Source organism: Pseudomonas sp. PA1(2017) (genome assembly GCF_001945375.1).
Lineage (GTDB): Bacteria > Pseudomonadota > Gammaproteobacteria > Pseudomonadales > Pseudomonadaceae > Aquipseudomonas.
On the sequence record NZ_MSXU01000010.1, the window covers coordinates 333,545 to 436,249 of the forward strand.

The following is a 102,705-nucleotide window of genomic DNA, read 5'->3' on the forward strand; positions in this document are numbered from 1 at the left end:
TGGAAGAAGGATCCAGACAACCCGAAGGTCAAGCAGCCGTACTTCATACGACTGAAGGGAGGCGACCCTGCGTTCTTCGCCGCGATCGGCGAGATACCGCACGGCGAAGAGGGAGGCGCTGGCGGCTTCGCGATTGTCACAGCCGCGAGCGATGAGGGGATGGTTGACATCCACGACCGGCGCCCAGTCGTGCTGCCGCCAGATGTTGCGAGGGAATGGCTGGAGCCAGGCCTGCTGCCTGAGCGGGCCGAAGACTTGGCCAGGCACCACGACACTCCCGTGGAAGCGTTTGAGTGGTACCCGGTCGATAAAGCGGTGGGCAACGTGAAGAACCACGGCCCCGAGCTGATCAGGAAGATTGATAGCCCACTGCTCTAGCCGGGCCGTCAGATGCTATTGATGGTGCGAGCAGTCGCCACGCCGAGCGGTAACCAGTCGGATTCAGGAGACGATGGGGTCAGCATCAAAGTGACTTCCACTTCCTGGCCATCCTTAGGCACTGCCGGCTTGATGCGAGCGTATCGATATGTGCGCCGGCCCTGGTCACGAGCGACCGAGGACGCCGCTCGGTGGAACTCCCAAATCGAGACGCCCTGCTGCGTGCCGAGCTGCTTATCCAGCACCACGCCCCAATTGGAGCTGTAGATATTGAGCATGAGCTGCCCCTCACGAAAAGAGGGCAGTATACGCCCTACCCGGCTAGAACAACCCGCCGAGCGCCGCCGGCTCCCAATTCATGATCACCAGCTCGCCGGTCTTCTCGGCCAGCCCCTGCCGCTGGTTCGTACAGCTATACCGAATATCCAGCTGCTCCATGTGAAAGCCTACGAACGCCCGGCGGATATCGGGATGGTCGTTGATGCTCACCATCACTTTGCCTTTGCAGCGCCGCATGAAGTCGGCCATCCGCTCGTACTCCTCGAACGGGAAGCCCACGCCATAGCCCTCGGTTTTCCAGTACGGCGGATCCATGTAATGAAAGGTGTGGGCGCGATCATAGCGCTCGGCGCATTCCAACCAGCCCAGGTTCTCAACGTAGGTGCCGGCCAGGCGCTGCCAGGCAGCCGTCAGGTTCTCTTCGATGCGCATCACGCTGAAGCCTGGCGCGGTGGTGGCAGTGCCATACGTCTGCCCGGACACCTTGCCGCCGAAGGCGTTGTGCTGCAGGTAGAAGAAGCGCGCAGCGCGCTGGATGTCGGTCAGCGTCTCCGGCCGGCTGACCTTGTGCCATTCGAACAGCTGGCGGCTGGTGAGCGCCCACTTGAACTGCCGCACGAATTCCTCGAGGTGGTTTTGGACAACGCGATACAGCGACACCAGGTCGCCGTTGATGTCGTTCAGCACCTCGACCGGGGCTGGTTGAGGACGCATGAAGAACAAGGCCGCGCCCCCGGCGAACACTTCGACGTAGCATTCGTGGGGCGGGAACAGGGGGATAAGACGATCGGCAAGACGGCGCTTGCCGCCCATCCAAGGGATGATCGGAGTGGTCATTAGGTGCAAACCTTTACTGTATGGATAAACAGGTGCTAGGCTCGCCGCGCTTCGTGCACGAGGCGGAGGCCATGGCTTGGCTTGCAGGGACGTTCTGCGGGTCAGGTGTCGAGCCTGGGTGTTGGCGCACCTGGGCTCGTCGCCTCTCTTTCACTGCGGCCGCTGCGCGGCCTGACGCTCGATGCACGCAATCACCTGGGTGCTGCATTGCCCCAGCTCGTACTCCAGCTCGTCGACGGCGCGCCGCCAGTCGTCATTCACCACCAGCGCCTGGCGGCCCGGCAGCCGGCACGGCACCAGGCTGCACTCCATGCGAGCCGCGGTAGGCGGCGGGGTCGTTGGTTTCGGGTCGCGCGTACAACTGGCCAAGGTCGCCAGGGACAGCACCAGACAGATATACAGCCACGGCTTGATCATTGCGTTTGAGCTCCTCGAGGGCAGCCGACTGCGCGGCCTGATTGCGGTTGATAGTCTGGCCAAGCTGCTGGATGCGACGGTCGACGTCGGCAAGCTGACCGAGCTGGTGTTGCTGCTGAGCCAGCACGCCGGCCTGCAGCTCGATCATGGCCTGGGCATCGGCCAACTGCTGCTCTGCCCTGCCCGCTCGCTGATCCTCGATTTCAATACGCGGCGCCATGCCCCACCAAACGACACCGGCGGCGGCGGCCATAAGCACCAGAACGCCGACAACCTTGGCGAGCAGCTGGTACTGGACCGGGATCATGCGACCACCCCGCCGCATGCGGTGAACATGGCCAGCAGGTCGCCTTGGTCGCACGGCTCAGCGGCGCGTTCGTCTGCGTAGATCTTCAGGAGGCTGGTCAGCTTGTGCTCGCGCTGGCCATAGCCGGCGCCCGGCAGGCTGGCCCAGATGGGTGCCGCGGCGGCAATGGCTTCCTCGATGCGGCCGGCCTTGATGTGCGGAAGCGCGCCGCATTCCTTGAGCAGCTTCACCGCGGCCAGATCTTGGGCGCGGGGAATGAAGCGGCCAAGGAAGTTGTAGTTCTCGACGATCGCGTCCCAGGTGCGGGCCAGGAACTGATAACGGCCGGCGGCGGTGGACTTGATGCCGTAGCGCGGCAGTGCAACGAGCACCCGCGGGTGCTTGCTGTAGTCGGTGAACAGCTTGCCGCCGACCAGCACGTCGTAGCCGTCGTCGTTGCTGCGCTGGTTAGGGTGGTCAGTACCCTCGCTCCAGGCGAGCATATCCAGAAAGGCGAGCACGTTCGCGCCGCCCGCTTCTTTTGCGGTAAGTCGAGCCATAAGTTTTCTCCAGGCATGAAAAAGCCCGCACGGTGGCGGGCTGGATTGATGAGTGTCGGCGGGCCAGGTTAGCCCTCGGTTGTGGTGGGCAAACTGAAATCCCAGGCTATCGACGATGGATCATCTGCCGCGTCGATCGCACGCTCCGCGACATGCCGCCGGCCGATCAGGCTGGCGGTGGCCGCGGTGTAGGCGTTGGTGTTCTGGATCACTCGCTCCACGAGCTCCTCGAGCGTGCCCTCCCATCCCATCGCCTCGCGCTGGGCGTGCAGGTTGGAAAGAAACGGCACGACCGGCTTGACATCAGCCTTAGCCGCCATCCATTGGCGCGCCTCCTCAGCCTGCACCGTCCAGGTCTGGATCTCGTAGTCCGGCCAGCCGTCATGCAGCGCGGCCATTGCGACAGCAAAATCAGAATTCAGCCGCTCCTTTGCCGCTGCCTTTAGCCGCTCAAGAGACAAATGCCAGGTGCCGTCTGATTGCGCCAGGTGATCTCGCGATGGCCTGCGCGCGCTCATCAGAATGTGTTTTCCTCCTGGATGTACGGGGCTCTCCAGTTCTGAGTTACTGCCCAACGTTCCGTAGTAGTTCATCGGGTCACCCTCTCGATACTGAATTGTCCGAGTCTGTTGTCGGCGAAGTTGTTCAGGCTGCCCTGAGAGAGGTAGAAGACTATGAATCCGCCCGCGGGTACCGGTACGGTCGTGATCAGTTCGAGGCCGGCATTCACGCCAGGTGTGTATCCAACCCCCATGTGGTTGCCATTGTTGGGCGCGTCGTTATTGATACCAACTAAGACACGGTTTCCGGAGCCACCTTGAGTATTCAGGCCGCTGAGCTGTATTCGATACACCCCAGCCGACGGCACGTAGAAACGCCTCGTTGCTGCGTCGTAGGTTATGCCACCTACATTCGACCAGAACTCATTGAAAGGGATTTTCGCGCCCGCAGATAGACCAGGGTTTCCAGAGAAGGCTGTACCAATCGCTCCGGAAATTACAGCAGGCGCAAGCGCCTGAACCTGGGCAGATATCTGATTTATGGTTTCGACGCCCGGAACGCTGCTCGAGTACTCGCGGACGATGATCATGCCATCGCCGCCCCTGTACCCGTTGCTTCCGGCAGTAGCACCTGCACCCACCATCCCAGTGACAGTAGAGCCGCCACCTACCAGCTTCCGATCAAAGCTGTAGCCCGCGCCGCCGCCAGTCATGCTTGGATTGATTGCAGAACCACCGCCGCCCCCAGGCTGCGCACCAGGTGTCCCGGGTATACCCGAGGTGCCCATACGGCCACCGCCGCCGCCACGAGGCGACATACCGCCTGCACCGCCATACCCCCCAGAGTCGACACCGTCACCAGCCTGGCCCTTAATATTCAGCAATCCACCGAACGCCTCACCACCGTCGCCACCATACCCTGAGCTTCCTCCTTTACCGCCGTCGGCTGTAACGGCGCCAAACTTAGAGGCTTGCCCTGATGGGGGAGCACCACTACCGCCCGCGCCGCCGCCGCCCCAGACCTCGACTTCGTACACAGCCGTGCTGGCGTGCATGACGTGGCTGATCGCACCTGGCTGATCGTACTTCGTTTCTTTAACGAGGGAGCTTCCCTTGCCGAGTTCAGCCCACGGCCCCCAAGGCCCAGTGCCATAGGTCTGGCGGAAGAATTTTCTGAAGGTGCGTCCAGCTTCGCCAGTCAGCTCCCAGAACTCCTGCGTGACTGCATCTCCAGCATTACCAAAGGTCAAAACATGGCCATAGGTCGTATCAGGGGGCTTCACTCCAGCCGACGCCTGACCTATGTAGCGCCACCCACGCATAGTGCGGTCATCGAGGTTAGGCGCGTTTGGTACAGGCACATCACCCATCCAGCCACCATCGCCGACACGAAGGACTCGATCAGCGGTGAGGTCGACGGACGACGTGGTGACGCTCTTCCTTGCAGCTGTACCAAGCCCGGCAAGCGAGGCCTGAATAGCCTTGATATCAGCGGCCACAGCCTGGGCTAGCGCGATCACGCGCGCTACCAGAGTCATGGGTCACGCCTTGGCAGTGGCGTAGGCCGCGGCGAAGTCGGTCTCGGGATTGCCGATACCGATGTTCGTGCAGGCCTGCAGCTTCTGCGCGACGGTGAGGGTCTGCGCTTCGTCGTAGCGCACGCGGTTGGCAACTGCCGTTGCCAGGGCGGCGCCGGCCGAAGCATTGCCCGTGGCCAGTTGTTCCAGCTCGAGCAGGGTGTCGTATGCCTCGGATGCGCCGCCCAGGATCGAGTCCTTCACAGCGACCTTGGCCAGCTCGATGGTGTCGTGGATCTTGTCCGCCGACCAAGTGACGCTTGTGGCACCGTCGCCGGCGGTGTCGTCGATCACAGCGCTGGCCTGCCCCATCAGGCTGTAAATCTCGGCGATGGCCGCCACCAGGTTGCCCTTGGCCTGGGTGGGCAGGCTGGTCAGGTCGCCCTGCTTGGCGGTGAGGTTCTTGATGTCGGTGCCGATGGCATTAGCCAGGGCGATCAGGCGGGTTTCCATAGTCATAGCGTTCAGCCTTTTGCGAGTATGTAGTGGGCAAGCGGGTCAGGCTGGAAGTCGTCAGAGACGTGCAGCCCATCTTCTTTTTGGGTCAGTCGGTTGTTCGGTTCGGCGCTGATCTGGGCGCCGCCAATGCCGGGCGGGCCGGGCGGGCCTTGGCCGCCAGCCGAAACGGCGACAACAGCCACCTGCTGCGGCTGGACCATCACGGCGATCGGCTGCAGCTCAATCACCACCAAGGGCGATTCATCGGCCATGGCAGCAGCCCCCGTTGAGAACCCGACCGCGCAGGTACTCCTGTTCGCTGCCATCGCTCCAGGTGATGCGCAGCGCATACGGCGCGGACTCCCACGCGAAGCCAGCAGACTGGTCGGCAGCGATCTCCAGCAGCAGCCGGCCCGGGCCGGTGATCGCAAGGCCGCCAGCGGTGGTGCTGAAGGTGATGGGCGAGAGCCCGGCCGGGCTGATCACCAGCTCGGCGCGGCAGCCGATCAGGTCGATGGGCAGCCGGTAGGCCAGACGCCCGCCGGTGATGCGCTCGCCGTTGGCGGTGAGCTCGTTGAACTCGATGGTGTCGGCGTCGATCACCCTGGCAAGGCGGCCCGCCTCGCGCGTGCGGTCGAGGTTGAGCGCGCTCCAGCCGATGACCTTCTCCGGCCACACCGGCCAGTCGCTGGGCAAGCCATGCGCCGGCACCGAAAGGCGTAGCGGCGCCTCCTCGAGGATGCCGGCAATCGGTGGGTAAGCGAACAAGGGCTGCATCAGCAGCAGGGGTTGGCGCACGGTGCCTTTTGTAACGGGCAGGTCTATACAGGCCGGCTGCATCGCTGGCTCCTCATGGATTGATTGGGGTTAAACGTCGACGTCGTAGTGCGGCAGGTTCGGCGCCGGCCCGGTGATCGTGCCGTCAGCGATATAGGCCTTGCTGCCGCTGGGCACGTCCACGCCGCGCACGGCGATTCGGGTGCCCGTGCGCAGTTCGACGGTGCTGATGCCGGCGGTGGTATCGATGCTGCGCACGATGGCAACCGTGCGCACGCCGCCGGGCAGCAGCCCGACGAAGCGCTTCCAGGGGTTCACGGTGGCCATCAGTAGTGTCTCTCCAGCTTCAGGTTCTGCGCGACGCGCACAGCGCCGGTGCCCTCGGCACTGATTTCGGTCGATAGGCAGGCGCCGTGCCAGGCGCCGGAAGACTCCAGCACGCGGCAGAGCATGCCGGGCAGCACCAGGCCGACGCCGTGATCATCACTCGCGTGGAACAGCGGCAGGCGGAAGCCGACGATCTCGATGTCGCCGCCCTTGGCCAGCTCATGAACGCCGCGTGCGCGGTTCGCTTCCTCGCCGGTGATCCAGTCATCGAAAACGTCCGGCGCCGGGTTGTCGCCGGCAGTGCCAGCCCGGCGGACCAGCATCGATACGCCGTGACTGGTGCCCGACACATAGCAGGCATTCCAGGCCGGCTGCGGCGTCCACTCGCCGTCGAGCTGGGTGAGCATCGCCGGTGGGATGATGCGGTCGACCGGTGCATCCGTCGCGCCCCACTCCCACGGCGGCACCACGTAACGGGGCCGAACCTCGAGCGTGTCGCTGTCGCGGGCAGGCCGAACGATGGCGCCCACCGTTTCAGCGATGCGGGCGATGACCTGCATCGGCGTCTGCGACTGGTAGCTCAGCGCGCCGGCTGGGAACGTCCAGTCATGCGGGCCGACATTCTCGGTGTCCCACTCGATGGTGAAGCCGGTATTCAGCAGCTCATCGTCGGCTACCTGGCGGGCCGTGATCGGCGCACTGTTCAGCGAGGTGCGTAGCGGCGCATAGGGCTCGGCCAGTAGCTGGGTGCGAGTGGCGCCGGTGATGCTGTACGCCTCGGTCGGAAACTTCAGCTGCCGGCTGTAGCGCTCGACGATGAGGATCCAACGCCAGCCGTTGATATCCAGCTCAACCTCACGCTGGCCATCAACGCCAGGCCGCACGAGATTCAGTGCAGCCTGGGTGAAGATGTCCGCGCTGAACTTCCAGCTGAAGCTGTCGGCGTCCAGGCTGACGCGCAGGTTCTTCGCCTCGAGCGGCGTGCGTGAGGGCAGCACCACCAGGTTGACGGTATTGGCGATCATGTAGGTATCCACAATGGTGGGATCAGGTGGCGGCACCGGTATCGGCTTAACCGGCCCGGGGTAGTCCACGTACTCGATGCCGGTGAGCGCGCCATCGAGCACCCTTGCCCTGCCCCACGGCACGCGATACCCAAGGTTCAGGCGCCGGGCACTAGACCAGCGCACCGCGATGCTGCCGGTATCGGCCGGCTGGATCCGCGGCGTTTCGGACTCGTACCGGAAATCGAAGTACACCTGCGGCGCCGTCGAAGGGAAGTACGGTCGCCCGCCGAACGAGAACACCAGCGGGCCAGTGCCTGGCACATAGAGGCTGTCCTGCAGGGCAGTGGCCGCGTCATACCGTGGGCCGAACTCATTGACCCGCCGCACACCCACGCTCAGCAGCAGCTCTTTGCGCGCGGGCAGCGGGTTGTAGATCAGCCGCAGCCTCAGCTCCACCGGGCGTATGGTGTGATCCCAGCCCACGCCGAGCAGCGCATCCTTGCGCGGCACATCCACCCAGGGTGAGCGCTGCACGACGCCGTCGCGGCGCATTGCCTCGTGCCAAGCCGAAGCCCGCGACATGTCTGCCGCTGGCACCATCGCCCAGACTGCGCGCTGATCGGCACCGTCCTGAGCGATGGCGATTTCCCAGCGCGCGCCGGCGCCGAGGTCGGCGGCCCGTGTCGCTCCCCAAGGCATAGATACGCCCTGGCGATCGGCTGCAGCCGCACGGCCCCAGCCACCACCAACAGTGATTGCAAGCATCAGATTCTCTCGACAGGCACCGGGCCATGGACCAACGGTCGGTAGTAACGCACGGCGATCGCTCGGGCAGTGCCAAGCGGGCGTGAGGGGTTTTCGCCGATCGCTGGCCACCACTCCGGCTCAGCCGCCGGCAGCTCGCCCGGTTCGGTCACTTCGTAGACCCAGCCGCCGAAGGCCGCCGGCCGCACTCGATCGCCAACCGCTACGGCCAAGCCCGGCACGAAGGTCACGCCGAAGTCATCCAGCGCGATGGCGTAGACCGTGCCGGACGTGGTCACCTTCAGGTCGATGTCGCCCAGGCCGTCACCAAGGGTGCGGCCATAACCGGCAACCCGCCATTGGCCATCGTCCATGCGCTCGACGATCACCGTCTCGCGCGACGCCCACACCGAATCGACTGTGGCGGCCGCCTTCAGCCGCGCATCCACGGTCGGTACCTGGTTGCCGCCGTCGCTCTCAGTCAGGTTGAACAGCAGGTGGTTGGCCGTCTCGCTGAGGGTTGGCCAGCGCGACATGCCGAGGCGCGGCTCGCTGTACTCATAGGCCTGGGCCAGCACCTCGCGGTAGATCGCCGTACGGGCAAACCACTGCGGGTTGAAGGAATCCTTCGAATAGATGGCCAGCAGCCCACCTGTGGAGGTGTCTGATAGGGTCAACATGAAGTCTTTAGACGGCTCCCCTTCCCGCCTGACCTCAACGGAGATAGGCACCCTGAGCACGGTGAACTTGGCAAACATCAGACCCTTCACCGGTTTGGTGGAGAAGTTTCGGCGCAGCTTGTCGGCGATCACGTGCAGCTGACGGAACACACCCACCTGGGTGACGGTGATGGGGTTCATGTCCAGTATTTCTCAAGCAAAGACACGATTGCCGTCCCATACCCAGTTGGCACCAAGTAGAAGGGCTCGCCGCCAAAGTCGATGGGGTTTAGTGCTTCACTCCAGACGGGAGAGCGGTCAAACCGACGCAAAATCGCCGGAACCCTACGGTGCGTGTAGTAGGTACTGATGAAAACCCCTGGAATGTACCCCACGTAACCACTATCCCAAAACGGCCTGCGCTCGATTACAAAGTCTGGAGGCGTCAAGTCAACGTCCAGCTTAAAACCACCGTAATCAGTGTAGATGTTGGGGTGTGCCCGCATCGCTGGGAGAGCACCCAGCTCAATCGTGCCACTAAGCGGGCTTCTCAACCGGCTACGCCCATAGGCATTCAGGTAGGAGTAGGCCATCTCAGAGGTGAAGTCATGGTTCTCGGCGTATTCGCCACCGCCCAGCACCATATGGTTCTGCGCACCCGACTTCGGAATCGTTTGGTCTTTGAAGGCCACATTGCCTAGAAAAATCTCGCCACCATAGCTCCCGCTATAACCTCCGTTGGTGGGGCTTTCTCCATTTCCGTTATCAATGTCGTAGTAGGTCACGAACGAGATGTAGACCTGCGACCCTCTGGCCACAATCGTCCAACCAACGTTTTGCCAGTTCTGATACCAGCCGCAGGAGACCCAGTGCCTGTTTCCACTTGCAGAGCTTGAGGCGAAGGGGCCAGATCGAACGTTCTGGCCAGTCGGAGGATAGGCCGCGATATCAGTCAGGGTCTCGGAAATGTAAATCTGGCAGCTTGGGCGAAAGCCACGATCATTCCATACCGATCCGCGGTAGAAGGTGTAGTACACGCCATCTGGCGCCCTGAGCTTAAAGCCCAGCGGCAGGTCGGCATGCACCAGAGTCCAACCCTGGCCAGGCTTTGCATCTGCTCCCGTTCCATAGCCATTAACCAGGCAAGGAACCAGCAGGTTATAGAACATGACCACGCCATATTGTGAACCCAGGGTCGCTGGGGTAGCACCCGGGTCAAGGTGCGTATAAAGCACTGCATTGGCCATTAGTCTGCGTCTCCACGAATCTGCAATTTGAACTGGTCATCGTTGACGGTGCCCTGCCCACTGATGACCGTACGGATCACCCACATCGGCCCTAGCGCCGAATCGGTGTTGAAGCGCACGGCGTTACCAGCCGCCCAGCCGGTGCCCCAGCCTTCGCGCCGGATCGTGAAATACGGCTGGCCGGTCAGGGCGTTGATGGGTGACAGGTCGCTGCCCGTGCTGCCGGTGGCGATCACGCCGAGCTGCTGCTCCACCACGTTGAATGAGGTGTTGCTGGTGAACACCAGCGCCCACTTGCCGGCGATGGCGCCGGCATTGGTGATTACCGGCGGGTAGCTCAGCTGGTTGTAGTTCGCCGTGGTGGTGTTGCCTTCCGGCCGATCTGCCCAGTTGGGCGCGCCTTGACTCCAGGTCTGCTGGGTGAACCAGGTGTGTACCCGCGATTGCAGGTCGCCCCAGGTCACCGCGCTCGACACCATCGCCTCTCCGGCCGGCAGATCCCACGGGATCGGCGAGCTCAGCCCCACCTGCCCGGTGATCTGAACCTCGACGCAAAGAGCCATGTGCTCGACGCGATCACGAATGATCAGCGGTGTGCTCACCGGCGTACCGTTTTCGGTTTGCAGCACCAGCGGGTTCGCCCAGGTCACCGTGCCCTTTTCGCGGTCGCCTTCGAACGACGAAGCACGCAGCACGTGGCCGTCGCTGTCCACCACCTCGATGTTCGCCTGCTGTTGCCTGTCGAGCGTGACCGTGGCGCCACCCTGCGGCGACGCGATCACCGTCTCGGCAGTGTGGTGGACCACCAGCACGTCACCCTCGCGGTAGATCGGCACACGGCCGTCAGCCGGCAAGCGCACCGGATCCAGGCCAAGCAGGCCGGCATCCAGTGGCAGCCGCGTTTGCACCACCGCGTTGTAGCGCGTCAGCAGCGGGATCACCGGCACGTCGCTCTCGCCCGACTCATCGTCGGGGTTGGTGGTGAACGTCAGCCGGGCGATACCGGTGGCGGCGTCGACGGTGCCGCGGATGATGCCGGTTGCGAAAACGCCATTCAGGTCTGCCACCGCGGTGACCACCTGGGCGGTGTCCGCGCGCACGGCGGTCACCTGCATGCTGCCAGCGCGCAGAGGGGCGCCCGGCGTGCGGAACGTCGCCGCCGTCACGCCAAAGCCCGTTGATGCGGTCAGGCAGGCCAGCAGTGTCACAGCGCCCAGCACATTGCCGGTGTAGCTGTTGATGGTCGCGGTGCGGCCCACGTAGTCGACCGCGCCGACCGCCACGCCACCGTTCGTGGCACTGGATACGTCGCGGTACAGGATCCCACTGCGATCGGTGTACAGCGAACCGTTCCAGCTGAACAGCAGCGAGCCGGGCACGATGGCGGCGCCCACACCAGGCAGCAGATCGACCGTGATCGGCGGCTGCGCCTGGGTGTGCGTGGCTTCGTCCGAACTCACCCCGGCGGCCTGCGACTTGGCCGAGAGCGTGCCGGCGAAGGCCTCGCGCTGCTGCACCGGCGTGGTCACCAGCACCGGCTCGGTGTACGGCCCGGTGGTGTTGTTTCTGGCGCGGTTGCTGTAGGTGTACTCGATGTAGTCATACAGGCGAGCCACCTGCAGGGTGCACTGGCCGGTCTGGTAGTTGATCGAGCCATTGCGCCCGCCCTGCCAACCTCCGGCGCCGTTGTCACTGGCGGTGTTGCTGACCTCGGTCGTGCCGTCGTAAACCGGCAGCGCGTTGCCGCTCTCGATCACTTTCCAGTTGATCGCCGGCGCCGACTGGCGGCGCGTTGTCAGCCAGTCGATCCGCACGCTACCCGGCTTGAGCGGCGCGCCGGGAATCGTGAACGTCGCAATGCCGCTGCCGTCGCTGGTCACGCTCAGCGGCGCGTCGTCGACGGCGCCGCGGCGGAACGTATAGGTGATGCCGGAGGCCGGCGGCGCGCTCAGCTTCATCACCAGGTCACCGGTCGCATACACGATGGTGCCGGTACCGCCGTTGCCGCTCAGTTGGCCGAGGCCATCATCGGCGAGGGTCAGCGCGGTGCCGGCGGTAAACGAGACCGTCAGGCTCCCCGGCTGGATACCGCCACCGGGCAACGTGTAGCGCACCTCGATCTCCGGCGTTACTGCCGCGCCGGCGTGGCTGGTGATGGTGTCGTCAGCCGAGCTGACGTAGCTGTACACCAGCGAGCTGCCAACATCCGGTAGTGCGTTCAGCGTCAGGCTGACCGAGCCGGTGGCCATGCTGATGGTGCCGGCGCCCTCGCCGGTCAGCAGCCCGTCTCCGTAGTCGCGCAGCTCATACCATTTGCCCAGGGCCAGGTAGGAGACAGACAGCGTACCGGCCCGCGGGATGGCACCGGCCAGGTTCAGGGTGTAGACGTAACCGCGATTGCCCAGCGTGACCCGATATTCACCGGTGATGGTGTCGCCGGTGGCGGCGGCACCTGGGCGGTAGGTCGCGCTGGCGTTGCCGGCCCAGCTGCTGCCGGTGCGCACCAGGGTGACCTCACCGGTCTGATAGTCGACACGCCCGGACGTGATCCAGTTGCTGCCGCTCACGTAGCGCAGCGCGCCCTTGCTGTCGTCGGTGAACACACCGTCGCCTGCTGTCAGCGTCAGGGTGCCAGGCGCGCAGCCGGTACCCAGGAAGGTGCGCGACTCGCCAGCCACGGCCCCGGCCGCGACGCTCAGGTTCACCGTGCGCGCTGGGCCGGCCGGAATGTAGAGCTGCCGCTGGTAGCCGCCCAGCAGGTCGACCAGCGCCGATTCCTTCGTGGTGCTTGGTACCAGCTGGGCATACACACTTTCCACGCGCACGGTGAGCGCGCCAAGCGCCACTGCATCGGCCAGTGGGCTGATGCCGTAATAACGCGCCGCATCGGCTACCTGAGTGCTCAGCACGCGGGCCTTGGCGGCACCATCCAGCGCAGTGGCCGTGGTGCCGGCCGGCGTCACCTGGCCACCCGGGAAGGCGGTCAGCAGCGGCGCGGAGAGTTGCAGATCCAGCCGGCGTCGGGTGAAGTTCACGAAGTTGGCATTGCCGTAGTCATAGGTGAACTGCTCAAGGCGCGACTCGACACCTACCACGCGCACGTACTGGGCTGTCGTGGCGGTAGCGAGCTGGAAAACATCGCCGCTTTCAGGGATGCGCTGCTCCTCGCGCTGCACGCACGCGATGGCGCGCTGGCCAGCAAGCTGGGTACCGAGCAGGTCGAACTGAGCCGTCGACGCCGCAGCAACGTAGCTCTCGATGAGATCCTGGGCGTCGGTACGCACGTCGGTCTGGCTGCCGGTGTTGAACAGCAGCACATTGACACGCGGATCTGCCGGCCCTTGTGTGACGATGCCGTGGGCGCCCAGGTAAGCGTCGGCGTTCTCGGTCATCACCCCAGCGCTGACCTTGCGTAGGTTGATGCGGCCGATGGTGCGGTCGAGCCGGCTGATGTCCGGGAACAGGTTGTTCACCTGGCCATCGACGATGGCCTTGCCAGTCGCGCGGCCGCCACCATCGTCGGCGTCAGTCAGGCGCTGGGATTCCAGCAGTTTCACGTCGTTGCTAGTGATGGTCATGCCAGCCAATCTCCGGGCATAAAAAACCCGCCGTGGCGGGTGTGGGAATGTGCGAGCTGGGCGACGCCTTCAAGGCGACGCCGGAGGCTCTGGCGGCGGCGCCACGGTTATCAGCCGCAACGTGATCAGGTAATCCGAATCGGGCCTGGGCTCGACCTCACGTACGAGCTGCTGCGCCTCCAGCGGGTCACCGTCCACGCGGTTGAAGATCACGTGGAAGGCTCGACCGTCAGCCAGCTCCAGCGGCATGACCAGGCCGAGCTGATCGCGCAGCTCCTCGAGCTGCCGAACGACAGCGAGCGGCGTCCAGGCCGCATTGTTCGCCGCCAGGGTGATGGGCCTGCCGTACTTTTTGACGCCTTCCTGCACGATCAGCGCACCGCTGAGCGATCGTTCCTGTTCCTGCTCGATGGCGCTCCACTGAAACTCGTCCGTCCACTCGTGGTGGTCGTCGAGTGCGATACCGGCCAGGGTGATCTGGTTGGGCATTTACCGCGTCCTCAGCCCGGCATCCTCGAGGATGGCGAGCAGGTTGGTTTCATCGTTTGCACTACCGACCGCAACGTCTACCGGCGCCCGCCCGGGCAGCTCCAGCCGGACGATGGTGGAAGGCTGCTGCGCAGCAGGCTGTGCCGCCGACGCGGGGTTGGCCTTGGCCAGTTCCTCCTGCCGCCGCTTCTGCTCTTCCGCCTGCCGCTGCTGTGCAGACTCGGCCTCGATCTGCCGCAGCATGCCCAGCGCCCGGCTGGCGTTCGCCACCGCCTGGCTGTCGCCGCCGGCATTGGCCTCGGCCAGTTGTGCCTCCAGTTCACGCCGCCGCGCAGCAAACCGGCGCCGCTCGATGTCCTCGGTGCGCCCCTGCAGGCCGTCCAGCTCATCCTGCAGGCTTTCCAACGTCGAGCGCGTCGAGTGCCCCATCTGCTCCATGCTGTCCTGGGCGGACTTGATCGCCCCGTCCAGGCTGCTCAGATCGGAATCATCCAAGAGGCTCAGGCTACGGCGAAGGCCACGGGCAGCGCTCTCGAACTGCCGCGTGCTCAGGGCGCCGCTCTGGTACTTCTCAAGTAGCCGCTGGAGCTGAGCTTGCTGGCCCAGGTACGCCTGCTGCGTTTTGAGGCTGGCCTCCTGCATGTCCAACTGCCAGCGACCCAAAGGGCCGGTGAACGGGCTGTTCATGTTGGCGCGTACGTCGCCCAGCGCCTTGCTGACACGCTCCAGCGAATCGGTGGTGGCATCCAAGCTGCTGGTGTCGATGTTCATGTCGGCAGTCTTGATGCCGCGCAGCCGGTCGAAGGCTTCCAGCGCCGCGGCGCTCAGCGAGGCGAGCGGCCCCCGGGCGGCGTTCATCACGCCATCGTAGAAGCCGGCCATGGCGCCCATATCCTTGCGGGCGTCGCTGGACTCTTTGCGCCGCTGCTGCATGGCCGCGTCGCCGGCCTGCCGCTCCGCCTCCATGCGCTTGCCAGACTCGCGTCGTAGCTGCTCGCTGGTGACGATGGCGTCCTTGTCGGACTGGTTCTTGTCGTCCTGGGCTTTCTTGCCGCCCTGCACGGCCTTGGCCAGTTCCTTTTGCCGGGTTGTCAGCTTGGTCAGCTCGGTGTTGTATTCCGAGGCGGTGAGCTGCGCATTACCGTACAGCGTCTGCAGGGCCGTACGAATGGCGGCGATGTCGCGATCCGTCTTGGCATCGCTGATCGCACGCTGCACATCGCTCAAGGACTTGAGGCTTTCTGCCGCGATACCCACAGCCTTCGACAGGCTCTTGGTAGTTCCGCCCAGATCACCCAGGCGCTGGTTTAGCTCGACAGAGGTCGCGGAGTACTCCTGCTGGCTGATATCGCCGCGCTGATAAGCGGCGTACATCTCTTCGCCAATCTGGCGCAGTTGCGCGACCGTCTTGGCCGCACTGAGCTGATCCAGCGCCCCCTGCATCGACGTGACGGCCTGGCGTACGTAGTCAGCCTGGCTGACGGTGTCGAGCTTGATGGTCTCGGTCACCTCATCCATCGTGCTCTTGGTACTGTCGGCCACGCCTCCCAGCGCGGCCTCCCATGCCGCTTGCAGATCCTTGCCATCCTGCTCGACCTGAGCGACGAAACCGGAGGTCATGCCATCCAGTACACCCCGCGCTTGCTGGACCGCGGCCTGCAACTTTGGCCCGCCGAGAGACTCCGGCAGCCGTTCGGCCACCACTTCGATCAGGCCGAGAACTTCGCTCAGCTTGCTGGTGATAGCTGCCGCGGCCAGTGACAGGCCAGCGGTCAGGCCATTGAACAAGGCACGGAACGGCAGCACAAAGGCGCTGAGTTTCTGCGAGGTCTCGTCCAGGTGCTTGCCGAAATTGCTCAGCCAGCTCGCGCTGTCATCGGCCAGCCGACCGAAATCCACATCGGCCAGTTGCCGGGCGAACTTCTCAACCCACTGAGCCCCCTGAATGAACGCATCGCTGAGCCCTTTGGCCAAGCGGTCAAGCCGGCCGTCATTGGCCATGGCATCCAGACCGTCGCTGACCTCACGGAGCTTGTTGCGCACGAACTCGAACGCACCGCTGTTAGATGCTCGCGAGGCGAAGTCGCCGAACTGATCGGTCAGCGTCTTCCAGAGACCAGCCGCCGTATTCATCCGGGCGGCAGCAGCGGCGCCGCCATAGGCTTCGGTCATCATGTCCATGATGACCGCCTGCGCCTCGGCTGTTTTACCCGTGGCCACCAGCTGCTGAAGTAGACGCTTCTGGCCATCTTCTAGCTTGAAGCCCTGCCGCCCCAAGGCGCCCATGGCCTCGACCGGCGACTGAAGTGCCCGCCCGACGATCTCGGCGGACTGTTCGGCGCTGAGCCCGAGGCGCTGCTGCTGATCGATAACGATCTGCATCGCTTTCGGAAATTGATCACCGACGATATCGGTGTAACTGAGCAGACGCGTCTGTGCGGCCTGGACCTGCTCGGCGGTGAGCATCGAGGATTTCTCGAAGCCATCCGCCATTTCGAGCAGCTGCTCGGCCGTGAACCCCGCTGCATTGCCCGTGGATCGCAGCGTCGCTTCGAGCTGGGCCAGCGCCTGCTCTTTGTCAGAGCCATCGGCAATGACAGCACGAATGCCCTGCGAAACCAGGTTGAGGCCTGAGCGAACCAAACCGAACACGGCATTCAGCGAAACATAGGCCGCTACATAGCCGAGGATCTGCCGGCCGCCGCTTGCCATCGCCTCGCGCACAGCGCCAAGACGGCTGGAATGCTCCGCCGCGGCACGGCTTGCACGTGATTGCTCACGCTCCAGCTCGCGGAGCTGCTGACCATTATTGGCCAGCGCAGTCTTTGCAGCCTCCAGCTCTCGGGCGAGCCGCTTTTCTTCCTCAGCGAGCTTGCTGGTATCCAACCCAGCGGCCTTTGCGGCCTTCTCATGCTCACCCAGGTCGCTGGAAAGGCCAGCGATGACACGGCGCAGTCGCGCCGCCTCCCTGTCTGCATCCTTCAAGGACTGCTTCAGGCCAGCACCACCGGGGTTTTCGTCCAGCGCAGCGCGCAGCTCCTTGATGCTTTCATCGGTCTGAGCCAGCACCCGTTGCGACTGCTCGAGGGCACGCTGGGTCGCCAGCATATCTCGCACTAGGCCGCGCTCGCCTTTTGAGCTGTCCAGCTGTTCATTCAGCGAGGCAGCTTCGTTGCGCAGTTCCTCAAGCGCATCGGTCGACTTCTTGGCCTCCGGCGACAGCTCGTCCTTGCCGCGCAGGATGAACTGAATCAGCCGCTCTTTGATGCCTGCCATGCTTTTCTCCAGGCGAAAAAAAACCCGCCGGAGCGGGTCTGAATAAACTTTCTTTCAGCTAGCCTGCTGGCCGGAAAGTAGCCGATGACATCGTGTGGCCCGTGAAAAGGCATGTGATCTCGAACTTACTTTCGAAACCCAAATCATTGTCAGCGGTGAACGTCGTTTGAAAGACGGCAGTTCCATCAGGACGATCCTGAAACGCAGCTGACCATGCGCGTGAAAAGTTGACCGTGCTTGGTCGACTTAGAGCTTCCTTTGCCGCGGTCTCACAAGCATCAGCCGCCTGAGACCGGCTCACTACATCAGGTGCAGCAGGCTGTGCAGGGATTTGATTATTCACCCCATCCATCCAGCTGAAGTGCACGAGCACCTTCTTCGGCTTGCCACAAACAACAGTGAAATCCGGGTTAGCGGGATTGCGGGGGGCTTTGACCGCGACGGCTGTTACTGGCTGGATTTCCTGCTGACATGCAGGGTAGTTCGCCATAAGGTGATTCAGCATTCGCGCTACATCCGGCGCGTAGTCGGGGGCGATCTGCAGCAGCTCACCAGCTACTACGGCATCTTGTTTCGAGGGTACCGAAGCCGCCTCCTGGGCTACTTGCTGCGCGCCACTCTCCCGGGGCTCGGGAGGTACGCCACGAAGCGATATCGCCGAGAACCCAATCGCGATGACGATGAGGAACGCCCACACAAGAGTCCTACCGAGACCGCGCCGTGCACCGCATTGAGGGCACGCCCTTGCGGATGATGCGATCACAGCCTTACAGGTCTGGCACTGGGTCAGCGACATAGGGCTCCCTCCCAAAAAGGATGGAATCTAACACCATCAGTGCTGATTCGAGAAACAGCCGGCCGTCCATGGCCTGGCTCGTCACGCTGCCTTGACAATATCCATCTGGCAGAACTTGCTGATGTCGTTGGCCAATACCAGCGGATCAGCCAGCAGCTCGGCCGGGCCTTCCAGCTTCAGGTACTCCTGACCGAACACCGGCAGCGAAGCCAGCATGCCGAACTTCACGCGGCGCAGGCGCAACGTGTAGGGCTCGCCGCTCTGCGCATCGTTGAGGCCCGCGATGAATATCTCCATTTCCACCGCACTGCCATTAAGCATCTGCAGCGCGCTGGATTCCCGTTTGGTGTAAGTGAACAACACACCTGCCGCGGTGATCTTGGACACAGCAGTGCGCAGAATGCCATGCGGGGTAAGCAGATAATCGATACCTGCCTCGAGCGGCGTATCGTCAGCCCCCTTGACGGTGATCGGCTTGGATAGGTCTGGGAGATGCTTGAACGGGATCAGTTCCCCCTCAACACCGCCCGCGATGGCCGGCTCATCTGTCTGCACACCGGCTGCCACGTTCTGAATCGTGGAGCGCGTTACACGTGCAACGTTGGTATCGGTCAGGTCGTACAGACCGACAGTAGCGGTCACGTCGGTGACGGGCTCACGCGCGTTGCGGTTACCGCCGCCGCCACGGTAATTCGGAAGCGTCTGGCGATTGGTGGTGAATGCGATGTTGAAGGCATCGCAGTTGCCCATGTCCAGCAGCGGATCTTGGGACTGATAGGCGCGAGCATAGGCAATGCCCTCGCCGATGAACGAGCGGTCAATCTGAGACATTGAGGCTACCTCTGTCGAATGGGGTTATTGCTCAGGCCTTGCTGGCGGCTTTGTCAGCAGCAGGATCAGCGGCCGACTTGGCCGCAGCGCCTTCAGGCTCCTTCGGAGCCGGCGCGTAACCACGCGCGATTGCGTGATCTGCTACGGCCTGGGGCACGTCCTGTTCGCCCTTCTCGTAGTGCTTGGTCACACCACCAGATTGGAAGTTGAACGCCTGGGTGATTTTGATCTTGGGCATTACGGGTTCCTCATTTGAGGGGCTGCACGTAGCCGACTTGAATCGGCATCACATGGCATGCCCAGGGCCGGCCCGGCGGGGCCGGCATGGGTGTGTCGGGTAGGAAGGTGACTGTCTGCACGCCTTGGGTTGTCAGCCCTGCCTTCTGGCCGGGCAGCGCGCACTTGATGCCAAGCCTGGCAGCACGCAGCAGAGGGCCCGAGCTACGCCGGCGGGTGATGGCAGTAATGTTCAACGTGACCGCTTCGCGGACACTGCCGGGCGTTTTACGCTCGACGTCCTCGGTCTGGCCGACCTGGATGATGATGAAGTCATCCCGCAGGCCGCTCGTGTCCTCGGCATCGATCACGCGAAGCACGTTGTCCTCGAGGACTTCGGCGCCGAACGACTCGACAACACCCAGCCGCTTGATCAGCTCGGCGATGATTTCGGATTGAATGTCGGTCGGCATGTCAGGGCACCACGTAGAAGGTGATCCAGGCGCCGTCATCGCTCACGATGCCGTCGAGGTGCCAGGTCTTGCCATCGGCACCCCACTGGCAACTGTCGAGCTTGAAGGCGCCCTGGCGGTCGTACTGCCCGAGAGCAGCAATGCGCACGCTGATGGTCACCGCACGGCTGACGCCGCCGCCCACCTGGTCGAACCGCTCGACCTCCTTGTCGAGCATGATGGCCAGGCCGTGCCGCTGCAGGGTGCCGTTGCTGGCAAGGAAGTCGGCGCTGCCGTCGGTTAGGCTGCTTTCGATAGCGGCATCGACTGCCGCCATCGCCTCGCCGAAGCCGGCCACGTCAGATGGTTACCGTGCGCACAGCCAGCGGCTTGGTGCACAGGTGCAGCGGGTTGGACTGAGCCTCGCCCGCGATGCCCTTGTCGTAGGGCATGCGCTCCAGCTTGGAGTAGAAAGGCAGACCGAGCGTGTTCACCGTTTCCATGTAATCAGCAGGCGCGAAAGCGGTGATGAACAGGCCTGGCACACCTTCGGGGACGATGTGAGCCTCTTTAGGGTCAACGAAATGCTTCGCGCCCAACTGGCCCTTGTAGCGCTCCCAGATCACCCCGCCGAACTCGAACGTGCCGCGTCGATCACCGCGCAGCGCTGCTGCCTGCTGGGTGTTGAGGTAGGTTTCACGGACGTTCTTGTGAGCGATCAGCTTGGCCCAGAACTCTTTGCCCGCGTAGCCACGAGAGGTACTGGACGGGGTAGTGCCCAGCGCAGTTTCCTGCTTATCCAGCACTTCAGTCAGCACAACGCTAACATCAGTGTCGGGCTTATCGAGGCCCAGAGAGAAAGCCACCGGGCGCTTGATACCGAAGGCATGATAGATATCCAGCAACTCGGTCGTACCATCCGCGTCGAGCACGAGGCCCTTGATAGCGCCGATACGCTGGTACTCGTGAGTCAGCTCCATCTGCAGGCGACACTTGCGGATGCGAGCAGCAACCACCGCTTCAGCCGATTGCAGTTCGGTGCGTGAGCCAAAAGCACGGATGCCCTGGATCTCGTCAGCGTAGATGCTGAAGGTTTCTGGCAGGTGCACGGTGTTGAAAGGAATCATCTTGCGCTTGTCGCCGGTGACGACCTGGGGAACGCCACCGCGGGGTTTGGCTTCAACCAGACGCAGGGTCATGCCATCCTTTTCGATCTGCTGGGTGACCGTGGTGCTGCCCTGCTCCTCGAACAGGCCAGCGGCCGCGATCTGGCCAGGCACTACGTGCTCTTCGTTGATCACAGTCAGCAGGTTGGTGACGCTGAAGGCGTCATCTTCGAAAATCGTAATCTCAGCCATGTCAGGCTCCTAGAAATGACGAGCCCCGCAGTTGCGGGGCTCAGGGTGTCAGGTGGGCGGAGGTTCACTCGCCGAGCGTGGGATAGTCCGGGTTGGAGGTGCGGACGATTACACCAGCGGCCAGAAGGTCGGCCTGCCCGGGGGCGTCGAGCCCAATAACCAGGCTGTCGATCACCTCGGCGTCGCGAACGATTGCAACGCCCTGCACATCGTTTTCAGTAGCGTCCACGCCGGCCCAGAGAACACCAGAGGCTGCACGGCGGCCGTCGTTGTCACCATCGTCGTCGTAGGGCACCCACTCGCCGAGACCTGCCTTAACGGCGATGGTGAACGCGTCACCCTTGACGAACTTGGTAGCGCCCTCGGCCAGATCGAATGCCAGCCCCTTGTTTAAAAATTGGGTACCTACCACACCCTTGCCGATTTCCTTTCCAGTGGGGTCGCTAACCGTGAACTTAGCGCCATCTGCAGGCGCAGATGTAACCTCAACCAGATAGCTGCCAGAAACGGCCGTGCTGGATACGAGGACATTGCTCAACACACCGTCGCCGGTATTCCCAGCTGCTGGCGTGGACTGGCCGGCATTCGCCGAGGTAAGAATGGAGATAAGCGTTCCCGCCAGCAGCTTGCCAGCACCGGCGCTGATGATGATGTTTTCGCGGCTGCGATAGCCGCGCGCCTCCGACAGGAGGAATTCCCCGGCGTGTACGCCTTCGGTTTTGATAGTCATGTTTCCTCCTTATGAGGCTTTGGGTTTGCGGCTGTTGTAAATGGCATCGGGATCGACCGACTTAGCTGTTGCCACCGACTGGTTTTCAGGAAGTGCGGGCTTGTTATCGATCTGGACCTGACTACTGCTGGTCGCCAGCTTGTCGAACAGCTTGGCTCGAGCTTGCTCGCCCGTAAGACCGGCTTCGATTAACTCCTGGGCTTCATCTGGCACCTTGGCCACCAGGCAGGCGGCGCGGACGTCTTTGGCTCGATTGAAGTGCGACTGCACAGCATCGGCGCTGGCCAAGGCGCTGGCCTTGATCAGGTAACTGACGCAGTTGGTCAAGCCGGCCTGGGCGCAGTCGGTTGCAAGCTTTGCCGCCAGTTCTGCGGCTTCCGGGGTAGCCGGTACTGGATCCGGCTCCGGGGCTGGAGCAGGTTCCGGCTCGGGCGCTGCTGGCTCGATCTCTCCCACCAGTCGCAGCGCCGCTTCGGGCACATTGCGGTAACGGTTGAGGATCTTGCCCAGGGCTGCGTTGTTCACCAGAGGCGTGACCTCGCCGAACACTTCATCGACGAAACCATGGGTCTTGGCCTCGCTGGCGGTGAGCCAGGTGGTGTCGTTGATCATGCGCCGCAGCTCCGCGTCGTCGATGTTCAGCGCTCGGTGCTGGTAGCTGGCGACGATGCCTTCCGAGGCCTTGTCCATCATGTCCGCCATCTGGCGCAGCTCGGTGCTGTCCCCGGCCATATACGTCCACGGGTTGTGGATCATGAACATTGCGTTATCGGCCATTCGCACCTTGTGAGCGCCGCAGACGGCTACGCTACCAGCGCTGAAGCACGCTCCGTCGATCTGCCCAGTGCAGCGCTCACCCAAGGCGCGTAGCGCGTTGTGAATGGCGATGCCGTCGAAGAGGTCACCGCCGATCGTGTCGAAGTGCACATGCACCTCGGACACACCGTCGTCGACGGCTTTCAGGTCACGGATAAAGTCACCGGAGGTGACACCCCAGAAGCCAATCTCGCCGTAGATGTAGACCTCTATGGGCTTGGCGCCCTCCTCGCCAGCTGCCTGGATGCTGTACCAGTGCTCGGCGTTCAGGTCGGGCGCACCTTCTAAGTTCAGCATGCGCGGCTGGGCGAAGGCGTCGATGCCCAGGCCACCCAGCATTACCGCCAGCGCCAGGCGGTTGGTCATCTTCTTCATGGGGTTTCCTCTTTCTGGCCAGCCAGATCGGCCGTGTCGGTGGTGTAGTTGAGCCGAAGCTTCTCGGCCCGAGCGTTGTCATCGGCGTTTTCCTGGTCGATGACCTCGGCGTCATAGCCGCTGCGCAGCGCGTGCTCGCTGCGGCTGGCCAGCCCGCCCTTGATTTCCAGCAGCTTGCCTTGCACGTCCTGCACGGGGTGCATGTAGGCCCAGCCTTGCGGCACCCAGCGAGTGCGCAGGTAATCGCGCCGCTTTGCCTGGTAGTCGGGCAACTGGATTGCTCCAGAGAGCCAGGCCGCGTCGAGCCAGGCCGCGCGGACCGGCCGGCAAAGCTGGAACACGTAAACGCTGAACTGGAGCTGCTCGATACGGCGCCTGAACTCGTTGAGCAGAACGCGCAGAACCCGATCGCTGATGTCGGCCATATCACCGGTGAGCAGCTCGTAGGGCAGTTCGATGCCTGCGGCCGCCGCCATGAGCTGCTGTTTCATGAATGGCACGTAGGTATCGCCCGCTCCCGGCGGTTCGGAGAAGACAACCTCCTCGCCTTCGAGCAGCTCCTGCATGGTGCCTGGCTCCATGGCCACCATCGGCGTGCCGTCGGAGTCAGCTTGGATCGGCTGGCCGGTTAGCGTGTCCAGAACGGGCGGACCATCTGGCCGGGGCTTGGTGATGAACCCGGCGAACAGGTTGGCGAGTTCCTGCCGGAACAGCACCGCGTCGTCGTAGTTGTCCAGCGACTTGAGCCGTAGCAGCACCGGCGCCAGGCGCGGAATACCGCGTAGCTGGCCACCTTCCAGCGGCTCGAAGATGTGCAGCACTTCGCTGGCAGGTATACGGTTGAGCGTGTTGTAGCTGGTTCCCAGCGCCCGGGCATCACCGGGGTGGTTCTTCCACATCCAGTACGCCACGCGACGGCCAACCTGGTCGAACTCGATGCCTGCGCGCACGACGTTGCCGCGTCGGGTGACGAAGTTGCGATCCAGTGGCACGAACTCTGGCGGCAGAATCTGCAGTTGCAGTGGTACCGCCAGGCCATCCTCCGGCCGGCGGTAACGCAACCGAACAAAGCACTCGCCGGACTCTTCGACCATGCGAGCGATCAGCGCTTGCTGGCCGTAGAAGTCGGTGAGATTGTCGGCGTCGGCTTCGTCGGTCCAGTCGCTCCAGAGCTGATTGATGGCACTGCGTAGCGCTTCATCCTTTATCTGAGCGCGGGGTGTGATGCCGGTACCGATCAGGCTGCTAACTCGCTTACCGATGCCACTGGCGGCCCAGGGGTTATTGCGCACCGCAGCCTTGGAACGCTTGCGAAGTGTTGGCAGCGCCGGAATGGCAATGGTGTTCAGGGCAGCGTCGGGAGCATCCCAGCTCTGCGCGCGACGGCCTTGGCCGGCGCCCTCATAGCTGTTTACAACCTGAAGCCGCGCTGGCTTGGCACGAAGTCGATAGCCCATCATGCCCCCTTGCCGCGGTTGTACAACCGGATCTGCCGTGGACGACCGACACGCGCCTCGCGAGCAGCTTCGGCGGCGTACTGCTCTTCCAACATCCGCAAGCTTGCAAGGGCCGCCCGATCCAGCCGACGGTCACCCTTACTGACGCTCTGCCCCTTGGTCAGGATGTCTTGAATTGACGCCCGGACTTCGTCCAGGCGCTCCTGTGCGCTGGCCATCGGCGGCCCTCTTGTCATCGTTTGAGGTAGGCGCTGCGGGATACACGGCGCGAGGTTGGTTGTGATGCGGGCTTCGGGGGTGGCGGGCTGGCTGCCTTTACGGCCTCCTCCTGCAGGGCAGCAACGTTGCTGCTGGCGGCAGGCTGCGCGAACAGGCTGCCCTGACTGACAGCGGCGCGCAGCTTGCTCCACTCGCCCAGGTGATAACGATGCAGTCCCAGGAACTGGGCAGCTGCCTGGTTGTAAACCAGTAGGTCGAGTACTTCGTTGCGCTCGGCCTTGCCTTTCACCCAGACGGTGCGCTTGTAGCCCTTCACGTAGACTGTGATCTTTCGCTCTGCCACGGCCTGGTCGTAGAACTCGTCCGGCAGGTCTGTCGAGAAGTGCAATGCACCTGGGCCGTCGGCGAACGGGTAACGGTTGTAGATCCAGTCCTTCGCCGTGTCGGTGCCGATGATCCAAAGCTCGGCGCCCTGTTTCTCGGTTTGGCCGTTGTACGTCACATCGACTTTCGACGGGCGCTGAGCCAGCACGGGCCGGCCGGGCTTGCTCGCCCCCTTCACCGCGAACACTTTCCGCCAGCGGCGTAACCGGGTGAATTGGTAGACCTCATCGGTGTGGTGACCACCGGAGTCGACCGCCGTGGCGCAGATGGCCAGCTCTACGCCAGAGGCATGCTGGTACCGGCGCTTCAGTTGCTCGTCCAGATCCAGCCACGTGCGTTGCAGGGCTGGATCACCCGGGACAACAATGTAATCGACCACCCAACGCTCCAGCCCTTCACCCCAGCCGATCACCAACAGTTCAAGGCGGTTGTGTTGCACGTCGACGGCGGCGGTGAGAATGAGCGCACCTTGCGGCACCGTACCAAGGCGATAATCTTCGGCGCGAGCCTTCAGCTCGGCGGCCTTGGTCATCTCCTGCGCGGCATCCCACACCAGCGCCAGACGGGTGTTGTAAAACACCTGCATGGGCTCGTTATCGCCGCGATCGGCAGCGACTTTTGCCTTGTCATACTGCTTGGCTAAGCCCTGCCAGGACAGCCAGCCCAATGGGGAATAGAGCGCATTGAGGTGGAAGCCCACCGTTTCTCCATCACCCGTGGCTGTGGCCCGCCACTCGCCGGCCAGTAGCATGGCAGTCTTGTGGTGTTCCTCGATCAGCGCACCACACTCGGGGTTGCTGCAGAGGTAGTCGACACGCTTGTAGTCGGCTGTGTACTTGAGGTTGGCCCACTCCAGCACTTGGTAATGCCCGCAGTGCGGACACGGCACGAAATATCGGCGCTTGTCGCTCTGCTCGTACAGATCGTCAATGCGCGAGGCGCCCTTGATCGTCGGCGAGCTGGAGAAGTAGAACTTCGCCTTACGGCCGAACGTGGTGCCGCGCGCCTCGGCCAGTTCAATGGGATCGCCTTCGCTGTCGACATCCACATCCCAGCGGTCGATCTCATCGCCGTAGATGTAGCGTGCTGCCAGTTCAGCCAGGTTGGCGGCCGAGCCGGCGGTCGTGCAGTACAGCGTCCCGCCCTCGAACTCCTTGGTATCAAGCGTGTTGCGCGCGTCACGGGAACGCGGCTTGGCCACGCGATCTTTCAGCTCCGGCACCGCTTTAATCGTCTTGTCGATCCGGCTGGACACCCGGCGTGCCAGTTTCTCGCTCGGCAGCAGCGCCAGGATGTTGGCCGGCGCCATGTGGATGTTGCCGCCAATCCAGTTGAGCGCGATCTGCGTCTTCATCATTTGCGAAGCGACCATGGTCACCACGCGCTTGCATGGGTGCAGCGGTGACAGGCAGCGCATCGGCTCGCGCGCAAAGGGCGTGCGGTCGGTGTGGTACTTGCCGGGCTCGGCGGCGCCGGTGTCCTTCGGGATGCGCTGGTACTCGTCGGCCCACTGATCGATCCACAGTTCCGGATCGAGCTCCAGGCCGCGGTGGTATGCCGCACGGTACGTGGCGGCACCGTCGGCATACGCGTGTTGCATGGCTAGTTCGGCTCCTTCGCCCCCTGCTCGATCTCGGCGTCCAGCTGCACCAGGCTGGCGGCGTCCTCAAGGACGCCTCGCAGCAGCTCGGTGAGCTTGCGCTCCATTTCCCAGGTATCGGTGATCGCAATCAGCTCGCCGGCAATCTTGGGCGGCAGGCCCAGAATCAGGTCACGCACGGTTCGGGCGGTGTTGAAAGCTGCGGTGTCGACCGCCTTACGCTCGACCAGCTCACCGCGCCCCTTAAGGAATTCGTCCTCAGCAAGCAGCGCCAGGTAGGTCTCCCGGTGAGCCCTTGCCTTCTGGTAGCTGTCGCCACCTCCAGCGCCTGGCGCGGTCGATGGCGGAGCCAACGGTGAAACGAGCGCATGCACGCCCTTTTCTGCTCGGTCGCGTTGGTGCCGTTCGGCAACGCCGGCCTTGCTTGGGTCGGCTGTATCACCCAACAGCGCGAGACTGGCCTCGACATCGATCTTCTTGCCGTCTTCGGTCAGCACCAGGCGCCCCTGGCTGACCAGCTTGGAAACATACGGCCGAGACCAGCCGCGGCTATCCGCGAACTCAGCCTTTGTCATGACCGTCATGAATTCACCTGTTAACCAGAATTACCCGAGGAATTAACCGAATTAACCCCTGTTAACTAACTCCCACAGCCTCCCACTAGCGCGAGAGCGGGGCTCGAATTACCCTTACGAGCCCCGCGGCCCCAGGGGCCCCCGGCCCATTCGCGGCAGGCTCAGCGCCCCGCCTACCCTCCCCGCCGCCCGCCCGGGCGACGACTGAAGTTGGTCGGCAGCCGACCGCTCAGGGCATCAGCAATGGCCTTGTCGATGTTCGCTTCGAGCTGCGCATCGTTCTCGGCGACTCGCCGCACCACACCATGGAAGTCCAGGCGCTCGCGGTACTGCGGCTGTCGTACGAAGGCGATCACCATACTCACCGACTTGCCGCGTCGCTCAGCGATGCCTATGGGCGTCTTGCCCCGCTTCATCACGAAGAACGCCAGAGCGTGGCCCTTGCGCAGCGACCGACGACTTGCCGTCGCGCTGTGATCAGACCCGGACCGGTTCAGCGCCTTCAGGCCGGACAGGATCTGCATCATGTGGCCGCGCTGCATGTTGCCGTACTGATCGAGGCGCGCCCCTGCACCAGGCACGGCGAACAGCCCAGACGGCAGAATCCCAGCCTGACGTAGCCAGGTCTCGGACGCACGCTGCTGACGACCACCACCGAACACCTGCGGCGCCACCCAGTCTTCAGGGGCGAACTGCTTGCCGGTTGCCGCGCCGTCCTTGTCATCCTTGATCCACAGCGCGGCTTCCAGATTGTTGGGCCGTGCGTTGATCTTGCGGATGGAGTTCAGCGTGAACGGTGTGGGACGGTCGAACACGTCGCGCATCTCGGCTCGAACCAATGGCTCGGCCTGGTTGAGCGTGTGGTTCAGCGCATCGGCCAACGCCGCGTTAGCCAGCTTTGGCTCCAGTTGCTTGAGAGCGGCCAACGCATCGTCGAGATCGTCGGCCGTGATCCTACCCCTCATTACCGCGGCGCCGCTCCAGTCCATTCCAGCCCGCCCCAGGCCGCAGCACGGCGGCCAAGTTGCCCCGAGCCCGCACCACCAGCCCGGTAAAGATCGCGAGCAGCACCACCAGCGGCCATGCATGCCCGGGCAACACCAAGTCGCCTTGCAGGATGTGGATCACCGCAGCACCGGCGCTGGCCGCCGCCACGTACGCCAGGCACGACATACCGCGCCGAAAGCGAAGGGCGCCGCGCTGGAAGGTGAACAACCGAACGAACAGCACCACGCACAACCAGAAGGTGGCCTGGGTCATGATCAAACTAGCCATCAGCGTCTCCCGTTACGGGCGGCGGTGGCCCGCGCTTCTTGATCGCCACCACGGTCACGGTCACTACCAGCGCCGCCGCCGCGAATGCAGCCGGCCCCGAATAGGCGAACGGCCGGATACCCTGGAACTCCAGCTCAGATAGCGCAGGGCTGAACAGATAGCCCATCAGCAGGCTGACGAAGAAGTACACAATTCGCTCGAGCAGCTTCAGATCTTCGCGTGCTACGAAGAACACCAGCGCACCGCACAACGCCCCGGTGGCCGCGTTGCCGTCGACACCTGCGAGGAACCCGGTCAACGCGGCACCCAGCGCCCCAGCGACACCAGCCGCTACCACTGTCGGCTCGGCCATCACGAATACTCCCAAGGGGCCAAGGGCCTGAAACGAAGAAGCCCCGCCAGGTCGGCAGGGCTTCGGAATGGTTGCCCCCGAAGGGGCGGTGACGGCGCGGGGAGCGACCGTCGAGTTGCACAGCACCGTGCAGGGTGTTTATCGCGGGCACCGCAATAAAGCCTGGGCACCTTTTACCCCTTGAACATGCAAGCCCTCAACGGCCAATTTTCGGTGTGACGATTCACGCAGGGTTCACGCATGGTTCGCGCACGGTTCACGACAACACGCCCCGACGAACGGTTATCCATGGGCCTGTGCCGCTCGCTTCACAGCCCGCGCGAAAGCTCGCAGCCCAGCCTCCCGTTCACGTTTCGAATGAGCCTGCGCCTTGGCTGCCAAGCGAGCGTGTTCCAGGCGTTTCTTCGCCGCCTGCGAACTCGGCAACGCAGCCTCCGCCACCTGCCGACGCCGCATCAATCTTGGCAGTTGGTCTTCAAGGGCCAGATGCAGATCACTCACCCGGCTGCGATAGGTGCGCTGCGATATGCCCAAGGCGGCGCATTGCTCACGCACCTGCAACCGCGGCTGCCGCGCATACCGAACCACAGCGAGCCCGCGGAGCACACGCCCCAACGATCCCAGGCCGGCGGGCTCATCTGCTGCCAGCTCAATCAGTGCCTGCTCCACCAAGCTCGATGCCGGGGTCAGGGCCGCATTGCACTCCACACTGGTCAGCAGGCAGCGAGAACCTGCCACACCCCGCGCGCCCTCCTCGTCCATGCTGCCCAGCGGCGAACGGATGCTCACATTCAGGGCCGGGCTGCCTTGTTCCTCGCCCCAGCGCACCAACAGCGCCTCGATCACCTCATTCATCGCCCATTCCCCCGCTCAAAACTCAACCCAACACAAAATCGCTCAACCCAACACACACCCAACACAACTAAACCCCTTTCAGAACAATGCTTTAAAGCAATGTGTGTTGGGTGTGTTGGGTTGGTAAGGTTTTTAAAGGTCTCGCGTGGTGAAAAAACGCAGCCGCTTGAAGGGTTACCCCATGAGAGGGAGAGTGATTTTTTTCGCATACGCACGCGCGCGGGCGCGTAAACCCAACACACCCAACACACCGCGCCACAACGCCCGGATTTACTGGGCGCAATGTGTGTTGGGTTGCCCAAACCAACCCAACACATACCCAACACACCCAACACACTTTTGGCCGTAGTCATGCCGCCACCTGCTGCACGTGGTCCCATTTGTCCACGTGCCAGCCGGCGAGGCGCGCCTTGGCACGCCACTCGCGTACATGCACGCCAAGGGCGGCCGACTCAACGGATGGTGGCAGGAAGGAGCTCTCATCCTTCGGGAAGAAGAACGCCGCGAACCGCCGCGTGTTGCCGTCCGTCCAGGGTATCGAGCGCGTCTTGTCCACATCCATCGTCGAGATGAACAGCGAGAACTTCGTCTGGCTCATCGAATGCTCCTTGCCCCGCTGACACCACTCGACGAACAGCGCGTACAGGTCACTACTCAGGCACGCACCCCACAACCCATCGCCCAGCTCGCCCAGCCGCCACAGGTGCATGAACGTCTGCCACGGCGCCCGGCTCAATGCCACCAGGCGCTCGCGCGCCGGCGTTACGGGCGGCTTGGTCTGCTTGTCGAAGTTGCCCAGGTCGTAGGCCAGCAGCCAGGCGTAGAACGCCTCGACGCCGCCGTTATCCAGCTCGTGCTTGATCGCCTTCTGCCGTTCCTCCGGCAGCTTCGCCTCGGGCCACATCACCAGGAATCGCCGGTCGCTGTCGCTGATCGGCCAGGGCACGATCTCGTTCGAGAGGAACACCGCATTCATGTGCGACGCCTCCTCCCACCCGTTCACGAACTTCGACTCGATGCGCACCGTCTGCCCGGTGATCAGCTGCTTGATCTTCCCCACCTGGTTGTACTTCTGGTCGCGGCTCACAACCTCCTCGAACACCGCCCACATCTTCCCGCTCTGCCAAGCATTGAACGAGCCTTCCAGCTGAGTCTGCCCCACCGTGGCCGAGTACTGCCCGTAGATGCGCCCCATCACCACCGAGAACAACAGGCTCTTGCCCGAGCCCTCGGTCGTCGAGTGCATGAGCACCGCCGTATCCAGCTTGGCGCCCGTGTGCTGCAGCGGGTAGGCCAGGAAGCGCGACAGCCACTGCGTGGCGTCCTCGGCGTGGTTGCACAGGAACGACACCAGCCAGATCAGGTTCTCGCACGCCGCATCGTTGCGCTCAGGCTGCAGCGGCAGGCCCTCGAACGTGTTGATGTACACCTCAGGGTCATGCGTCATCGTCGGGTCGAACACGATGTGGTTCATATCTACCACGCGCCGATCCGGGCTGTTCAGCCACAAGCTGTACGCATCGCCCAGGGCCATCTTCACCGCGCCCTCGGCGATCCGCCGCTTCTTCGCGTAGTCCCAGGCGTCCTTCGTTCCATCGATGTACACATAGCGCGTCATCATCGGCATCGAGAAGTCGCCCAGCGCCTTGCCGGCCAGCGCCTGGGTGCGCTCGTTATCCTTGACCCATTCCTCGCTCACCCGCTTCTTGCGGTTGTCGGTGACCGCCTCCCACTCCTTGAACGACTCTTTGCCGATGTGGGCGATGAAGCCCGACTTCTTGATCTTCTTCGCCGCATCGATATCCCACACGTGCGTGGTGCCCTCGATCAGCGCATAACGCCGCAGCAGCCAGGCCAGCGAGAAACCTCCCCCCGCGCCCCCGGTGCTGGTGGTGCCGGCCCCGCTGTCGCCCTCTGCGTCAGATGGGGCCGGGGGAAGGTCATCAGCCTGCGGCGGCATCTCGGGCGCTGCGTCCACAGGCGGCGCATCCGCCTTCGGGCCGCTCTGCTTCACCACCTCCTTGCGCTTGCTGGCGTGATCCACGCCGAGCAGCTTCGCCGCGGCCTTCACCGCCGCCTTCTGGTCGCCATCGTGCTCGAGGAGGCAGAACACATCGAACGGGTCATTCCAGTGGCCGTTCGCCAACGGGTCGGCGCCGTGGTGCGAATACACCCGGCCTTCATCGTTGATCGAAATACCCGGCAGGCCCGTCGAGCTGCCCGGGTAGAGCCACTTCTTGCCACGCTTCATGTAGCCGGCGGCCTGCAGCAGGCTCGCGGCGTCATAGGTGCGGTTATAGGCATCCACCACCGACTCGCCCTTCCCGCCGGCCGCCGCCGAGGTCGCAGCCTTCTTGGCCGCTGGCTCCGTCGCTTTCGGCGCCCATGGGCAGGCGACCAGCGCCATGCGCTTGAACACCTCCCAGTTGGTCCAGATGTTCACCAGGTCGCGCGGCAACTCGCCGAAGCCATCAGCGCTCGGCGCCGTGCGCCAGGTGTAAGGCTGGCCGGTACCAGGGTGGATCGAGGGCGGCAGCACGTCCTGCACATCCCCGCCACGCAGTTCGAACACCGTGACCGGTGCCAGCGCTTTGGCCTTGGCGCGTATCTCCGCTTCCAAGCCCTTGTCGCCGATCTCCTGCGCACGCTTCACCGCCTTCATGGCCAGCTTGTGCTTCGAGCCATCCGGGTCGTCAGGGTTGGGCCACACCAGTGAATGCCGGCTGAACTCGCAGCCAGCCGGCACCGCGAACATGATGCGGAAACGCTCAGGGTTGCCCACGCTGGTCGCGTGCTCAGCAGCCACATCGTCCAGGCTCATGCCCAGCAGGTCACTCAGCACCTGGCGCGTCCACTCCACGTGGTCGACGTCCAGCGAGCACGCGCCGCTCGCACCGAGCAAAACGCCCATGTTCTGTTTCGGGTGCTTCGTCCAGTGCGCCTCGGCCTTCGCCGCGTCGGTGATATAGCCGCCGGGCTTGTTCCAGCCCTTACCAGTTGGGCCTTTTTCTCCCTCGGGTATGGGCACCAGGGCCAGTTTGAAGCTCTCGATATATCGCCGCGCCCAGGCAGCGATGGGGGCTGGGGAGGTGGTTGCAGCATTGGTCATTCGGCAGCCCCTTTCCTCAAGGCATGCGCGATATGTCGGGCGTAGGTCGCGACAGCTCGCCAATAAGCGGCCATCGGCCCTTTACGGCGCCGCCAAGCATTCTCGGCCTCAGCATTCGCCTGCTCACGCAGTTGGCGAAATACAGACTCGAGGCGAGCCCGATCCGCCTCTGGAAGATTAAGCAACGCCTTCCCAGCAGGGAGATTCAGTAGCGGGTTGAGGTATCCCATCAGCTCGCCTCCTGCTTAGGCTTTGCAGGCTCGTTCCAAGCTTCGATCAGGCCCTCCATGGTGAAGGCCTTAACCGAGCGGCGGCATTCTGGACAGGTAAGCGAGAGGTAGACGCCCTGGTGATTGATGCCAGCCAGCGCGCCCTCATATGAGCAGTGGCAGGGCTTCAGCTGGGATTCACCCACGGCGCACCTCCCGATAAGCCTGACAATCCACACACGTCTGGCACCCTGGCACCGCCAGCCGCCGTGCCGCCGGAATCTCGATACCGCAGCTCTCACAGTGCTCGGCGCTGATCGTGTAGGCCGGCGCTACTGCCTTGCGATGAGCCAGGATCGCCCCAGCCCGCAGGTGTTCTTCGCGTTCGCTCGCCAGGTCGAGTGCATCAGCCATTGCTGCGGCCCTCCATCGCCTCACGCGCGCCGGCCATGATGCCCAGCAGCTTGCCGATCAGCGCATAGCCGTGCTCCTCGAGCGCGGCCACTTCGTCAGCGTTCCACTGGTTGTCCGCCGCGCCGCCAACCAGGCTGCCGACGAACTTGCCCTCTTTCTCCAGCAGCCGGCTCAGTTGCTTCAGAGCATCCTGGCTGGCCTGCACCGGCTTGGGCTGGTACGTCACCACACCGAACACCTGCTCGAACCACTCGCGCACCATCGGCCCGCGCGTCAGCTCGACCACACGGGCCAGCTGCAGGGTGTTGAGGTGGTGCTCAGGGTAGGAACTGGAGAGGCGTTTCTGGAAAGGGCCGTAAGGCTCCTCGAGGATGGCGCACACCGCCGTGTGACCGCCTTTGAACTCGCGGCAATCCAGATCGATCGCCGCCGCGAGCGAGCGCACTGGCCCGCCCGTCATTGCTGTATCCGTGCTCATTGGTAGTAAACCCCGCTAACTACCATAGCCACAGGTCGGGCAGCGCCCTATCCTATGACCACAGCAGCCGAAACCCCTTATGTACGTGCTGTGCCTCAGGGGAAACGGTTGTTGAGGTGGAGCGGCTGGTAACCGCGTCACCGGAACGCCGGGTCAGGAGATCATTGGTAAGTGGGATCCTGATTCCGGCCTCTATTGCACCTGCCGCCGTGGCGTCAGGTTTGTTGCTCTCCTTACTGCCAGCCCCGCTCTGCTGGTAAGGCCACGGTGCCGGCAGCGCCACCCCGCTATGCGGTGGTAAGTGGTGGCGGGTGATTCACGCGGCCTGCCCGCAGTTGCCACGCAGGTAAGCCCAGTCGATATCTGGCCGGGTCTCCTCACATGGCACCTGCCCGGCCGTCTCGCGATCAATTGCGATGGCCAGCCCCGCGGAGGCACGACGGTTGCCATAAGCGACTTGCCGCAGTTGCCCGAGCGAGGTGCCGCAGCTCTCCGCGAACTTCTCCAACTCGGCTTTCTCAACCTTTTTCATGTAATCGAGTAGCGTCATAAGGCCTCCTAGACGCCCAAAGATTAGCGTTCGCTAAAGGCCAGAGCAAGGAATATTTAGCTTTATGCAATTTACAGAATGCTAATGCGAGGGGAATATGCGGCATGGACATCAATAAGCTACGAATAGCCGTGCTCCAAGAGCTGATCGGCGACCAGAAGGCCAGCAAGTTCGCGCATGCGCACGACATCGAGCCTTCTTATATCTCGCAGATCATCAACGGTCACCGCCCTATGGGCGACAGAGCCGCGCGCACGCTCGAGCAGAAGATCGGCCTTGAAGCAGGCACGCTTGTTATGCCCAAGCCGGCCACGACCGTATTAGTTGAGACCTCTCCTCCATACCACCCCGCATCATCTGAATTGCTCAGGGTTGCGGTCGGCCAGGTTCCCGTTGTTGGTAAGGCCAAGCTCGGCATGGACGGCTATTTCGAAGAAATGAACTACCCCCCAGGCCATGGAGACGGCTTCCTCTTGATTGGTAGTACAGACCCCAACGCCTACGGCCTGCAGGTCGAAGGTAACAGCATGCACCCGCGCATCAAGCACCGCGAATATGTAGTGATAGAACCAAGCCACCCATACGTTTCCGGTGACGAGGTGCTGGTCAAAACTGTTTCAGGCAGCAGCATGATCAAGGAATTCAGCTACTTCCGCGACGGCATGTACCGTTTCGACAGTGTCAATCCATCTGAGAAGCCTATCTTCCTGATGCCAGAGGAAATTGAGCTGATTCACTACGTCGGCGGCATTGTGAAGTCGTCACGCTTCGTACCAGCTGATTAGCATGAAATGCTAAATATTTAGCAAATTGTCTTGCCTATGTAATTAGCTTCCGCTAACGTCTGCCGTACCCACTTACCAAGGGTTTACGGCAATGATCACAGCACAGCAAAAAAACGCCTCCTGCCAGGTGCACATGCACCCGGCAGCCTATGGCCGCCTCGACATAGCTCCTGATTTCATCTTCGAAGTGCGCCGCCTGGCGCACGATGCCGGCTGCACTTACGTCGCCAGCAAGTGCCGCGCCACTCAGCCGCCTAAACGGGGCCCATTCGGTGGAGGGTCGGCGGCATGATCACTCTCTTCCTCACCATGGCTTCGCTCGACCTGCTGCGCTCCGCGCTGATACATGGCGGCAGCACCAAGCTGAAGCTGGTCCACCCTGGCAACAATACCCATGCGGTCTTCGTCGATGTCGACGCCGAATGCGCACCGCACCGCATCCGCCTGCGTGTGGCCCTGGCCGAGAACACCGGCGAAGTAACGCTCGATCCCCACGAGGCCGGTTTTCTTAAGCAAGCCCAGATATTCATAGAAGACCTGGTCAACGGCCGCATCGAGACAGCCATTCCCACCCCTGAAGGCAACGCCACACAGGCCGCAGCAGCAGGACTCAGCACGGCCGACCAACGCACGCTGCGCACCATTTGCCACCAGGGCGGCAGCACCACGCTAAGCATTGGCACCATCGTGAACGTGCATGCTTCACGGCTGGGCAACCAGCGCACAGCAGTAGCGGCCCACGGCAGTAAAACGCATCTGTGCAGCGGTTCAGCCCAGGACGTGTACCTCTCGCTCGCCGAGCACATCCAGCAGCTCGCCGCCTGAGGTAACCGTCATGAACCGCGACTTGAAAGCAACCGCAGTAGTCCTGGGTATGGGCGACCGCAAGCTGCGCACGAAACTCCGCGAGCTGAAAATCCTGAACACTGAAAGTCAGCTGATCCCATCACCGCGAGTCGAAGGCCGGCTGTTCGTCGAGACCCGAGGCCGCTGGAATCCGCGCATCGGCAAGATATCGCACTACCCGGTGGTGATGACCACGGAGGATGGCGTGGCCTGGCTTGCTGAACTGCTGGGCATCCACATTCGCCGCATGCCGCCGCGTCAGGCAGGGAGCCAAGCATGAGCAACAGCCCAATCAGCCACGCTATCGGCGCCCTCAAGCTGGCCAGCGTGCACGTCGAGCATCCCACCGCGCTCAGCGGCAAGACGCTGGCGGACACCAGCGCCGAGGCCATCGAGCGCCTCAACGCCGCCTACCCGCACCGCGAGGAGCTCGGCCGGCTGTACGCCGAGCTGGTGCGCGTAACGCCGCTCGGTCACCTGCCCTACGTCTCGCTGGAGCCGAAAACCCAGTCGCCCTACCTCGCCCTGGTCGTCAACGCCCGCGGCGAACCTGTGTACCGCCAGCGCGCCAAGTCCATCGAGGGCCTGGTCCAGCTGGTCGCCACGCGCTTCGAGCCGCAGGCCAAGCCATGACGGAGGCCCCGCAAACCACGCTCGAGCAACTGCGCCAACGCTACGGCGCGAACTACATCACTGCCGAGCAGTTCCTGGCCGACCACCTGCCGCACATCAAAAGCGTCGCCTACCTGCGCCGCAAGATCGCCGCAGGCCACCTGCAGCAGCTCCAGCTCTGGAAGCTGGACCCCAATTCGAAGCGGTCGCCCTGGGTCATCTACCTGACCAACCTCGCCAAATGGCTCGACCGCCAGCAAGAGCACGCCGCCAAACAAGCGGCATAACCGGCCACACCAAGGCCACCACCAAGAGGCACAGCACATGAAAGCAACCGATACCGCCGACTTCATCGGCTCACTGAATGCCGGCGTCTTCGCCCAGCAAGTAGGCCGCGCCCTGAGCGACGTGGCCGCGGGCGTCATCGACACCGGCAAGGCCGGCTCGGTCACCCTCACCTTCAGCCTCAAGCAGATCGCCCAAAGCAACCAAGTGAGCGTGAACCACAAGCTGGCGTTCGTGCAGCCCACCAAGCGCGGCAAGAAAGGCGAAGACCTTGCCCTCGATACCCCGCTGTTCGTCACCGAAGAAGGCCTGCAGCTGTTCCAGACCAATCCCACCGACCAGCTCTTCAAGCGTGAAGACGCCCCGGTCGTGGCACGCGACTGACTCACCGCACACCTCCCACTTACCAAGAAGGAACCCGCTCCATGCTCAACAAAGAAACCCTGCAGCACATCGAAGCCCAGGCCCTGATCGCTTCCGGCACCCGCATTGAAATCTCTGGCGGCGCGACCCTGGCGGTGCTCCCGGAAGGCGCGCGTACCCTCGACCTCGAGCAATACCAGGAATTGCGCAACAGCTTTCGCGGCGCTCTCAAGACCCACTCCCTGCGCGACTTCTGCAAGTACGTGACCAATCACGTCGACAACCTCAGCGCAGCAGGCCCGTCCGGTTTCATCAATCAGGACAACATGAGTGCTCAGGTGCTGTTCAACCTCGGCACCCCGGATACCGCCGGCCATGCCGACGACACCGCCACCCTCACGCTCAAGCCCACCGCGGCCTTCAAGGCGGTAGAAGCGATTGTCGGTCAGAAGCTGAGCCAGCAGGCCCTGGCCGAGTGGCTGGAAGACTGGGCGCGCAACATCGAAGCGAGTGCAGGCGAAGAGAAGCTCGACATCGTTGCCGCCATCAACGGCATCCGCCGCATGACCATCAAGGCCACCAGCCAGCGTGACAGCGCTGTCGGTGACCTCTCGGCCAGCCGCAGCGCCATGGACGAAATCGAAGCCAGGAGCCTGGAAACCCTGCCCACCAGCTTCCACTTCACCACTGTGCCGTACGAGGGCTTGGCGCCCGCGCTGATCACCCTGCGCCTGTCGGTCATCACCGGTGACAACGCCCCGGTGCTCAAGCTGCGCTGGGTGGGTGAGGAAGCCCAGCGCGAAGAGTTCGCCGAAGAGTTCAAGAACGTGCTGGGCACCGAAATCGGCGGCCTGGTGCCGCTGACCATCGGCACCTTCCAGCTCGGCAAGTAACCCACCGCAGCAACCGGCCGGCGCTTATCACGCCGGCCTCCTACCACCATCGAGGCACAGCACATGCACCCGACCATCCAACTACTCGCCATCGGCCTGCTCGTCGGCCTGGCTATCGGCATTGCCATTCACCTGGTGATCATCCGCACCACCAAAGCACGCATCCGCGCCCAGGGCTACAGCGCCGGCAGCCAGGCCCGCCAGCCCGTGATTGACGAGCTGCAGCACAGCGTCAACGCACAGGCTCTCGAAATCACCAGCCTCAAGGGCCAGCGCCTGACCCTGATTCACGACCACCAGCACGCCCTCGAGTCGATCAGCCAAGACGCAGACGCCCGGGTCAAGCTGTTCGCCCAGCGCTGCCTGAGCGACCACGAACTGCTGTGGGTGCGGCGCGCGATCAAGCAGCTGGAGAAGGCTGCCGAAGTCCATAAGCACCTGGGCAACATCCAACGCGAACGCGACACCAACGCCACCCGCGAGCAGCTGCAGGCATTGGTATCACGCCTGCAGCAACTAGAGACCGCGCCCGCAGCACCAGCCGCCGGCGGACGCAGCGTGATCGTCCAGGGCCCGCAGGCCTGCGGCAAAACCCGCAATGCCGATCGCATCGCCAAAGCGCTGGGGCTCAGCAAGATCGTCGACAACTGGCAGCCCGGCGACGCGCTGGACAAACAACACACGCTGTACTTGACGAACAGCGAAGTCGCCGAGAGCCCCGGCCATCGCATGCTGATGAGCTACGAGGCAGCCATGCAGCACGTCGCCAAGCAGGAGGCCGCCGCATGAAGACCCTGTGCATCTACCACGCAAACTGCGCCGATGGCTTCGGCGCCGCCTGGGTCGTTCGCAAGGCCCTGGGCGCTGAGAACGTCGACTTTCACCCCGGCAAATACGGCGAGCCCGCACCCGAGGTCGAAGGCCGCGACGTGATCATCGTGGACTTCTCCTACAAGCGCGACCAGCTGCTGCAGCTCGCTCAGTCCGCCCGCTCGATCCTGATCATCGACCACCACAAGAGCGCCGCCGAAGACCTGGCCGAGCTTCCTGCCGCACCAGCCACCTACAGCGAGTGGCTCGAAGCTCAGCAGCCGCTCGGCGCCGTGTTCGATATGCAGCGCAGCGGCGCTGGATTGGCTTGGGATTTCTTCTACCCCGGATCGAAGCGCCGGTGGTTGATCAATCACATCGAGGATCGCGACCTCTGGCGGTTCGAGATCTATGGTACCGAAAGGGTCATGGCCAGCCTCTTCACCTTCCCGCAGCGGTTCGAGACCTGGGACGATCTCATGGAGTGCGACTTCCATGACCTGCATGAAGAAGGCGCCGGCATCCTGCGCAAGCAAGCCAAGGACGTAGCCGACTTGGTGCCAAACACCCGCCGCCTCATCATCAGCGGTCATGACGTCCCAGCCCTAAACTGCCCCCACTTCATGGCCAGCGAAGCCGGCCATGTCCTCGCCCAGGGCGAACTCTTCGCCGCCTGCTACAGCGACACCCCGAATGGCCGCGTCTTCTCCCTGCGCAGCCTGCCCGAAGGGCTCGACGTATCCGAGGTCGCCAAACAGTACGGCGGAGGCGGCCACCGCAACGCGGCCGGTTTCACCGTGCCGTTTGATCACGAGCTGGTTACAGGCAAAACGAAAAGGACGAACACCCCATGATCAATGTGAATGGATCACTGCCGCAGGGGTTCGACCTGACTGTAGTGCTCTGTCAGACCGGAGCAGTGCGAAAGCTTTTTTCGATGGGCAGAAAACGAATCAATTCCTCGTTGCACAAATCCATACAGTCGCTCATCTCCAACCTTCTCTTCACATCTTTGGAGTTGGACAAGAATGGACGAGAAATTAAATCGGCACTGCGCTATTACGCGCATCCTTACGGGACTGGTATCGGTATCAAACACCGTCTGAGCACGCTCCATAGTGCGCTCAAACGCTTTGACCAGTTCATGGCCAATAATTGCTTCGGTATCCGACTGTCCTTCCTTCAGCATTTTGAGAGACACGATCAACTCAGCAAGAAATGCGTCAAGCCTTACAGCATGTGCATGGTCAGCAGCCCGAGTCTCAGCATCCCGCTTCGCCAATTCTTCATCTCTCTGGCGTTGCAAGTCAGCGCGCGCTTTATCGCTCACCTGAATGGCAACCAAGATAGCAGCCACCGATCCGATAGCTTGCACCCACGCCGGCCAATCCATCTCGTAAGCGTCCCATGGCATCCAGAGCAGGACGACCCACAGACAAAAACATACGATAAGGAGGACGGGGGCGCCCCAAGCTTGCTTGAGCCATCCCAGAGGCTTGAAACGCAGGCATATCTCCTTATCAAGATCCATTTGAAAGAGCTCCAAGAGTTGATTCAGGCGCAGAGATTGCCGGCACCTCGCCACTATGTCCAGTGGGGTGCAGCATGACCAGCACCTTCCGCATCCACCCACAACCCAGCTTCAACTTCGGCGGCCTGGTCATCGACAATTTCGCTGGCGGCGGCGGTGCATCCACCGGCATCGAAATGGCCCTGGGCCGCCCGGTCGATATCGCCATCAACCACGACCCCGAAGCGATCGCGATGCACGAGATCAACCACCCACACACCAAGCACTACTGCGAGAGTGTGTGGGAGGTGGACCCGCGCGAAATCACTGGCGGTCGGCCGGTAGACCTCGCCTGGTTCAGCCCGGACTGCAAGCACTTCAGCAAGGCCAAGGGCGGCAAGCCGGTGAAGAAGGAGATCCGCGGCCTCGCCTGGGTTGCCATCCGGTACGCCGCCACCGTGCGTCCGCGCGTCATCATGCTGGAGAACGTCGAAGAGTTCGTCACATGGGGGCCGCTCGCCGAGGGTCGCCCCTGCCCGAAGAACAAAGGCCGGACCTTCAAGAGCTTCGTGAACGCCCTGCGCCGACACGGCTACCAGGTGGAATGGCGCGAGCTGCGCGCGAACCAGTTCGGCGCCGCCACCATCCGCAAACGCCTATTTCTGATTGCGCGCTGCGACGGCATGCCCATCGTATGGCCTGAGCCGACTCACCTGGCCGCAACCAGCATCGAGGTCAAGGCAAAACAGGCCGCGCCTCAGCGCCTGGCGGCGGACATCATCGACTGGTCGCTCCCGTGCCCGTCCATCTTCGAGCGCAAGCGGCCGCTGGCTGAAGCCACCTTGCGGCGTATCGCCCGGGGCATTCAGCGCTACGTCATCGACAGCGACAAGCCTTTCTTGGTCAAGGTCAACCATGGCTATGACTACTTTCGCGGCCAACCCCTGGACGAACCGCTGCAGACGATCACCAGCAAGCTGGGCACCGGCGTAGTCGTGCCCACGCTCGCTCCATTCATCACCGAGCACGCAAATGGCAGCAGCCAGCGCAACATGTCGGTGGAAGACCCGCTGCGCACCATCTGCGCCCAGGTCAAAGGCGGGCACTTCGCCGTCGTAGCACCCACGCTGGTACAACTCGGCTATGGGGAGCGTGAGGGGCAGGCACCACGCGCGCTCGACCTACAGAAGCCACTCGGCACCGTGGTCGCCAGCGGCAAGCACGGCCTGGTCGCGGCTTTTCTGGCCAAGCACTACGGTGGCAACTACACCGGCCCGGGCGCGGCGCTTGGCGAGCCAGCGCCGACCGTTACCACGGTCGACCACAACGCCCTGGTGCTGGCCCATATCCAGCGCGACTTCGGCGGCAGCATCGGCCACGCGGCAGCCGAACCGCTGGCCACCATCACCGCCGGAGGCGGAGGCAAATCAGCCTTGGTGGCCAGCAGCCTGATCAAACTGCGCGGCACAAGCCGCGACGGGCAGCCAACGAGCGAACCGCTGCACACCGTCACCGCTTCCGGCAACCACCTGGGCGAGGTCCGAGCTTTCCTGCTGAAGTACTACGACACCGCGGTGGGGCAGACGCTGGCCGAGCCGCTGCACACCATCACCACGAAAGACCGCATCGGCCTCGTCATGGTCAAGGGTGAGCCCTACCAGATCGTCGATATCGGCATGCGCATGCTGGAGCCCCACGAGCTTTACGCAGCCCAAGGCTTCCCCGCCAACTACATCCACACCCGCACGGCCACGGGCAAACGGCTCAGCAAGGCCAGCCAGGTGCGCATGTGCGGCAACAGCGTCTGCCCACCAGTCGCCGCCGCCCTGGTGCGCGCCAACCTGGTGGATCAGCAGCAGAGCGAGGTGGCGGCATGACCCAGCTCGTCGAAATGCAAACCTCCACACTCACCGGCGGCGCCCTCGCCTGGGCGGTCGGCACCGCCGAAGGCCTCGACCTGTATATCAAGCCCGGGCAATACGGCAGCGGCCCTGGCGTGTTCGCCAACATCAACGGTCGCGCCACGCGCTGGTGGCCAGACCAGGACGCAGCACAAGCCTGGCCGCTATTGGAGAAACACGGCCGGCGGGTGCGCCTGCACCTGGACTTCCAATGCAATGGAGCGAGCTACCTTGAGGCTGGGATTCGCGGCGGGCACACAGCTAACGACATGCTCACCGCAGCCATGCGCACAATCGTGAGCATGAAGATCGGCCCTGTCGCACTGATTCCTGCCCAGCTACTCCCGCTTCGGACATACACAACCAACCCGGGCGAGTCCGTGATGGGCATTGCGATGCGCGAGCTGAAGGATGAGAAACGCTGGCCAGAAATTCGCGACCTCAACGCGGAGGCTCACCCCGGCATGGGCCCGCACGACTACTACCCCGTGGGCACGGTACTGGCGATGCCAGAAGGTGGTGCAGCATGACCTGCACCATTTTCCACAACACTGAAATGCCACAAGGCCGCGGCGCGCGACATACCGGCACCATCCCGCGCAAACCCATGCGCTGGCTGGTCGAGTATGTGATCAAGACGCCTGATGGCCGCGTATTGATCGAGAGTACGAAGATCATTCAGAAAGCCGACCTCGATGAGCTGTACGCCGTCATGGATCAGACCATCGACAAACTCGGCAACGAGGCCGGCAACCTGGCCACCTTCGTCAGTTGGCGAGCCACTGCCCACGGCGGCACCCGCAAGAATCGTAGAAAGGGAGGTAAGCGGTAATGGGCCCTCAACCAGATCCACAACCCTCCGAGCTGCTAGCTGCTCTCAAGCAACTGGTAGACCAGCTAAGCGGCCCGCGTGTCAATCAGGCTGATGAACTCTGGACTGCCGAGGATATTGCCAGCTACTTGAAGCTGGCGGCTGACACAACTGAGCGCCGCGTGGTCACCAGGCCAGACTTCCCCAGTCCGCTGCAGCCCTGCCTGACCGGCGCTCGAGCGGCAAAGCGCTGGTTCGCCGCCGAAGTCATCACCTGGGCCAGGCAGAACCGCAGCAAGCTCCCTACCCCCAGGCAGCGCCGCAAGGCTGCCTGATCAATCCAGCCGGCCGGCCACTTCGGTGGCCGTGGCGTTGTAGTACACCATCAGCGATCGCGGATCACGGTGGCCAGTCATCCTGGCCAGGTCGAGCACATCGAGCTTTCTCGCCAACCTGGTGGTCGCCTCATGCCGGGTATCGTGAAACCGCAGATCGACAATCCCCAGCTCATCCCGAATACGCCGGAACATCGCATCAGCTGTGCCACTGCTGAGCTTGAACAGCTCATCTCCCTCAGCAGCATCCACCAGCACCGCCAGCAGCTCGACCGCCCGTTTGCTCAGCGGTACGTCGCGGCTGTCGCCGTTCTTCGTCAGATCCAGCCGAACATACCGCCGCGCCAGGTGCGTGTTCTTCTTGGTGAGCGACAGTATTTCGCCCTGGCGCATGGCTGTTTCCAGCGCGATCAGGAAGGCGTAGGCCAATTCCTGCAGCAGCGTCACCGGCACCTGACCTTCTATATAGCCGAACCGGGTCAGCAGCCGGTGCTCCTCATCAGCCAGCACTCGCCGATCGCGAGGCCGCCCGTTACCTGGGCGCTTTACTTCCCGCACCGGGTTGGCCGAGCACCAGCGCCATTCGCGCTTGGCGATCTCGAAAACAGATGACAGCAGCGTCATCTCGCGCCGCACGCTCGGCGCCTTCAACGACTTCAACCGGGCATCACGCCATTCGGCAATCTGGTCGACCGTCACTTCGCCGATTCGCAGGCCCACGAACGGCAGCTCGTTGTTCAGCTTGTCTAGGCGGATCTCTTCCCAGCGCTGGCCCGCCTTGCTCGGCGACACCTCGCGCTTGTACCGCATGAGCGCATCTGACAGAGTCGAGTCCACGCCCGTAACATGGCCCGGCACGCCGGCGAGAATCTCGGCTTCGCGCTGTGTAGCCCAGGCCTGTGCCTGAGCCTTAGTTGAAAAGGTCTGCGACTCCCTGATACCGCGCTTGGCAATCTCGGCCCGCCAGCCGCCACTGCGCTTCCTGAATGACGCCACGCCTACCGCCTCCCTTGGCGTAAAAATGGCGTAAACAGTACCACGCAACAGCCATTTGCTGCCCTCTCCTGTACCGACCGTATAACCGTAACAATCAGGTAATCCGCCACTTGCACGCAACTGCCGTTATGTGCACAATGCTGCCCGCTTTGGGGAGAGTCTCCCCCGGGGCACCAAACAATCAAAAAAGGCCTTGATCTCCAAGGCCTTTTTTATGGTCGGCGTAAAACTGGTGCGACACTCGAATAGGCGCCCCCGGCGGAACCCGATTCCAGGCTACGCACGCGAGCCTCGAGCAGCCCCACCGACCAATGCGCTCACTGTCGACTTGAGCCTGAAGCCCCGCCCGTAGACGCCTCCAGCTTACGGCACTCAATCACAGCCCCCATGAACCTGACGGCAACGACAGCTCATTTCGAAGAACGAAGACTGCACAGTGCCATATCGACAGCCAATTGCTTTCTGAAGCTGGCTACTGCTCGGCGGCCTGCTTATGATTGCTCGTCCATACCACCCTGGACGGCTTTGCAGCCGGCACTGCGCAGCGTTACGGGCAAGCCGCGGGCGAACGACCTGCCCAGAGATTGCACCGCGGTGATGCTAGGGACTGCCTTGTTCGGGCGAGCGTCGACGCGAGCGCAGCGATTGCATCTGAACACCAGATACACGATGGCCACCCGCAAGTAGCAGCTCCATGACAGCGGAAACTGGCGTTTTCCACACCTCAGGGCCAACCAGTACAAGCAGGGGATAAACCTTGAATAAGCAACCGGATGGACTGAAAGTGCCGGAGCGCATCATGCCGTTTCCTCGCTCAATCAGCGACGAGGCACGCGCGGTATTGGCCAAACTCGTCAGCCCCGAGGGCATGCCCTACAACGCAGGCCATACATTGCCCGCACTGTCAGATCATGATGCATGGCGGGCGCTTCAACGAGTGATTGGGGCCCAATATGACGCAATGCTAGAGGCGCGTGCGACCGCATCCAGTGCAACGGTCATGACCGTGCAGATCGGACATGCGCAAGTTCATATCGCCACGCCTGCCGCGAACCATTGCTCGAAATCGGCCTACATCCATCTGCATGGCGGCGCATTGATCAGCGGTGGCGGTAGTGCATGCCGCGAGGCAGGACGCATAATCGCCGAACGCCATAACATCCGCTGCTATTCCGTCGACTATCGCCTACCTCCCGACCACCCCTTCCCGGCGGCATTAGACGACTGCGTGACGACGTACCAACACGTCCTGCAACAACACAGTCAGGTTGTCGTCGGCGGCCAATCCGCTGGCGGCAATCTCGCTGCCGCGCTCGTTGCCAAGGCTCGCGACATGGAAATCCCCCTGCCTGCGGGCTTAGTGCTTTTGTCACCAGAGGTCGATCTTACCGAGTCAGGCGATAGCTTTGAGGTCAATCGGCTCGTGGATGTGCGCCTACCAAGCTCACTGATGGCGTGCAACCTTCTTTATGCCAATGGGGCAGATCTCGCGCACCCCTATCTGTCACCACTATTTGCCGACCTCGATGGATGGCCATCTACATTTCTGCAATCGGGTACCCGTGATCTGTTTTTATCCAATGCCGTGCGGATGCACCGCCGTCTTCGGCAAGCGGGCGTTGCCGCAGAATTGCATGTTTTCGAGGCAATGCCGCATGGAGGCTTCGGTTCAGCGCCTGAAGACGAAGAACTCAGCGAGGAACTTGATCGATTCTTGCATAAGGTATGCGCCCCATGTAATCAGGACCGCGAATAATCAAAGCCCAGCCTGTCGTGCACGACTTCAGGGCCTCTCTTAAAACGTTGGTGAGGCAGCCAGCGCAAGGCAAAAACAGGCGAAAGAGCGGAGTTTACGTACTGTAAATGAGCATTTTGAGCCTGTTTTTAACGCCGCGCTGACACACGGATAGTTTTTAGAGGCGCCCTTTAGCGGCTCAATAATTCAGGGCCTGATACAAGATACCGGCGGAACCTGGCACGGAGCCGGTGCAGCCACTCGCGTTTGTGTCGCCGGATCAGATCCGACCGATATCAACGCCATGAACAGGGGAAATGCCCGCTGACGCCATGAAGCACCTGGCCACGAAACGCCTGGGACGAGGCATACCTGCCCCGGGCAGCTGAGCAATTCGTGCACGCTCATGGCGAGCCCCTGAACCGTCAGCCCCACTCACTGGCGCCCGCGCAGTGAAACACCGGTTCGCCGCCGAGCCCATGCAGCCCGCAAAGACTGGAATCCACGCTTGATGGATACCCAGGCACAGCCTCCCTTGGCCCAAGCGAATGGCGTAAGCAGTACCACGCAACAACCATGATCTGCCCTGTGCCGCACCGATGGTATAACCGTAACAATCAGGCAATCCGCTGCTTGCGCGTAACTGCCATAATGTGCACAATGCTGCCCGCCCTGGATAAGGTCGCCCAGGGCATGCTATATCCTTCAACTGTTGCCAACTTGTGACAACTCGCACTAAAACAGTGCCGTGTATCGCCTTGATGCACATGCTTGAGCCATTATAAGAACCCATACGAAACGTGCACCAGAGCCTCGCGAAGATCACGCGGGTTTTCGCGTGCCCGAGGGGTTGGCATTTGCGCAAAAGTTAGCGTAGAGTTCAGCCACTGTGTTTGCATGGGTCGCCGAGAATCGTGACCTGATGCAGTAGATCGCCCTAGATCCGCTACATCCCGTTCGACTTCCATCACTCCTTGCAACCAGTCTTCAGTCCTCTACACATGGAGGCTGTCATCAACTCTAGTTCCAAGGAAAAGAGACATGTCGAATCGTCAGAACGGTACCGTCAAGTGGTTTAACGACGAGAAAGGTTTTGGTTTTATCACTCCAGAAAGCGGTCCGGATCTGTTCGTACATTTCCGCGCTATCGAAGGTAACGGCTTCAAGAGCCTGAAAGAAGGCCAGAAAGTTAGCTTCGTTGCTGTACAAGGTCAAAAAGGCATGCAGGCTGACCAGGTTCAAATCCAGGAATAAGCCGCTGCTTGAAAAAACCCCTGACTCACGTCAGGGGTTTTTTTATGCCTGCAACTTAGTATCCGCGCTCCAACCGCCCTTATTCATGCGAACGACCTTATGCCGAAATCAGCACTACGCCCACAAGGCGACTTTCCTCCGGCAGGCCTGGGACGGCGCCTGGCCGCCGTGCTGTATGACGGCTTCCTGTGCATCGCCCTGATGATCGTAGTGGGCTTCATCTACAAGCTGATCCAGATGGCCATCTACGGCGAGGCGCAACTGCGGCAGTGGGCAGATGCCGGCGCACTGGACCATGATCCACTGCTTTCCACCGCGCTGCTGCTGAGCCTGTTCGGGTTCTTCGCCAAATTCTGGACCCACGGCGGCCAGACCCTGGGCATGCAGGTGTGGGGCATTCGCGTGCAGAATGCCGATGGTACAGCGATCACCCTCTGGCAGGCGCTGTTGCGCTTCCTGATCGCCATCCTGTCATGGCTGGCATTGGGCCTGGGCTTTCTGTGGGCACTGGTCGACAAGCGCAACCGCACCTGGCATGACCTGTATTCGGATAGCGTCATCGTGCGCCTGCCCAAGCACGCGCATCGCAACGGAAAGACTTGAAGAAGTGAAAGCGCGCCCTTCCCATTAGTGGGAAGGGCGTACTGGATCACCCCGCCCGGCGCAATAACCAAAGGCCGGCGATGGCACAGATGCTGGCTGGAAGCAGCACCGCCACCAGTGGCGAGAAGCCGAATACCAGGCTCGACGGGCCGAGCAGATCCTGGGCGATGCGGAACACGAAGCCCACCAGCACACCAGTGAACACGCGCTGCCCCAGGGTGACCGAGCGCAGCGGGCCGAAGATGAAGGAAATCGCCATCAGTACCAGCGCAGCAGTCACCAGCGGCTGCAGCACCTTGGTCCAGAACGCCAGCCAGTAATTGCCGTTGTTCAGGCCCTGTTCTTTCAGGTAATGGATGTAGTTCCACAAGCCAGTGATCGACAGCGCCTCGGGCTCCAGCACCACGGTGCCGAGCAACTGCGGGCTGAGCTCGATGTCCCAGCGCTCGGTCGGCGCCTTGACGACTTCGGTGCGGCGGTCGTGGAACAGCGTGGTTGCCACGTCCTCCAGCTCCCAGTAGCTGCCCTCATAAGTGGCACGACGCGCGAAGCTGGACGACTCCAGACGGCGGTCGTCATCGAAGCGGTAGCGAGTCACCCCGAACAGCACGCCACCCGGCTGCACGGCGTTGATGTGCACGAACTCCTGCCCCTGACGGTGCCACATACCGCGCTTGGCAGTCTGCGCTTCGCCGCCGCCCTGAGCCATGGCACGGCTGGCCTGGGCCTGGTTTTCGGTCCAGGGCGCCACGTACTCGCCGATCAGAATGCCGACCAGCATCAGCGCCAGCATGGGCTTCATCACACCCCAGACGATGCGCCCGATCGACACACCGGCCGCACGCATGATGGTCAGTTCGCTGTTGCTGGCCAGCGTACCCAGGCCGATCAGACAGCCCACCAACGCCGCCATCGGCAGCATGTCGTAGATGCGCCGCGGTGCGGTCAGCAGCACGTACCAAAGCGCGTCGCCGATGCCATAGCTGCCTTCGATATCGCCCAGTTCATCGATGAGCGCGAACAGCAGGGCCAGGCCGACGATGATGCCGAGCACAGCCAGAATGGCGAACAGCACCTGCACGCCGATGTAGCGATCCAGCTTAACCACGAGCGATCTCCCGACGGCTTACCAACTTCAGACGCAACGGCTCCCAATAGAGCAACGCCAGGCCAACCAGCAGGAACAACAGGTGCACGCCCCACAGCCCGATGTAGGGCGGGATACGCCCCTTGTCCAGCGCACTGCGAGCCGCTACCAGCAAGCCGAGATAAGTCATGTAGAGGAGAATGGCCGGCAGCAGCTTGAGGAAACGGCCCTGACGCGGGTTGACCCGCGACAGCGGTACGGCCATCAGGGTGACGATGAACACCAGCAACGGGATGGAGATACGCCACTGCAGCTCGGACTGCATGCGCGGCTCGTCGCTGCCGAACAGCTGCGAAGTCGGAATCGCCTCGCGCTCGCTGATGTCCGCCGCCACCGACGGCTTGGGCAGCAGCACGCCATAGGTGTCGTACTGGATCACCCGGTAATCGGCCTGCCCTGGATTGCCGTCATAGCGGTAGCCGTTTTCCAGGATCAGGTACCGGCTGCCATCGGGCTGAACTTCCTGGCGGCCACTTTCGGCGACCAGCACACTGATGCCGCGATCCTTGTCGCCCTCGCGGGACACGCGCTTGTCGGAGATGAAGATGCCGCCCAGCTCCGTACGGTCATCCGACAGATCACGGGTGTAGGTAACGCGCGTGCCGTCGCGCATCGACTGGAAACGCCCGGGCACCAGGGTATCGAACTCGGTCAGGGCGTCCTGCTGATTGAAGATCCTGGCGACCTGGGTCACGCCCTGCGGCGCCAGGCCCATGCTCAGCCAGGCCACCAGCAGCGCTACCACGGTGGCAGGCGCGAGGCTATAGAGGAACAGCCGTTGCTGGCTCATGCCGGTGGCGGACAGCACGGTCATTTCGCTATCCAAGTACAGCCGCCCGTAAGCCAGCAGGAAGCCCAGGAACAGGCCCAGGGGCAGAATCAGTTGCAGGAAGCCGGGCAGGCGAAAACCCATGATCAGGAACAGCACGCTGGGATCGAGTATCCCCTGGGCCGCCTGGGCCAGGTACTTGATGAAGCGGCCACTCATGATGATTACCAGCAGTACGGCACTCACCGCACTCAGGGTAACCAGAACCTCTCGGGACAAATATCGGAAGACGATCAAACAGACACTCCAGGGTTGTCAGGCTCAGGCGGCTGTGCTCAAACTAGCCGAACTGCATGCTGGCCCGCACTTTCAAGCGAACCGGCCGAAAAAATTGTCGTCCATTATCCTGCATTCGCGACTCGTTGTCTTGGGGACACCACGCATGGAATTTATCGTCAAAAGCGCTCGCCCGGAAACACTGAAAACCGCCACTCTGGTCATCCCTGTAGGTGAAGGTGGCAAACTCGGCGCCACCGCCAAGGCGGTGGACGCAGCCAGCGGCGGCGCCATCGCCGCCCTGCTCAAGCGCGGCGACCTGGCGGGCAAGCCCGGCCAGACCCTGCTGGCGCATGGCGTTGCCAACCTCAAGGCCGAGCGCGTGCTGCTGGTCGGCACGGGTAAGGACGCCGAACTGTCTGACCGCCAACTGCGCAAATTGATCGCTGCCGTTTATGGCGCGCTGAAGAATCTTGCCGGCAGCGATGCCCTGCTGGCCCTGCAGGACGTACAGGTAAAAGGCCGCGATGCCTACGGCAAGGCCCGCCTGCTGGTGGAAAGCCTGGCGGATGCCGGCTACCAGTTCGATCGTTTCAAGAGCCAGAAGGCGACGCCCGGTGCTCTTAAGAAGATCACCCTGATCACCGACAAGGCCGATACTGCCGCCGTCGAGCGCGCCACCCGCGAGGCGCGCGCCATCGCCATCGGCATGGCGCTGACCAAGGACCTGGGCAACCTGCCGCCGAACATCTGCCACCCCAGCTACCTCGCCGAGCAGGCCAGGGAACTGGGCAAGGCGCACAAGAACCTCAAGGTCGAAATCCTCGACGAGAAGAAGCTGCAAACCCTCGGCGCCGGCGCCTTCCTGGCAGTGGGCCAAGGCAGCGAGCAGCCGCCGCGGATGATCGTCATGCAGTACAACGGCGGCAAGAAAGGCGACAAGCCCCACGCCCTGGTAGGCAAGGGCATCACCTTCGACACCGGCGGCATCAGCATCAAGCCGGCCGCCAACATGGATGAAATGAAGTACGACATGGGCGGCGCCGCCAGCGTGTTCGGCACGCTGCGCGCCGTGCTCGAACTGCAGTTGCCGATCAACCTGGTTTGCCTGCTGGCCTGTGCCGAGAACATGCCCAGCGGCGGTGCGACGCGCCCCGGCGACATCGTCACCACCATGAGCGGCCAGACCGTGGAAATCCTCAACACCGACGCCGAAGGTCGCCTGGTGCTGTGCGACACCCTGACCTACGCCGAGCGCTTCAAGCCGCAATCGGTGATCGACATCGCCACCCTCACCGGCGCCTGCATCGTCGCGCTGGGCAGCAACGTTTCCGGCCTGATGGGCAATGACGACGAACTGGTCAACCAGATTCTCGCCGCCGGCCGCCAGGCCGACGACCGCGCCTGGCAATTGCCGCTGTACGACGAATACCAGGAGCAACTGGATAGCCCGTTCGCCGACATCGCCAATATCGGCGGGCCGAAAGCTGGCACCATCACTGCTGGCTGCTTCCTGTCGCGCTTCACCAAAGCCTACAAATGGGCTCACCTGGACATCGCCGGTACCGCCTGGGTCAGCGGCGGCAAGGACAAAGGCGCCACTGGCCGCCCGGTGCCGCTGCTCACCCAGTACCTGCTCGACCGCGTACCGGCCTGATCAGCAGCGCCCCGAGGGTGGCCGCTCTGGCCACCCTCGCCCGCCGCCCAACCTGCCCTGCCCGAAACCGCTCAATACGCTTTTCGCTTGAAGCTTGCCGCTTGAAGCCCGACACTTGCCGCCATGCCCCGAATCGAATTCTACGTACTGTCGTCGGCCACCCCAGCCGAACGCCTGCGCGCTGCCTGCCAGCTTGCCGGCAAAGCCTGGCGAGCCGGCTTGCCGGTGTTCCTGCGCGGTCGCGACAGCGCGCAATGCAACGAACTCGACGAGCTGCTCTGGCGAGCCCGCCAGGAAAGCTTCATCCCCCACGGCCTGCATCAGGATGATCCGCACGGACCGGTGGTGATCGGCCTGGACGAAGAGCCCGCGGCGCAGCAAGCAGTGCTGATCAACCTCAGCAGCACGCTCAGTCCGCATATCGACCGTTTCAGCCGGGTGATCGAGATCGTCAACCAGGAACCCGACCTGCTGACCGCCTGCCGGGAGAATTTCCGCAGTTACCGGCAGCGCGGCTATGATCCCAAACGTGTCGAACTGTAGACCCCTGCCATGGACAACCTGAACCCTCCCCACAAACCCGGCGCCCTGCTGAGCGATCTCGAATCGATTCGCGAACTGCTCGATGACGACCTCGACCCGCCGCTACTCACTGACAAGTTCGACCCGGACGACATCCCCGTACTCTCCGACGTGGTACGCGCCCCCGAACCGGTTCTCGCCGCGCAACCCGCCATTCCGGTCAGCGCCGCCGGCATCGCTTCCGAGGACGAGCTGCGCCAGACCGTGCAACGCGCCATTGGCCGTGACAACGAGATCAATCGCCTGGACACCGAGCTGCGCGCCGCGGCACAACTGCTGCTGCAGGATGTGATCGACGACTTCGTGCCGCAGATCGAGGCCGAACTCAAGCGCCGCTTGCAGGCACGTCTCAACCGCCTGCTGCCTCCACGTCGCTGACCCTCCCCCTGCCCTGACAGCGTTTTCCCGCTCGACCGATAGCCGCGAGAGCGGAAGAAAACTGCGCGGCGGTTGGTTATACTGCTCGGCTTTTCCGATCAGACGCCAGAAGGGTCCCGCCGCGCATGGACAAGACCTACCAGCCCCACGCCATCGAAACCGCCCTGTACGAAAACTGGGAGGCGAAAGGCTACTTCGCTCCGCAGGGTTCGGGTGAGCCCTACACCATCATGATCCCGCCGCCGAACGTCACCGGCAGCCTGCACATGGGCCACGGCTTCAACAACGCGATCATGGACGCGCTGATCCGTTTCCGCCGCATGCAGGGCCGCAACACCCTGTGGCAGCCGGGCACCGACCACGCCGGTATCGCCACCCAGATGGTGGTGGAGCGTCAACTGGCCGCTCAAGGCATCGACCGTCACGACCTGGGCCGCGAGAAGTTCCTCGACAAGGTCTGGGAATGGAAGAACGAGTCCGGCGGCACCATCACCCGGCAGATCCGCCGACTGGGCAGCTCGGTGGACTGGTCGCGCGAGCGCTTCACCATGGACGACGGCCTGTCCGAAGCGGTCAAGGAAGCCTTCGTGCGCCTGTTTGATGACGGCCTGATCTACCGCGGCAAGCGTCTGGTCAACTGGGACACCAAGTTCCACACCGCGATCTCCGACCTCGAGGTGGAAAACCACGACGAGAAGGGCCACCTGTGGAACCTGCGCTACCCGTTGGCCGACGGCAACAAGACCGCCGAAGGCAACGACTACCTGATCGTCGCCACCACCCGCCCGGAAACCCTGCTCGGTGACGCCGCCGTTGCCGTGCACCCGGAAGACGAACGCTACAAAGCGCTGATTGGCCAATACGTCGAGCTGCCGCTGGTGGGGCGCCGCATCCCAATCATCGCCGACGATTATTGCGACCCGGAGTTCGGCACCGGCTGCGTGAAGATCACCCCGGCCCACGACTTCAACGACTACGAAGTCGGCAAGCGCCACAACCTGCCGCTGATCAACATCTTCGACAAGGACGCCGCCGTCCTGCCGGGCGCGCAGATCTTCAACCTCGACGGCAGCGTCAACGCCCTGCTCGACGCCAGCCTGCCAGCTGCCTACGCCGGCCTGGATCGCTTCGAGGCACGCAAGCGCATCGTCGCCGACATCGACACCCTGGGCCTCCTGGACAAGATCGATGACCATGCCCTGAAGGTGCCCAAGGGCGACCGCTCCGGCACCGTCATCGAGCCATGGCTGACCGATCAGTGGTACGTCTCCACCAAACCGCTGGCCGAAAAGGCCATCGCGGTGGTCGAGAGCGGCGAAATCCAGTTCGTGCCCAAGCAGTATGAAAACATGTACTTCAGCTGGATGCGCGACATCCAGGACTGGTGCATCAGCCGTCAGCTGTGGTGGGGCCACCGCATTCCGGCCTGGTACGACGAAGCCGGCAACGTCTACGTGGGCCGCGACGAAGCCGAAGTGCGTGCCAAGCACAGCCTGGGCGACATCGCCCTGCGCCAGGACGATGACGTCCTGGATACCTGGTTCAGCTCCGGTCTGTGGACCTTCTCGACCCTCGGCTGGCCCGAGCAGACCGACTTCCTTAAGACCTTCCACCCCACCGACGTGCTGGTCACCGGTTTCGACATCATCTTCTTCTGGGTCGCCCGGATGATCATGATGTCCACCCACCTGACCGGACAGATCCCGTTCAAGACCGTCTACGTGCACGGCCTGGTGCGCGACGGCCAGGGCCAGAAGATGTCCAAGTCCAAGGGCAACGTGCTCGACCCGCTGGACATCGTCGACGGCATCGACCTGGAAACCCTGCTGGCCAAACGCACCAGCGGCATGATGCAGCCCAAGCTCGCCGAGAAGATCGCCAAGCAGACCAAGGCCGAATTCCCGGAAGGCATCGCCAGCTACGGCACCGACGCCCTGCGTTTCACCTTCTGTTCGCTGGCCACCACCGGCCGCGACGTGAAGTTCGACATGGGCCGCGTCGAGGGCTATCGCAACTTCTGCAACAAGCTGTGGAACGCCGCCAACTTCGTCATCGAGAACACCGATGGCCAGGACACCGGTGTGAATGGTGAACAAGTCGATCTGTCGCCGGTCGATCGCTGGATCATCTCCGCGCTGCAGCGTTGCGAGCAGGACGTGACCCGACACCTCGACGCCTTCCGCTTCGACCTGGCCACCCAGGCCCTGTACGAATTCGTCTGGGACGAGTACTGCGCCTGGTACTTGGAACTGGTCAAGCCGGTGCTGTGGGACGAGTATGCCCCCATCGAGCGCCAGCGCGGCACCCGCCGCACGCTGGTGCGTGTGCTGGAAGTGATCCTGCGTCTGGCTCACCCGTTCATGCCGTTCATCACCGAAGAGATCTGGCAGCGTATCAAGGACCAGGCCGGCGTCAGCGGCGAAACGCTGATGCTGCAACCCTGGCCGGTGGCCAACGAAAGCCGCATCGACGCGGCCGCCGAAGGCGACATCGAGTGGGTCAAGCAACTGATGCTCGGCGTACGGCAGATCCGTGGCGAGATGAAGATCTCCATGGCCAAGCGCATCGACGTCATCCTCGCCAACGCCTCGGCCTCCGACCTGCGCCGCCTCAACGACAACGCCCCGCTGCTCAACAAGCTGGCCAAGTTCGAGTCGGTGAAGGTGCTGGCTGCTGGCGAACAAGCGCCGATGTCCGCCACCGCCCTGGTCGGCGACATGCAGGTGCTGGTGCCGATGGCCGGCCTGATCGACAAGGAAGCCGAACTGGCGCGCCTGGACAAGGAGATCCAGCGCCTGGAAGGTGAAGCCAAACGGGTCGGCGGCAAGCTGGCCAACGAGGGCTTCGTCGCCAAGGCCCCGGCTGAAGTACTGGAGAAGGAACGCGCCAAGCTGGCCGAGGCCGAACAGGCGCTGGCCAACCTGGTGGAGCAGCGCGGCAAGATCGCCAGCCTGTAAGCCAGTGAGCTGAAAAAACGGCCCGCCGCGGTAACGACCCGGCGGGCCGTTTTCGTTTATGGGCATGCCGTGTCGCATCAGGCAGTATGCTCTCGATTCTTCACACGATCGGACGATGCAAATGGACGTGAGCAAGACCAAGACCAGCTTCTACCGCCGCCTCTACGTGGCCTGGTTGATCGACAGTGGCACCGCCGATAGCATGCCAGCCCTGATGGCCGCCACCGGAATGCCCCGTCGCACGGCCCAGGACACCCTGAGCGCGCTGGAGGAGCTGGACATCCACTGCGAATTCCAGCAGCAGGACGGCGAGCGTAACAATGCCGGCCATTACGTGATCCGCGACTGGGGCGCCATCGACAAACGCTGGATCGCCGCCAACCTGCAGCAGATCAAGGCTGTTCTCGGCTATCCCTGAGACACTGCGCAGCGGCCAAAAGGACTGACCATGACCCTCGATTTGCTTCTGGTGCTCGGCCTGCTGTTCACCGCAGTGGTGCTGTTCGTCATCAACAAACCGCGCATGGACGTGGTCGCCTTGATGATACTCATCGCCCTGCCGCTGACCGGCGTGCTGACCATTCAGGAAACCCTGGCCGGCTTCGCCGACCCCAGCGTGATCCTGATCGCTGCGCTGTTCGTGATCGGCGAGGGCCTGGTGCGTACCGGCATTGCTTATCGCCTAGGCGACTGGCTGGTGGCCAAAGCAGGCAGCAGCGAAACCCGCCTGCTGGTCTTGCTGATGGTGGCAGTGGCCGGGCTGGGCTCGGTGATGAGTTCGACTGGCGTGGTGGCGATCTTCATTCCGGTAGTGCTCGGCGTGGCGGCGCGGCTGAAGATCACGCCGGGGCGATTGATGATGCCGTTGGCCTTCGCCGGTTTGATCAGCGGCATGCTGACCCTGGTAGCTACGCCGCCTAACATGGTGGTGCACAGTGAGCTGCTGCGGGCTGGGCTGCCGGGTTTCAGTTTCTTCAGCTTCACGCCCATCGGCCTCGCCGTGCTGGTGCTTGGCGTGCTCTACATGCTCGCCACGCGGCGCTGGCTGCAGCGCGACGTCGATAGCGACGCCTCGGCGCCGCCACGCCTGACGCTCGCCGATCTGGCCGACAGCTACCGCCTTAGTGAACGGGAACGGCGCCTGCAGGTACGTGCCGACTCGCCCCTGGCCAATCAGGCGCTGGACGAGCTGCAGCTGCGTTCACAGTACGGCATCAACGTGATCGCGGTGGAGCGCCAGCGGCAGTTCCGCACCCTGCTCTTGATGGCCACCGGCAATACCCAGTTGCTACCCGGCGACGTACTACTGGTCGACCTGGCCAGCCCGGCCATTGCGGTGCTCGGCGCCTATCAGGAGCTGGGCCTGGAGGCGCTGCCGTTGCGCAACTCCTACTACAGCGTGCACTCCCACGAGCTGGGCCTTGCCGAAGTGGCGCTGCCGCCAGAATCCCAGTTGCCCGGCAAGACCATTCAGGAGCTTGGGCTGCGCAGCCGCTACAAGCTCAACGTGGTCGGCCTGCGCCGTCATGGCCAAGCGCTGGAGGGCCTGCTGGTGGACGAAAAACTGACCCACGCCGACACCCTGTTGGTGGCCGGCAGCTGGAAGCAGATCCACCACTTGCAGAGCCTCAACCGTGATTTTCTGGTGCTCAGCCTGCCGGCCGAAGTGGACGAGGTGGCGCCCGCCGCGCGCAAGGCGCCCTATGCCCTGCTGAGCTTGGCGGTGATGGTCGCCCTGATGATCAGCGGCCTGGTCCCCAACGTCATGGCCGCGCTGATCGGTTGCCTGCTGATGGGCGCCTTCCGCTGTATCGACATGCCCAGCGCCTACCGTTCCATCCACTGGCCGAGCCTGATCCTGATCGTCGGCATGCTGCCGTTCGCCCTGGCCCTGCAGAAAACCGGCGGCATCGACCTGGCAGTTAACGGTCTGGTCGGCGCCCTCGGCAACGCCGGGCCACGGGTGATCCTCGCCAGCCTGTTCGCGGTTACCGCCCTGATCGGCCTGTTCATCTCCAACACCGCGACTGCCGTGCTGATGGCGCCCGTGGCCATCGCTACCGCCCAGGCATTGGGGGTGTCGCCACTGCCATTCGCCATGACCGTCGCCCTCGCCGCCTCGGCTGCCTTCATGACACCCATTTCCTCGCCGGTGAACACCCTGGTGCTGGGGCCTGGTCAGTACCGCTTCGGAGATTTCGTGCGTATCGGTGTGCCGTTCACCATTCTGGTGATGATCGTCAGCGTGGTGATGGTGCCGTGGATATTTCCGCTGTAGCTCAAGGCAGCGGCGGGATCAAAGGGAAGCGGCCGTTCGCGATTTCGTGGGAGGGGCTTTAGCCGCGAGTGCTTTACGCATAACCAGGCAAAATCGAGGCTTAAGGATCGCCGCCCGGCCTCTTCCACAAAAGCTCTTCTCACCGTCCGCTTATCGTTTGAAACCGCACGCTACGCGGCGCGAAAGAAGCGCCGCTTGGCACGGTTCAGCCAACCATCCTCGGCCTTGTCGGCCGCCAGACGCCGCAGATTTTCGGTGACTGCCGCCACGTAGTTCTGGTCGTCGTTGCGGATGTGCCCGAACAGCCAGCGGCCCAGCAGGCTGCGTAGTTCGTCGCAGACATCCTCGCCTTGCCGGAACCGCGCGCGGTAGTCCTCGACGCGGCGGATGAACAGCTCGTGCACCCGCTTGTGCGCCTTGGTGAATACGTATCCCGCTTCCTCGAGCATCGCCTCCTCGAAGGCGAAATGGGAGCTGGTGTAATCCACCAGTTCTTCGATCACCAGCGCTACGTTCTCGCGCGCACCATTGTGCTGCGCCGCATACAGCTCGTTGATCATGTCGACGATGCGTCGGTGCTGACCGTCGATCACCGCGATTCCGGTGTTCAGGTCATCACTCCAACTGAGATAGGCCATGGCCGTGCCCCTGTCATTCCCCTGGATGGGGCCAGTCTAGAGTCGGCCGAGCGGTTGCCGGTTGACCTGGATCAGTGCATACCCAGGCGCGCACCTGGGCGCGAGAGCCGCTTCACATCAAGACACCGAGCACGGCGCCAGCGGCTGTGGGAAAATGCCCGGCCCGTCACCTGCGCAATGATCAGCATGCCCGCCAAACGTCCGTCGAAACCGCCCGCCTCGCCTGAAAAAGGCCAGTTGCACCCCCGCAATCGCCATCAGGGCCGTTATGATTTTCCGGCCTTGATCAAGGCCAGCCCGGAGCTGGGCGCGTTCGTGATCGTCAACCCCTACGGCAACCAGAGCATCGACTTCGCCAACCCGGCGGCCGTGAAGGTGTTCAACCGCGCACTGCTCAAGCAGTTCTACGGCATCAATCACTGGGATATTCCCGCCGACTACCTGTGCCCGCCGATTCCGGGGCGCGCTGACTACCTGCACTATCTGGCCGATCTGCTAGCCGATGACAACCGCGGTGAAATTCCCCGCGGCGCGGCCGTACGGGCGCTGGATATCGGCGTGGGTGCCAATTGCATCTACCCGCTGCTGGGTAACCGCGAATACGGCTGGCGCTTTCTGGGCGCGGACATCGCGCCCGAGGCCATTGCCTCGGCAACGGCCATCGTGCACGCGAACTCTGGCCTGCGCGATCAGATCGAGCTACGCCTGCAGGCGGATGCCGGGCACGTCTTCAGCAATCTGTTGCAGAGCGACGAACGTTTCGAGCTCACCCTCTGCAACCCACCCTTCCACGCCTCGGCAGCCGAAGCCAGCAGCGGCAGCAAGCGCAAATGGCGCAACCTCGGCAAGCTCGACCCGAAGCGTAAACTGCCGGTGCTCAACTTTGGCGGCCAGGCAGCCGAGCTGTGGTGCCCGGGTGGCGAAGCGGCGTTCGTGGCGCGGCTGATCGGCGAAAGCGCCGAGCATCGTGACCAGGTGCTGTGGTTCAGCACGCTGATCTCCAAGGCAGGCAATCTGCCCGGCGTATACGCCACGCTGAAGAAGGTCGGCGCCGTGAACTCCCGCACGGTAGAAATGAGCCAAGGCCAGAAGCAGAGCCGCTTCGTGGCCTGGACCTTTCATACTGCCGAACAGCGCCAGCGCTGGATGAACGCGCGCAGCAGCGCTTAGTCGTCAGCGCGCGGCGCGCGCACGATCAGGGTATCGCACGGCACCCACTGCAGCAGTTCGCTGGCCGCGCTGCCCAGTAATACGTTCATCAGCCCGCTGCGCCCATGGGTGCCCATCACCACCAGATCGACGCCATGCTCACGCACGTAGTGACTCAGTGAAGCGGCCAGCGAGCCCTGCTCGATGACAATACGGGTACGCTTGCGCACCTCATCAGGCAGATCGCTGGAGGCAAGAAAGGCGGCGTAATCGCCCTCCTCGATGTACTGGCGTGTCCGCTCATCGATCACTCGTTCCAGACGGTCGGACATCGGCGCTTCGGTGGCGTGATAGAGCACCAGCTCGCGATCCGGGAAGTAGCACGCAGCCGCATGCAACGCATGGAGCGACGAATCGGAGAAATCGGTAGCCACGATGATGCGCCCATAGCGTCCTCGTGGCCGCCGACGCACCACCAGCAAGGGCTGCGGCAATTGCCGGGCCAGCAACTCGACCGTAGAGCCGAGCAGCAGGCGGCCCCATAATGCGTTGCTCGCCACGCCGGTGACCACCAGTGCGCTACCGGTCTCTCGTGCCGCCTTGGCAATGGCCTGTACGGGCTCACCCCGTTCGACGCGCAGGCGCACCTGCACATCCAGGCCCGACAGATCCTGCTGCAACTGCTGCTCGGCGAAACGTGCCAGGCTGGCGTCATCCCGATCACCCAGCCAGCCCAATACCAGATCCGGCCCCTGGACGACTTCCAGCACATTCACGCCTACCAGCAACGCCTGCCATTCACCGGCAAGTTGCACCGCACGGTCCAGCGCGCGGTCGCACCGCACGCTCAGGTCAGTGGCCAGCAACACGCTCGCCGGCGTTCCCTCGGCCCAGGGTTGTCTGCTCATCGCACACCTCGATATCCCCACAGAAGATAGGCCTAAGACCCTAGCAACTCTGCGCATAGAGAAACATCGACAAATCGTAAGCAAACACGAGTCAGATTGAGGGACGACGCATCAGCATCCATGCCAGCCCGGCAACCCACAGCAGCGATGCGCCGTAGTTGATGCGTTGATAAAGGCCGAAGCCGTGACCACTCTCCAGTGCAGCGGCCATCAGTGGCAAGGCGCCAAGAGCTGCCAACGTGCAGAACAGCGAAAACAGGGCGAAGCCTGGCGAGGTGAGCAGACGGCGGCCCAGCCACACCCAGAGCGCCCCCGCCAGCAACAGGCTGAACGCCATGATCAGCCCTGCCAGGTTGTGCAGGTTCTGGCTGGCCGAGGGATTTTCGGGCGCACAACCCGCGTCACAGGCGAAGTAGCCCGTGCCGAAGCTGCCCAGGCCATGAAGCATGATCAGCAGGCCGCTCAGGCGCGCCCAGCGGCTGCGGAAACTCAGCGCCACGGCTGTACCGAACAACAGAAACAGCACACCCAGTGGAAAATTGTTGATCGCTGGCGAGAGGGTTTGCGTAGGCGCGCCTTCGGCACCCAACACGCTCATGGCCTGGTCGACGTGGCTATAACCGGGATAAAGCGAACCAGCGACAGCCACGCCTAGAATCAGCCACAAGGGCGTGATCAATCCTGCGAAATACCCCAGCTTGAGCGTCCTGTTCGAATGCATGCGAGTTTCCTTTCCGTGGCGTGAACGTCCGTTCAGTGACGTGGCTCTGAAGACTCGCGACACATCGAATCGCGCAGCTACCCGTCGACTGCTTTACGCGAACTGCAGCCTGTCGAAGGTTTTTCGTCCATAATCGCCGCCCTCGAAAAGCTGCCGGGTTGCCTCCGGCCCTGAAAGGACGATCTCATGCTGCGCATCACCGAACTCAAACTGCCACTCGATCATGCCGATGACGCCCTGCGCCCGGCACTGGTCGAGCGCCTGGGCATCGACGACAACGAATTGCTCGAATTCAGCGTGTTCAAGCGCAGCTACGATGCCCGTAAGAAGTCCGGTGACATGCCGTTCATCTACACCCTGGATTTCAGTGCGCGCGACGAGGCTGCGCTGCTGGCGCGCTTCGCCAACGACCGCAATCTCGGCATCGCTCCTGACGTGAGCTACAAGCCGCTGAGCGTCAGCGCCGAACAACATCCTGCCCAGCGCCCGCTGGTGATCGGCTTCGGGCCATGCGGCATTTTCGCGGCGCTGCTCCTCGCGCAGATGGGCCTCAAACCCATCGTGCTCGAACGTGGCAAGGAAGTGCGTCAGCGCACCAAGGACACCTGGGGCCTGTGGCGCAAGAAAGTGCTCGATCCCGAGTCCAACGTGCAGTTTGGCGAGGGCGGCGCGGGCACCTTTTCCGACGGTAAGCTGTACAGCCAGATCAAGGATCCCAACCACTACGGGCGCAAGGTGCTGGAAGAGTTCGTCAAGGCTGGCGCGCCGGAGGAGATTCTCTACGTCAGCAAGCCGCATATCGGCACCTTCCGCCTGACCGGCGTGGTAGCTACCATGCGCGAAGAGATCAAGGCCCTCGGCGGCGAGGTGCGCTTCCAGCAGCGCGTCAGCGACGTATTGATCGAAGACGGTCAACTGGTCGGTGTCGAGTTGGAGAATGGCGAGCAGGTGCACAGCCGCCACGTCATCCTGGCCCTTGGCCACAGCTCGCGCGACACTTTCCGAGCCCTGCACAAGCGTGGCGTGTTCATGGAAGCCAAGCCCTTCTCCGTGGGCTTTCGCATCGAGCACCCGCAGTCGCTGATCGACCGTGCGCGCCTCGGCAAATATGCCGGCCACCCGAAACTCGGCGCAGCCGACTACAAGCTGGTGCACCACGCCAAGAACGGCCGCTCGGTTTACAGCTTCTGCATGTGCCCAGGCGGAACCGTGGTAGCGGCCACCAGCGAGCCGCACCGGGTGGTCACCAACGGCATGAGCCAGTACTCGCGTAACGAACGCAATGCCAACTCGGGCATCGTGGTCGGCATCACCCCGGAGCAGGATTATCCCGGCGGCCCGCTGGCTGGCGTCGAACTGCAGGAGCAGCTCGAATCCCACGCCTACGTACTCGGCGGCAGCAACTACGAGGCGCCGGGCCAACTGGTCGGCGACTTCATCGCCGGCAAGCCGAGCACCGCACTGGGCAGCGTCGAGCCCTCCTACAAACCGGGCATCAAGCTCGGTGACCTGGCACCCTCGCTGCCGGACTTCGCCATCGAAGCGATTCGTGAAGCGTTGCCTGCCTTCGCCAAGCAGATCAGGGGCTTCAACCTGCACGACGCGGTGCTGACCGGTATCGAAACGCGCACCTCATCGCCACTGCGCATTACCCGTGGCGAAGACCTGCAGAGCCTCAACGTACGCGGCCTGTTCCCGGCCGGTGAAGGTGCGGGCTATGCCGGTGGCATCCTGTCTGCCGGAGTCGACGGGATCCGTGTCGCCGAAGGTCTGGCACGCGCGCTGATGGGCCAGCAGGCTCAATAGGGCGTCTGCCAGCGACACAGGGTGGTGCGCTGCGAGCCATTGGGCCGGCGCTGGGGATCGGCGAACGTGGCAATCTCGACGAAGCCGGCCTTGCGCATCATGCCGGCCGAGGCGGCGTTCTGTTCATGGCGGTCGATGTAGATATCCACGATGCCCGCCGCCTCGATGTCCGCCACCACCTGGCGCAGCAACGCCGAGCCGATTCCCTGCCCTGCGGCATCGCGATGGGTCACCGCTTCGCAGATGTAAGCGTGTTCGGCATCGGCACGAGTGTCAGGTTGATGAGAGCGAAAGCGCCGGGTACGCACATGGCTGACGAAACCCAGTAGCGTGCCCTGCCCCTCGGCCAGCAGCACTTGGCTGCTGCCATCGGCGATGCCGCGCAGGTGAGCGGTCACCTCGGCCGGCGGCAGGTGGTTCCAGGGGTTGGGGCCATGTTCGAGGATCAGCGCGAGGAGCGCTTCGATGTCGGCGGCGTTCGCTGCCCGGTGCTGCCACTGCATCTGCCGAATCTCATGGGGAATGGGAACGGTGGCAGTCTAGGCCGTACTCAATCCTGTCGGCAGGCACAGTCGTGCAGCAAAACGGCAACCCAGTTCAGGATTCCCAGGGTCGCCCGCGGGTGCGACGCACCAGCTTGACCTTTTCCTGCATCGCCGACTTGGCGAGCATGTGGGCGCTGACCGGTGCGGTGATGAACAGGAACAGCGTGATCAGCAGCTCATGGAAGCTCAGCCCTTCGGTGTGACTGCTGAAGAAGATCATCGACGCCACCACCATGCTGCCCACTCCCAGGGTAGTGGCCTTGGTCGGGCCATGCAGGCGCGTGAAGAAGTCCGGCAGACGATACAGGCCGATGGCGCCGATCAGCGCGAACGAGCAGCCGACCAGTAAGAAAAACGCCACCAGTGCTTCGATCCAGAATGGCATGGCAACAACCTCCTCAGTCGATGATTTCGCCGTGCAGCAGGTGCTTGCCCACCGCCACGGTACCAACGAATCCCATGACGGCGATCAATAGCGCCGCCTCGAAGAACAGATCCGATTGCAGCCAGATGCCGAACACCACGATCAACGCCAAGGCGTTGATATACAGCGTGTCCAGCGCCAGTACCCGATCGGGCATGTCCGGGCCGCGCACCAGGCGAATCACGTTGAGCGTCACGGCGACGCCCATTAGCGCCATGCAGAAGGGAATCACGTAGGCGAGCATTCGAAAATCTCCATCAGCGGGGCTTCATAGCGCGACTTCACCTCGGCGATCAACGCCTGGTCGTCGGCCACATCCAGGCCGTGCAGCAGCAGGGTCTTGTGGTCGCTGCTCAGGCCCGAGGACACGGTGCCGGGCGTCAGCGATACGATACAGGCCAGCACCGAGAGCATGAATTCGTTCTCGATCTCCATGGGCACCTCGACGAATGCCGGGCGCAGTTTGCGGGTGGGGCCAAGTACCAGGCGGGCGACATGCAGGTTGGCGATGACGATGTCCCACAGCACCATCAGCAGGTAACGGCACAGCAGCACCGGGCGGCGCAGGCGCGGCACGTCGAGCATGAAGCCACTGCACAACAGGGCGATGCCCCAACCGAGAAACGCGCCCAGCAGCAGATGGCCGACGCTCGGCGCATTGACCATCAGCAGCCAGATCACCGTGAGCAGCACGGTGAGCATGGGATGGGGGAATAGACGGGACAGGCTCATCGCTCACCTCCGCGCACGATCTGCAGGTAGCTATTCACATCCAGCAACTGCTGGGCGACGGCGTCGGTATACTCGTGAACCGGCTGCGCTGCCGCTACCAACAGTGGCCCGCCCGCCAGCAGGCAAATGGTCGCCAGCGCGCGGATGCGATCGAACTCGGCATTCGACGCAGGCTCGCCCGTGCAGCGCCAGAACAGCGTGCTGCCGGCACGCGCAAGGGCGATGATCATGCCCAAGCCGCCGATCAGCACCACCGGCCAGAGCACCAGTGCCTGCCAGCCGGTTTCCACCGAGCGCAGCAGCATCAGCTTGCCTAGGAAACCGGAGAACGGCGGCAGGCCGGCCACCGAGATCGCGCCGATGAAGAAAAGCCCGCCAAGCAGCTTGGGTTGCAGCAGTTGCGGCCCCTTGCGCAGGCGCAGGCCGATTTCGCCGCGCTGACGGGCCAGCATATCGGCCAAGAGGAACAGGCCACCGCAGATCCAGGTGCTGTGAATCAGGTAATAGAGCGCTGCACTGAGGCTCTGCACGCTGCCCAGCGCAACGCCCGCCAACAGGGTGCCGACCGACACGATCACCAGGTAGCCGATCAGCCGACCGAGGCTGCGCGCTGCCAGCGCGCCAGTCACACCAAGTAGCAGGGTCAGCGCCGCTAGCGGCCACAGCAGGTACTCGACCAGATGAGCCAGTTGCCCCGCCTCGCTGCCGAACACCAGGGTGAACACGCGAATGATCGCGTACAACCCGACCTTGGTCATTATCGCGAACAACGCCGCAACCGGCGCCGTGGCCGCTGCATAGGCATTGGGCAGCCAGAAATACAGCGGCAGAATGGCGCCCTTCAGGCCGAATACGATCAACAGCAGATAGCCGGCAGCAGCGAGCAGATGCTGGCGGTCCGGATCGGCTTCGGCCACCTTCAATGCCAGGTCGGCGATGTTCAGCGTACCGAGCAGGCCGTAGAGGATGCCAATGCCGATCAGAAAGAACGAGGATGCCACCAGATTGAGCACCACATAGTGCATGCCGGCCTTGATGCGCTTCGGCCCACCGCCGTAGACCAGCAGCGAGTAGGAGGCGATCAGCAGGATCTCGAAGAATACGAACAGGTTGAACAGATCGCCCGTCAGGAAAGCGCCGTTGATGCCGACCAGTTGGAACTGCATCAGCGCGTGGAAGTTGGGGCCCCGCTCGTCGTCGCCACGTACCGCGTAAAGCACGGCGAAACTGGCAAGCGCCGCGGTCACCAGCAGCATCAGCGCTGCCAGGCGATCGAGCAGCAGGACGATACCGAACGGCGCCTGCCAGTTGCCCAGGGCGTAGACCTGCAGCGCACCGGCGTCTGCCTGCAGCACCAGCCAGACGCTCAGCGGCAGCAGCGACCAAGTGGCCAGCAGCGACACCCAGCGCTTGGCGGTGATCGACAATTGCGAGCGAATCAGCAACAGGCTGCCAGTGAACAGCGGGATGAGGATCGGCAGGATCAACGCATGATTCATCAGCGCGACTCCTCACCATCAACGTGGTCGGTACGCAGTTCACCGAGGGCACGCAACGACAGCACCACCACGAAGGCGGTCATGGCAAAGCCGATGACGATGGCGGTCAGCACCAGCGCCTGGGGAATCGGGTCGCCGTACTCGGCACTCTTGCCGATTACCGCGGGCACGCCGGTGCTCAAGCGGCCCATGGCGAAGAGGAACAGGTTCACCGCATAGGAGATCAGGGTGAGGCCCATGACCACCGGGTAGATGCGTGCGCGCATCAGCAGATAAACACCGCTGGCGGCCAGTACGCCAAGAGTGATGGCGAATAGCGCTTCCATCAGAGCACCTCCTTACTGGTTTCATCCTGGCTGACGTGGCCAATGTTGGAGAGGATCAGCAGCGTGGAACCGACCACCGCCAGGTAGACGCCCAGGTCGAAGAGCAGTGCGGTGGCCAGTTCGAACTTGCCTACCAGTGGCAGATGGAAATAATCGAATGCCGAGGTCAGGAACGGCGCGCCGAAAGCCAGGCTGCCCAGGCCGGTCAGCCCGGCGATCAGCACACCTAGGCCCGCGATGCTGTGGTAGCTCCAGGGCATACGCCGCTGAGTCCATTCCACGCCGTGGGCCACATACTGCAGGATTAGCGCGATGGCGGTGATCAGTCCGGCGATGAAGCCGCCGCCGGGAAGGTTGTGCCCGCGCAGGAAGATGAACGCCGATACCAGCAACGCCATCGGCAACAGGATGCGCGCAATGCTGTCGAGCACCATCGGGTGGCTGTCCCGCGACCAGGGCTTGCCGTTCGGATCGGTAAGCGGATGGGGCAGGTGCAGGCCCGCCAGCAGGCCGTAGATGCCGATCGCGGCGATGGCCAGCACGCTGATCTCGCCTAGAGTATCGAAGCCGCGGAAGTCGACCAGAATCACGTTGACCACGTTGGTGCCGCCGCCACCGCTGACGCTGTTCTCGATGAAGAACGACGAGATGCTGTCGTACGGCCGGGTCATCACCGCATAGGCCAGCAGCGCCACGGCGATGCCAGTGCCACCGGCCAGCAGCACGTCGCGCAGGCCACGCAGGCTGCTCGACTCCACGGGCGTGCGATCAGGCATGAAGAACAGCGCCAGCACCAGCAGAATGATGGTCACCACCTCCACCGACAACTGGGTCAAGGCCAGGTCCGGCGCCGAATAGCGGGCAAATGCCAGGGCCACCATCAGGCCTGCGCAGCTCAGAGTCATCAGCGCCTTGAGGCGATTGCGGTGGAAAGCCACGGTCAACACGGCCATCACGCACAGCACGGCCATGCCCAGGACGGTGATGCCATCGAGCGGCGTCAGGGCCACATCACCACTGAGCGATTCCATCGGCGACAGCGCGGTGATGATCAGGATCAGCGCGCTGAGCAACAGGAAGGCCACATAACGCTGTTGCGAGCCGCTTTCCAGGAGTTTGGTCACCCAGCGCGCGCTCTTCACCAGGCGCGCGTTGAGCAACTCGAACAGCTCCTTGGCGTCCACCTCGGGCATACCGTTGTACCAGCGGAACAGTGGCTCGCGGCAGGCATAGACGATAATGCCACCGATCAGCGCGACCACGCTCATGCCCAGCGGCACATTGAAGCCGTGCCAGATCGCCAGACTGTAGTACGGCACTGCCCCACCCAGGGTGGCGCTGGCTGCCGAGGCCAGCAACGGCGCCACGGTGTATGCCGGCAGCATGCCGACCAGCAGGCACAGGAACACCAGGATTTCTACCGGAATCTTCATGTAGCGCGGCGGCTCGTGGGGCGGATACTTGGGCAGATCCTTCGGTTCGCCGTTGAAGAACACGTCGTGGATGAAACGTAAGGAATAGGCTACCGAGAAGATGCCGGCCAAGGTCGCCACGGTGGGAATCATCCAGTTGAAGATACCCAGCAGGTCCTGATTGAGCGTCTCGGTGAAGAACATCTCCTTGCTGAGAAAGCCGTTGAGCAGCGGCACGCCGGCCATCGCCGAAGCGGCCACCATGGCCAGCACGGCAGTATGCGGCATGTACTTCCACAAACCGGCGATACGGCGCATGTCGCGGCTGCCGGTCTCGTGATCGATGATGCCGGCCGCCATGAACAGCGAGGCCTTGAAGGTCGCGTGGTTGATGATATGGAACACCGCGGCGACCGAAGACAGGTCGGTATTGAAACCGAACAGCAGAGTGATCAGGCCCAGGTGGCTGATCGTCGAGTAGGCCAGCAGCCCTTTGAGATCATGCTGGAACAACGCCATGATCGCGCCGAACAGCAGGGTCGCCATACCGGTCATGCTGACCAGGTAGAACCACCACTCCGTGCCCGCCAAGGCCGGGTAGAAACGGGCCAGCAGGAAAACGCCCGCTTTGACCATCGTTGCCGAATGCAGGTAAGCGGAAACCGGGGTGGGCGCCGCCATGGCCTGGGGCAGCCAGAAGTGGAACGGGAACTGCGCCGACTTGGTGAATACTCCGAGCAGGATCAGGATCAGGGTGATGGGATACATCCCGTGGCTGCGGATGGTATCGCCCGCCGCCAACACCTCGCTCAACTCGAAACTGCCGACGATGTTGCCCAGCAGCAGAATGCCGGCTAAAAGCGCCAAGCCACCGCCGCCCGTGACGGTCAACGCCATACGCGAGCCCCGACGGGCATCCGAGCTGCTGCTCCAGAAGCTGATCAACAGGAACGATGACAGACTGGTCAGTTCCCAAAACACCAGCATCAGCAGCATGTTCTCCGACAGCACCACGCCCAGCATGGCGCCCATGAACAGCAGCAGATAGGCGAAGAAACGCCCCATGGGCTCCTGCTTGCTCAGGTAATAGCGGGCATACAGAATAACCAGCAGGCCGATGCCGAGAATCATCAGGGCGAACAGAAAGCCCAGGCCATCGAGGCGCAGGCTCAGGTTGAGCCCCAACTCCGGCAGCCATGGATAGCTGACCACCTGCACGTCGCCGGCGAATACGGCCGGCTGCTGCAGCCACAGCAACACCAAGGCGGCGGCTGGGCCGAGCGCAGCGGCCAGTGCGCAGAGCGACCGCCCCATGCGGTCAGCCAGCAGCGGAAGAAAGATACCCAAAAATGGTAAGGCGATGATCAGCGCAAGCGCCATACACTAAACCCCTTGTACACGCCCGCCATGTAGCCTGACGGCCAGTTAGTGTGTGCCAGAATGCGGTCGCCGGCGTCCGGCCGATCCCTGCAATGGTGTGCGTGATGCCAACCCGGCAAATGGAAAATCCACTTGCGGCAGTCCGGCTCGGAGCATTACCAAGCCAGTTACGATCTGGTCTCCGCATAACGTGCGGCCCGCTGCAACTGACTGACGGATGACCCTGAGCGTTCGACTTGTTTTTCCAGACGAAGCCCTGAAAATCCAGCCAAGAAACGCCTTCGATTATGCTTAGCTATCGACTCGGCGTCATGGATAGAATTATTACTAAAACTATCTCCAGTGCGCTTTGCGATTTGCCTAGGCACCGACCACCAGCCTCTCTAATCCGGGCTTCACGCCGCGCAAACGAAAAGGCCGAATCAGCGAACTGATTCGGCCCTGGTGCGCATTACGCCATGTCGCCGTTAATGAGTCACGCGGCTGGTGCCGTTGACGGTCATGATGCGTACACGATCGCCTACACGGAAGATCTGGTTCTCTTCGACTGCCTGCACATAAGCACGCATGCTGCCGTCATCTTCACGCACGGTGATTTCCACACCCTGGGTGCGGGTGATGCCCTCTTCAGCCGCGGCGCCCAACAGGCCACCAGCTACCGCACCAATTACGGCTGCCACCGCCGAGCCGCGGCCGCCACCAACGCCGCTGCCGGCCACGCCGCCAATCACCGCGCCCGCGCCGCCACCGATCGGCGTTTTGGTGCCTTCGATCTTCACAGGGCGCAGGGATTCGATAGTGCCCATGCGCACGGTCTGTACGGCACGCGCTTCATCGCGCGAATAGCTGTCGCCGGTCAGGCTGGATGCGCAGCCGCCGAGGGTGAGCGTCGCTGCAGCAAACAGGACAGCGAAAAGACCAGGTTTAAGCATGACGATTCTCCAGACTGGACTGATAACCCTATGACAGCTTGGCCGCCAGGACGGTCACTGTGATTGCTGACAAATTGCGTCATCTGTTCAGCAGCCGTACAGGGTGGCCAGTTCGCCACCCGACAGCAGTATAGACAGCCGAGCCAGGTAATCGTCACAACCGCCGCACAGGCGGCACGGCCAACCGCTAGCCACGTGCGCCCCGAGCGAGGCGCCAGAACCTGGCCAGATCGGCTGCACGCGCTTCGAGCTCGGGCCCGGCATTGGCACAGGCATGCTCCAGGGTGATTGGCCCAGGGGCGAGGCTGAAACAGGCTTCGATGCCGGCGTCACGTACCGCTTGATAGCCTTCGCCCAGGCTGCCGGCCAGAGCGATCACCGGTACGCCCTGAGCTTTAGCCACACGTGCGACCCCAACCGGCGTCTTGCCATGCAGGCTCTGGGCATCGAGACGCCCTTCTCCGGTAATGACCAGATCGGCGCCACGTATGGCATCGGCCAGCCCGGAAAGCTCGGCGACCAATTCGATGCCGGGACGAAAGCGTGCGCCGAGAAATGCCTTGGCGGCGAAGCCCAGGCCGCCGGCGGCACCGACGCCGGGAAATGTACTGAAGTCCTCACTCAGTGCCTCACCGACCACTTCGGCCAGGCGTGCCAGGGCTGCATCGAGCTCCTCCACCTGCTCCGGGCTCGCGCCCTTCTGCGGGCCGAACACCGCCGATGCGCCTTTGGGCCCGCACAGTGGATTATCCACATCCGCCGCGACGTCGACCTGCACGCCCTGTAGCCGCTCGTCCAACCCGCTGAGGTCAACGCGTTGCAGCGAAGCCAGAGCCGCGCCACCTGGGCGCAGCTCATTGCCGACCGCGTCGAGAAAACGTACGCCCAGCGCCCGCAGCAGCCCGCTGCCACCATCGTTGGTAGCGCTGCCACCAAGACCGAGGATGATTCGCGTGGCCCCGGCATCCAGAGCGGCAGTGATCAACTCGCCCGTTCCGTAACTGCTGGTCACCCGAGCATCGCGCTGGGCGCTCGGCACCCAGTGCAGTCCGCTGGCAGCGGCCATCTCGATCACTGCCGTGCCGTCGCCCAACCAGCCCCAATGGGCATTCACCGGAGTGGCCAGCGGCCCCATCACGGACAGTTCGCGACGTTCACCTCCCGTTGCCGCAAGTACCGCATCCACGGTGCCCTCCCCACCATCGGCCATGGGGCAGAGGGCGATCTCGGCGTCCGGGTATACGGCTAGCCAGCCGCGAGCGATGGCCTGGGCCACCTCGGGCGCGCTCAGGCTCTCCTTGAAGGAATCAGGAGCGATGACGATTTTCATGCAGACGACCTCGAAAAACAGCGCGGCGCCCTCGAGCGCCGCGATTGAACAGGCTTACAGGAGAACCAGGCTCAGCAGCCATACCGTGGTAATACCCACCAGGCCCTGAATCAGCGTAGCCATGGTTTGTGCGCGGTAGGCAACGGCCACCGGCATGCGACTGAACTGGGTGACGACCCAGAAGTAGCTGTCGTTGGCGTGCGAAACGGTCATGCCTCCGGCGCCGATGGCCAGAACGGTGAGTACGCGACCCATTTCGCTGTCCAGGCCGATCTGCCCAAGCAGTGGTGCAACCATCGCCGAGGTGGTGACCATAGCCACGGTAGTAGAACCCTGTGCGGTCTTCAGCGCAGCAGCGACCAAGAACGGCATGAACAAACCGATACCCAGCGCGGACAGCGTGCTGCCCAGATAGGCGCCCAGCGGCGAGGCGCTGAGCACGGCGCCGAATGCCCCACCAGCACCGGTGATCAGGATGATCGGCGCAGCGGACAGGATGCCATCGGTCACCCGGTCATGTAGCTGCTGACGCTTGCCGTTACCCCGCAGCAGCGTACAGGCCAGCACCAGACCGACCAGCAGGGCCACCACCGGCTGCCCCAGGAAGCTCAGCACCGCCTGCAGCGTGCCGTCGCCCAGCGGGCGGCTGGGGAACACCGAGATCGAACCCAGGCAGATCAGTGCGATGGGTACCAGAATCGGCGCGAAGGCCTGGGTGGCGCTAGGCAGCACGCCGTACTTTGCCTTCAGCGCCTCGAAATCCTCGGCACCGGGCATCGGTGTGCCGTCGTCTTCCAGCGCGATATCCTTGCCAACGAAACGGTTGGCCCACAACAAGCCGGCGAGCGCGGAAACCATGGCCACGAACAGGCCCACGGCGATCACCAGGCCCAGGCTCGACTCGAGACCGAGGTTGCCGGCCGCTGCGATCGGCCCTGGAGTCGGCGGCACGAAGGTGTGAGTGGCATACAACCCGGTCGCCAGGGCAACGCTCATGGCGATCACCGACACTTTCATGCGCGCAGCCAGGGCGTTTTTAAGGGAGTTGAGGATGATGTAGCCGGAATCACAGAACACCGGAATCGACACGATGTAGCCGATGATCGACATGGTCAGCGTCGGGAAGCGTTCTCCCAGCAGCTTGATCACCGTCTCGGCCAGGGTAATGGCCGCGCCGCTGCGCTCGAGAATCACGCCGATGATGGTGCCCAGCACGATCACCACGCCGATGTTGCCCAGAATGCCGCCGAAGCCCGTAGCGACAGTCTTGAGAATGTCCTGATGAGGTAACCCATAGGCGAAGCCCGCGACGATCGCGGCAATCAGCAAGGCAAGAAAGGGATGCAGCTTGAGACGCGTCGTCGACACCACGATAAAGGCGATCAGTGCGACCAGGATCAGAACCAGAACCATGCCGGTTTCCTCTTGTTGTTATGTGAGTTGCCAGGTGCTCGGCATTGTCACCCAGTAACGAGGGACGACACCCTGTTCACTCGCACAACAACAAAGCGCAACGAAAAGCCCATATTGTGCACCCGCACCACTAACGCCCGAGAGGTCACTCGGGCTCTATCAGCCCCAGCCCAAGCGACAGTTGCAGGCGCCGATCCAGACGTGTCAGTTCGACACCGCTGAGTTCGCCGATTCGCTCCAGGCGATAGCGCAGGGTGTTGCGGTGGATGCCCAAGGCGTCGGCGCAGCTCTGCACCTGACCGTCATGGGCGCACCAGGCCTCGAGGGTAGCGCGCAGCACGCCGTTGGCATCCTGCGCCAGCACCTGCCGCAATGGCGCCAGCCAGCCCTGCAGCAACCAGCTGTGGCGCTGGGCATGTAGCAAGGTGGCCAGGCGATGCTCGTCGAGTGCCAGCACCCGCAACGATGGGTGTCGCGCCGTAGCGAAGGCTTGCAGATCACGCAGTGCCAGGCAGGCCTGACGCAACTGCTCGAGGGAGTGCAGCGGATCGCTGACCAGCAGGCGCGTCACGCCCCAGCTTCGCTGATCCGCCGCCTCCAGCCATTGCCGGTCATCCTGGCCCGCCACGAGAGGCCGACACCAGACCAGCTCGCGCATCCCCAGCGGCGCACACAAATGCTCCTTCTTGCCAGCCAGGGCGGCGAGCAGGCGCGCCCGCTGCGCCAGGGGCTCGCCCTGTTCCTGCAGTTCCAGCAGGCACACCTGACGCGGCCAACTCAGTGCCAACCCCTGCCGTTCGGCATCGGCAGCCAGTGCCGTGACACTGACCACCGGATCGAACAACTGGCGCAGCCAGGAATCCAGCTGATGCCGCTGCCAATGGCGCTCGGCCTGCACCTGACGCTGCTCGACCAGCATCTCCGCGGCCATGCGCACCAGCTCGGCATAGGGCCTTACCACCTCGGGATCACCGGTGATGCCGAGCACGCCAATCAGCTCGTCGGCGTGCAGCAGCGGCAGATTCACCCCCGGGCGCACGCCGCGCAGGCAGGTCGCGGCCTGCTCGTCGATCTCCACCACCCGACGGTTAGCCAGCACCAATTGGGCACCTTCATGGCGGGTATGCAGCCGCAGTGGGTCGCCGCTGCCGATGATCATGCCCTGGGCATCCATCACATTGATGTTGTACGGCAGGATGGCCATGGCGCGATCAACGATGTGCTGGGCCAGGGTGGAATCGAGCTCAAGCATACTGGAGTCTGCGTGATAGAGGCCGACAGTGCCGGCCCGAGGACGTCAGGGCGCCAGGCGCTGGCGCAACCAGGCTTCGCCTTCGCGGCGATAGTCGAGACGATCGTGCAGACGGCTGGCACGACCCTGCCAGAACTCGATGCGCTCGGGCAGCAGACGGTAACCGCCCCAATGCGGCGGACACTCCGGCGCATGGTCGGCGAAGCGCCGTTCGGTTTGCGCAAGCAGACCTTCGAGCTCACCGCGGTCGTGAATCACCCGGCTCTGGGGCGACGCCCAGGCACCGAGACGGCTGCCCAGCGGGCGCACCTGGAAGTAGGCATCGGATTCAGCGGGCGTGACCCGCTCGACACGGCCCTCGATGCGCACCTGGCGTTCCAGGGTCGGCCAGAAGAAGGTCAGCGCGGCAAAGGGGTTGGCCTGCAACTGCTCGCCCTTGGCGCTCTGGTAGTTGCTGAAGAAGGTGAAGCCTTGCTCGTCCAGACCTTTGAGCAGCAGCACACGGCAGTGCGGCCGACCATCGGCGTCGACGGTCGCCAGAGTCATGGCGTTGGGTTCTACGGGCAGTTGCTCGGTTTTCACCGCGTCGGCGAACCAGCTTCTGAACAGCGCGAGGGGCTCCAGCGGCGCCTGATCCTCGCTCAACCCGTCACGGGTGTAGTCACGGCGCATGTCGGCCAGGGTCTGAGTCATGAGCGTACTCTCGAAAGCGACAAAGCCCCTAGCTTAACGGGAGAAGCCTTATTTGGCTTGATCTGCGGCAACCACTTTCTTGGCATCGGCCAGCTTGGTGGTGCTCTTGGCAGCCGGTTTGTCAGCGGCTTTGGCTACTGCCTTGGTCGCCGGTTTGGCGGCTGGCTTGGCCGCGGCCTTTGGCTTGGCAGACGCTTTGGCCACGGTTTTGGCTGCCGGTTTGGCGTCAGCCTTGGCAGAAGCTTTCTCGGCAGGCTTGTCGGCGGCGGCAATGGCGGTGGCGGCAGCCGGTGCCGGATCCGGGGTACTGTATTTGGCGATCAGGGCCTGCAGGGTGTCCTGGCGGGTCAGCAGAATCTCCACGCGGCGGTTGAGTTCACGCCCATTGGCGCTGTCGTTGGCGGCGCGCGGCATGTCCGGGCCCATGCCCTTGACCATCAGGCGATCCTGCTTGAGACCGCTGAGGCGGAAGATGGCGGTGAACGCACGCGCACGCTCGAGGCTCAGCTCGCGGTTGGTCTCCAGGGCACCGCTGCTGTCGGCGTGGCCGAGTACCAGCACGCCGACCTTGCTGTCTTTCTCCATTACCTTGGCCACGCGGGTGATCGGGCCCAGGGTGACCGGCAGGAGCATGCCCGGGCGATCCGGGTTGAAGGAGCCCTTGACCGGCGCGGTGACCACCAGCAGGTTCTCGCGACGCTCCATTTCGAAGTTGCTGTCCTTGATGGCTTCACGCACCAGCGGCTCGTACTCGTCAAGCCAGGCCTGGGTGACTTCCGGCGGCGGCATGGGGACCGGCTTGGGATCTTCCTTCTTCTCGAACAGGGAGCAACCTGTCAGCAGTACGCAAAGCGCCAGCGCGCAAGTCTTATAGGAAAGCATCGGTTCATCCATCTAATCGGTCGAAGTCACCCGGGTAACCCGGAGTCAGCTAAAAGCGTTACTGCGCAACAGTTTAAGCGCGGTTCTTAAAAACACTCACATAAGATAACCGCAAGTTTCTGTGCCCGCGGATCCATTAAGACGAACGGCCCCAAGTTATTCGTAACGAAACCGAAGCTCACGTCGCGCTGCGGGTCGGCGAAGCCGGTGGTGCCGCCTGCACCCGGGTGGCCGAAGGCACCTGGGCCCATGCCGTAGGTGGCATTGGCCACGGCGGGCTGGTCGAGCATGCAACCGAGGCCGAAACGGGTCGGCGTCAGCAATGTTCTGTCCTCACCGACACTGTGCTCGCGGGTGAGTTCAGCGAGCAGTTCGCTGTCGAGCAGGCTGCCATCGAGCAGGCCGCTGTAGAAACCGGCCAGGCTGCGCGCATTGCCATGGCCATTGGCGGCGGGTTGCTGCATGCGTCGCCACTCGGGTTTGTTGGTGCTGGTCATGATCGACGGCGGGTTGGCGAAGGCTCGCGTGGTCATCGCCTGGGCGTCGCTCATCATGGTCTTGAGCATCCGCTGCGCCGCCGCGTCGCCGAGGTTGCCCTTGCCCCGACTGATGGTCGCCACGCGATGAAACTCCTCGTCGGCCAAGCCGACGTGGAAATCCAGGCCCAGCGGCTTGGCGGTACGGGCAACGATCGACTCACCGGGCTCGCGCCCCTCGACACGCCGCAGCAGCTCTCCGACCAGCCAGCCAAAAGTGATCGGCGCGTAGCCATGCCCCTCACCCAAGGCCCACCAGGGCGCCTCGGCGGCCAGCGCATCGGTCATGGTTTGCCAATCGTAGAGTGCTTCGGCCGGCAGGCTCTGGCGAATCGCCGGCAGCCCGGCCTGGTGGCTGAGCAGGTGACGCAAAGTGATGCGCTCCTTGCCGGCCGCGGCGAACTCCGGCCAGTAGCGGGCCACTGGCGCATCCAGTTCCAGTTTGCCTTCGGCCACCAATTGCAAGGCGGTGACCGCCGTAAAGGGTTTGGTGCAGGAGAACAGATTGAGGATGGTATCGCTGTGCCAGGCCTGCTGGCCGTCCTTGTCAGCGACACCGGCCCAGATGTCCACCACGGTTTCGCCGCCCACCTGCACGCAGAGCGCCGCGCCGCGCTCCTGGGGGTCGTCGAACAGCGCCGCGAAGGCATCTTTTACCGTTTCGAACTTGAGGTCGAAGTAACCCTGAATCTGCACAGACTGCTCCTGCATGGGAAAGGCGCCAGGCCAGCTGGCGCAGGATGATTAAGGCTTGGGCTCGGCGGCGGCTGGCGCGGTGCCCTCGCTAGCCGGTTCGGCGGCCGGTGCCGCACCCTCCGCAGGCGCAGCATCCGGTTTCGGCTCGGGCTCCTTGGCGGCGTGCTCGAGCACCAGCGGCGGCACGCTGAGGTTGGCCTTGCGCACGGCACCGACGAAGCCGTCCCATGGCCGATCGGTGATCGCCACCAGCCCCAGATGGCCGTTCTCACCATCGAGCAGGCGCCCGGTGACCGGCTGATCGAGGTACTGGAACCAGTGCACGCCGACGATCTGTGGCTCTTCCAGGGCTTTCTTCAGGAAGTTGGCATAGGCCGGGCCACGCTCCTCCTCCTTGTACACCTCGGCGACACCACCCCAGAACGGCCCGCGATCACGGGAGCCGAAATGGAATTCGGTGACCAGCAGCGGCTTGTCCAGTTTGCGCAGGGCCTCGAAGTCGTAACCCTGCTGCGGCTCGCGGGTGTAGAAGTTGAAGCTCAGCACGTCGCAATACTCGGCGCAGGCCTCTACCGCCTCGGGAATGCTCGCGGAGAAACGCCCGCCCAGCAGCAGGTGGTTGGGCGTATGCCAGTCCAGCGAGTCGGCGATGGTCTTGAAGTAGGTATCGGCGAACAGCCGCAGGAAGCGCTTCATGTCGCTTTCGATAGCCGGGTAGGCCGGGTTGACCGGTGGCGCTTCGAAGCCTGGGTCTTCCATCAGCTCCCAGGCCTTGAGATCGATGCCCCAGGCCTTGGACAGCCCTTCCTGGTTGCGGTACTTGTCGCGCAACTGCTTGAGGAAGGCGCGCTTGGCCGGCACGTCGGTAGTCAGGCGCAGCGTGGCGTAGGCCAACGCATAGCGTGACAGTGGATCTTCCGCCCGGCCGGCCCAGGCCAGTTCGTTGTCGGCGTAATACCCCATCACCCAGGGGTCGTCACGGTGGTCGCGGGTGGCGATGGCGATGGCGCGCTCGGCGGCCATGGCGAAGCGCGGATCGAACGGGTCAGGCATGCCGCCCCACCAGTCGATACCGGTGCTGATGGTCGCGTAGTCGCCATGGATCGACAGCGGAATACTGTAAGGCATGCGCTTGTCGAGGGCGAAATCGTTGTCGCTCCAGTTGCCAAGGGTGTTGAAGCCCCACGCCTGCAGGCGATTCTGCGCCCGCTCGCGCCACGCCTGCGGCTTCTGCTCACCATAGGTGCGCTGCAGGTTGGCACTGTAGAAGTCATACCAGCGACCACTGTCGAAATCGCGACCGCGGTTGGCACCGGTGTCCGACTGGCTGTCGCTGCTGCCGTAGAACGCGGCCAGCGGCTCGCCCTCTGCCGGCAGCGCGCTGAAAATCTTCTCGCGCCCTTCGATGTAGGTCTGGCTCTGGGTACCGATTACCGTGTTCACGCCCAGCGAATAGAAGGGATTGCCCTCCGGAGTGACCAGGAACCAGCGGCCGCCGCGCTTCTCGGTGCGGAAAAACCCGGTGGCCTCGAACGACGGACCGCCGATCCAGCCACCGTAGATGTCCTGCCTGGGGTGGTCGGCCTGCCAGGCTTTCAGCTGTTTGTCTTCCTGGGCGACGCCCTGGCGCAACTGTTCGTCGTTCTTGATCTTGCCCGGCCAGTCGCGTCGGCTGAACTGTCCGTAGCCGTCGACGATACCCTTGTAGGCCTGCTCCAGATCGTCACTGCCACGCACCCCGAAGCGCCCCAGCAATATGTGCTGCGCAGCCTGGGGGTTGGGGATCGACAGAGTCACGGCGGAGACGTTCTTGACGTCGATCTCGCCCTTCACGGTTTCCGCCAACAGCAGCAGGCGGCCATCGTAGCGCCATGGCATCGGCGCCCCGGCGCGCATGCCCTGGGCGCGCGGCGAGGTAGCGCCCAGCGGCATCAACAGCGTCTGCGCCGGGCCGGCTGGCAGAGCGATCTGGCTGGTCAGGCGCTTGCCATCGGCGCTTTCGATGGTGACGTCCAGGGTCAGCGCCCAATCCATGGCGTTCTGCACGCGTAGGCTCATGGCGCTCGCCTCGGACCAGTCCCAGGTACCGGTTTGCGGCGTCAAACGCAGGGTCGGGCGCTCACTGGGGTTGAAGCTCACCCGGCGCAGAATCTCGCCTTGGGCGGCACTTTCGGCGGTGACGCTGGGCAGGTAAGCGTTGTCACCAGACACCTGCACGGCGTCCATGGGCCGCACGAAGTTGAACAGCTCCTGGCGATCGGCCGCGTGGCCCAGAGCCGGCAGGCCGAGCAGCGTGACCAGCGCCAGACGCCGCATCGCCAAGGGATGTCGAGGACGGGCTGCAGCGATGCACAGTGACAGAACTTTGGTGACCAGACCGGCGGGTGCGTGCGCTTCGCACTGCCCCGAACGATCGGCCGACAGCAGCCAGGTGTTGACCTTCAAGACCCCTTCTCCCCGCAACTCGACGACGAATATGAGTGCCCGCGACAATCCCGTCACGAGCCTTTTGCCGCGCATCACGCGCGCAGGCGCAATAGTGCGACAGATGGGGGCTTTACCGCAAAGCCCGCATGTCCGATGACGGGCCAGCAGCAGTTTTTTTTACCAGGGCAGCAGGCGTTCAGCTGATTTCCCGTCGAAACGGCGGTAGCGCATTGAGGATCGCCTTGCCGTAACGCTGGGTGACCACACGCCGATCCAGCAGGGTGATGGTGCCGCGATCCTCCTCGGTACGCAGCAGGCGCCCACAGGCCTGCACCAGGCGCAGCGAAGCATCGGGCACGGCGATTTCCATGAACGGATTACCGCCACGCGCTTCGATCCATTCGGCCAGGGCTGCTTCGACCGGATCGTCCGGCACGGCGAAGGGAATCTTGGCGATCACCACGTGTTCGCAATAGGCACCCGGCAGGTCGACGCCCTCGGCAAAGCTGGCCAGGCCGAACAGCACGCTTTCCTCGCCGCTGTCGACCCGCGCCTTGTGCTTGTTGAGGGTTTCCTGCTTGGACAGGTTGCCCTGGATGAACACGCGCTTGCGCCAGTCGCGCTCCAGGCCGTCGAACACGTCCTGCATCTGCCGGCGCGAGGAAAACAGCACCAGCGTGCCGCGCGAGCCCTGCACCAGCGTCGGCAGTTCGCGGATGATCGCCGCGGTGTGCTCGGCGGCATTGCGCGGGTCCGCCTTGAGATCCGGCACGCGCAGCACACCGGCGTCGGCATGGTGGAACGGGCTCGGCACCACCGCGGTGGCGGCCACCTTCGGCAAACCGGCACGCATGCGGTAGCGGTCGAAGGTACCCAGCGCGGTGAGCGTCGCCGACGTGACCAGCGCCCCGTAGGCGACACTCCACAGGTTACGCCGAAGGGTTTCGGCCGCCAGGATCGGGCTGGCGTTGACCTCGATATCGAACAACGCGCCGCTTTCGGCCAGGGTCAGCCAGCGCGCCATGGGCGGACTGTTCTCGGGGTCTTCACTGGTGAACGCCAGCCAAAGTTCCCAGGTACCCTGGGCCCGCGCCAACAGGCTGCCGAACAGCGGGTACCACTCTTCGGCCTGGTGGCTAGCAATGCCGATGCTGGTCTCGCCGTCCATGGCCTCCTTGAGTTTTTCGGTCACGCCGGTGAACAGATCGTTGAGCTTGGAAAAGCCTTTCTTCAGCTCCAGCCCCAACTCGATCAGGTGCTCGGGCACCACGCCGCCGATGAACCGGTGACGTGGCCGTTCGCGGCCTTCCATGTCTTCGCCGGGTTTGAAGTCGGCCACCTGTTCGCAGGCGCTGAACATGAACTGCTGATGGGTCTTCAGTTCGCGGGCCAACTCCGGCACCTGCTCGATCAGCCGACCGAGATCACCCGGCAGCGGGTGCTGGGCCAGGAGCTTGGTGAGGTTCTTGGCGATCTGCTCCAGCCAGTCCGCCGTGGAGCGCAGCCGGGTGAAGTGAGCGAAGTGGCCGATGGCCTTGTCCGGCAGGTGGTGGCCTTCATCGAACACGTACAGGGTGTCACGCGGGTCGGGCAGCACCGCACCGCCACCCAGGGCGAGATCGGCCAGCACCATATCGTGGTTGGTGACGATGACATCGACCTTGCCCATGCCCTCGCGGGCCTTGTAGAAGGTGCATTGCCCGAAATTCGGGCAGTGGCGGCCGGTGCACTGGCTGTGATCGGTGGTCAATTGCGCCCAGCGGCTGTCTTCCAGCTCCTGCGGCCAGCTGTCACGGTCGCCGTCCCATTTGTTGCCGGCAAGCTTCTCGATCATGCTGGTGAACAGCTTCTGGCCTTCCTCATCCACGTCGATGCGAAAGCCTTCTTCCTCGAACAGCTGCGCCGTGGAACTCTGCGCCTGGCCTTCCTGCAGCAACACATCGAGCTTGGACAGGCACAGGTAACGGCCGCGGCCCTTGGCCAGGGCGAAGCTGAAGCTGAGGCCGCTGTTGCGCATCAGGTCGGGCAGATCCTTGTGCACGATCTGCTCCTGCAGCGCCACGGTGGCAGTCGCCAATACCAGGCGCTTGCCGGCCGCCTTGGCGGTAGGAATGGCGGCCATGCAGTAGGCCACGGTCTTGCCGGTACCGGTGCCGGCCTCGACGGCCACCACGGCGGGGTCGCCAAGCCGGCGACCTTCATCGTCGGCCTTGATGGTGCCCAGCACCTTGGCCACCTCGGCGATCATCAGGCGCTGCCCATAGCGAGGTTTGAGGCCCTTGGATTCGAGAAAACGGGTGTAGGCGCCCTGAATCTGGGTCTTGAGTTCGGTGCTGAGCATTAAGGATCTTGGCTGCGAAAAGGCTGGATATATTTTCAGTATTCGAAAACGGTCGCTATCATAACGCGCCTATCGTCCGTGTGCTGACTCGCTTGCCGACTCCCGATGAAGAGCACGGCTGTCAAGCGGCCCGGGCGCGACTTTCTGAAACCGATCACCGCAGGTCGAGAGCGACCGGCCGATGCTACAGGACCAGCCAAATAGAAGGCTGCACAGCGTCGTCGAGGTGATCCGCTGGCTACCGGAGTGCGTGAATGCCCCCCTACTCTCTCGTCTACACCTTGCATCTGCTCGCGGCACTGATCTGGGTCGGCGGCATGTTCTTCGCGTGGATGGTGCTGCGCCCGGCGACCGGCACGCTGCAAGCCCCGGAGCGCCTGACGCTGTGGCTGGAGGTGTTTCGCCGCTTCTTCGTGTGGGTGTGGATCGCCGTCGTGCTCCTGCCGGTCAGCGGCATCGGCCTGCTGCACATGGGCTTCAGCGGTTTCGATGGGGCACCGCGCTACGTGCAGGTGATGATGGGCCTTTACTTGGCGATGCTGGCGCTATTCCTGCGCATCCAGGCCTTGCAGTTGCCAGGCATGCGCCGCGCCGTCGAAGCGCAGGACTGGCCCACGGCAGGTGCCGTACTGGGACGTATCCGCCGCCTGGTCGCCTTCAACCTTCTGCTTGGCGTGGCGGTGGTGGCGCTTGCCGCGGCGCGTCCGAGCCTCTAATGAAAAAGGGCCTGTGACAGGCCGTGTGAAAACGTAGCGAGCGAAGGTCAGGCAAGGCAAAAACCGGCGAAAAAGCGCAGTTTACGAGCTGTAAATGAGCTTTTTGACTGGGCTGGCATTCCAGCCGGTTTTTAACGCCGCATGACCGAGCGCAGTAGTTTTCACACGGCCTGCTGAAGGCCCTTTTCGCTCAAAAGCGCACCACATCCAGCCGACCGGCATGGCCCGCGGCGCCGGGTTGCCCTGCGCTGCCCGGGCGACCATCCAGGCCGGCGCTGGTGCTGTAGATCCAGCAGCCCTTGCTCGCCCCACCGCTGCCGGCATTGCCAGCCGTACCCGCTGCACCGCCCGCGCCACCATCGAGGCGTGCTTGCAGATGCTCGACGGGGAAGTCGCTGGGCACTTCCAGGCGGATCTGCCCGCCCGCTGCGCCGGGGTGACCATCGGTACCGTCCTGGCCGTCATGGCCGGCGCTGGCCTTGCCCCAGGCACAACCGCCGGCCTTGCCGTTGGCGCCATCCAGGCCGGTGTAACCCGCCGCACCGCGGCCGCCACGCGCATCGAGCAGCCATGGCTCGGTGGTCACCGACTGCATGCGAATCACCAGCGTACGTCCGGGAATTGCCGCCTGCCGCGCAGTGCCTGGCGCCCCAGGCGCACTGATCTGGGCGCCCGAGGCGATCCGCCCGGTGCCGATATCCAGCAGCAAGCGCTCATTCGACGGCGCGATGGCGATCTGCGCGTCGTGGCCCAGTTGCAGCTCACCGATATGCAGTTCGCTGATACCGGCAGGAATCAGCAGCGTGCCGCTGTCGGCGACCGCCACGCGATCGAGCTGCAACACGCTGCCGTGGGCCGACAGGCGCGTGAAGTTGTGGGAGTCGACTTCGATAACGGCCGCCGCCATGGTCACCAGAGGGCAGCACAGAGCTGCCAGCACAATCAGCTTGCGCATAGGGCGGTCTCCTCGGTATTCAGCGGAGCAGCTACCGCCACGCGCTCGGCTGCGGAAAGCGACCACAGATGAAACATGCCGAAGGCCACCACCTTGGCACGCTCGATTGCCACGCGGGGCTGTGCCCGAATCGCCGAATTGAAAAGCACCAGCTCCGTCAGGTGCAGGCCCAGCACGGCAAGGCCGGCGAGCGTCAGCAGCTGCGCGAACGGTTGGGCATACGGGGAGATAAGATTGGTCAACACGACGCACCAGAACAGCGTCGTCAACAGCTTGCCCAGTCCTGCAATAACGTTCATAGCCCGCCCCATCCCACATTGTGAATGTGCGGCACATTACTGCGTTTACGGGTTGGGAAACAGAGGGTCAGACAGAAAACGATGTCCATTGCGTGACACCGTGTTCCTGACCGGCACGGGGCCGGTCAGGATGCTCACGAAGGCCGAGTCAGGCTTATGGCCGGGCTTCGACTTCCGCTTCCACACGACGGTTGATCGCACGGCCTTCTTCGGTGGCGTTGTCAGCAACCGGACGGCTTTCACCATAGCCGACTGCGTTGACGCGGGTACCGCCCACGCCGTACTGATTGACCAGCACCTCACGAACGGCGTTTGCACGGCGCTCGGACAGTTTCTGGTTGTAGGCGTCGGTACCAACGGAGTCGGTATGGCCTTCAACCACGGTAGTGGTCTGCGGGTATTGCTTCATGAAATCAGCCAGGCTCTGGATGTCGCCCATGCTTTCCGACTTGACTTGCGCCTTGTCGAAATCGAACTTGACGTCCAGCTCTACACGTACGGCTTCGGCAACCGGCTCAGGAGCGACGGTTTCTTCGACAATGACGGTTTCTTCCACAACCGCCACTTGCTGATCGTCAGCGCCGTGAACCCAGCAATAGGCAGCGGCGAAACCGGCACCAATTACCGCACCACCACCTGCCCAGGCCGAACTTTCGATGGCACCCAGAGCAGCACCGCTGACACCACCAACGGCAGCGCAGGTCGGCCAGTCGGATTTCTGGACGCCAGCGCAGCCCGTCAGAAAGGTGGACGCAATGATCAGGGGTACCGCTTTCCTTGTAATACTCATATGCAAGTCTCCTAATGGGAATCGGCGCAAAAACCGACACTCTGGATTAAAGACGCCCGCTTTTAAATCTGCCAGACATCACTACGACATTACTGTAGGCCGAACAGTTCTAGTTGAATGTGAACATGCGCGGTAGTCTTTCGTGATCGCTTCGAGGTTTCTGATGACGCAGATCACATCCCCCCGCACGCCCCAACAATCGCTGGCCGCTCTACTGCAACGTTATGCGCCGTCCCGACTGCTTCTGGTGAGCGCCAGCGAACAGCCAGCAGTGAATGCCTATCAACAGGCACATCCGCACAGCCAGATCGCTCACGCCGCCCCCGGAAGCCTCGCCGGCGACCTGGCGGCGCAGCGTTTCGACCTCGCCGTGGTGGTCGATTGCCTGGAGCACTTGCAACGCAAGGACGGCCTGCAGTTGCTCGGTGGCATTCGCAATCTCAACGCCAGCCGCATGGCGGTGCTGGTCGACCTGCCCGCCTGTGGCTGGAAAGACACCGATTTCTTCGCCCTCGCTCTGCAGGTCAGTGAACGCTTCGCGCGCGACGAGCAGGTGCTCAGCCTGTTCACCTACGATTTGCTGGAATACAAACAGGCGCCCGACTGGCTGAACGCCAAGTTCTGGGCCAACCCGGAGAATTTTGGAAAGTACTGGTGGTAAGCATGAAACCTGACGCGATTCCAAGCGGCTGCCCATGCGGCAGCGGCGACTCGCTCGCCGACTGTTGCGGGCGCTATCACGATGGCGCGGCGGCGCCTTGCGCCCAGAGCCTGATGCGCTCGCGCTACAGTGCCTACGTGCTGGGCAATGTGGATTATCTGTTGGCGACCTCGCTGCCGGCGCAGCAGGCGAAGCTGGACATGGACGGCATTCGCGCCTGGAGCCTGCAGAGCACCTGGCTGGGCCTGGAGGTCGAGCACTCGGAATTGCTCGGCGGCCAGCCCGAACATGCCCGCGTAACCTTCGTGGCCCGCTGGCACGACGCCGATGGTGAACACAGCCACCGCGAGCGCTCGGCCTTCGTGCAGAACGCTGGCCGCTGGTACTTCATCGACCCGACCGTGGGTTTGCAAGCCGGCCGCAACGACCCGTGTCCATGCGCCAGCGGCCAGAAATTCAAGAAATGCTGCGCGACCTACCTCTAGGGGTGAACCTCAAAGCAGCTTGAGATGCGAGGTATCCGGCGCTGGCGCTGCCGGTGCAGGCTTGGCCTGGCCCATGTCGCTGCCCACCGGCGCCAGGCTGAACGAAGACAGATCCAGATCGGGCGCCGCCACCGGCGCCTTGCCGTCCTGCAGATCCGCCCCCAATGCGGCGACCCCGAAATCCGGCGCATCCACATCGACGAACGCGGCCATGTACTCGTCCCGCGGCGCAACCACCAATCGCCCGGTGGACTGTGCCGAGGCCTGGCTGACCAGTGCGGCCGGTGGCGGTGGCGCCAGCTCGATTTCCTCGATGACCTGGGCGTCGGTGTCGACCACCTCGACCCGAGCCCCGGCGCGCTCCAGCGTGCTGCGGTACTTCTCGGCACCGGCCTCGTCCAGATTGTTCTTGATCACCACGCGGCGCCCGGAAAACAGCTGGGCGATTCGCTGTGCATCGGCCTGGAACAGTTTGGCCAGATTGGCCTGAACCACCTCCAGCTGAGCACCGGGCACCAGCTCACCGGAAAATGCGATCTCGTATCGCGCCATCATCCCTTCCTTCTCGTCGGCTCGCCGCGCCATTTCGGCCACGGCAATAAAACCTAAATGCATGCAGGCCAGTATGACGCAGCTTTTTGCGCACGCACGAGCATCAGTCGGCATTTTCCCTTGCGAGCTGCACTGCGCAATGAAATGACAACAGGCCTAGGGTAGCCAAGCCGTCTCTTGTTACACTGGGGGCTCGAACGGAGTATGAAATGTTTTATCAGGCGCAAATGATAAGAATTCTTAGCCTAATGGTATTCTTGGGTATGGGCGCGGCGCTCAGCGGCTGCTCGACCTGGTTCTCGGACAGTTTCGAAGACCCTGACGTACGCCTCGTGGACGTCAACGTGGTCAAGGCCAAACTGCTCGAACAGCGCTTCATCCTGCGCTTTCGCATCGATAACCCCAACGACGTCAGCTTGCCGGTACGCGGCCTCGAATACGTGGTGCACCTGAACGACGTGCTGCTCGCCGATGGCGAGTCGGAAGTCTGGTTCACCGTGCCGGCCAAGGGGCATCTGGAGTTCGACGTTCCCGTGCGCACCAACCTGTGGCGCCACGTGCGCCAGGTGGTAAAGCTGCTGGAGAACCCCGATGAGCCGATTCGCTACCGCCTGCAGGGTGAAGTGAAAACCGGATTATTCTTCGGCCGCCGCGTGCACATGGCGCGCAATGGCGAGATAATTCCCGGCGATTATCTTCCGGAGTGACCCGCATGACCCAGCAACCCCACGTCCATGGCCCTGACTGCAACCACGATCACGACCATGATCATCACCACGATCACGGTCATGTGCACGGCCCGCACTGCAACCACGGTTCTCAGGAGCCGGTACGCAATGCCCTGAAGGACGTTGGCCGTAACGACCCTTGCCCATGTGGCAGCGACAAGAAATTCAAGAAGTGCCATGGGGCTTGATCAGCTCCTGATCCTGCTTGCGGTACTGATCGTCGGCGCACTCGCCTTCTACGCGGCTCATCTCTGGCGCCAGGTTTGGGCCAGACAGCATCAGCAGGCGCAAATGCGCCTCGCGCAACGCCAGCGCCTGCATGACGATCTGCGGGTGTTGGCAAGCTCCCTGCTCGATGGCCAGCTGCCGCTGATCGAAGGTGCCATCCGCATCAAGGTGCTGCTCGACAATTACGACAGCGAGCTGAGCCTCACGCCCCAGGCCCAGGTGTTCCAGCGTCTCTACGACGCCATCGCCCATGTACCGACCCACGCCGACTGGCAGGCCCTGAGCCGCGCCGAACGCCGCCTGCACGAAGCACGTTTCGCCGAGCTGAACGAGGCTCATCAGCAGCAGGCTCACCAGGCGGCGCGCTGGTTGCTCGACGAGGGGCTGGCCACCCGGCCATAACCCCACGTCGCATCGCCTCTCGCGCCACTTGCCAGGCGTGATGGGCCTCTCTACCTTTAGCGCCGTTCGCGCCCAAGGCGCCGCCTACTACCTTTTTCTTCAGGAGTCCGCCGCATGCTGCCGCGCGCTTTCCGCCCTCTCGCCACCCTGAGCCTCGCCGGCCTCGTTACCGGCATGGTCGCGCTGAGCGGTTGCCAATCCCTGCTCGACAGCCGTTATCGCAGCAGCGTGGCGCCGGATCAGGGCTCCTTTCGCGTTCAGGGCCTGGCACAGACCGCTTCGGTGCGCCGTAACCCGCTCGGTATGCCGCTGATCGAGACCCACACCTTCCACGACGCCCTGTTCACCCTGGGTTACGTGCATGCCAGCGATCGCCTCAGCCAAATGGTCAGCCTGCGCCTGATGGCCGAAGGGCGTCTGGCGGAGATGGCCGGCCCCGGCGTGCTGGAGATGGACCGCTTCATGCGCGCGGTGAACCTGAAGAAGAGCGCCGAGGTGCTCTACAAGAATGCCTCGCCACGCATGAAGGCGTTCTTCGAGGTCTACGCCCGCGGCGTCAACGCCTACCTGTTCCGCTATCGCGACAAGCTGCCGATGGATCTGGCCGAAGCCGGTTATCGCCCACCGTACTGGAAACCGGAAGACTCGGTGCTGGTGTTCTGCCTGCTCAACTTCGGCCTGTCGGTGAACCTGCAGGAAGAAATCGCCGCCCTGAGCATGACCCAGAAGGTCGGCGCCGACAAACTCGCCTGGCTGCTGCCCACCTACCCGGACGAGCCGCTGCCGTTCGAGGAGGCCGACAAGCTCAGGGGCCTCAACCTGGGCGGCAGCATTCCCGGCCTGCAGGCAGTGAAGAGCGCCGCCGCCCAGGTGTCCGAACAGCACATGCTCGGCGTGGCCGCCTCGAACAACTGGGCCATCGGCTCGTCGCGCAGCCGCAGCGGCAAGAGCCTCTTGGCCAACGACATGCACCTGCCGATCGAGCTGCCCTCGGTGTGGAGTTTCGTGCAGATCCGCGCACCGAAATTCCAGGCCTCCGGGGTCACGGTCGCGGGCATTCCCGCGGTGGTCGCCGGCTTCAACGGCAAGCTCGCCTGGGGCATGACCATGGTCATGGGCGACAACCAGGACCTGTTCCTCGAGCAGGTCAAACGCGAGGGCAATCGCCTGCTGTACCTCGCCGACGGCAAGTGGCAGCCGGCCGTGCAGCGCCAGGAAACCTTCTTCATCAAGGGCCAGAAGCCGATCCGCGAAACCGTCTACGAAACCCGCCACGGCCCGCTGCTCAACAGCGTGCTGGGCGAGCGCAAGCACCCCATGCAGCCGTTGCAGATCCAGAGCGGCTACGGTCTGGCGCTACAGACCGCGCAGTTCGAAAGCGACGCCAGCCTGGACGCCTTCTTCGACCTGTCCCGTGCCCAGTCGGTCGAGCAGGCCTTCGAGGCGACCCGGGAAATCCGTGCCATGCCACTGAACCTGGTGTTCGCCGATGCCGAGCATATCGGCTGGCAGGTCACCGGGCGCTTCCCCAACCGCCGTGAAGGCCAGGGCCTGGTACCCTCGCCCGGCTGGGACAGTCGCTACGAGTGGGACGGTTTCGCCGACCCCATGCTCCACCCTTACGACCAGGATCCGCAGCAAGGCTGGCTGGGCAGTGCCAACCAACGCAGCGCACCGCGCGGCTATGGCATGCAGTTGTCCAACTCCTGGTATGCGCCGGAACGCTACGAGCGCATCGCGCAGCTGGCCGGCAGCGGCCGCCACGACACGCAAAGCATGATCGCCATGCAGTACGACCAGACCTCGCCCTTCGTGGCCAAACTGCAGGGCATGTTCGAAGCGCAGAACATGGCCGCACCGCTGCGCCAGGCCATCGACCGCCTGCCTGAAGCGCAACGCGGCAAAGCCCGTGAGGCCCTGAGCCGGCTGATGGCCTTCGACGGCAAGCTCTCGGCCACTTCCGCGGATGCCGCCGTGTACGGTGCCTTCCTGCACCAGAGCGCCAGGGAAATATTCCTCGACGAACTGGGCCCTGATACCTCGCCGGCCTGGAAGGCCCTGGTCGATACCGCCAACCTGTCCTACTCGGCCCAGGCCGATCATCTGCTCGGCCGTGACGACAGCCCGTTCTGGGACGACGTGCGCACCGCTCAGAAGGAAGACAAACCGGCGATCCTGGCGCGCAGCCTGGCAGCCAGCATCGAGCTGCTCGAGCAGCGCCTGGGCGCCGATCGCAATGCCTGGCAGTGGGGCAAGCTGCACACCTACGAATGGCGCAGCGCCAGCACGCAGATGGCGCCCTACCTGAGCGCCGGCCAGCGCGCCAGCATCGCCTCGCTGAAGGGCTATCTGGATCGCGGCCCCTACCCTGCCGGTGGCGACCACAGCACCCTGAATGTCTCGGCCTACAACTGGGGCCAGGATTTCGATACCTGGCTGATTCCGAGCATGCGCATGATCGTCGACTTCGGCCGCGAGGAACCGATGATCGGCCTCAACAGCTCCGGGCAGTCGGGCAACCCGGCCAGCCCGCACTATGCCGATGGCATCGACGCCTGGCGGCGCGCGCAGTACGTCAGCTTCCCGGTGCTGCAACAGAACCTGGAGAAGACCTACGGGCGCAAACGCCTACTGCTGACGCCTTGAGGCACCAGGCTGGTGCCTTGCGCACCAGCCCGGGGCAACGCAGCTGCACAGAGGCAACGCCGGCTACAAACCGGCGGCGGCCTGCGCCAGTACCGGCGCCCGGCAGCCCTTGCCGGGCGTGAGCGCCGCCAGCCGAACGCGCATCTTTGATGCTGATTGGCACACTCCCTGCTCGTGTACCCGCAGACATCGAGCCTGTCGGCATACGGCAGGCTCCCCGAAACGAATCGGGACCGGACAAAGGCGTCCTTGCACTCACGGTGCAGGACGCCTTTTTTTCGGCCCCACGTTGGCCCGGGTCAGCTAAACGGAGGTCGCGGATGAAACGCTTGAAACTGGTGATGATCGGCAACGGCATGGCCGGCGTGCGCACGCTCGAAGAGCTGCTGAAGATTACCCCCGACCTTTACGACATCACCGTGTTCGGCGCCGAGCCGCACCCCAACTACAACCGTATCCTGCTCTCGCCGGTACTGGCCGGTGAGCAGACCTTCGACGACATCGTGCTCAACGACCTCGCCTGGTACGCCGACCACGGCATCGAACTGCGCCTGGGCCGCAAGGTACTGGAGATCGACCGCGTCCGCCGCCAGGTGATCGCCGATGACGGCAGCCGCGCCGCGTACGACCGCCTGCTGATCGCCACCGGCTCGCGGCCGTTCATGCTGCCAATCCCCGGCAATACGCTGGACGGCGTAATCGGCTACCGCGACATCGCCGACACCCGCCTCATGCTCGACAGCGCCAACCGACACCGCCGCGCGGTGGTGATTGGCGGTGGCCTGCTGGGCCTGGAAGCGGCCCACGGTCTCAAGCTACGTGGCATGGACGTCAGCGTGGTGCATAACGGCGCGACCCTGCTGGAGCGCCAGCTCGACGAGCGCGCCGGGCGCCTCCTACAGGCGGCGCTGGAAAACCGCGGCCTGCACTTCGCGCTTGGCAAACAGACCAGCGAACTCATCGGCAATGCTGCCGGCCGGGTCAGCGCCGTGCGCTTCAGCGATGGCGAGAGCCTGGCGGCCGACCTGGTGGTGATGGCCGCCGGCATTCGCCCCAATATCGAACTGGCCCAGCGCGCCGGCCTGCCGTGCGCTCACGGCATCCTGGTCGACGACACACTGCAGAGCTTCGACCCACGTGTGTACGCGGTGGGCGAATGCGTCAGCCACCGGGGCGTCGCCTACGGCCTGGTGGCGCCGCTGTTCGAGCAGGCCCGCGTGTGCGCCAGCCACCTGGCCATGCAGGGCTATCGTCGCTACCTCGGCTCGCTGACCTCCACCAAGCTCAAGGTCACCGGCATCGAGCTGTTTTCCGCCGGGGATTTCGCCGGTGGCCCGGGCACCCAGCGCATCACCCTGGACGACCCGACCACCGGCAGCTACCGCAAGCTGGTGCTGAAGAACGACGTACTGGTCGGTGCCTGCCTGTACGGCGATACCGCTGATGGCGCCTGGTATCTGCAACTGATCCGCGAAGGCCGCAATGTGGCCGCCATCCGCGACCTGCTGATGTTCGGCGAAGCAGCCGCGGCCAGCCAGGCACCGACCGTGCCTGCCGAACCGCTGCCTCTGCAGGGAGCAGCCTGATGAACGACCGCGCCACAAAGACCACCGCCTCGACCTGCTGTTACTGCGGCGTCGGCTGCGGCGTGCTGATCGAGCACGATGGCGAACGCATCCTCGGCGTCAGCGGCGACCCGACGCACCCGGCCAACTTCGGCAAACTGTGCAGCAAGGGCGCTTCGCTGCACCTGACCGGCGACCTCGCCGCCCGCGCCCTGTATCCTGAACTGCGCCTGGGCAAGAACCTGGGCCGCACTCGCACGGACTGGGACAGCGCTCTGAATCACGCCGCCGATGTGTTCGCCGCAACCATCCGTGAGCACGGCCCGGACAGCGTCGCCTTCTACATCTCCGGGCAGTTGCTGACCGAGGACTACTACGCGTTCAACAAGCTGGCCCGCGCCCTGGTCGGCACCAACAACATCGACAGCAATTCGCGCCTGTGCATGTCCTCGGCGGTGGTCGGCTACAAGCGCAGCCTGGGTGCCGACGCGCCGCCCTGCTCCTACCAAGACATCGAAGAAGCCGACACCCTGCTGATCATCGGCAGCAACATGGCCTATGCTCACCCGGTCCTGTTTCGTCGCCTGGAAGCCGCCAAGGCCGGCAAGCCGCAGATGAAGGTCATCGTCGTCGACCCGCGGCGCACCGACACCTGCGAGCTGGCCGACCTGCATCTGGCCATCGCCCCCGGCAGCGATGTGGCGCTGCTGCACGGCGTGTTGCACCTGCTGCTGGAACAGGGGCGCATCGACCACGCCTTCATCGAAGCGCATACCGAAGGCTTCGACGCGCTGCAAAGCCTGGTTGCCGAATACGAACCCGTACGCGCGGCCGAGCTGTGTGCGATCAGCGAGATAGACCTGCGGCGCTGCGCCGACTGGATCGGCCGCTCGCCGCGCTTCCTGTCGTTGTGGTGCATGGGCGTCAACCAATCCACCGCCGGCACCGCGAAAAACGCCGCGATCATCAACCTGCACCTGGCCACCGGGCAGATCGGCAAGGCTGGCAGCGGCCCCTTCTCGCTGACCGGCCAACCCAATGCCATGGGCGGACGGGAGACCGGCAGCCTGTCCAACCTGCTGCCCGGCCACCGCGAGGTCGCCAACCCCGAGCATCGCGCCGAGGTCGCCGCCTACTGGGGCGTCGACCAGTTACCGGGGGCGCCGGGGCTCAGCTCCATCGAGCTGTTCGAAGCTGTCGGCAGCGGCAGGATCAAGGCGCTGTGGATCGCCTGCACCAACCCGGCCCAGTCGATGCCCGACCAGCACAAGATTCATCAGGCCCTGCGTGATTGCCCGTTCGTGGTGGTGCAGGAGGCTTTCTCTACCACCGAAACCTGCCGCTTCGCCGACCTGCTGCTGCCCGCTGCCAGCTGGGGCGAGAAAGAAGGCACGGTGACCAACTCCGAGCGCCGCGTCAGCCGTGTGCGCCGTGCGGTGCCGGCACCTGGCGAAGCGCGGGCGGACTGGTCGATCACCTGCGACTTCGCAAGGCTTCTGGAAGCCAGGCTGCCTGGCGTACCGTCCGGGCACTTCGCCTTCCACACTGCCGAGCAGCTGTTCGAGGAATACAAGGTGCTCACCCGCCGACGCGATCTGGATCTGAGCGGGCTAGGCTACGGTCTACTGGAAGCCCGCGGCCCACAGCAATGGCCGTTTCCCCAGGGCGCCGAATCCGGTACGCCGCGCCTCTACGGCGATGGCCGTTTCCCGAGCGCCAGCGGCCGGGCACGCTTTATCGCCGAGGCCTATCAACCGCCCAGGGAGCGACGCGATGCGCGCTATCCACTGACGCTCAATACCGGTCGGCTGCGCGATCAATGGCACGGCATGAGCCGCACAGGCACTGCATCACGACTGTTCGCCCATGTCGAGGAACCGCTATTGGGCCTGCATCCCCAGGATATGGCGCAGCGGCAGTTGCAGGACGGCGCACTGGTCGAAGTACGTAGCCGCCGCGGCGCACTGGTGGTGCGCGTACAGGCCGATGCCAGCCTGCAACCAGGCCAGGCATTCCTGCCCATGCACTGGGGCGACCGTTTTCTCAAGGGCCTGGGCATCAACGCCCTGACCCTGCCGGCGTTCGATGCGCTGTCCAAACAACCCGAGCTCAAGCATGCCGGCATCGAAGTACAGGCCATCGACCTGCCCTGGACCCTCCAGGCGCTGATCGAAGGTGACGTGCAGCAGCGCCTGGAGGCCCTGCGCCCGCTGTGCGACAGCTTCGCCTACGCCAGCTTCGGCCTGGTCGGCCGCGAGACGCCGGCGCTGGTGCTGCGCGCCGCCCATCATCACGCCCCTGCAGCGGATCTGCTCGATCAGTTGCACGAGCGCCTGAGCCTGAGCGATGGTCCGGTGACGCGCTACGACGACCCGCGCGATGAACAGGGCTGCATGCCCATTCACAAACGGGTGCGCATCGAAAAAGGCCGCCTGACCGGCTATTGCCTGAGCGGCGAAACCCGCGCGCGCAACTGGCTGCGTGAGCTCTGGCAAAACCAGACCTCGCTGGACGATGACACCGGTCGCGCCCTAAGGCGCTGGCTGCTGGCACCACTGGAGTCGCCGCCCGGGCAGACCACGACCCGCACCGGCAAAACCCTGTGCACCTGCATGAACGTCAGCGAGGCAGCCATCCGAGAAGGCATCGAACGCGGCTGCGACCTCAACGCACTGAAACAGAATCTTGGCTGCGGCACGCAGTGCGGCTCCTGCGTCCCGGAAATCAAACGCCTGCTGGCGCTAAAGACCCTCGAAGCCTGACGCAGATCAGATCGACCCGAACCATGAGGATTACCGTGATGAACCCAAGCGTATGGCTGATCGGCGCCGGCCCCGGCGACCCGGAACTGCTCACCCTCAAGGCGGTACGCGCCCTCGGTCTGGCCGACGTGGTGCTGATCGACGACCTGGTCAATCCGCAGGTCCTGGAGCACTGCCCCGGCGCCCGGGTAATTCACGTCGGCAAGCGCGGCGGCTGCCGCTCGACGCCCCAGGCCTTCATCCACCGCCTGATGCTGCGCTATGCCCGCCAGGGCAAGGTGGTGGCACGCCTCAAGGGCGGCGACCCGTGCATCTTCGGCCGTGGCGGCGAAGAGGCCGATTGGCTGGCCGCGCGCGGCGTGCAGTGCGAGATCGTCAATGGCATTACCGCCGGTCTCGCCGCCGCGACGCGTTGCGGTATCTCCTTGACCCTGCGCGGCGTGGCCCGCGGGGTGACGCTGGTCACCGCCCACACCCAGGACGGCAGCTCGCCCAACTGGCAGGCGCTGGCCCACAGTGGCACGACATTGGTGGTGTACATGGGCATCGCCACCCTGGCCGACACCCGCCAACACCTGCTGGATGCCGGCATGGTCGCGCACACCGCCGTGGCGATGATCGAGAACGCCTCCCTACCCGATCAGCGTGAATGCCGCAGCACCCTGCAGGCAATGGCCGACGACGCCCAGGCATTCGAGCTGAAAAGCCCGGCCATCCTGGTGATCGGCGACGTGGTCGGCGCCGCCATCCTGGCCGCTGAACAGCTGCAGGTGCAAAGCGCCTGAAATCAGCATAAGGACGGGCACGCCGTACCCTCGAGGTTGATCCCAAAGGGCCGTCGTAACGCGCCCTTGCCTGCCCGATTGGCTGCACCGCGCCAGAACTGGACTGCTATTTGCACCGTTGTGGTTCAACACTGCGACCAACAAGACGTTCCCATGCCTGATCACAAGATGCCCCCCACCCTGCGCTTCATGCTAGCCGCCCGCCGTTGCGAGCTGCAGGGCCTGGAGAGCCTGTCCGTCACCTGCGAGCTGGTCACCCGGATCAGCCAACTGGTGCACCAGTTGCAGAAGGAGCGCGGCTACTCGAACGTCTATCTGGGCAACCAGACGGATCACTACCTGCACCAACTTGATGCGCACAGTGCGGGTTCTGCCGCCGTAGAGCGCGAGGTGCACGACTGCTTTCTATCCATCGACACCGCCCAGGCCACTGCCGCCGACCGCGCCCGCCTGTTCAACCGCATCGCCTACGTGCTGCATGGCCTGGAGGAACTGCCCGGGCTGCGTCGGCGCATCCGCGAACGGCAATTGTCCCCAAGGCAGGCGACCCAGGCCTTCACCCGCCTGATCGGCGGGCTGCTGGCGGTGGTTTTCGAGGCGGCCGACACCGCTGCCGAGCCCGGCATAACCCGCGTTCTGGTGGCGCTGTTCAACTTCATGCAGGGCAAGGAACTCGCTGGCCAGGAACGCGCGGTCGGCGTCGAAGGCTTCTCCCGCGGGCATTTCGACGATGAATTGCAGGCTCGCCTGCTGCACCTGCAGGAAGGCCAGGAGCGCTGCTTCGACATCTTCGGCGAGTTTGCGGGCGACGAAGCCAATGCCCTGTGGCAGCAGATTCTCGGCACCGACACGGTTGCCCAGGTGAGCAGCCTGCGCGGAATCGCCAAGCGCACCTCGGCCATCGCCCAGGTGGATCCGGGTTTGTGCGAGCTGTGGTTCGAACTCAACACCAGGCGCATCGACGCCATGAAACAGGTGGAAAGCCACCTGACCCAATGCCTGCTCGAACGCTGCCGACGCAGCATCGCCGAAGCCCACGCCGACCTGGACAACCATCGCGCCCTACTCGGCCGCGTGGCGCAGATGGATGCCGGCAGCGATCAGGCGCTGCTGTTCAGTGTGCACAGCAGCACCCTCGACGCCCCGCCTCAGAACGCCGTGGGCAATCACCTGGCCCGCTCGGTACTGGACCTCCTGCACGAGCAGAATCAGCGCCTGCAGCAGGTCAGCGACGAGCTGCAGGAAACCCGCGAAACCCTAAACGAGCGCAAGCTGATCGAACGCGCCAAGAAGCTATTGATGACCGACTACGGCTTGAGCGAAGACGCAGCCTACGCCCGCCTGCGTCAATCGGCCATGGAGCGCAACATGCGCCTGGTCGATGTCGCCCAGAGCTTGCTCAGTTTTGCGGCGCGCAAGGCCCAGGAAAAGCCGCGAGCGGACAAGGGCCGGCGCAGCTGAGCGAGCGGCGGCTGTCGGCTGAGCATGGCCTCGCGCCTCTGGAGTGCCATGCAGCAATGGCTACAACGTGGCGCAAGCGGCTTTCTGTAGGGTGGACGACGCTTCACCTACGCGGCCCGACCCGTCCACCGCTCTGCGATCGCAATGGTGGATGAAAAGAGCGTCATCCACCCTACCTAGTTAGTAGCCCGGCGCTGAGCGTAGCGATGCCCGGGACGCGGTTTGCGCCACAAAGCCAGCGCCAATTCGGAAATCCATCCTGGGTATCGCTTCGCTCAACCCCAGGCTACGGGTCACCCTCCACATGCACCTGCGCCGCGCACTGAAGAGGCACCGCGCCCCGCTGCTGTGCGATCACAATGATCGTTCCCATGCTGCGTGATTGTGCGTGACCTAACCAAAGCGATCCGAAAAGCCTTCCCGCTCAATCAGTTAATACGCCGGTGCACACTGTTCAGCGGTGACCGCCTGGTCGTTGAATTCGGCGAAGCAATGGCTGGCATGCAACCTGCTATATCCCAAGCGAGAGGGCAGGCTCTGCCCCTCCACAATCCGAATTCCTGGACAACGGCGTCCACACTCGATGCAGCACAGCGCTGCCATGAGCGTGACGCCGTTTTTTTATGCGTGCTTTTTGGGGAGAACGAGATGGACGACACGCCACGCGCCGCCGACGAAAAAACCGGCCTGCCACGCCGCACCTTCCTCAAGCAGTCCATGGGGCTGCTCGGCGGCGGCGCCTTGATGAGCATGCTGCCGGCGGGCCTGAGCAGCGCGGTCTGGGCGGCGGGGACCGATGGCCTGGAAACCACCAAGGCCAAGCTCGGCTTCATCGCGCTCACCGATGCCGCACCGTTGTTCGTCGCCGAGGAGCTCGGGCTGTTCGCCAAGCACGGCATGACCGACGTCGAAGTGCTCAAGCAATCCTCCTGGGGCACCACCCGCGACAACCTGGTACTCGGTGCCGGCAGTGGCGGTATCGATGGCGCTCATATCCTCACGCCGATGCCTTACCTGATGGCCGCCGGCACGATCACCACCAACAACACGCCGCTGCCGATGGTCCTGCTGGCGCGCCTGAACCTCAATGGCCAGGGCATCTCGATCAGCAAGGAATACCAGGATCTCAAGCTCGGTACCGATGCCAGCGCCTTCAAACAGGCGGTCACCGCCAAGCAGGCCAAGGGCCAGAAGATCGCTGCGGCAATGACCTTCCCCGGCGGCACCCACGACCTCTGGCTGCGCTACTGGATGGCAGCTGGCGGCATCGAGCCGAACAAGGATTTGCCGACCGTGGTCATCCCGCCACCGCAGATGGTCGCCAACATGAAAGTCGGCAGCATGGATGCCTTCTGCGTCGGCGAGCCGTGGAACGCCCAGTTGATCAACCAGAACATCGGCTACAGCGCGGTGACCACCGGCGAGCTGTGGGCCAACCATCCGGAAAAAGCCCTTTCGCTGCGCGCCGACTACGTGAACGCCAATCCCAACGCGACCCGTGCCCTGCTCAAGGCGGTAATGGAAGCGCAGATGTTCTGCGAAGCCGCAGCCAACAAGGAGCAGGTCGCGGAAATCTGCGCCAAGCGCCGCTGGATCGGCGCGCCTGCCAAGGACCTGCTGGCGCGCCTGCAGGGCAACTTCGATTACGGCAACGGCCGCGTGGTTGAAAACAGCCCGCACCTGATGCGCTTCTGGAGCGAGTTCGCCTCCTATCCGTTCCAGAGCCACGACCTGTGGTTCCTCACCGAAAACAAGCGCTGGGGCTACCTGCCGAAGGATTTCGACAGCCAGGCGCTGATCGACCAGGTCAACCGCGAGGACATCTGGCGCCAGGCAGCGGCCGAGCTGGGCGTGCCCGCCGAGCAGATTCCCCAGAGCAAATCCCGCGGCGTCGAGACCTTCTTCGACGGCAAGACCTTCGACCCACAAAACCCGCAAGCCTATCTCGACAGCCTGGCCCTAAAGGCCTAACCGGAGAAACGCCATGAATGCGCCCGTCAAATCCCTGGCCCTGCCGGCCGGCGTCGTCGCCCCCAGTTGGCTCAAACGCCTGTCGAAAAACCTGATGCAGTCGGTGCTGCCGCCGCTGGTGATCACCGCTGCGCTGATGCTCGTCTGGCAACTCTTGTGCAGCGGCGCCAATGCCGCCCTGCCGCCGCCGAGCCAGGTCATCGAAGACACCTGGGAGCTGATCGTCAATCCGTTCTACGACAACGGCGGCACCGATGTCGGCATGGCCTGGCAACTGCTCGCCAGCCTGGAGCGCGTGGCTTACGGCTATGCCCTGGCGGTGGTGGTCGGCGTAGCCCTCGGCGTGCTGGTCGGCCAGTCGACCTGGGCGATGCGCGGCCTCGACCCGCTGTTCCAGATCCTGCGTACCGTGCCGCCGCTGGCCTGGCTGCCATTGTCGCTGGCCGGTTTCAAGGACAGCCACCCTTCGGCGCTGTTCGTGATCTTCATCACCGCCATCTGGCCGATCATCATCAATACCTCGGTGGGCATCCGCAACATTCCCGAGGACTACCGCAACGTCGCCAAGGTGCTGCGCCTCAACGGCGTGGAGTACTTCCAAAAGATCATGCTGCCGGCTGCCGCGCCGTACATCTTTTCCGGGCTGCGCATCGGTGTGGGCCTGTCGTGGCTGGCGATCATCGCCGCCGAGATGTTGATCGGCGGTGTGGGTATCGGCTTTTTCATCTGGGATGCGTGGAACGCCTCGCGCATCGGCGACATCATTCTCGCCCTGATCTACGTCGGCGTGGTCGGCTTCGTGCTCGACCGCCTGGTGCTGTTCGTCGGCAATCGCATCACCCGCGGCACATCGGCCTGAGGAGACAGACATGAGCAAGCACTACCTGAGCATCGAGCATGTGGAAAAGTACTTCGAGCGTGACGGCGTCACCTCCCACGTGCTGAACCAGATCAACCTCAACGTCGCGCGCGGCGAATACATCTCCATCATCGGCCACTCGGGCTGCGGCAAGTCGACGGTGCTCAATATCGTCGCCGGCCTGACCGATTCCAGCAGCGGTGCGGTGATTCTCGATGGTCGTGAGGTACGTGGCCCTGGCCCGGATCGCAGCCTGGTGTTCCAGAACCACTCGCTGCTGCCCTGGCTGACCGTGCAGGAAAACGTCGCCCTGGCCGTCGACAAGGTGTTCAAGCGCACCAAGAGCAAGGCCGAACGCCGTGACTGGACGCTGCATCATCTGGAGCTGGTAAGCATGGGCCACGCACTGCACAAGCGGCCCAACGAGATTTCCGGGGGCATGAAGCAACGTGTCGGGATCGCCCGCGCGCTGGCCATGGAACCCAAGGTGCTGCTGCTCGACGAGCCCTTCGGCGCGCTGGACGCCCTGACCCGCGCACACCTGCAGGATGAAGTGATGCGCATCCAGAGCGAGCTGCACAACACGGTGTTGATGATCACCCATGACGTCGATGAAGCCGTGCTGCTCTCCGACCGAATCGTGATGATGACCAACGGCCCATCGGCGACCATTGGCGAAATCCTCAGCATCGATCTACCGCGCCCGCGCGATCGCATCGCCCTGGCCGATGACCCACGCTACAACGCCTATCGCCACGCGGTACTGAGTTTTCTGCATGAAAAGCAGCGCAAGGTCGAACCCCTGCAACGGCGTACCGCTGCGCCGCAAGAGCCGGCCGACCAGCAGCGCGCACGGGCGTGAAGCGAAGGGCGGTCAGTCCTTGGCGATGCCGGTGATGGTGATGCCGAAGCGTTCTTCGAGCCGCACCGCGGGGGTCTGCTCCTCGTGGGGCTGCTCCTTCGGCTCGAGGGGTTCGAGATTCTCTTGAGCCCATTCGAGCAGCCAGGTCACCGCCTGCTCCAGGCTGGGTTTTTCCTTGGCTTTCACCTTGAGGACTTCGGCAGCTTCGTCTCGGCTATAGGTGATGATCCATCGGCTCATGGCGAGTCTCCAGCAGGTAACGGCACGCAATGCGTGCCCTGATAGAGATGTAGACCTGTCGTCGGTAAACAGTTCGCCCTATAAATATCGGGGAACTTCACCTGCCATGACCACTCAGAAATTACGCATCGATTGATTTCTCCGGGCGCATGAGGCGCCCATTTTTTTGCCTGCGATTTGCCGCAGCGCCCAGCATCGGCGGGTTTTGCGGGCAAAAAACAGACATAAAAAAACCGGGCCGGGCCCGGTTCCTTTCATGCTGCAGCGACCATCAGGCCTTTGGCAGAGTGACGCCAGTCTGGCCCTGATACTTGCCGCCGCGATCCTTGTAGGACACTTCGCACGCTTCGTCCGACTGCAGGAACAGCATCTGCGCCACGCCTTCGTTGGCGTAGATTTTCGCCGGCAGGTTGGTGGTGTTGGAGAACTCCAGAGTCACGTGGCCTTCCCATTCCGGCTCCAGCGGCGTGACGTTGACGATGATGCCGCAGCGCGCGTAGGTGCTCTTGCCCAGGCAGATGGTCAGCACGTCGCGGGGAATGCGAAAGAACTCCACGGTGCGCGCCAGGGCGAAGGAGTTCGGCGGAATGATGCACACGTCGCTCTTGATGTCGACGAAACTCTTGGCGTCGAAATTCTTCGGGTCGACGATGGCCGAATGGATGTTGGTGAACACCTTGAATTCGTCCGCGCAGCGCACGTCGTAGCCGTAGCTGGAAACCCCGTAGGAGATTACCCGGCTGTCGTCCGCGCCGCGCACCTGGCGCTCGACGTAAGGCTCGATCATGCCGTGTTCCTGGGCCATGCGGCGAATCCACTTGTCCGATTTGATGCTCATGGCGGGGCCGTCCTGAAGGTCTTTACGGTGAAAAGTGCACGCATCTTACCGGGCTGAAGAGCTGGGTTCAAAGCCTCTCGACGGCCCGCAGAGACGCCCTTGCGCAGGCGCCGATGCAAGTAAATCGCAGAAAGACTGACAGACCATTCGCACTTCGCGAAAAAAGCGGGTATGGTGATCCCACTGTGCTGCATGTGTCACCGCGAATCGCTACATGATGCCTAGATTTCGATCCAAACATCGTCCGACTCCTAGTACTCGTTGCACTCAGTCCCGGCCTGGTTCTATCCAGGGCTGTTAATTATTTAGTTCTTAGGAGACATCACATGTCCAATCGTCAGACTGGCACCGTTAAGTGGTTCAACGATGAAAAAGGCTACGGCTTCATCACCCCGCAATCCGGTGACGACCTGTTCGTACACTTCAAAGCTATCCAGAGCGATGGCTTCAAGAGCCTGAAAGAAGGCCAGCAAGTTTCCTTCGTGGCCACCCGTGGTCAGAAAGGCATGCAAGCTGAGGAAGTTCAGGTTATCTAACCTGCGCTTTCTGCAAAAGAACCCCGCCTAGGCGGTAATGCTGTTCACTTAAGCGGAGCAGCCTTACGATCCACCGGATATCGGGTTTTGGAAATCTTCACCGTCCTGGGTC

At 63.4% G+C, this 102,705-nt stretch carries 104 protein-coding genes and 2 pseudogenes (1 of these 106 running past the window's edge); 40 read left to right on the forward strand and 66 right to left on the reverse strand.

All coding sequences use genetic code 11. The features are described 5' to 3' along the window. A protein-coding gene (locus BVH01_RS15965; protein WP_075931272.1) for an SOS response-associated peptidase family protein crosses the window boundary here: on the forward strand, positions 1-378 show its 3' portion. Its footprint begins 318 nt before the window's first position; 378 of the gene's 696 nt are visible here — the last part of the coding sequence; its start codon lies off the left edge, out of view; it ends in the stop codon at positions 376-378. Positions 379-386: 8 nt separating this feature from the next. Here the strand turns inward: BVH01_RS15965 and BVH01_RS15970 are convergent, their stop codons facing one another. The 37 genes and pseudogenes from BVH01_RS15970 to BVH01_RS16155 form a co-directional block, all read right to left on the reverse strand. After that, positions 387-656: a hypothetical protein gene (locus BVH01_RS15970; RefSeq protein ID WP_075931273.1), complete on the reverse strand. Its 270-nt coding sequence runs from the start codon at positions 654-656 to the stop codon at positions 387-389. Between the two features lie 43 nt (positions 657-699). Next, positions 700-1,494, reverse strand: a complete 795-nt coding sequence (locus tag BVH01_RS15975) for a DNA adenine methylase (RefSeq protein ID WP_075931274.1) — start codon at positions 1,492-1,494, stop codon at positions 700-702. Between the two features lie 150 nt (positions 1,495-1,644). Next, positions 1,645-1,824: pseudogene (locus tag BVH01_RS24850) on the reverse strand (hypothetical protein); the annotation flags it as partial. Next, a complete protein-coding gene (locus BVH01_RS25005; RefSeq protein WP_075931275.1) occupies positions 1,748-2,218 on the reverse strand; it encodes a hypothetical protein in 471 nt (156 codons plus the stop codon). The pseudogene BVH01_RS24850 and the gene BVH01_RS25005, both read right to left, overlap by 77 nt. Continuing rightward, on the reverse strand, positions 2,215-2,757 hold the full coding sequence (locus BVH01_RS15985; RefSeq protein WP_075931276.1) for a glycoside hydrolase family protein: 543 nt from the start codon (positions 2,755-2,757) through the stop codon (positions 2,215-2,217). The genes BVH01_RS25005 and BVH01_RS15985 overlap by 4 nt, the downstream gene beginning before the upstream one ends. Positions 2,758-2,825: 68 nt before the next feature. Beyond that, on the reverse strand, positions 2,826-3,350 hold the full coding sequence (locus BVH01_RS24475) for a hypothetical protein (protein ID WP_139317854.1): 525 nt from the start codon (positions 3,348-3,350) through the stop codon (positions 2,826-2,828). Beyond that, positions 3,347-4,795 carry a pyocin knob domain-containing protein gene (locus BVH01_RS15995; protein WP_075931278.1) on the reverse strand — a complete coding sequence of 483 codons (1,449 nt, stop codon included), beginning with the start codon at positions 4,793-4,795 and terminating at the stop codon, positions 3,347-3,349. Before BVH01_RS15995 ends, BVH01_RS24475 begins: the two co-directional genes overlap by 4 nt. 3 nt (positions 4,796-4,798) lie before the next feature. Beyond that, the gene (locus BVH01_RS16000) at positions 4,799-5,293 is read right to left on the reverse strand and encodes a hypothetical protein (protein ID WP_075931279.1); all 495 of its coding nucleotides are present in this window, start codon (positions 5,291-5,293) and stop codon (positions 4,799-4,801) included. Positions 5,294-5,298: 5 nt separating this feature from the next. After that, positions 5,299-5,544 carry a hypothetical protein gene (locus BVH01_RS16005; RefSeq protein ID WP_075931280.1) on the reverse strand — a complete coding sequence of 82 codons (246 nt, stop codon included), beginning with the start codon at positions 5,542-5,544 and terminating at the stop codon, positions 5,299-5,301. After that, complete coding sequence (locus BVH01_RS16010; protein ID WP_075931281.1) at positions 5,534-6,112, reverse strand: hypothetical protein; 579 nt, start codon at positions 6,110-6,112, stop codon at positions 5,534-5,536. The genes BVH01_RS16005 and BVH01_RS16010 overlap by 11 nt, the downstream gene beginning before the upstream one ends. A gap of 27 nt (positions 6,113-6,139) precedes the next feature. Continuing rightward, on the reverse strand, positions 6,140-6,376 hold the full coding sequence (locus tag BVH01_RS16015; RefSeq protein ID WP_075931282.1) for a hypothetical protein: 237 nt from the start codon (positions 6,374-6,376) through the stop codon (positions 6,140-6,142). Next, the gene (locus BVH01_RS16020; protein WP_075931283.1) at positions 6,376-8,148 is read right to left on the reverse strand and encodes a hypothetical protein; all 1,773 of its coding nucleotides are present in this window, start codon (positions 8,146-8,148) and stop codon (positions 6,376-6,378) included. The genes BVH01_RS16015 and BVH01_RS16020 overlap by 1 nt, the downstream gene beginning before the upstream one ends. After that, the gene (locus BVH01_RS16025) at positions 8,148-8,987 is read right to left on the reverse strand and encodes a hypothetical protein (RefSeq protein ID WP_075931284.1); all 840 of its coding nucleotides are present in this window, start codon (positions 8,985-8,987) and stop codon (positions 8,148-8,150) included. The genes BVH01_RS16020 and BVH01_RS16025 overlap by 1 nt, the downstream gene beginning before the upstream one ends. After that, a complete protein-coding gene (locus tag BVH01_RS16030) occupies positions 8,984-10,033 on the reverse strand; it encodes a hypothetical protein (protein ID WP_075931285.1) in 1,050 nt (349 codons plus the stop codon). The genes BVH01_RS16025 and BVH01_RS16030 overlap by 4 nt, the downstream gene beginning before the upstream one ends. Then, the gene (locus BVH01_RS16035) at positions 10,033-13,611 is read right to left on the reverse strand and encodes a hypothetical protein (RefSeq protein ID WP_075931286.1); all 3,579 of its coding nucleotides are present in this window, start codon (positions 13,609-13,611) and stop codon (positions 10,033-10,035) included. The genes BVH01_RS16030 and BVH01_RS16035 overlap by 1 nt, the downstream gene beginning before the upstream one ends. 69 nt (positions 13,612-13,680) lie before the next feature. Next, positions 13,681-14,100: a hypothetical protein gene (locus BVH01_RS16040; protein WP_075931287.1), complete on the reverse strand. Its 420-nt coding sequence runs from the start codon at positions 14,098-14,100 to the stop codon at positions 13,681-13,683. After that, positions 14,101-17,376 (reverse strand): phage tail length tape measure family protein, encoded by a 3,276-nt coding sequence (locus BVH01_RS16045; protein WP_075931288.1) that lies wholly within the window; start codon positions 17,374-17,376, stop codon positions 14,101-14,103. Positions 17,377-17,434: 58 nt separating this feature from the next. Continuing rightward, positions 17,435-18,073 (reverse strand): hypothetical protein, encoded by a 639-nt coding sequence (locus BVH01_RS16050; protein ID WP_075931289.1) that lies wholly within the window; start codon positions 18,071-18,073, stop codon positions 17,435-17,437. Between the two features lie 180 nt (positions 18,074-18,253). Continuing rightward, on the reverse strand, positions 18,254-19,003 hold the full coding sequence (locus BVH01_RS16055; RefSeq protein WP_075931290.1) for a hypothetical protein: 750 nt from the start codon (positions 19,001-19,003) through the stop codon (positions 18,254-18,256). 31 nt (positions 19,004-19,034) lie between these two features. After that, positions 19,035-19,241, reverse strand: coding sequence for a glycogen branching protein (locus BVH01_RS16060; protein ID WP_075931291.1), 207 nt, complete (start codon positions 19,239-19,241; stop codon positions 19,035-19,037). A gap of 10 nt (positions 19,242-19,251) precedes the next feature. Continuing rightward, the gene (locus BVH01_RS16065) at positions 19,252-19,692 is read right to left on the reverse strand and encodes a hypothetical protein (protein ID WP_075931292.1); all 441 of its coding nucleotides are present in this window, start codon (positions 19,690-19,692) and stop codon (positions 19,252-19,254) included. A gap of 1 nt (position 19,693) precedes the next feature. Next, entirely contained in the window at positions 19,694-20,029 is a 336-nt protein-coding gene (locus tag BVH01_RS16070; protein WP_075931293.1) for a hypothetical protein, read from the reverse strand. A 1-nt stretch (position 20,030) separates the two neighbouring features. Beyond that, positions 20,031-21,029, reverse strand: coding sequence for a major capsid protein (locus BVH01_RS16075; protein WP_075931294.1), 999 nt, complete (start codon positions 21,027-21,029; stop codon positions 20,031-20,033). 64 nt (positions 21,030-21,093) lie between these two features. Then, entirely contained in the window at positions 21,094-21,759 is a 666-nt protein-coding gene (locus BVH01_RS16080) for a head decoration protein (protein WP_075931295.1), read from the reverse strand. A gap of 9 nt (positions 21,760-21,768) precedes the next feature. Further along, the gene (locus BVH01_RS16085) at positions 21,769-22,941 is read right to left on the reverse strand and encodes a head maturation protease, ClpP-related (protein ID WP_256562782.1); all 1,173 of its coding nucleotides are present in this window, start codon (positions 22,939-22,941) and stop codon (positions 21,769-21,771) included. 5 nt (positions 22,942-22,946) lie between these two features. Beyond that, entirely contained in the window at positions 22,947-24,407 is a 1,461-nt protein-coding gene (locus BVH01_RS16090; protein ID WP_075931297.1) for a phage portal protein, read from the reverse strand. Further along, on the reverse strand, positions 24,407-24,625 hold the full coding sequence (locus BVH01_RS16095; RefSeq protein ID WP_075931298.1) for a hypothetical protein: 219 nt from the start codon (positions 24,623-24,625) through the stop codon (positions 24,407-24,409). Before BVH01_RS16095 ends, BVH01_RS16090 begins: the two co-directional genes overlap by 1 nt. 14 nt (positions 24,626-24,639) lie before the next feature. After that, positions 24,640-26,610 (reverse strand): phage terminase large subunit family protein, encoded by a 1,971-nt coding sequence (locus tag BVH01_RS16100; protein WP_075931299.1) that lies wholly within the window; start codon positions 26,608-26,610, stop codon positions 24,640-24,642. A 2-nt stretch (positions 26,611-26,612) separates the two neighbouring features. Continuing rightward, on the reverse strand, positions 26,613-27,194 hold the full coding sequence (locus tag BVH01_RS16105) for a terminase small subunit (protein WP_075931300.1): 582 nt from the start codon (positions 27,192-27,194) through the stop codon (positions 26,613-26,615). A gap of 164 nt (positions 27,195-27,358) precedes the next feature. Next, positions 27,359-28,174: a hypothetical protein gene (locus BVH01_RS16110; RefSeq protein WP_371915606.1), complete on the reverse strand. Its 816-nt coding sequence runs from the start codon at positions 28,172-28,174 to the stop codon at positions 27,359-27,361. After that, positions 28,140-28,460 (reverse strand): phage holin family protein, encoded by a 321-nt coding sequence (locus BVH01_RS16115; protein WP_075931302.1) that lies wholly within the window; start codon positions 28,458-28,460, stop codon positions 28,140-28,142. The genes BVH01_RS16110 and BVH01_RS16115 overlap by 35 nt, the downstream gene beginning before the upstream one ends. Next, positions 28,453-28,812 carry a putative holin gene (locus BVH01_RS16120; protein WP_075931303.1) on the reverse strand — a complete coding sequence of 120 codons (360 nt, stop codon included), beginning with the start codon at positions 28,810-28,812 and terminating at the stop codon, positions 28,453-28,455. The genes BVH01_RS16115 and BVH01_RS16120 overlap by 8 nt, the downstream gene beginning before the upstream one ends. A 282-nt stretch (positions 28,813-29,094) precedes the next feature. Then, positions 29,095-29,667 (reverse strand): hypothetical protein, encoded by a 573-nt coding sequence (locus tag BVH01_RS16125; protein ID WP_075931304.1) that lies wholly within the window; start codon positions 29,665-29,667, stop codon positions 29,095-29,097. 349 nt (positions 29,668-30,016) lie between these two features. Continuing rightward, a complete protein-coding gene (locus BVH01_RS16130) occupies positions 30,017-32,776 on the reverse strand; it encodes a bifunctional DNA primase/polymerase (protein ID WP_075931305.1) in 2,760 nt (919 codons plus the stop codon). A gap of 407 nt (positions 32,777-33,183) precedes the next feature. Beyond that, positions 33,184-33,399 carry a TraR/DksA C4-type zinc finger protein gene (locus BVH01_RS16145; RefSeq protein WP_075931308.1) on the reverse strand — a complete coding sequence of 72 codons (216 nt, stop codon included), beginning with the start codon at positions 33,397-33,399 and terminating at the stop codon, positions 33,184-33,186. After that, the gene (locus tag BVH01_RS16150; RefSeq protein ID WP_256562783.1) at positions 33,392-33,859 is read right to left on the reverse strand and encodes a phage regulatory CII family protein; all 468 of its coding nucleotides are present in this window, start codon (positions 33,857-33,859) and stop codon (positions 33,392-33,394) included. The genes BVH01_RS16145 and BVH01_RS16150 overlap by 8 nt, the downstream gene beginning before the upstream one ends. 334 nt (positions 33,860-34,193) lie before the next feature. After that, positions 34,194-34,427 (reverse strand): YdaS family helix-turn-helix protein, encoded by a 234-nt coding sequence (locus tag BVH01_RS16155; RefSeq protein ID WP_075931310.1) that lies wholly within the window; start codon positions 34,425-34,427, stop codon positions 34,194-34,196. Between the two features lie 104 nt (positions 34,428-34,531). On the opposite strand from BVH01_RS16155, the gene BVH01_RS24805 reads away from it, so the two are divergent. The 9 genes from BVH01_RS24805 (at position 34,532) to BVH01_RS24680 (ending at position 39,875) form a co-directional block, all read left to right on the forward strand. Next, positions 34,532-35,212 (forward strand): S24 family peptidase, encoded by a 681-nt coding sequence (locus BVH01_RS24805; RefSeq protein WP_075931311.1) that lies wholly within the window; start codon positions 34,532-34,534, stop codon positions 35,210-35,212. A gap of 288 nt (positions 35,213-35,500) precedes the next feature. Beyond that, positions 35,501-36,037, forward strand: a complete 537-nt coding sequence (locus BVH01_RS16165; protein ID WP_075931312.1) for a hypothetical protein — start codon at positions 35,501-35,503, stop codon at positions 36,035-36,037. A 10-nt stretch (positions 36,038-36,047) separates the two neighbouring features. Further along, on the forward strand, positions 36,048-36,338 hold the full coding sequence (locus tag BVH01_RS16170) for a hypothetical protein (protein WP_083659494.1): 291 nt from the start codon (positions 36,048-36,050) through the stop codon (positions 36,336-36,338). Further along, positions 36,335-36,691 carry a hypothetical protein gene (locus BVH01_RS16175; RefSeq protein ID WP_075931314.1) on the forward strand — a complete coding sequence of 119 codons (357 nt, stop codon included), beginning with the start codon at positions 36,335-36,337 and terminating at the stop codon, positions 36,689-36,691. The genes BVH01_RS16170 and BVH01_RS16175 overlap by 4 nt, the downstream gene beginning before the upstream one ends. Beyond that, positions 36,688-36,957, forward strand: coding sequence for a pyocin activator PrtN family protein (locus BVH01_RS16180; RefSeq protein WP_075931315.1), 270 nt, complete (start codon positions 36,688-36,690; stop codon positions 36,955-36,957). The genes BVH01_RS16175 and BVH01_RS16180 overlap by 4 nt, the downstream gene beginning before the upstream one ends. Positions 36,958-36,994: 37 nt before the next feature. Next, positions 36,995-37,339 (forward strand): hypothetical protein, encoded by a 345-nt coding sequence (locus BVH01_RS16185; RefSeq protein ID WP_075931316.1) that lies wholly within the window; start codon positions 36,995-36,997, stop codon positions 37,337-37,339. A gap of 41 nt (positions 37,340-37,380) precedes the next feature. Further along, entirely contained in the window at positions 37,381-38,211 is an 831-nt protein-coding gene (locus tag BVH01_RS16190) for a YfdQ family protein (protein ID WP_075931317.1), read from the forward strand. A gap of 63 nt (positions 38,212-38,274) precedes the next feature. Further along, positions 38,275-39,000 (forward strand): hypothetical protein, encoded by a 726-nt coding sequence (locus tag BVH01_RS24485; RefSeq protein WP_139317856.1) that lies wholly within the window; start codon positions 38,275-38,277, stop codon positions 38,998-39,000. After that, a complete protein-coding gene (locus tag BVH01_RS24680) occupies positions 38,997-39,875 on the forward strand; it encodes a DHHA1 domain-containing protein (protein ID WP_075931318.1) in 879 nt (292 codons plus the stop codon). Before BVH01_RS24485 ends, BVH01_RS24680 begins: the two co-directional genes overlap by 4 nt. A 14-nt stretch (positions 39,876-39,889) precedes the next feature. On the opposite strand, the gene BVH01_RS16205 is transcribed toward BVH01_RS24680, so the two are convergent. After that, positions 39,890-40,552 carry a hypothetical protein gene (locus BVH01_RS16205; RefSeq protein ID WP_075931319.1) on the reverse strand — a complete coding sequence of 221 codons (663 nt, stop codon included), beginning with the start codon at positions 40,550-40,552 and terminating at the stop codon, positions 39,890-39,892. Between the two features lie 74 nt (positions 40,553-40,626). Here BVH01_RS16205 and BVH01_RS16210 point away from each other — a divergent pair, with 74 nt between their 5' ends. Genes BVH01_RS16210 through BVH01_RS16225 form a run of 4 tightly spaced genes read left to right on the forward strand, consistent with a single transcriptional unit; the run spans position 40,627 to position 43,578 of the window. After that, entirely contained in the window at positions 40,627-42,408 is a 1,782-nt protein-coding gene (locus BVH01_RS16210; RefSeq protein ID WP_075931320.1) for a DNA cytosine methyltransferase, read from the forward strand. Continuing rightward, positions 42,405-42,962: a phage protein NinX family protein gene (locus tag BVH01_RS16215; RefSeq protein ID WP_075931321.1), complete on the forward strand. Its 558-nt coding sequence runs from the start codon at positions 42,405-42,407 to the stop codon at positions 42,960-42,962. The genes BVH01_RS16210 and BVH01_RS16215 overlap by 4 nt, the downstream gene beginning before the upstream one ends. Next, the gene (locus BVH01_RS16220; protein ID WP_075931322.1) at positions 42,959-43,264 is read left to right on the forward strand and encodes a hypothetical protein; all 306 of its coding nucleotides are present in this window, start codon (positions 42,959-42,961) and stop codon (positions 43,262-43,264) included. Before BVH01_RS16215 ends, BVH01_RS16220 begins: the two co-directional genes overlap by 4 nt. Continuing rightward, positions 43,264-43,578: a hypothetical protein gene (locus BVH01_RS16225; protein WP_075931323.1), complete on the forward strand. Its 315-nt coding sequence runs from the start codon at positions 43,264-43,266 to the stop codon at positions 43,576-43,578. The genes BVH01_RS16220 and BVH01_RS16225 overlap by 1 nt, the downstream gene beginning before the upstream one ends. Here BVH01_RS16225 and BVH01_RS16230 read toward each other — a convergent pair whose 3' ends face one another. Continuing rightward, positions 43,579-44,574: a site-specific integrase gene (locus BVH01_RS16230; RefSeq protein WP_075931324.1), complete on the reverse strand. Its 996-nt coding sequence runs from the start codon at positions 44,572-44,574 to the stop codon at positions 43,579-43,581. 757 nt (positions 44,575-45,331) lie between these two features. Here BVH01_RS16230 and BVH01_RS16235 point away from each other — a divergent pair. From BVH01_RS16235 to BVH01_RS16245, 3 genes are all read left to right on the forward strand, one after another. Beyond that, positions 45,332-46,330: an alpha/beta hydrolase gene (locus tag BVH01_RS16235; protein WP_256562784.1), complete on the forward strand. Its 999-nt coding sequence runs from the start codon at positions 45,332-45,334 to the stop codon at positions 46,328-46,330. A 1,020-nt stretch (positions 46,331-47,350) separates the two neighbouring features. Next, positions 47,351-47,563, forward strand: a complete 213-nt coding sequence (locus BVH01_RS16240) for a cold-shock protein (RefSeq protein ID WP_003284681.1) — start codon at positions 47,351-47,353, stop codon at positions 47,561-47,563. Between the two features lie 99 nt (positions 47,564-47,662). Beyond that, a complete protein-coding gene (locus BVH01_RS16245) occupies positions 47,663-48,166 on the forward strand; it encodes an RDD family protein (RefSeq protein ID WP_075931326.1) in 504 nt (167 codons plus the stop codon). A gap of 46 nt (positions 48,167-48,212) precedes the next feature. Here the strand turns inward: BVH01_RS16245 and lptG are convergent, their stop codons facing one another. After that, positions 48,213-49,274, reverse strand: coding sequence for an LPS export ABC transporter permease LptG (gene lptG / locus BVH01_RS16250; protein WP_075931327.1), 1,062 nt, complete (start codon positions 49,272-49,274; stop codon positions 48,213-48,215). Further along, a complete protein-coding gene (gene lptF / locus BVH01_RS16255) occupies positions 49,267-50,379 on the reverse strand; it encodes an LPS export ABC transporter permease LptF (protein WP_075931328.1) in 1,113 nt (370 codons plus the stop codon). The genes lptG and lptF overlap by 8 nt, the downstream gene beginning before the upstream one ends. A gap of 145 nt (positions 50,380-50,524) precedes the next feature. Between lptF and BVH01_RS16260 the strand changes: the two genes are divergently transcribed. The 6 genes from BVH01_RS16260 (at position 50,525) to BVH01_RS16285 (ending at position 58,210) form a co-directional block, all read left to right on the forward strand. Continuing rightward, positions 50,525-52,015, forward strand: coding sequence for a leucyl aminopeptidase (locus BVH01_RS16260; RefSeq protein WP_075931329.1), 1,491 nt, complete (start codon positions 50,525-50,527; stop codon positions 52,013-52,015). Between the two features lie 123 nt (positions 52,016-52,138). Then, positions 52,139-52,558, forward strand: coding sequence for a DNA polymerase III subunit chi (locus BVH01_RS16265; protein ID WP_075931330.1), 420 nt, complete (start codon positions 52,139-52,141; stop codon positions 52,556-52,558). Positions 52,559-52,567: 9 nt separating this feature from the next. After that, a complete protein-coding gene (locus tag BVH01_RS16270; protein WP_075931331.1) occupies positions 52,568-52,975 on the forward strand; it encodes a DNA polymerase III subunit chi in 408 nt (135 codons plus the stop codon). A 125-nt stretch (positions 52,976-53,100) separates the two neighbouring features. Next, complete coding sequence (locus BVH01_RS16275) at positions 53,101-55,932, forward strand: valine--tRNA ligase (RefSeq protein ID WP_075931332.1); 2,832 nt, start codon at positions 53,101-53,103, stop codon at positions 55,930-55,932. Positions 55,933-56,053: 121 nt separating this feature from the next. Then, a complete protein-coding gene (locus BVH01_RS16280) occupies positions 56,054-56,350 on the forward strand; it encodes a helix-turn-helix domain-containing protein (protein ID WP_075931388.1) in 297 nt (98 codons plus the stop codon). A gap of 30 nt (positions 56,351-56,380) precedes the next feature. Continuing rightward, complete coding sequence (locus tag BVH01_RS16285) at positions 56,381-58,210, forward strand: SLC13 family permease (protein WP_075931333.1); 1,830 nt, start codon at positions 56,381-56,383, stop codon at positions 58,208-58,210. Positions 58,211-58,380: 170 nt separating this feature from the next. Here the strand turns inward: BVH01_RS16285 and BVH01_RS16290 are convergent, their stop codons facing one another. Next, positions 58,381-58,848, reverse strand: coding sequence for a bacteriohemerythrin (locus BVH01_RS16290; RefSeq protein WP_075931334.1), 468 nt, complete (start codon positions 58,846-58,848; stop codon positions 58,381-58,383). Between the two features lie 177 nt (positions 58,849-59,025). On the opposite strand from BVH01_RS16290, the gene rlmF reads away from it, so the two are divergent. Continuing rightward, positions 59,026-60,018, forward strand: coding sequence for a 23S rRNA (adenine(1618)-N(6))-methyltransferase RlmF (gene rlmF, locus BVH01_RS16295; protein WP_075931335.1), 993 nt, complete (start codon positions 59,026-59,028; stop codon positions 60,016-60,018). Here rlmF and BVH01_RS16300 read toward each other — a convergent pair. Together BVH01_RS16300 and BVH01_RS16305 are read right to left on the reverse strand one after the other, a co-directional pair. Beyond that, positions 60,015-60,905: a universal stress protein gene (locus BVH01_RS16300; RefSeq protein ID WP_075931336.1), complete on the reverse strand. Its 891-nt coding sequence runs from the start codon at positions 60,903-60,905 to the stop codon at positions 60,015-60,017. The genes rlmF and BVH01_RS16300 overlap by 4 nt on opposite strands. A gap of 91 nt (positions 60,906-60,996) precedes the next feature. Then, the gene (locus BVH01_RS16305) at positions 60,997-61,626 is read right to left on the reverse strand and encodes a DUF998 domain-containing protein (protein ID WP_075931337.1); all 630 of its coding nucleotides are present in this window, start codon (positions 61,624-61,626) and stop codon (positions 60,997-60,999) included. Between the two features lie 186 nt (positions 61,627-61,812). On the opposite strand from BVH01_RS16305, the gene BVH01_RS16310 reads away from it, so the two are divergent. Further along, complete coding sequence (locus BVH01_RS16310) at positions 61,813-63,432, forward strand: NAD(P)/FAD-dependent oxidoreductase (RefSeq protein ID WP_075931338.1); 1,620 nt, start codon at positions 61,813-61,815, stop codon at positions 63,430-63,432. Here the strand turns inward: BVH01_RS16310 and BVH01_RS16315 are convergent. The 16 genes from BVH01_RS16315 to dinG all read right to left on the reverse strand — a co-directional run bounded on the left by BVH01_RS16315 (position 63,426) and on the right by dinG (position 82,252). Then, complete coding sequence (locus BVH01_RS16315; RefSeq protein WP_075931339.1) at positions 63,426-63,935, reverse strand: GNAT family N-acetyltransferase; 510 nt, start codon at positions 63,933-63,935, stop codon at positions 63,426-63,428. The genes BVH01_RS16310 and BVH01_RS16315 overlap by 7 nt on opposite strands. A gap of 94 nt (positions 63,936-64,029) precedes the next feature. Then, positions 64,030-64,362 (reverse strand): Na+/H+ antiporter subunit G, encoded by a 333-nt coding sequence (locus BVH01_RS16320; RefSeq protein ID WP_075931340.1) that lies wholly within the window; start codon positions 64,360-64,362, stop codon positions 64,030-64,032. A 13-nt stretch (positions 64,363-64,375) separates the two neighbouring features. Next, positions 64,376-64,645 (reverse strand): K+/H+ antiporter subunit F, encoded by a 270-nt coding sequence (locus BVH01_RS16325; RefSeq protein WP_013792415.1) that lies wholly within the window; start codon positions 64,643-64,645, stop codon positions 64,376-64,378. Further along, positions 64,630-65,133 carry a Na+/H+ antiporter subunit E gene (locus tag BVH01_RS16330; RefSeq protein ID WP_075931341.1) on the reverse strand — a complete coding sequence of 168 codons (504 nt, stop codon included), beginning with the start codon at positions 65,131-65,133 and terminating at the stop codon, positions 64,630-64,632. The genes BVH01_RS16325 and BVH01_RS16330 overlap by 16 nt, the downstream gene beginning before the upstream one ends. After that, entirely contained in the window at positions 65,130-66,632 is a 1,503-nt protein-coding gene (locus tag BVH01_RS16335) for a monovalent cation/H+ antiporter subunit D (RefSeq protein WP_075931342.1), read from the reverse strand. Before BVH01_RS16335 ends, BVH01_RS16330 begins: the two co-directional genes overlap by 4 nt. Continuing rightward, positions 66,632-66,958, reverse strand: a complete 327-nt coding sequence (locus BVH01_RS16340) for a Na+/H+ antiporter subunit C (protein ID WP_075931343.1) — start codon at positions 66,956-66,958, stop codon at positions 66,632-66,634. The genes BVH01_RS16335 and BVH01_RS16340 overlap by 1 nt, the downstream gene beginning before the upstream one ends. Then, entirely contained in the window at positions 66,958-69,750 is a 2,793-nt protein-coding gene (locus BVH01_RS16345; RefSeq protein ID WP_075931344.1) for a monovalent cation/H+ antiporter subunit A, read from the reverse strand. The genes BVH01_RS16340 and BVH01_RS16345 overlap by 1 nt, the downstream gene beginning before the upstream one ends. Positions 69,751-70,217: 467 nt before the next feature. Continuing rightward, the gene (locus BVH01_RS16350; RefSeq protein ID WP_070887912.1) at positions 70,218-70,682 is read right to left on the reverse strand and encodes a hypothetical protein; all 465 of its coding nucleotides are present in this window, start codon (positions 70,680-70,682) and stop codon (positions 70,218-70,220) included. Positions 70,683-70,869: 187 nt separating this feature from the next. Further along, positions 70,870-72,012: a glycerate kinase gene (locus tag BVH01_RS16355; protein ID WP_075931345.1), complete on the reverse strand. Its 1,143-nt coding sequence runs from the start codon at positions 72,010-72,012 to the stop codon at positions 70,870-70,872. A 54-nt stretch (positions 72,013-72,066) separates the two neighbouring features. Then, positions 72,067-73,425, reverse strand: coding sequence for a GntP family permease (locus tag BVH01_RS16360; protein ID WP_075931346.1), 1,359 nt, complete (start codon positions 73,423-73,425; stop codon positions 72,067-72,069). Between the two features lie 145 nt (positions 73,426-73,570). Next, a complete protein-coding gene (locus tag BVH01_RS16365) occupies positions 73,571-74,677 on the reverse strand; it encodes a sugar diacid recognition domain-containing protein (protein WP_075931347.1) in 1,107 nt (368 codons plus the stop codon). Between the two features lie 45 nt (positions 74,678-74,722). After that, positions 74,723-75,370: a pyridoxamine 5'-phosphate oxidase gene (pdxH, locus tag BVH01_RS16370; RefSeq protein WP_075931348.1), complete on the reverse strand. Its 648-nt coding sequence runs from the start codon at positions 75,368-75,370 to the stop codon at positions 74,723-74,725. 48 nt (positions 75,371-75,418) lie between these two features. Continuing rightward, positions 75,419-76,252: an OmpA family protein gene (locus tag BVH01_RS16375; protein ID WP_075931349.1), complete on the reverse strand. Its 834-nt coding sequence runs from the start codon at positions 76,250-76,252 to the stop codon at positions 75,419-75,421. Between the two features lie 86 nt (positions 76,253-76,338). Further along, positions 76,339-77,484, reverse strand: coding sequence for a serine hydrolase domain-containing protein (locus tag BVH01_RS16380; RefSeq protein WP_075931350.1), 1,146 nt, complete (start codon positions 77,482-77,484; stop codon positions 76,339-76,341). Between the two features lie 48 nt (positions 77,485-77,532). Next, on the reverse strand, positions 77,533-79,800 hold the full coding sequence (locus BVH01_RS16385; RefSeq protein ID WP_075931389.1) for a beta-agarase: 2,268 nt from the start codon (positions 79,798-79,800) through the stop codon (positions 77,533-77,535). A 307-nt stretch (positions 79,801-80,107) separates the two neighbouring features. Further along, the gene (gene dinG, locus BVH01_RS16390) at positions 80,108-82,252 is read right to left on the reverse strand and encodes an ATP-dependent DNA helicase DinG (RefSeq protein ID WP_075931351.1); all 2,145 of its coding nucleotides are present in this window, start codon (positions 82,250-82,252) and stop codon (positions 80,108-80,110) included. Positions 82,253-82,506: 254 nt separating this feature from the next. Between dinG and BVH01_RS16395 the strand changes: the two genes are divergently transcribed. Beyond that, entirely contained in the window at positions 82,507-82,968 is a 462-nt protein-coding gene (locus tag BVH01_RS16395; protein ID WP_075931352.1) for a CopD family protein, read from the forward strand. Positions 82,969-83,158: 190 nt separating this feature from the next. Here BVH01_RS16395 and BVH01_RS16400 read toward each other — a convergent pair whose 3' ends face one another. The 3 genes and pseudogenes from BVH01_RS16400 to BVH01_RS25010 all read right to left on the reverse strand — a co-directional run. Continuing rightward, on the reverse strand, positions 83,159-83,923 hold the full coding sequence (locus tag BVH01_RS16400) for a collagen-like triple helix repeat-containing protein (protein ID WP_075931353.1): 765 nt from the start codon (positions 83,921-83,923) through the stop codon (positions 83,159-83,161). After that, positions 83,911-84,222: a DUF1145 domain-containing protein gene (locus tag BVH01_RS16405; protein WP_075931354.1), complete on the reverse strand. Its 312-nt coding sequence runs from the start codon at positions 84,220-84,222 to the stop codon at positions 83,911-83,913. Before BVH01_RS16405 ends, BVH01_RS16400 begins: the two co-directional genes overlap by 13 nt. A 154-nt stretch (positions 84,223-84,376) precedes the next feature. After that, positions 84,377-84,733: pseudogene (locus BVH01_RS25010) on the reverse strand (OmpA family protein); the annotation flags it as partial. A gap of 442 nt (positions 84,734-85,175) precedes the next feature. Here BVH01_RS25010 and BVH01_RS16415 point away from each other — a divergent pair. Next, positions 85,176-85,673, forward strand: coding sequence for a DUF6231 family protein (locus tag BVH01_RS16415; RefSeq protein ID WP_075931356.1), 498 nt, complete (start codon positions 85,176-85,178; stop codon positions 85,671-85,673). Positions 85,674-85,675: 2 nt separating this feature from the next. After that, positions 85,676-86,158, forward strand: a complete 483-nt coding sequence (locus BVH01_RS16420; RefSeq protein ID WP_075931357.1) for a YchJ family protein — start codon at positions 85,676-85,678, stop codon at positions 86,156-86,158. Between the two features lie 9 nt (positions 86,159-86,167). On the opposite strand, the gene BVH01_RS16425 is transcribed toward BVH01_RS16420, so the two are convergent. Continuing rightward, positions 86,168-86,710: a hypothetical protein gene (locus BVH01_RS16425; protein WP_075931358.1), complete on the reverse strand. Its 543-nt coding sequence runs from the start codon at positions 86,708-86,710 to the stop codon at positions 86,168-86,170. Positions 86,711-86,919: 209 nt separating this feature from the next. On the opposite strand from BVH01_RS16425, the gene BVH01_RS16430 reads away from it, so the two are divergent. From BVH01_RS16430 to BVH01_RS16480, 11 genes are all read left to right on the forward strand, one after another. Beyond that, complete coding sequence (locus BVH01_RS16430) at positions 86,920-87,417, forward strand: LEA type 2 family protein (protein WP_075931359.1); 498 nt, start codon at positions 86,920-86,922, stop codon at positions 87,415-87,417. A 5-nt stretch (positions 87,418-87,422) separates the two neighbouring features. Continuing rightward, on the forward strand, positions 87,423-87,626 hold the full coding sequence (locus BVH01_RS16435; protein ID WP_075931360.1) for an SEC-C metal-binding domain-containing protein: 204 nt from the start codon (positions 87,423-87,425) through the stop codon (positions 87,624-87,626). Continuing rightward, positions 87,616-88,068, forward strand: coding sequence for a DUF2489 domain-containing protein (locus BVH01_RS16440; protein ID WP_075931361.1), 453 nt, complete (start codon positions 87,616-87,618; stop codon positions 88,066-88,068). The genes BVH01_RS16435 and BVH01_RS16440 overlap by 11 nt, the downstream gene beginning before the upstream one ends. 174 nt (positions 88,069-88,242) lie before the next feature. Beyond that, a complete protein-coding gene (locus tag BVH01_RS16445) occupies positions 88,243-90,714 on the forward strand; it encodes a penicillin acylase family protein (protein WP_256562788.1) in 2,472 nt (823 codons plus the stop codon). Positions 90,715-91,034: 320 nt separating this feature from the next. After that, on the forward strand, positions 91,035-92,300 hold the full coding sequence (locus tag BVH01_RS16450; RefSeq protein ID WP_075931363.1) for an NAD(P)/FAD-dependent oxidoreductase: 1,266 nt from the start codon (positions 91,035-91,037) through the stop codon (positions 92,298-92,300). Continuing rightward, a complete protein-coding gene (locus tag BVH01_RS16455) occupies positions 92,297-95,041 on the forward strand; it encodes a molybdopterin-dependent oxidoreductase (RefSeq protein WP_371915608.1) in 2,745 nt (914 codons plus the stop codon). The genes BVH01_RS16450 and BVH01_RS16455 overlap by 4 nt, the downstream gene beginning before the upstream one ends. Before the next feature lie 38 nt (positions 95,042-95,079). Continuing rightward, positions 95,080-95,826: a uroporphyrinogen-III C-methyltransferase gene (cobA, locus tag BVH01_RS16460; RefSeq protein WP_075931365.1), complete on the forward strand. Its 747-nt coding sequence runs from the start codon at positions 95,080-95,082 to the stop codon at positions 95,824-95,826. A gap of 153 nt (positions 95,827-95,979) precedes the next feature. Then, the gene (locus tag BVH01_RS16465) at positions 95,980-97,287 is read left to right on the forward strand and encodes a nitrate regulatory protein (protein ID WP_075931366.1); all 1,308 of its coding nucleotides are present in this window, start codon (positions 95,980-95,982) and stop codon (positions 97,285-97,287) included. Positions 97,288-97,935: 648 nt separating this feature from the next. Next, entirely contained in the window at positions 97,936-99,258 is a 1,323-nt protein-coding gene (locus BVH01_RS16470; protein ID WP_075931367.1) for a CmpA/NrtA family ABC transporter substrate-binding protein, read from the forward strand. A 13-nt stretch (positions 99,259-99,271) separates the two neighbouring features. Beyond that, positions 99,272-100,117: a nitrate ABC transporter permease gene (gene ntrB, locus BVH01_RS16475; RefSeq protein WP_075931368.1), complete on the forward strand. Its 846-nt coding sequence runs from the start codon at positions 99,272-99,274 to the stop codon at positions 100,115-100,117. A gap of 10 nt (positions 100,118-100,127) precedes the next feature. Further along, on the forward strand, positions 100,128-100,979 hold the full coding sequence (locus tag BVH01_RS16480) for an ABC transporter ATP-binding protein (RefSeq protein WP_075931369.1): 852 nt from the start codon (positions 100,128-100,130) through the stop codon (positions 100,977-100,979). Between the two features lie 12 nt (positions 100,980-100,991). Here BVH01_RS16480 and BVH01_RS16485 read toward each other — a convergent pair whose 3' ends face one another. Together BVH01_RS16485 and dcd are read right to left on the reverse strand one after the other, a co-directional pair. Further along, on the reverse strand, positions 100,992-101,219 hold the full coding sequence (locus BVH01_RS16485) for a hypothetical protein (protein WP_075931370.1): 228 nt from the start codon (positions 101,217-101,219) through the stop codon (positions 100,992-100,994). 271 nt (positions 101,220-101,490) lie between these two features. After that, a complete protein-coding gene (gene dcd, locus BVH01_RS16490) occupies positions 101,491-102,057 on the reverse strand; it encodes a dCTP deaminase (protein WP_013792448.1) in 567 nt (188 codons plus the stop codon). Positions 102,058-102,383: 326 nt separating this feature from the next. Here dcd and BVH01_RS16495 point away from each other — a divergent pair, with 326 nt between their 5' ends. Then, complete coding sequence (locus BVH01_RS16495; protein ID WP_003245585.1) at positions 102,384-102,593, forward strand: cold-shock protein; 210 nt, start codon at positions 102,384-102,386, stop codon at positions 102,591-102,593. The last annotated feature ends 112 nt before the right edge of the window (positions 102,594-102,705 follow it).

Excerpts from the sequence above, each read along its gene's own strand:
- BVH01_RS16210 (WP_075931320.1), top strand. The coding sequence starts at position 40,627 with ATGACCAGCACCTTCCGCATCCACCCACAACCCAGCTTCAACTTCGGC.
- BVH01_RS16150 (WP_256562783.1), bottom strand. The coding sequence starts at position 33,859 with ATGACGGGCGGGCCAGTGCGCTCGCTCGCGGCGGCGATCGATCTGGAT.
- BVH01_RS16065 (WP_075931292.1), bottom strand. The coding sequence starts at position 19,692 with ATGCCGACCGACATTCAATCCGAAATCATCGCCGAGCTGATCAAGCGG.
- BVH01_RS16425 (WP_075931358.1), bottom strand. The coding sequence starts at position 86,710 with ATGGCGCGATACGAGATCGCATTTTCCGGTGAGCTGGTGCCCGGTGCT.
- BVH01_RS16415 (WP_075931356.1), top strand. The coding sequence starts at position 85,176 with ATGACGCAGATCACATCCCCCCGCACGCCCCAACAATCGCTGGCCGCT.
- BVH01_RS16335 (WP_075931342.1), bottom strand. The coding sequence starts at position 66,632 with ATGAATCATGCGTTGATCCTGCCGATCCTCATCCCGCTGTTCACTGGC.
- BVH01_RS16015 (WP_075931282.1), bottom strand. The coding sequence starts at position 6,376 with ATGGCCACCGTGAACCCCTGGAAGCGCTTCGTCGGGCTGCTGCCCGGC.
- BVH01_RS16275 (WP_075931332.1), top strand. The coding sequence starts at position 53,101 with ATGGACAAGACCTACCAGCCCCACGCCATCGAAACCGCCCTGTACGAA.
- BVH01_RS16115 (WP_075931302.1), bottom strand. The coding sequence starts at position 28,460 with ATGGCTAGTTTGATCATGACCCAGGCCACCTTCTGGTTGTGCGTGGTG.
- BVH01_RS16100 (WP_075931299.1), bottom strand. The coding sequence starts at position 26,610 with ATGCAACACGCGTATGCCGACGGTGCCGCCACGTACCGTGCGGCATAC.
- BVH01_RS16300 (WP_075931336.1), bottom strand. The coding sequence starts at position 60,905 with ATGAGCAGACAACCCTGGGCCGAGGGAACGCCGGCGAGCGTGTTGCTG.
- ntrB (WP_075931368.1), top strand. The coding sequence starts at position 99,272 with ATGAATGCGCCCGTCAAATCCCTGGCCCTGCCGGCCGGCGTCGTCGCC.
- BVH01_RS16340 (WP_075931343.1), bottom strand. The coding sequence starts at position 66,958 with ATGGAAGCGCTATTCGCCATCACTCTTGGCGTACTGGCCGCCAGCGGT.
- BVH01_RS16330 (WP_075931341.1), bottom strand. The coding sequence starts at position 65,133 with ATGAGCCTGTCCCGTCTATTCCCCCATCCCATGCTCACCGTGCTGCTC.
- BVH01_RS16030 (WP_075931285.1), bottom strand. The coding sequence starts at position 10,033 with ATGGCCAATGCAGTGCTTTATACGCACCTTGACCCGGGTGCTACCCCA.
- rlmF (WP_075931335.1), top strand. The coding sequence starts at position 59,026 with ATGATCAGCATGCCCGCCAAACGTCCGTCGAAACCGCCCGCCTCGCCT.
- BVH01_RS15975 (WP_075931274.1), bottom strand. The coding sequence starts at position 1,494 with ATGACCACTCCGATCATCCCTTGGATGGGCGGCAAGCGCCGTCTTGCC.
- BVH01_RS16265 (WP_075931330.1), top strand. The coding sequence starts at position 52,139 with ATGCCCCGAATCGAATTCTACGTACTGTCGTCGGCCACCCCAGCCGAA.
- BVH01_RS16010 (WP_075931281.1), bottom strand. The coding sequence starts at position 6,112 with ATGCAGCCGGCCTGTATAGACCTGCCCGTTACAAAAGGCACCGTGCGC.
- BVH01_RS24475 (WP_139317854.1), bottom strand. The coding sequence starts at position 3,350 with ATGAACTACTACGGAACGTTGGGCAGTAACTCAGAACTGGAGAGCCCC.
- BVH01_RS16305 (WP_075931337.1), bottom strand. The coding sequence starts at position 61,626 with ATGCATTCGAACAGGACGCTCAAGCTGGGGTATTTCGCAGGATTGATC.
- BVH01_RS16310 (WP_075931338.1), top strand. The coding sequence starts at position 61,813 with ATGCTGCGCATCACCGAACTCAAACTGCCACTCGATCATGCCGATGAC.
- BVH01_RS16205 (WP_075931319.1), bottom strand. The coding sequence starts at position 40,552 with ATGGATCTTGATAAGGAGATATGCCTGCGTTTCAAGCCTCTGGGATGG.
- BVH01_RS16325 (WP_013792415.1), bottom strand. The coding sequence starts at position 64,645 with ATGCTCGCCTACGTGATTCCCTTCTGCATGGCGCTAATGGGCGTCGCC.
- BVH01_RS16245 (WP_075931326.1), top strand. The coding sequence starts at position 47,663 with ATGCCGAAATCAGCACTACGCCCACAAGGCGACTTTCCTCCGGCAGGC.
- BVH01_RS16180 (WP_075931315.1), top strand. The coding sequence starts at position 36,688 with ATGACGGAGGCCCCGCAAACCACGCTCGAGCAACTGCGCCAACGCTAC.
- BVH01_RS16215 (WP_075931321.1), top strand. The coding sequence starts at position 42,405 with ATGACCCAGCTCGTCGAAATGCAAACCTCCACACTCACCGGCGGCGCC.
- BVH01_RS16270 (WP_075931331.1), top strand. The coding sequence starts at position 52,568 with ATGGACAACCTGAACCCTCCCCACAAACCCGGCGCCCTGCTGAGCGAT.
- BVH01_RS16185 (WP_075931316.1), top strand. The coding sequence starts at position 36,995 with ATGAAAGCAACCGATACCGCCGACTTCATCGGCTCACTGAATGCCGGC.
- BVH01_RS16485 (WP_075931370.1), bottom strand. The coding sequence starts at position 101,219 with ATGAGCCGATGGATCATCACCTATAGCCGAGACGAAGCTGCCGAAGTC.
- BVH01_RS16470 (WP_075931367.1), top strand. The coding sequence starts at position 97,936 with ATGGACGACACGCCACGCGCCGCCGACGAAAAAACCGGCCTGCCACGC.
- BVH01_RS15985 (WP_075931276.1), bottom strand. The coding sequence starts at position 2,757 with ATGGCTCGACTTACCGCAAAAGAAGCGGGCGGCGCGAACGTGCTCGCC.
- BVH01_RS24805 (WP_075931311.1), top strand. The coding sequence starts at position 34,532 with ATGGACATCAATAAGCTACGAATAGCCGTGCTCCAAGAGCTGATCGGC.
- BVH01_RS16440 (WP_075931361.1), top strand. The coding sequence starts at position 87,616 with ATGGGGCTTGATCAGCTCCTGATCCTGCTTGCGGTACTGATCGTCGGC.
- BVH01_RS16130 (WP_075931305.1), bottom strand. The coding sequence starts at position 32,776 with ATGACCAATGCTGCAACCACCTCCCCAGCCCCCATCGCTGCCTGGGCG.
- BVH01_RS16090 (WP_075931297.1), bottom strand. The coding sequence starts at position 24,407 with ATGGGCTATCGACTTCGTGCCAAGCCAGCGCGGCTTCAGGTTGTAAAC.
- BVH01_RS16055 (WP_075931290.1), bottom strand. The coding sequence starts at position 19,003 with ATGTCTCAGATTGACCGCTCGTTCATCGGCGAGGGCATTGCCTATGCT.
- BVH01_RS16175 (WP_075931314.1), top strand. The coding sequence starts at position 36,335 with ATGAGCAACAGCCCAATCAGCCACGCTATCGGCGCCCTCAAGCTGGCC.
- BVH01_RS16125 (WP_075931304.1), bottom strand. The coding sequence starts at position 29,667 with ATGAATGAGGTGATCGAGGCGCTGTTGGTGCGCTGGGGCGAGGAACAA.
- BVH01_RS16395 (WP_075931352.1), top strand. The coding sequence starts at position 82,507 with ATGCCCCCCTACTCTCTCGTCTACACCTTGCATCTGCTCGCGGCACTG.
- BVH01_RS16025 (WP_075931284.1), bottom strand. The coding sequence starts at position 8,987 with ATGAACCCCATCACCGTCACCCAGGTGGGTGTGTTCCGTCAGCTGCAC.
- BVH01_RS16095 (WP_075931298.1), bottom strand. The coding sequence starts at position 24,625 with ATGGCCAGCGCACAGGAGCGCCTGGACGAAGTCCGGGCGTCAATTCAA.
- BVH01_RS16290 (WP_075931334.1), bottom strand. The coding sequence starts at position 58,848 with ATGGCCTATCTCAGTTGGAGTGATGACCTGAACACCGGAATCGCGGTG.
- BVH01_RS16225 (WP_075931323.1), top strand. The coding sequence starts at position 43,264 with ATGGGCCCTCAACCAGATCCACAACCCTCCGAGCTGCTAGCTGCTCTC.
- BVH01_RS24680 (WP_075931318.1), top strand. The coding sequence starts at position 38,997 with ATGAAGACCCTGTGCATCTACCACGCAAACTGCGCCGATGGCTTCGGC.
- BVH01_RS16170 (WP_083659494.1), top strand. The coding sequence starts at position 36,048 with ATGAACCGCGACTTGAAAGCAACCGCAGTAGTCCTGGGTATGGGCGAC.
- BVH01_RS24485 (WP_139317856.1), top strand. The coding sequence starts at position 38,275 with ATGCACCCGACCATCCAACTACTCGCCATCGGCCTGCTCGTCGGCCTG.
- BVH01_RS16110 (WP_371915606.1), bottom strand. The coding sequence starts at position 28,174 with ATGGACTGGAGCGGCGCCGCGGTAATGAGGGGTAGGATCACGGCCGAC.
- BVH01_RS16190 (WP_075931317.1), top strand. The coding sequence starts at position 37,381 with ATGCTCAACAAAGAAACCCTGCAGCACATCGAAGCCCAGGCCCTGATC.
- dinG (WP_075931351.1), bottom strand. The coding sequence starts at position 82,252 with ATGCTCAGCACCGAACTCAAGACCCAGATTCAGGGCGCCTACACCCGT.
- BVH01_RS16000 (WP_075931279.1), bottom strand. The coding sequence starts at position 5,293 with ATGACTATGGAAACCCGCCTGATCGCCCTGGCTAATGCCATCGGCACC.
- BVH01_RS16020 (WP_075931283.1), bottom strand. The coding sequence starts at position 8,148 with ATGCTTGCAATCACTGTTGGTGGTGGCTGGGGCCGTGCGGCTGCAGCC.
- BVH01_RS16365 (WP_075931347.1), bottom strand. The coding sequence starts at position 74,677 with ATGCTTGAGCTCGATTCCACCCTGGCCCAGCACATCGTTGATCGCGCC.
- BVH01_RS16315 (WP_075931339.1), bottom strand. The coding sequence starts at position 63,935 with ATGCAGTGGCAGCACCGGGCAGCGAACGCCGCCGACATCGAAGCGCTC.
- BVH01_RS16145 (WP_075931308.1), bottom strand. The coding sequence starts at position 33,399 with ATGGCTGATGCACTCGACCTGGCGAGCGAACGCGAAGAACACCTGCGG.
- BVH01_RS16155 (WP_075931310.1), bottom strand. The coding sequence starts at position 34,427 with ATGACGCTACTCGATTACATGAAAAAGGTTGAGAAAGCCGAGTTGGAG.
- BVH01_RS16005 (WP_075931280.1), bottom strand. The coding sequence starts at position 5,544 with ATGGCCGATGAATCGCCCTTGGTGGTGATTGAGCTGCAGCCGATCGCC.
- BVH01_RS16035 (WP_075931286.1), bottom strand. The coding sequence starts at position 13,611 with ATGACCATCACTAGCAACGACGTGAAACTGCTGGAATCCCAGCGCCTG.
- BVH01_RS16435 (WP_075931360.1), top strand. The coding sequence starts at position 87,423 with ATGACCCAGCAACCCCACGTCCATGGCCCTGACTGCAACCACGATCAC.
- pdxH (WP_075931348.1), bottom strand. The coding sequence starts at position 75,370 with ATGACTCAGACCCTGGCCGACATGCGCCGTGACTACACCCGTGACGGG.
- BVH01_RS15995 (WP_075931278.1), bottom strand. The coding sequence starts at position 4,795 with ATGACTCTGGTAGCGCGCGTGATCGCGCTAGCCCAGGCTGTGGCCGCT.
- BVH01_RS16285 (WP_075931333.1), top strand. The coding sequence starts at position 56,381 with ATGACCCTCGATTTGCTTCTGGTGCTCGGCCTGCTGTTCACCGCAGTG.
- BVH01_RS16430 (WP_075931359.1), top strand. The coding sequence starts at position 86,920 with ATGTTTTATCAGGCGCAAATGATAAGAATTCTTAGCCTAATGGTATTC.
- BVH01_RS16355 (WP_075931345.1), bottom strand. The coding sequence starts at position 72,012 with ATGAAAATCGTCATCGCTCCTGATTCCTTCAAGGAGAGCCTGAGCGCG.
- BVH01_RS16345 (WP_075931344.1), bottom strand. The coding sequence starts at position 69,750 with ATGGCGCTTGCGCTGATCATCGCCTTACCATTTTTGGGTATCTTTCTT.
- BVH01_RS16360 (WP_075931346.1), bottom strand. The coding sequence starts at position 73,425 with ATGGTTCTGGTTCTGATCCTGGTCGCACTGATCGCCTTTATCGTGGTG.
- BVH01_RS16480 (WP_075931369.1), top strand. The coding sequence starts at position 100,128 with ATGAGCAAGCACTACCTGAGCATCGAGCATGTGGAAAAGTACTTCGAG.
- BVH01_RS16220 (WP_075931322.1), top strand. The coding sequence starts at position 42,959 with ATGACCTGCACCATTTTCCACAACACTGAAATGCCACAAGGCCGCGGC.
- BVH01_RS16465 (WP_075931366.1), top strand. The coding sequence starts at position 95,980 with ATGCCTGATCACAAGATGCCCCCCACCCTGCGCTTCATGCTAGCCGCC.
- BVH01_RS16045 (WP_075931288.1), bottom strand. The coding sequence starts at position 17,376 with ATGGCAGGCATCAAAGAGCGGCTGATTCAGTTCATCCTGCGCGGCAAG.
- BVH01_RS16320 (WP_075931340.1), bottom strand. The coding sequence starts at position 64,362 with ATGCCATTCTGGATCGAAGCACTGGTGGCGTTTTTCTTACTGGTCGGC.
- BVH01_RS16075 (WP_075931294.1), bottom strand. The coding sequence starts at position 21,029 with ATGGCTGAGATTACGATTTTCGAAGATGACGCCTTCAGCGTCACCAAC.
- BVH01_RS16240 (WP_003284681.1), top strand. The coding sequence starts at position 47,351 with ATGTCGAATCGTCAGAACGGTACCGTCAAGTGGTTTAACGACGAGAAA.
- BVH01_RS16420 (WP_075931357.1), top strand. The coding sequence starts at position 85,676 with ATGAAACCTGACGCGATTCCAAGCGGCTGCCCATGCGGCAGCGGCGAC.
- BVH01_RS16120 (WP_075931303.1), bottom strand. The coding sequence starts at position 28,812 with ATGGCCGAGCCGACAGTGGTAGCGGCTGGTGTCGCTGGGGCGCTGGGT.
- BVH01_RS16060 (WP_075931291.1), bottom strand. The coding sequence starts at position 19,241 with ATGCCCAAGATCAAAATCACCCAGGCGTTCAACTTCCAATCTGGTGGT.
- BVH01_RS15970 (WP_075931273.1), bottom strand. The coding sequence starts at position 656 with ATGCTCAATATCTACAGCTCCAATTGGGGCGTGGTGCTGGATAAGCAG.
- BVH01_RS16280 (WP_075931388.1), top strand. The coding sequence starts at position 56,054 with ATGGACGTGAGCAAGACCAAGACCAGCTTCTACCGCCGCCTCTACGTG.
- BVH01_RS16105 (WP_075931300.1), bottom strand. The coding sequence starts at position 27,194 with ATGACGGTCATGACAAAGGCTGAGTTCGCGGATAGCCGCGGCTGGTCT.
- BVH01_RS16165 (WP_075931312.1), top strand. The coding sequence starts at position 35,501 with ATGATCACTCTCTTCCTCACCATGGCTTCGCTCGACCTGCTGCGCTCC.
- BVH01_RS16080 (WP_075931295.1), bottom strand. The coding sequence starts at position 21,759 with ATGACTATCAAAACCGAAGGCGTACACGCCGGGGAATTCCTCCTGTCG.
- BVH01_RS16400 (WP_075931353.1), bottom strand. The coding sequence starts at position 83,923 with ATGCGCAAGCTGATTGTGCTGGCAGCTCTGTGCTGCCCTCTGGTGACC.
- dcd (WP_013792448.1), bottom strand. The coding sequence starts at position 102,057 with ATGAGCATCAAATCGGACAAGTGGATTCGCCGCATGGCCCAGGAACAC.
- BVH01_RS16450 (WP_075931363.1), top strand. The coding sequence starts at position 91,035 with ATGAAACGCTTGAAACTGGTGATGATCGGCAACGGCATGGCCGGCGTG.
- BVH01_RS16260 (WP_075931329.1), top strand. The coding sequence starts at position 50,525 with ATGGAATTTATCGTCAAAAGCGCTCGCCCGGAAACACTGAAAACCGCC.
- BVH01_RS16085 (WP_256562782.1), bottom strand. The coding sequence starts at position 22,941 with ATGACCAACCGCCTGGCGCTGGCGGTAATGCTGGGTGGCCTGGGCATC.
- BVH01_RS16495 (WP_003245585.1), top strand. The coding sequence starts at position 102,384 with ATGTCCAATCGTCAGACTGGCACCGTTAAGTGGTTCAACGATGAAAAA.
- BVH01_RS16375 (WP_075931349.1), bottom strand. The coding sequence starts at position 76,252 with ATGCTTTCCTATAAGACTTGCGCGCTGGCGCTTTGCGTACTGCTGACA.
- BVH01_RS16040 (WP_075931287.1), bottom strand. The coding sequence starts at position 14,100 with ATGCCCAACCAGATCACCCTGGCCGGTATCGCACTCGACGACCACCAC.
- BVH01_RS16405 (WP_075931354.1), bottom strand. The coding sequence starts at position 84,222 with ATGAACGTTATTGCAGGACTGGGCAAGCTGTTGACGACGCTGTTCTGG.
- BVH01_RS16445 (WP_256562788.1), top strand. The coding sequence starts at position 88,243 with ATGGTCGCGCTGAGCGGTTGCCAATCCCTGCTCGACAGCCGTTATCGC.
- BVH01_RS25005 (WP_075931275.1), bottom strand. The coding sequence starts at position 2,218 with ATGATCCCGGTCCAGTACCAGCTGCTCGCCAAGGTTGTCGGCGTTCTG.
- BVH01_RS16385 (WP_075931389.1), bottom strand. The coding sequence starts at position 79,800 with ATGCGGCGTCTGGCGCTGGTCACGCTGCTCGGCCTGCCGGCTCTGGGC.
- cobA (WP_075931365.1), top strand. The coding sequence starts at position 95,080 with ATGAACCCAAGCGTATGGCTGATCGGCGCCGGCCCCGGCGACCCGGAA.
- BVH01_RS16350 (WP_070887912.1), bottom strand. The coding sequence starts at position 70,682 with ATGCTTAAACCTGGTCTTTTCGCTGTCCTGTTTGCTGCAGCGACGCTC.